Genomic DNA, 88,945 nt, shown 5'->3' with positions numbered 1-88,945 from the left:
ACACCGCAGCCGGCGGGGCCCCGCGACTGGGCTGCTGCCCAGGCGTCTGAGTCATCGCCGTCATACGCGCGTCCCCCTCTCTATGATGTACATCACGGTAAACGCTTTCCAGGACTATAACTGTGGGTCAGATCACAGGTCAAGACGATACTTCGATTTATGTCGCATCGTGAGTCAAATGTGATCTTGAGATTGGTGGGGCGGCTGCGCCGGGGGCTCTTTAGGTGTGAAGGCCGGTGCCGCTGCAGCCGGCCGGGAGCCGAGCGGGGCTTCCCCGCCGGCGGAACCAGCACCGCGCAGATACGGCGCCACAGCGCCTTGGAAGCTGGCAGCGGTCTGCTGCACGGTCAAGGCGGGTTCGGCATCCCAGATGCTTTGGTTGAACAGCTCCACCTCCACATCGCCGGTGTAGCCGGTGTTCTCCACCGCGCGGGTCATGGCGGCGAAGTCGATGACTCCCTCGCCCGGCTGATGGCGGCTCAGCAGCACGTCTGTCTCCAGAGGGGTGCGCCAGTCGCAAACTTGGTAGCTGGCGATCCTTCCCGCCGCTCCGGCACGCCGGATCTGGGCCAGTACCTGGGGGTCCCACCAGATATGAAAAGAGTCCACGACGACGCCCACATACGGACTCTCTGCCTCCTCGGCCAGGTCCAGAGCCTGCTCCAGGGTGGAGATCACTGCCCGGTCAGAGGCATACATCGGATGCAGCGGCTCAATGGCTACAGTGACGCCGGCTGCTGCGGCATCGGGCACCAGTTCACAGAGGCCCTGGAAGAACCGCTCCCGGGCCGCGTGCACCGTGGAGCCGGGTTGGATGCCCCCGGCCACCAGCACCAGCACCGGGGCTGAGCCGGCCGCACCGGCCTCGGCCAGGGCCGCGGTCTCTGCGATCGCCCTGCGGTTCTCGGCCAGGGAGGCGGCGAAGGCGGCGTCATCGGCCTCCGTAAGGAACCCGCCCCGGCACAGGCTGGAGAAGCGCAGTCCCGAACTGCTCAGCAGCTGAGCGGCCCGCTGCAGGCCCACCTCGGCCACCGGCTCGCGCCACAGCCCAATGGACTGATAGCCCGCCGCTGCGGTGAGACTCAGTGCTTCCTCCAGCCCGGCGTACTTGATGGTGGCCTGGTTCAGCGATAGGCGCGGGTGCGGCGTGGTACTTGGGGTCTCTGTCAGTGCCATGAGGTGCCTCCGATGCCGTGCAGTGCCAGCAGCTGGTGCCAGCGGGTCTGAGCGGTCTCCGGGGCCTCCAGCCCCCCGCAGTCATTGGCCAGCTCCACGATCCGGCTCAGATGGGGCAGGCTGCGGGCGGCATGCAGTCCGGCGACCATCGCTGGACTGGCCTGATGGCCGTTGAGCCAGGAGAGGAAGGCCACCCCGGTCTTGTAGTAGAACGTGGGGCTCGCGAAGACCTGGCGGGAGAGTGCCTGGGTGGGCATTAGGATCTGCCGGTAGAGCTCGGGGCTGTTCTGGTCCAAGGCCTGGATCGCTGCCGAGGCGCTGGGGGCCAGTACGCTGAAGGCTCCCAGCAGGGCATCGGAGTACTGGCCGTCTGAGTCGGCCTCGATCAGGTCCACATAGTTGAAGTCGTCACCGGTGAACATGGTGGCGGACTCCGGCAGCCGGGCCCGGACGGTTTTCTCAGCCTCAGCATCGAGCAGGCTCATCTTCACCCCCGCCACCTTCTCCGGAGCGGCCTCGATGATGCTGATCAGAGTGTCGGCGGCCTGGCGCCAGTCAGTGGAGCCGAAGTAGCCGCGCAGCTGGGGGTCAAAGGCCTCGCCCAACCAGTGGATGATCACCGGGGTATCCGCGTGGCTGAGCACCTCAGCGTAAACGTTCTTGTAGTCCTGGGCGTCTTTGGCGGCTTTGGCCAGATGACGGGAGGCCATCACCACTGGCACAGTCTGGTGCTCCTGGGCGAAGGCCAGCTGGTCCAGATAGGCGGTGGTGACCTCGGCAAGGCTCAGCTCTGACTCCGTGCGGGCATCGGTGTTGACCCCCACAGCTACTGAGGCGTTCTCCTCGCGGGCCACCTCGGCCGAGCGGGCGATCAGCTCCCGGGTGGCTGCGGCATCCAGGCCCATATTCCGCTGAGCGGTGTCCATGGCATCGGCCACGCCCAACCCCCAGGAATAGATCTGGCGGCGGTAGTTCAGGGTGGCCTCCCAGTCCAGTTCCGCCGGCTCCCCGGGCACTGTCTCGCTCAGCGGATCGGGGACTACGTGGGCCGCGGCGTACAGGGTGCGGGAGGCCAGGGGAGCGGAGGGCCGTTGGAAGGCCGGGGCGCTCAGCAGCGGGGCGGCGGTGAGCCGCCGGTCCTGGCCGATCAGGGTCAGGTTCAGACCGGTCTCCCGGCGTTCTGTCAGGGGGTTCTGAGGTGAGCCTGTGGACTGTGTGGTGCCCGGCTGCGGTGCCTGGGGCGGCGTCGTGAGCTGTTCCGGCTGGTTCACTGGGGACCCCCGATCAGGTTCTGGGCGTGCTCGGTGAGGCTCACCTTGCGGCCCTGTTCATGGGAGGCCAGCGCGGCCTCGGCCAGCAGCATGCCGGCGGCCCCGGAGCGGAAGTCGTAGCGGTGCTCACCGGCGCCGAGCACAGAGCGCAGGAACTCGATCCACTGCAGCTTGAAGCCGTTCTCTGCCGGCTCGTTCTGCGGCACCGCCGACCAGGTGGCGGAATAGTCCCGGGGATCGGGGATGTCCGGGTTCCACACCGGCTTAGGGGTGGCGTTGCGCTCTTGGATCTTGGCCGAGAACAGGCCCACCACGGCCGAGCCGCGGGTACCGTCCACGTGGAACTCCACCAGCTCGTCCCGGTTGACCCGGGTGGCCCAGGATGAGTTCAGCTGCACGATGGGGCCGTCTGCCAGCTCGAAGATGCCGTAGGCGGCGTCGTCGGCGGTGGCGGTGTAGGGGCTGCCGGACTCATCCACCCGCTGTGGAATATGTGTGCGGGTGGTGGCGTAGACAGTGCTGATGGAGCCGAAGAGGTTCTCGATGACGTAGTTCCAGTGCGGGTACATATCGACCACAATCCCGCCGCCGTCCTCGGCGCGGTAGTTCCAGGAGGGGCGTTGGGCGGGCTGCCAGTCGCCCTCGAAGACCCAGTAGCCGAACTCGCCGCGGACCGAGAGGATCTCGCCGAAGAACCCGGAGTCAATGAGCCGCCTGAGCTTCAGCAGGCCCGGCAGGTAGAGCTTGTCGTGGACCACCCCGTTGTGGATCCCGGCTGCCTCGGCCTCCTCAGCCAGGGCCAGGGCCTCGGCGTAGGACTCGGCGGTGGGCTTCTCGGTGTAGATGTGCTTGCCGGCGGCGATCGCCTTGCGGATGGCCGGCACGCGCAGCTGGGTGATCAGCGCATCGAAGTAGATGGGGAAGCCCTCCGCGGCCAGGGCTTGGTCCAGGTCGGTGGTCCAGCGCTTGATGCTGTGGGCTTCGGCGACCTCTTTGAGCTTCTCCGCATTGCGGCCCACCAGGTAGAGCTCAATGGGCTGCTTGGTGCCATTGGGCAGCGGCACGCCCCCTGAGTCGCGGATTGCCAACAGTGAGCGGACCAGGTGCTGGCGGTAGCCCATGCGCCCTGTGGCGCCGTTGACGATGATGCCCAGTGGCTGGGAGGTGTGGAGCTCGGTCATGTCCCCGTCCGTTCTGCGCGTGGTTCTGCGCCTGTGGTGCGTGTGCTTCCCGCGGTGCGGTGACCGCGGTCAGGGGCGGCGTCGTACTGATACCGACCCTGCGGTGATCTGGGTCACAGCATAGGCGGAAAACGTTTACCAGCGCAAGTGGGGCACCTGGGTGTGGGAGGCGGAGGGTGCAGGGCGCGCGGCGGGCGTCTCCCCCTGCGGCGGTACGGTGAGGGCATGAACACTCCCAGGCTGAACCTGCACCGACCGCGGCACCTGAGGCCGATCAGCCGCCAGGAGTTCCTCAGGGAAGCCCGGGCCGAGGGTGCGCACCTGAGCTCACTGGATCTGAGTGACCTCGAGCTGCGTGATGCGACCCTGGTGGAGTGCCTGGCAGAAGGTCTGACGGTTGCCGGGGCCGACCTCACGAGGCTGAGTCTCATCGACACTCACCTCGAGCGGCTCAGCGCCCCGCAGCTGCACAGCCCGCGGGCCACATGGCGCGACACCTTCCTGGGCGGTTCGCGGATCGGGGCGGCTGAGCTCTACGATGCCGAGTGGTCAGGGGTGCACATTACCGGCAGCAAGTTCGACCTGGTGAACCTCCGCGGCGCACGCCTGATGGATGTGCTACTGGAGTCCTGTCAGATCGGAGAACTGGATCTCAGCAGTGCCCGGGCTCGGCGCCTGCAGTTCCGCGACTGCAGCATCGGCACCCTGGTGCTCACCGGCGCGGAACTGGCGGATGTGGATCTGCGCAGCGCTGAGTTCCGCAGGGTGACCAGCCTGGCCAATCTGCGCGGCGCCACGGTGTCCCAGGCGCAGTTGCTTCAGCTGGCTCCGCACCTGGCAGCTGAGGCAGGGATCCAGGTGGGCGACTGATCCCTGCACCACCGGCAAGTGCTTCAAATTTGAAGGAATTACGACGACGCCGCCACGGTTGGTACCTCAGAAGGGTGCCTCAGGTGCCCGGGTAGACCCGTTACGGCCAGCGCAGGAGAGATCATGACCATCAGCACAGAGCGGCACAGAGAGCACTTTGAGTTCGGCATCCATACCTTTGGCGATGTCACCAAGACCCCCGACGGGCAGCGCGAGCTGTCCCAGCCCGAGGTGCTGCGCAATGTGCTGGCAGAGGCCACTCTGGCGGATCAGGTAGGCATTGATGTGGTCGGGATCGGCGAGCACCACCGGCCCGACTACGCGATCTCGGCCCCCGACGTGGTGCTGGCAGCGGTGGGCGCGGCTACCGAGCGGATCAAACTCATCTCGGCCGTCACCGTGCTCAGCTCAGATGATCCGGTGCGGGTCTACCAGCGGTTCGCCACTATCGACGGGCTCACCGGCGGCCGGGCAGAGGTCAGCCTGGGCCGGGGCAGCTTTATTGAGTCCTACCCGCTGTTCGGCTACGACCTCTCCGACTACGAGCAGCTCTTTGAGGAGAAGGTGGAGCTGTTTGCCGCCCTGCGCAGCGAGGGCAGCATCACCTGGGAAGGCCAGACCAGAGCTCCGTTGAAGGCTCAGGAGATCTTCCCCAAGACTGACCATGAGCACGGGCTCCCCACGTGGATAGCGGTAGGCGGCACTCCCAATTCAGTCGTCCGCGCTGCCCGGCACGGAGTGGGGCTGGAGCTGGCGATCATAGGTGGTGCCCCCGGCCGGTTCGCACCCTTCGTGGAGCTCTACAAGCGCGCCCTGGCAGAGTTCGGCCAGCCCGAGGAACTGCGGGTGGCCAGTCACTCGCATGGGTTTGTGGCTGAGACTGACCAGCGGGCTCAGGAAATCTTCTACCCCTCCTGGGCGGAGTCTATGGCCAAGCTCGGCAAAGAGCGCGGCTGGGGCAACGGTTTTCCATCCTTCGATCAGTTTCAGCAGGAGATCACTCACGGCGCGCTGTTCGTCGGCTCTCCGGAGACTGTAGCGGAGAAGATCGTCAAAACTCAGAAGCAGCTGGGGATTACCCGATTCGGCCTGAAGTACGGTAACGGCTCGCTGGCCCACGAGCACATGATGGAGGCCATCGAGTTGTACGGGACCAAGGTCAAGCCCCTGGTGCTGGACCGGCTTCAGGGTTGACACTCGCCAGAGGTGTTCTGTAACTGTTCAGGTAGAGGTCAGGGTTAGTTGAGCAGTTACCCATACTCTGCCGGGGTGAGGCAGGAACAGAACACCCCAGCTGAGCGATCGGATACCGAGAGAGAGCACGGAACACCGAACCAGGGACAGAGCGAGGTCATCGAGGACCGTGGCGAGGCCGAAGAGCCCGCAGGGGCGCAGCGTGCCCCGCGGGCCCCGCATTCAGGGGAGGATGAGTCCGGTGCTGCCAAGGATGCCGAGGAGTTCACCATCGCGGTGTACTCAGACCCTGGGCGCACCTCGATGCATATGCGCCGGCTGCTCTCCGAGCAGGATAAGGACTGGAGCCGGGGAGCCACCATCATCCATAAGCAGACCCTGATTCCGCTGCGTCAGGATGCCACGCTTGACCTGGATGAGGTGCAGCGCTGGGCCCGCGAGGACGGCGCTGATATCTCGGTGGTGATCACCGAGGTGCCGCGCACTGCGGGCCGGAAGGCCAAGTCTGTGGAGCTGCACTTCGCGGACCGGCTGGCTGTGATCTCACTGCCGGGCTTGGGCCCTGTGGGGGTGCGCGCGAGTCTGCGGGGCCAGCTGCGCCGCAGTGTGGAGGCGCTGGCGTACCACTCGGCGGCAGAGGCCCATGAGCGGAGCGGTCTGACCACCCAAGTGGAGGAGCAGCAGGGCCACGAGACCTACTTCATTTCTCCGCCGCGGTTCGTCCCCGGGCGGTTTTGGATGACGCTGGGCATGGTGGCGGCCAATGAGCCGTTCTGGTCCTTGACTAAGCTCTCTGGGGTCTTTGCCGCAGCCGCGGCCACCGGGGCCTTCGGCATCTTCTTCTCCACTATCTGGGAGATGGCCAACTTTCTGCCCGGTTGGCGCCTGCTGGTGGTCTCACTGGTTGCCATCGCCAGTGTGGTGCTCTGGCTGACCCTGGCCAACAGGCTGTGGGACCGGCCGAATACAGTCGGCGGGCGCAAGGAGGCTCTGATGTACAACGCCTCCACAGTGGTGACCCTGCTGGTGAGCGTGACCTCGCTGTACCTGCTCCTCTTTGGCGGCATTTTGGGCGTGGGGCTGCTGCTGATCGAACCGGCGTTCATGGCCCAGAACATTGGGGAGGACCAGGCGACCTTCGCCAATTATGTGGATGTGGCCTGGCTCTCTGCCTCGATGGGGGTAGTGGCCGGCGCCATCGGTGCTAACTTCGATGATGACGCCGACCTGAAGAACATCACCCAGGGATCCCGGGAGCTGCAGCGCTACCCGCGGGACGAACACCAGCGGTGAGCCCCGGCGGCAACGCCGGCTCAGGAGCCAGCCGCTGCCGGGATCAGCCGCTGATCAGGTTGAGGAATCCGATGCCGAGCAGGGCGAAGCCGGTGCCCCAGACAATCACGGAGACCAGCATCCAGATCAGCACCAGGTTCCGGTTGGCGCCGAAGCTGACCATCAGCGGAGCGGTGATCTGGCTGGGCAGAGCGAAGGGCCCCAGCAGAGATACTCCGGGTACCCCGAATTTGTCGAAGAGTCGCTTGGCCTTCTCCCGGCGCTTGCGCTTGCCCTCGCTCATCTCCTGGGGCTCCCTGCCCTTGACCACCGCGCTGCGGATGCCGTGAGCGGTGTAGACCACGATGGTCAGGGATAGCATATTGCCCACCACTGCGGCGATGATCGCAGCCCACAGCGGCATGCCGATCAGCACGCCCAGGAAGCCGCCCCCGTAGGACTCGAAGAACGGAATGGCGGAGACGGCGATTACGCCCAGCCACTGCAGAGTCTCCGGCAGTGATTCGGTCCAGCCGCGCAGCTGACCCCAGAAGGAGTCCTCCGGGAAGACGATCTGTGTGGGGTCGGTCTCGGCGCCGCCGGCCAGGGCTAGGGTCTGTGCGGTCTCAGTGAGTGCAGTCAGTGTCTGGATCATGGTGATAAGTCTTCCGGATTACCGGACCAAGAACGTCACCCCTGAGGATTATCTTGGCCGGTCAGCCCTGCGGGTGAGCAGCCAGTGGGCGGAGTACTTGCACTTAGCGACTCGTGTTTTACGGTTCGGTGCAGCCGGGCAAGGGGCGAACGGGGTGTAGGCGCCGCCGGGACCAGCTCAGGGCTTCTGGCCGGAGTGGTAGACCTCGCCGGGCTGGCCGGGCTGACCGAGAATCTCGCTGACCGTGACCAGGTGGTAGCCCTCGGCCAGCAGGTCGCGGAGGATCAGCGGCACGGCCTCGGCGGTGGAGGCCTCCAGATCGTGCAGCAGCACAATGTCTCCCGGTGAGACGTTCTCCAGCACTCGTTGATGAGTCTCGGCTGCGGATTTGTGCTGCCAGTCGCGGGAATCGGTGCCCCATTTGATCATCGGCAGCCCTGAGGCCGCCCTGACCCGGGAGTCCAGCGCCCCGTAGGGCGGCCGGGCCATCCTCGGGCGGATCCCGGCGGCCTGCTCAATCGCCTCCGCAGTGCGGTCCAGCTCTGAGCGCAGCTGTGCATCGCTGAGATCGGTGAAGTCGGTGTGGCTCCAGCCGTGGTTGCCCACCTCATGCCCAGCCGCTGCGACCTCGGCAGCGATCTCGGGATAGGTCGCGGCCATCTGGCCGGTCATGAAGAAGCTGGCCCTGGCGTCCACCTCGGACAGTGCGGTGAGCACCTGCCGGGTGTTCGGCACCGGACCATCGTCAAAGGTCAGCGCCACACACGGCACCTGGGTGCAGTCCACAGGCCCGGCGGGATTGCGCACCAAGCGGGGAGTGCGGGGTGGGTCGCTGATCTCTGGCACCGCGGACTCCTCGGCGTCGTCGTAATCTTTTTGCTGGCGCAGCTGCGCAGTCTGTTCCGCCCAAGGATAGGCCGCAATGCTGCTGCGCAGGTACTGGGTGCGGTCATTGACCGCTTCCTGCCAGATGTGGGTGCTGGCGGTATGGACCAGCTTGGCGGTCCCCGGAATAGGAGCCGCAGCCGCGCCCAGAAGCAGCAGCATGGCAGCAAGGGCAGTGCAGGCTGCGCGGAGAAGCAGGGGAAGAGGCCGCACAGTCACACCCTATGATCCTCAGTCGCTGAACTGCGGCAGCGACCTGCTGCAGCACGGAGGCGTCAGGAGAAGATGGCCCTGAGAGGGCCGGGGCGGGCACCGCAGGGGCAGGTTCACAGGCCGAATGTGCGCGCCGATTCGGTGAGGATGTGCTCCCAGTCCTGTTCTGAAGGGTGGTGGCCCATCAGGTCCCGGTGAATATGCCGTGCATTCGGGGCGGATTCGGCAAGGCGCAGTCCCTGTTCTGGCGGGGTCATCACATCCTGCCCGCCGGTCACCACAACCATCGGATGCACCAGACGAGAGGAGTGGGTCAGCGGGGACGATTCCCGCCACTGGGCGGGCTGCAGCGTGGCGTCCAGGTATCGCCGAACGCCCCCGAAGGCGGTATCGCGGTAGAACGAGGTGAGCTCGCTGGGAGCGCTGACCACGGTGATCCCTGCAAGCTCCCCCGGTTCCTGCTCCGCGGCAGCCAAGCTCGCCATGAGCCCGCCCATCGAAAACCCCACCAGAACCGGTGAGGAGGCCAGGGGCTGCCGTCTCATCCAGGCCAGGACCGCGCCGATATCCCGCGCTGCACTGAGGCCATAGTCGTCGGCACCGCTCGAGCCGCGCCAGCCGCGCATCGAGATGCTCACCGCATGCCAGGCTCTGGAGCGCACCCGCTGGGCCACCGGGGCCATAGTTGAGGCGTCCTCACCCCACCCGTGCAGCAGCAGAAACGCCGGGGCGCGGCTCTCACCCCACCAGGCGTAGCCGCCCAGCTCCACCTCGTCCAGGTCGAGCGTGATGCGCAGGGCCCCAGCGATATCGGGAAGGCGATTCACTCGTGTTGGAACCATTTCTCTGCAATGGCCAGTTCAGGGTCGATGCCGAGCTGTTTCGCGTAGACCAGGCACATTCCGAGGACGTCTCCGAGCTCATTGGTCACGACCTGCTGCTGCTCTTCTGTGCTCAGGCCACGATCTCTGTTTTGGCCGGTCAGGGTGAGATGCGCCTGGGCCAGCTCTCCGATCTCTTCGGTGAGTTTGAGAAGGGCCCAGTCGGCGGAACGGCTGATCCCGTACACCTCTGCGTACTGGACGGACAGATTCTCAATGCGGAGGGCGATGTCGTTGAGATGCATCTGGACGATGCTACACAGACTGCAGGTGAGGTGGAATAACGACGCCGCCCAGAAAGTTGAGTACGATGGACTCAAGTTTTCCTGTACGTGCAGTTGTGAATGGAAGGGGGCCGCGAAGGCCATGGACATCAAGCTCACCACCAAGTCGCAGGAGGCCGTCAGCGCGGCCGCCATGAACGCCAATACCGCCGGCAACCCGCAGATTGAGCCTGCCCATATCCTCAAAGCACTGATGGACACCCGGGAGTCAGTGGCAGTGGCCGCGCTCAAAGCCGCCGGCGCTGACCCTGACGCAGTCTCCGGGCGTGCTTCCGCCGCGATCAAGGAGCTGCCCAGCTCCTCCGGATCCTCCATGACCAACGCCCAGTTCTCCCGCAACGGGCTCTCCGTGATGAAGAACGCCCAGGCCGAATCCGAGCGGATGGGCGATGACTACGTCTCCACTGAGCACCTGCTGCTGGGTATCGCTGGAATCAACGACGCCGCGGCAGCGGCACTGAAGGACAACGGGGCCGATGTGAAGGCCCTGCGGGCCGCCGTGGACTCCGTGCGGCAGGGTCGCAAAGTCACCAACCCGGACCCTGAAGGCACCTTCGAAGCCCTGGCCAAGTTCGGCACCGATCTGACGGAGCTGGCCAAGGAGGGCAAGCTGGACCCGGTGATCGGCCGCGACGCCGAGATCCGCCGCGTGGTGCAGGTGCTCTCCCGCCGCACCAAGAACAACCCAGTGCTCATCGGTGAGCCCGGGGTCGGTAAGACCGCCGTGGTGGAGGGCCTGGCTCAGCGCATTGAGGCCGGCGATGTGCCCAACGCACTGAAGAACAAGCGGCTGATCTCCCTGGACCTCGGCGCTATGGTCGCTGGCTCTAAATACCGCGGGGAGTTCGAGGAACGGCTCAAGGCCGTGCTCGATGAAATCAAAGCCTCAGAGGGCGAGATCATCAGCTTCATCGACGAGGTGCACACCATGGTCGGTGCCGGCGGATCCTCCGACGGCTCTATGGACGCCGGGAATATGCTCAAGCCGATGCTGGCCCGCGGCGAGCTGCGGCTGATCGGTGCCACCACCCTGGATGAGTACCGGGAGAACATCGAGACCGACGCCGCTCTGGAGCGCCGCTTCCAGCAGGTTTATGTGGGCGAGCCCTCAGTGGAGGACACGGTGGCGATCCTGCGCGGGATCAAGGAGAAGTACCAGGCCCACCACGGAGTTGAGATCTCCGATGCCGCACTGGTGGCCGCCGCCGAGCTCTCCGACCGATACATCACCGGCCGGCAGCTGCCCGATAAAGCCATCGACCTGGTGGACGAGGCCGCCTCCCGGCTGAAGATGGAGATCGACTCCGACCCGGTGGAGATTGACGAACTGCGCCGCGCAGTTGACCGGCTTGAGGCTGAACGGACTTGGCTGGCTCAGGAGACCGACGCCGCCTCCAAGGAGCGCCTGACCGCTCTGGAGGAGGAGCTGGCCAATAAGCGGGAGGAGCTCGATGCGCTCAACGCCCGCTGGGAGCGGGAGCAGGGGGCCCACAACCGGGCCGCCGAGCTGCACCGCAGGCTGGACGAGCTGAAGTCCGCCGCCGAGCGTGCCGAGCGTGAGGGCGACTTCGCTGAGGTTGGCCGGCTGCGCTACGGTGAGATCCCCCAGGCTGAGCAGGCCTTAGCTGAGGCCGAGGCTCAGGAGGCCGGCGCTGAGCAGGAAGACCGGATGGTCTCGGACAAAGTGGACGCGGATGCCATCGCCGAGGTGATCTCCGCCTGGACCGGCATCCCCACCGGGCGGCTGATGCAGGGTGAGACCGAGAAGCTGCTGCAGATGGAGGAGCTCATCGGCTCCCGGCTGATCGGCCAAACCAAGGCTGTCACTGCTGTCTCCGACGCTGTGCGCCGCGCCCGTACCGGAGTCGCCGACCCTGACCGGCCCACCGGCAGCTTCCTGTTCCTGGGCCCCACCGGTGTGGGCAAGACCGAGCTGGCCAAGGCGCTCGCCGAGTTCCTCTTCGACGACGAGCGCTCGATGATCCGCATCGATATGTCCGAGTACGCCGAGAAGCACTCAGTGGCCCGGTTGGTCGGGGCGCCCCCCGGCTATGTGGGGCATGAGGAGGGCGGTCAGCTCACCGAGGCGGTGCGGCGTCGTCCCTACTCGGTGGTGCTGCTCGACGAGGTGGAGAAAGCCCATCCCGAGGTCTTCGACATCCTGCTCCAGGTCCTCGACGACGGCCGGCTCACAGACGGGCAGGGCCGCACTGTGGACTTCCGCAATGTGGTGCTGATCCTCACCTCAAACCTTGGCAGCCAGTTCCTGGTGGATCAGGACAAGGATGACCGGGCCAAGCGCGAGGCCGTGATGGGGGTGGTCAACGCCAGCTTCAAGCCCGAGTTCCTCAACCGGCTCGATGACATCGTGATGTTCGACCCGCTCTCCATGGAGCAGCTGACATCTATTGTGGACCTGCAGATCAACTCCCTGGCCGCTCGGCTCGCCGGGCGCCGGCTGACCCTGGAGGTCACCGAGGCCGCCAAGGAATGGCTGGCGTTCACCGGCTATGACCCTGCTTACGGGGCCAGGCCGCTGCGCCGGCTGGTGCAGCGTGAGATCGGCGATCAGCTGGCCAAAGCGCTGCTCGGCGGCGAAGTCTCCGACGGCGACACTGTGCTGGTAGACCGCGAGGAACTCTCCCTGGACGAGGACTCCGTGCACGGTCTGACTGTGCGCAGGCGTTGAGCGGGCTGGATGCCCCTCCGGCGCGAACCCTCCTCCTTCACTCGCAGTTAACCTTGCAGAGCTGCTGAAGCTTAGCTCTGCAAGGTTAACTCGCTCCTACAAGGAATCCTCCGGGTTCGCGCCTACGACCCAGCCCGCTTAATCCGCGTCCCCTGAGTCCTCGTTGGCTTCTTCGTCTACAGGAGCGTCGTCATCGTTGTCGTCGCCCTGCTCGTCGACGATCTCGACCTCTTCCTCATCATCGTCGGGATCATCGTCTGAGGTGTCCAGGAAGTCGCCGCGGAGGCTGCCGCCGTCGGCCCGGGTGAGGAAGCAGGAGACCAGCCGGTCGTCCTCGTTATTCCAGGTGTCCTCAGTGGGGTACCAAATCTCGCGCTGCAGCTCCGCACCCAGGGATTCGATGGCGGAACTGCTCAGGGCGATCTCCTCGCAGCGCAGATTGGCGTTGTGGGAGACCACATCGTCGCCGGGATAGGCACCCTCGGTGATCTCGTCGTCGAGTTCATCCTGCAGCAGCACCTGGACGTCGTAGCTGCGCTCGCAGTCCATCACATCAGCGGGGGTCTCCTCATCGGTGTACCCGGAGAGGCACCAGCCGGCCTCCCAGTCCTCCGGGGGGACACCGCGAGCATGGACGCCGTCGGCCGGATCCTCCACCCAGGTCCACTCAATGGGTTCGGGCTCTTCCTCGCGACCCAGGAACCACCAGAGAAGAGCTGCTGTGATGAGGACCACTAGAATTCCGATGATCAGGAACGGGATTGCGTTGAGTCTGAACCCAGTGTCGCCTGCCGCCTCGCGGCGAGCCCGCCGTGACAAGGGCTGTTGTGAACCTTGGCTGACCTGCGGTGACTCGCTCATTGCCGTGTGGCCCTCCCCGTTCGGTGCGACGCTTAGGTGGGCTTCATGTTAACCTAGAGAGCACCAACCACTTCATCCAAGAGTCAAGCCCGCGATGAATGTTCACCGCGAGGCTATTTCGAGACGACGTTAAGGGGGTCCCGCTCATGGGGCGTGGCCGTCAGAAGGCGAAAGCGACGAAGCAGGCGCGGGAGATCAAGTACTACACCCCGAACACCGATCTGTCCGCATTGGAGCGCGAGCTCGCCGCTGCCCGGGGAGAAAACCCCGCTTCCGACACTGCTGAGGACCAGGATCAGGACGACTGGTACGAAGACACAGATGAGGATTGACTGAACGGTGAGCGGCGGCGACCTGCGCGGCGCCGGGGGGACAAGTGCTGAGCAGGCGCATCGGGCTGCGCTGCGATCGATCGCGCGCACTGTAGAGGAGGCTGCGCCGCTGCAGGACCCTGCCGTGGCGCGTGCCGGAATCCTCCAGCTACTGAACTCCGGAGGGGTGCTGTGCGTGACCGGGGCCGGGATCTCCACAGACTCTGGCATACCTGACTACCGGGGCCCGGCCGGTTCACTCACCAGGCACCGGCCGATGACTTTCCAGGAGTTTAAGTACGACGCCGCGGCTCGGCGCCGGTACTGGGCGCGCTCCTTTGTGGGGTGGCGGCACCTGGGTGCAGCTGAGCCTAATCGGGGCCATGAGATCCTGGCCGACTGGCAGCATCGCGGCGTGCTCACCGGGTTGATCACCCAGAACGTCGACGGCCTACATTCCGAGGCAGCAGAGCAGCTTCAGCTGCGTGTCAGGAGCGAAGCGGCCACTTTAGGTGGTGAAGGCCAGAGGTTAGTGGCTGAGAGCGGCCACGTTGCGCCGTGTGCCGCCAGCGGGACTGGCACTGTCGAGCTGCACGGTACCCTCTCCCGAGTGGTGTGCCTGACCTGCGGGAACACTGAGCAGCGGCGCAGCCTGGATGCTCGGCTGGAGGAGGCGAACCCCGGCTATGCGGAGGCCGCCGCCGGAGCTGCCCAGAACGTCAATCCGGATGGCGATGTCACACTCGATGACTCCTGGGTGCAGCGCTTCACCCTGGTGGCCTGTCTGGTCTGCGGGGCCGATACGCTCAAACCGGATGTGGTCTACTTCGGTGAGAATGTGCCGGCAGAGCGCAAAGCCGCAGTGGAGGGCCTGGTGGCCGCAGCGTCCTCACTATTGGTGGTGGGCTCCTCCATGGCGGTGATGAGCGGATACTCCATCGCGCTGAAAATGGTCCAGGCCGGCAAGCCGGTGGCCGTGATCAACGGCGGACCCAGCCGCGCCGACGCCAAAGCAGCCTGGCGCTGGCGAACCAGGATTACCCCGGCACTGGAGGAGCTGGACAAACTTTACCGTACGTAAGGTACAGTTTGAGCTATGGCTGAAATGCGCAGACTGCGCCGGCGGCGCCCTGCACCGGTGTCCACCGACACCGCACCTATCCCGCGGGCTGATCACCGCAGCGTGGGCACTCTGCGCTCCACCACCGCCCCAGACACCTCGCTGACCCGCTGGCAGCGTTGGACGGTGCTGGCGCTGGTCTCCTCAGGCCTGCTGCTGATCTCACTGGACATGACCATCCTCTACACCGCCCTGCCGCGGCTGACCGCGGATCTGGGCGCCTCCACCTCCCAGCAGCTCTGGGTGCTCAACGCCTACCCGCTGGTGATGGCCGGACTGCTGCCCGGCTCCGGGGCCCTAGGTGACAGGTTCGGGCATAAGCGCATCTTCCAGGTGGGGCTGGTGGTCTTCGGCATCGCCTCACTGGCGGCGGCCTACTCACCCACCGCCGCTGCGCTGATCGCAGCCCGGGCCCTGCTGGCCGTAGGTGCTGCCCTGATGCTGCCGGCCACCCTGGCCCTGATTCGGATCAGCTTCGCGATAGTCAAAGAACGCAATCTCGCCATCGCCATCTGGGCAGCCACCTTCACCGTAGGCATGGCGCTGGGCCCCATCGTGGCAGGAGTGCTGCTGGAGTGGTTCTGGTGGGGTTCGGTGTTCCTGATCAATGTGCCGCTGGTACTGGCAGTGACCGCGCTGATGATCGCCTTTGGCCCGCGCAATGCCGCCGACCCCGCCCGGCGCTGGGACTTCCTCTCCTCCGCTCAGGCCCTGGTGGGCATGGGCGCGTTTGTGCTGGCCATCAAGACCTGGGCGGAGGCCCCGTTGAACCTGCCGCTGGCCGCCGGTTCCACGCTCATCGCCATTGCGACCCTGACCGTGTTTGCCCGCCGTCAGCTGCGCTTGGCACGCACTGCAGAGCCCTTGGTGGACTTCGCCATGTTCCGCAACAGTGGTTTCACCGGGGGAGTGATCGCTGCGGGACTCTCCACCTTCATCACCGCTGGGGTGCAGCTTGCGGTGGCTCAGCGTTTCCAGCTGCTGGAGGGCTTCAGCCCGCTGCAGGCCGGGTTGTTGGTCACCGCAGTTGCGGTGGGCTCAGCACCCTTCGCCGTGGTGGGTGGGGCCCTGCTGGACCGGCTCGGACTGCTGGTGCTCATCGGCGGCGGTATGGGCATCGCGGCACTGGGTTCCGGGGTGGCCCTGGGCGCGGCTCTCACCGGCTCGCTGCCGCTGCTGGTGGTGGGCCTGGTGATCGGCGGGGCCGGAATGGGCTGCTCGATCTCAGTGGCTTCCACCGCCATCATGGGCAATGTGCCCCCGCACCGGGCCGGTATGGCCGCCTCCACTGAGGAGGTGGCCTATGAGATGGGCAATCTGCTGGGCGTGGCCCTGCTGGGGGCGGTGCTCACCTTCGTCTACTCCTGGACCCTGCAGGTGCCTCCGGGAGCGGAGGCCTGGGCCGCAGCGTCCCCAGCCAACGCACTGGACAGTGGCCACCAGCTGCTGATGGAGCGGGCCGCTGAGGCCTTCCAGCGGGCCTACCTCAGTGTGTTGGGAGCCCTGGCTGCGGTGATGACTGTGGGGGCCGGCGTCGTCGTCTATGTGCTCCGGCGCTACACCCCAGGCACTGAGTCCCAGAAATACCCTGACAACCACTGATCAGTAAGGTAGAGCAGCAATGAGAGAGTCTAAGCGGGAAGCGGCCCTGGAGGCGGCCAAGCAGGTGGTCCAGCGTGAAGGGGTCACCGCGCTCTCCTATGAGTCGGTCGCCGCGGAGGCAGGCCTCACCAAGGGTGGGCTGCTCTATCATTTTCCGTCCCGGGAGGATCTGCTGCTGGCCCTGCATGAGCATGTGGCCGGGCAGTGGGAGCAGTGTATGCGCGATGAGGCGGACATCACCGAGGTGGACAACACCAACGACGACGCCGCACTGAGCAGTACTGCCAAAACCGCAGCCTATGTGCGTGCCTCCCAGAATCCGGACCGTGCCGAGCTGCTGCTGACACTGGAGGCCATCTCGGATGCAGCGGCCCGGGCGGTCTGGAACGGTGTGTATGACCGCTGGGCGGCCCCGGTCCCGCCGAGCGCAGATGATGACCAGGCGATGGCACGGTTCATCGCCCGGCTGGCCGCCGACGGGCTCTGGCTCTATGAGTCCATCTCAGAGCGCCCCATGTCCCAGGAGATCCGCGAGCGCCTGGTGGCTGAGATCATTGCGTTGGGCGATGCGCAGCGGCCTACCAGCGGCGGGCCATATACGCCTTAAACGCTGCTGCCAGCGGACGGTTCAGCGGCAGGTCCCACTCCCCGTGGGACTCTACGGCATCTGCACCCATAGTGGTCTTGAACCGAGTGAGCCCGGCCAGCGGGTGCTCAGGGTCCAGGGAGGGGCTGATCCCGCCCAGGTCATACCAGGTGCAGCCGGCCTGCAGGGCTTGGCGCAGCTGCTGCAGCTGTAGTCCGCGCGGGGCGTAGCGTTTGCGCTCCTGGGAGCTGGAGGCCCCGTAGGCGTACCAGGCGGCCTTGCCCTGCCGGATGTAGATGGCTGCCGCCAGCAGAGTGCCGTTCCAGTGCGCCAGGTGCAGAGTGCATTCAGTGTCGGGCTGCCCGTCAAGGGCGGCGAACATGCGCTGGAAGTACTCCTTGGGGCGCAGTAGAAAGTCATCGCGTTGAGCGGTCTCCTCGTAGAGCGCCTGCCAGGCGTCCAGCTGCTCAGCGCCGGCGGTGCTGAAGCTCAACTCTGAGCGGGTGGATTTGCGGGTTTGGCGCCGGGAGGTGGAGTCCATCCGGGCAAGTGCGGCCTCCACCCGGCGTTCCAGGTCCTCCTCGGGGTCGGCCTCCGGCTGCGCGGGCTCCAGAGGGATCCTGGCGGTGAACTGGGGTTGGCCGGCGTCGAAGTCCGCCTCGGTCTGCGGGGGCTGCCAGCCCAGCTGTTGCAGCTGGGCGTGGAGTGTGGCGGCCTGGTGATCCTCTTCGGCGGCAGTCAGCTCCGCCAGGCGGCTGTGCTTCCCCGCGGAGAGCGCTTTACGGACTGTTGCGGCCTCCCAGCGGCGGACCTCCCCGGGCAGGCCCATCCGCACGAGGAAGGCACCCTGGGTCTTCAGGTACCGGATCAGCGGGGGCAGCACGGTCTGTGCCGGGTGCGCGGCGAAGTCCACCACCGGGCCCTCGGCCATATAGGCCAGGCAGCGGCGGCCCAGATATGGGACCAAGGCAGGCACCGGCAGCCTGCGGTAGAGCACCAGGGCCGCGCCGATCAGCTCGTCTGCGGCGAACAGGCCCACCGACTCCCCGCGCCAATCGATCTTCACCGCCGGCCACTGCGGATTCTGCAGGAAGGAGCTGGCCGGACGGTCCCGGAGGAATGCGGCATGGGCCGCGGGGGTGATGCGGCGCACCGTGATCTGGGCAGTGGGCTGTTCGGTCACCGGTACAGAATAGTGCCCTCGGCTACCCTAGACCGGTAAGGAGTCCCGCCCAGGCGGCAGACTCTTCGCGAATCACCCCTGAACCCCCGTTGAGAGGACACTCCTATGACCACGCCCGATAACGGATCTGGGCAGGGGTCCGCAGCCGCTGCGGCCCCCGGAGAAACCCACAGCCCACGTTTTGCCAGCATCGGCAGTCAGTACTATGCGATCCTCGTCTCGCTGCTGACAGCCTTCTACCTCATCTCCAATATCGCCGCCACCAAACAGATGTCTTTCAATCTGTGCTTCACCGACTGGGTGGTGGACGGCGGGGTCTTCCTGTTCCCACTGACCTACCTGCTGGGTGGGATCATCACCGAGATCTACGGCTTCCGGGCCGCCTTCCGGGCGGTGCTCATCGGCTTCGCCGCGATGGTGGTCGGAGCGGTGGTCTTCGGCCTGGTCACCGCCTCCCCACCGGTGGGTGATGCCCACAACCAGGAGGCCTTCGAGGTGCTCTTCGGCTGGGACGGGGTCTACGTGCGCATCCTGATCGCCTCGCTGATGGCCTTTGTGGCCGGACAGCTGATGAACGCCTATATCATCAGCTGGATCAAAACCCGGTTCGGCGAATCAAACCTCTGGGCACGGCTGATGTCCTCCACCGTGTTCGGCCAGATTGTGGACACCTTCATCTTCGGTCTCATCGCCTTCACCACCTTCCCACTGTTCCTCAACGTGCTGCCGGGTGTGGACCTCTTCCCGCTGATGGGCTGGGGGGAGTTCTGGAACTACTTCATCTTCGGCGTGATCTATAAGTGCCTGATCGAATGGGTGCTGCTGCCGATCACCTACGCCGTGGTGGGGATGCTCAAGCGGCGCGAACCCAGCTACCGGCGAGCCGCCTGAGCATGAGTTCTCGGCTGTGGGCGCCCGGTGGCCCGAACACTGTGATCGAAGGCGACAACCTCCCAGTGCTGGAGCAGCTGCCGGAGGCGGCCTTCCAGATGATCTACCTCGATCCGCCGTTCAACACCGGGCGCACCCAGCGCCGGCAGACCATCACCACAGTGCGCTCCCAGGAGGGCGACCGGGTGGGCTTCAAGGGCCGCAGCTACCAGACCCTCAAAGGCACTCTGAGCGCCTATGACGATTCCTTCGCCGACTACTGGGAGTTCCTGGCCCCACGGCTGGAGCAGGCCTGGCGGCTGCTGGCTGAGACCGGCACGCTGTATCTGCACCTGGACTACCGGGAGGTGCACTACGCCAAAGTTCTGCTGGACGCCCTCTTCGGCCGGGAGTGCTTCCTCAACGAGATCATCTGGGCCTATGACTACGGGGCGCGCAGCACCCGGAAATGGCCCACTAAGCACGACACCATCCTGGTCTACGTGAAGGACCCCAAGCGCTACTGGTTCAACAGCCAGGAGGTGGACCGGGAGCCCTATATGGCCCCTGGCCTGGTCACCCCGGAGAAGGCCGCCCGGGGCAAGCTGCCCACAGATGTCTGGTGGCACACCATCGTCTCACCCAATGGCAGGGAGAAGACCGGCTATCCCACCCAGAAGCCGCTGGGCATCATCCGCCGCATGCTGGCAGCCTCCTCCCGGCCCGGGGACTGGGTGCTGGACTTCTTCTCCGGATCCGGCACTCTGGGTGTGGCCGCCGCGGAGCTGGGGCGCCGTTACCTGCTCATCGACCAGAACCCGGAGGCCATCGCGGTGATGCGCCGCCGCTTGGGGGCAGGGCAGAACGAGGCCACACCCCAGTTCCTCCAGGCGTAGTCAGGAGGAATCAGCCGGCGCTGCCCAGGTAGAGGAGCATGGCACCTTCGACCTGTGACCCCTTCTTGGGAGTCCAGCGTGGGCCAGAAACCGCTCCGGCTGGCGCCTATGCGTAGCGGCCGGTGAGCAGCACTCCGCCGCCGTCTACACCCTTGGCGCCCTGCACAAAGTCCTGGCCAGCATCAGCCACATCCTCTGGCGAGTACTCGCTGATAGTGCCCATCACCCAGGAATGCTGGCCGGCGGTATTGAGACGTTCGACGACGCCCTCGGCAGCCTCCGCTGCCACCACCGCGATCATGCCCACCCCCAGGTTCAAGGTGCGCTCCAGGTCAGCCTGTGGAACCCGGCCCAGATCAGCCATCACGGTGAAGACCTCAGGCCAGGCCCAGGTGGAACGGTCCACGGTGGCCAGCAGCCCGCTGGGCAGCACCCGGGCCAGATTGGCGGCCATACCGCCGCCGGTGACATGGCTGAACCCACGGATGGGTGCATCAGGGGAGACCTCAGTCACCGCCGGATCCCCGTTGAAGTGCGTCACCAGATCCAGGCAGGGCGCGGTGTAGAGCTTAGTGGGCTCCAGCAGCTCCTCACCCAGGGTGCGTCCGAACTCCGGAACCTCGCGGCTGAAGGCCCAGCCGGCCTCCCGGACAATGCGCCGCACCAGCGAATAGCCGTTGGAGTGGATGCCCGAGGAGGCCATCCCGATCACCACATCACCAGAGCGGACCCGTTCCGGTCCCAGCACCGCAGAGGCATCCACCACTCCGGTGGCTGCCCCGGCGACGTCGTACTCGTGTTCACCGAGCAGTCCGGGGTGCTCAGCGGTCTCCCCGCCAACCAGGGCTGTGCCTGCCTCGGCAGTAGCCTTGGCGATCCCGGAGACGATCGCAGCGATCCGGGTCGGCTCCACCTTGCCGCAGGCAATGTAGTCGGTCATGAACAGCGGTTTGGCACCGGCGACCACAATGTCATCGACCACCATGCCCACCAGGTCGTAGCCGATGGTGTCGTGGATATCCATCGCCTGAGCGATTGCTACCTTGGTGCCCACCCCGTCGGTGGAGGTGGCCAGCAGCGGCCGCGGCAGCCGCTTGAGCTCAGAGGCGTCGTAGAGCCCGGCGAAGCCCCCGAAGCCGCCCACCACCTGTGGGGTGTGGGTGGCCTCGATATGAGCCTTCATCAGCTCTACGGCACGGTCGCCGGCCTCCACATCCACTCCCGCGGAGGCATAGGTGATAGGTGAGCTGCCGCTCATCGGGGTGCTCCCGTCGTCGTGGCCTGCGCTGCCCCTGCCGCCTCGGCACCGGTGCTAGACGTCAGGGGCCCAGTCGTGGTTTCCAATACGCCGCTGCTGGCACTGCCGGTGACCGTCTCCTCGCGCAGTGGCGGTTCGGACTCATCGAGCTCGAACTCGGAATCGGGGCCCGGCTCGCAGCCGGTCTGCATACGGCGGTGCGGCATCCCGGGCAGCAGCGGCTGCTCCAGCAGCATCTTGCCGCGGCGCTCATCCGGCGGCAGCTCGATGGGGTACTTCCCGGAGAAGCAGGCGGTGCAGAGCGTAGAGCGGGGCTGGCCGGTGGCGGCGATCATACCCTCCTCGCTGATGTAGGCCAGCGAGTCGGCGCCCACCGCAGCGGTGATCTCCTCGATGGTGGCACCGTTGGCGATCAGTTCGGCGCGGGTGGCGAAGTCGATTCCGTAGAAGCAGGGCCATTTGATGGGCGGGGAGCTGATCTTCACATGCACCTCGGCTGCCCCGGCCTCCTTGAGCATCCGCACGATGGCGCGCTGGGTGTTGCCGCGCACGATCGAATCATCCACCACCACCACCTTCTTGCCGCGCACCACATGCTCCTGCACATTGAGCTTGAGCCGGATGCCCAGTTGGCGCAGAGTCTGACTGGGCTGGATGAAGGTGCGGCCCACGTAGGCGTTCTTGATGAACCCTTGGGCGAAGGGCAGCCCGGAGGCCTCTGCATACCCCACCGCGGCAGGAGTGCCGGACTCGGGCACCGGGATGACGATATCGGCGTCGTGAGCGGCTTCGGAAGCCAGCCGGCGGCCCATCTCCACCCGGGATTCGTAGACACTGCGGCCGTTGATGTTGGCGTCCGGACGGGCCAGGTACACGTACTCGAAGGCGCAGCGGGCCGGAGCCGCCTCGGCGAACCGGTGGGAGCGGACCCCCTCGGCGTCGATTGCGATGAATTCGCCAGGCTCCACCTCGCGGATGATGCTGGCGCCCACAGTGGCCAGGGCGGACTGCTCAGAGGCCACCACCCAGCCGTTGGCCAGCCGGCCCAGTACCAGAGGGCGGACCCCCTGCGGATCGCGGGCGGCGTAGAGCGTGTGCTCATCCATGAACACCAGGCAGAAAGCGCCCTTGAGGGTGGGCAGCAGGGCCAGCGCCTGCTCCTCCAGGGACTCTCCGGACTGGTCCTTCAGCAGTGCGGTGACCAGCGCGGTGTCTGTGGTGTTGCCTTGAGCGAGCTCGCCGAACTTGGCTGCACCGTGCCGTGCCACTACCTGATCGTAGAGGTCTGCGGAGTTGGTCAGATTACCGTTGTGGCCCAGGGCCACAGTCCCGTGCGGGGTGGCCCCGAGCGTCGGCTGAGCATTGGACCACTGATTGCCGCCGGTGGTGGAGTACCGGCAGTGACCGATGGAGATATGCCCGCGCAGGGCGTTCAGGGTGGCCTCGTCAAAGACCTGGGAGACCAGGCCAACATCCTTGTAGACGTGGATGTTGTTGCCGTCAGAGGTGGCGATCCCGGCAGATTCCTGTCCCCGGTGCTGCAGGGCGAAGAGTCCGTAGAAGCTGAGCTTGGCGACTTCCTCGCCGGGGGCCCAGACTCCGAACACCCCGCATTCGTCCTGCGGCAGGGGGTCTTCGTCCAGCAGGTTGTGGTTCAGGCGGCCGTCTGCCCGTGCCATACGCTCAGTGCTCCTCTGCCGGTTCGATGTAGCCCGATGTGGCGCGCTTCCGCAGGATCTTCTCGGTGGCCAGCCACGCACCGGCGGCCAGGGCCAGGGCAGGCAGACAGAGCACCAGGGTCATATAGCCCAGCGAGGCTGGGCGGGAGTAGTTGGGGTCTGCCGGGGTGGTGTAGACCACTAGCACAGCGGCGGTGAAGGCCAGTGCCACGGCACCCACCATGAACGGCATCAGTTTGGGGACTGTGCGAACGCTCACCTTACGGCGGTGCGTACTGGGAGACATAGAGTAAGTCTATTCATCCTCATCCAGCCAGTCGAATGTGCACGAGACGGCCTTCTTCCAGCGGCGCATCCGCCGGTCACGCTCGTCCTGGTCCAGTTGGGGGGACCACCGGCTCTCCTCGATCCAGTTGGCAGTAAGTTCTTCCATCGAGCTCCAGAAACCGACGGCCAACCCCGCGGCGTAGGCGGCACCCAGTGCCGTGGTCTCTGTAACGGAGGGCCGGACAACGTCGACACCGAGGATATCTGCCTGGAACTGCATCAGGGTCTCGTTGACGACCATGCCGCCGTCGACCTTCAGCTCGGTGAGCTCAGTGGCGGAATCTGTATTCATCGCTTCGACCACTTCAGCTGACTGATACGCCACCGACTCCAGGGCAGCCCGGCAGATGTGATTTTGATCGGCGAAGCGGGTGAGACCTGCGATTACTCCGCGGGCATCTGGCCTCCAGTGCGGGGCGAAGAGGCCTGAGAAGGCCGGCACAATATAGACGCCACCGTTGTCCGGTACGCGTTTGGCCTTGGTCTCTACCTCTGGGGCGGAGGAGATGACCTGCAGGGAGTCCCGAAGCCACTGCACCAATGAACCGGTCACCGCGATGGACCCCTCCAAGGCGTAGGCGGGCTTCTGCTCGCCGAGTTGGTACGCCACCGTAGTGAGCAGGCCGTTGTCAGAGAAAAGGATGTCCTCACCGGTGTTCATCAGCATGAAATTCCCGGTGCCGTAGGTGTTCTTGCCCTGTCCCGGGGCGAAGCAGGCTTGGCCGAAGGTAGCCGCCTGCTGGTCGCCCAGAATGCCGGTGATGGGGGTGTCGATGAGCAACGAGTCGGAACGCCCCTTCCCATAGACCTCCGAAGAGGAGCGAATCTCCGGGAGCATTGAGGCAGGGACACCCATTTCCTCGACGATCTCCTGGTCCCACTGCAGGGTCTCGATGTCCATCAACAGCGTCCGGGAGGCGTTGGTGACATCGGTGACATGCACGCCATCGGTGAGATTCCAGATGAGCCAGGAGTCAGTGGTGCCGAACAGCAGGTCGCCGGCCTCTGCCCGCTCCCGAGCGCCATCCACATTGTCCAGGATCCAGCGGATCTTCGGACCCGCGAAGTAGGTGGCCAGAGGCAGTCCGGTGCGGCGCAGGTACCGCTGCATGCCGCCTTCAGCGGCCAGACTGTTGCAGATGTCTTGGGTGCGAGTGTCCTGCCAGACGATGGCCCGGTGCACTGGCTTGCCTGTGTGCCGGTCCCAGACCACCGTGGTCTCGCGCTGGTTGGTGATCCCGACCGCGGCCAGGGAGTGCCGGTTGACGTCGGCATCGGCCAACGCCAGCCCGATAACCTCTCGGGTGTTGCGCAGGATCTCTAGGGGATCGTGCTCCACCCAGCCCGCCTGGGGGAAGATCTGCTGATGCTCCCGCTGACCCGAGGCAACGATCTTGCCGGCATGGTCGAAGACCACTGCTCGGGTTGAGGTGGTGCCTTGGTCGATCGCGAGGACATACTTCTTCTCAGTCTGCCCAGAGGAGCTGTGTGCAGTGGAGATGGAAGTCATCGTCAGACCCTCTCTGCTCGGGCGGTGGTCAGGTCCAAGTAGTCGGGTGCCGCCTCCCGCATGATGCGGGCTGCCTCAGCATCCGAAGTTGACAGCTCGGCGCGCAAATACGCTTCCACATACTCGATATAGACGCGCTTCTCCCCTTCCCGCCGGGCCCCATCCCAGCCCAGCTCCGCTGACACGAGATCGGCAACCTCGTCCAGAGCCGCCAGCCCGCGGTCGGATACCTCGTGGAACAGGCGAGTCCGCCGCTCCAAAAGATCCTGCAAATGCAGGGCGCCCTCATAGCGGGCCGCATAGACGAACTCAGCGCGCAGGTACCCCCCGGCTCCAGTGACTTCCTGAAGCAGGGAGGGGTCCTCCTCGGACAACTCAAGCAGTTCGCCCAGCAGCGCCCCATAACGGTGCAGCAGACGGTCGACGGCCTCCTCTGAGAGCCCGAGCTCTGCGGTAAGTTCGTGTGCCCGGCGCTGCCATTGATCGAAGCCCTGGGCGCCCAGCAGGGGAAGGTATGCGGTGAGTGAGCGGCGCGGGCCGAACCGCTCGGAGGTGACGAAGTCCACGGCATCCTCGGCCATGGACCGGTAGGTGGTGAGCTTGCCGCCGGCTACTGCGCTCAGCCCAGGCGCTATCCGCATGACGGTGTGCTCCCGGGAGATTTTCGCCGAGGATTTCTCATCCGTGGCGACCGGCTGAAGCAGAGGACGCAGCCCTGCCCAGGTGCCGATCACGTCCTCCCGGGTGAGGCGGCTGTGCAGCACCGCATTGGCCTGCGCGAGCACGTAGTCGATATCACCTGCGGTGGGGGCGGGTGAGTCCACCGGCTCATGCCAGGCGGTGTCGGTGGTCCCGATGGCCCAATAGCGGCCCATCGGGATAATAAACAGCACGGATTTTTCTGTCGGACTGATCAGTCCTACGCGCTCTTGGGCCTGGATCCGCTCGGCTGGCACGGTGATGTGGATGCCCTTGGAAGCCAGCACCTTTAGGCCGGCAGGGCTTCTCCCCGGACCCGAGCTGTGGGCGCGGTCCTGCTGCTCCCCGGTCCAAGCACCCGCGGCCAGCATGGTCTCGGCAGCGTGGACGGTGAACTCACGGCCCGTCTCGCGGTCCTTGACAGTCACACCGGCCACCTCCCGCTCGGTGGCGGTTGGACTCTGCTGTGCCTGCCGTATATAGCCGGTCACCTCAGTCTGGGTGGCCACCGAGACCCCCAAGCTGTGTGCGGAGCGGGCTAGGGTGAGTACCAAGCGGGCGTCGTCCACCTGGGCGTCGAAGTACTCCAGCCCGCCGAGGAACTTATCCCCGTCCAGGCCTGGAAACCGCTCGGACAGTCCTTTGCGAGACATATGGCGGTGCAGAGGGGGACGGGTATCCCTACCCCGGGAAGCTCGCAGGGAGAGCCCGTCGTACAGGCTCACACCCGAGCCGATGAATGCCCGGTCCACCAGCGGGCGTGTGAAGGGGAAGACAAAGGGCAGGGGGCGCACCAGGTGGGGGGCAGTACGTGTCATCAGCAGGTTGCGCTCGCGCAGGGCTTCGGCCACCAGCTTGAAGTCCAGCATCTGTAGGTAGCGTAGACCCCCATGGATGAGCTTCGAGGACCGGGAAGAGGTGCCTTGGGCGAGGTCGCGAGCCTCGACCAGCCCCACCCGCAGGCCCCGGGTGGCGGCGTCGAGGGCAGCAGCAGTCCCTACCACCCCGCCGCCGATGACCAGCAGGTCGAGAGGCTTCTGGGCAGTGGTGGACTCCAGCATTTCTAGGGCGCGGGCCCTGGCGGTACGGTCGAGTGGGCGTGGTTGCATAGGACCTCAATTGTCAGGGCCGAAAGTAATACGTTACATATCCCACACCTAAGGTTCGATATTCTCAACGAAGGCGCACGAATGTGCAATAGGGCCTAGGATGGAGGGTCATGAGGGGCTCGTTCCGGGAAAAGGCTGAGTTCACTGCTGCACAGATGTACTACGTGCAGCACCGCACCATGGAGCAGATTGCCCAGCAGATGGGTATCTCGCGTTCGACAGTTTCGCGGCTGCTGCGGGAGGCGCGGGAGCAGGGCATCGTGCGGATCTCGGTACACCCGCCGACGGACCGGGTCAGCGCACTCGAACACAGGATCTCCCAGCTCTACGGGGTGACCGCCCATGTGGCTCAGACCGGGACGCGAGCCTCTGCCGCCGAGCGGACAGAGGCTGTCGCAGTGCTTGCCGCCGCGGTGATCGATGATCTGGTGACGCCTAACACCATTGTCGGCTTGGCCTGGGGTGCCACTGTGACCTCAGTGGTTCGAAGACTGCCTGTTCGGGAGGTGCCAGGAGTGCAGGTGGTGCAGCTGAATGGTGCGGTCAATTCCCAGCCCGAGTTCATGGACTCGCCCTCCGGTATTGACCTCGGTATGGGAGTGGTCGAGCGCTTTGCCGACGCCTATGCGGCCCGCGCTCACCTCTTTGCCGTCCCGGCTTTCTTCGACTATGAGCAGACAAAGCAGGCGCTGTGGCGCGAGCGGTCGACCCGGCGAATCCTCAACCTGCAGCGCCGGGCCTCCCTGGCGGTGTTCGGCGTTGGGACGTTCGCCGGCGGCGCACCCTCCCAGGTGTATTCCGAGGGGTACCTGAGCCGTGAAGACCTTGACCAGCTCAACGCCGAGCGGGTGGTGGGTGATGTGTGCACAGTTTTTCTGCGGGCCGAAGGATCCTGGCGCGATATTGAGCTGAACAGCCGGTGCTCGGGGATGGAGCCTGATGCGTTGGGTCGGATCCCGAGGCGAGTCTGCGTTGCTAATGCCCCACATAAGGTCGGTGCGCTGCGCGGGGTGCTTGCGGCGGGACTGGTGTCGGACCTGGTGCTGGACCAGGCCACGGCGAACGCTCTGACCCACGGTGCCTAACGGCAGATTAGGCAGTTCTGCCGCTGCGTGCCGCTGTTGCACGTCCGTTCATTGGTTTCGTGGACTTGGGTGGCCTGGATCGGCATGAATAGGCTCTGACAGTGGTATTCTGCACGATCGTTCATGCATGTGGCCCGTATCACGTGGGCTAGATACTCTGTCAGCACGAATCACTTTTCACATCGCACAGAGAGGCTACACATGAAGAGCAGAACAAGAACGAGGTGGCTGTGGCTGGCCGTCTCGGTGGTCCTGATGCTGGTCAGCGCCGTGGGCGCTTCCTTTGTCCAGACCTCGGGTGGGGAGGTTGAGGTCAAGGACCTCCGGTGGGAAACCTCGCAGGGAGGAGCGATGAGCGGTCTGCTCTTTGTTCCTGAGGGAGTATCAGGGGAGAACCCTGCACCTGCTGTGGTAGTCAGCCACGGTATGAACAACAACCGAGAGATGCAGGAGGCCAACTACGTTGAGCTCTCCCGCCGCGGATATGTAGTGCTGTCCATGGACATGTACTCCCACGGCTGGTCTGATCCGGTTTCGGATATTGGCACGTTGACCACTGGCATGTACCAGGCGGTGAACAAGGTAGCCGGCCTCGATTACGTGGACGATGAACGAATCGGAATCACTGGCCATTCTATGGGCGGAATATCCAGCAACGTGGCGGTGCAACTCGATGAAGCGATGGGCACCGGTCTTATCTCCGCAGTGCTGATCAACTCCACCGAAGCCGTCTATGCGGACGAAGAGACCGGAGAGTTGGCCAATATCTATGGCGCCCGCGACGTTGGGATCCTGGCTCCACAATACGACGAGTTCTTCTTCGACGATGTTGACGAGCAGGGCAGCGCGACGGCCGCACGTGACTTCATCGATTACGGCAACGCCCAATCTTTCCTGCACTTCGGCGCCGAACCGGAGGATGAGCCCCGCGAGCCAGGCGTCTTCTACTACCAGGAGGTCGACGGGGAGGAAGCGCTGCGGGTGATTTACAACCCCTCGGTCACCCACCCAGGGGCCCATCACTCCCCGCAGGCTGCCGAGGACACGGTGAACTTCTTCGAAGAAGCGTTGGGCGCACCCAATCCGATCCCCGCAGGGCAGCAGGTATGGCAGATCAAAGCTGTCTTCACTACTCTCGGGCTGATCGGCTTCGGGATGTTCATTGTGGCAGTGACCTCGGTGTTGCTGCGCAGCAGCTTCTTCTCCAGCCTGCGCGTGGCTGACCCAGTGCGCATCCGCTCCGCCGATAGGACCGGGAAGATCTGGTTCTGGTCCACCTTGGTGGCTGGGGCTCTTTTCGCCGGGCTGAGTTACCTGCCCATACTGACGAGCGTTACCGTTGCTGGAGGCGGTTGGGCGCAGATCCAGACCTACGGCATCGGCATGTGGGCTGCGGCTAACGGGCTGTTTGTCCTACTGATGCTGGCTGCCTTCTACTTCTTCTACATCAGGCCGCGCAGCATCAGCCTTGCCGAACGCGGGGTGACGCTCTCCTGGGCCAAAGCTGGAAAGACGGCGGCGCTTGCGGTGGTGGTGACTGCGTTGTCCTTCCTCACGGTGTTTATTGCCGACTACTTCTTCAGCACCGATTTCCGGCTGTGGACGCTTGCGGTGAAGACCTTCCCTGCGGATGTGATTACCACAGCTCTGTTCCCGGCGCTGCCGCTACTGCTCATCTTCTTCATCGTTTCCTCGGTGGCGGCGAACTCGATCAACTTCGTGCGGATCGGCCGTTCGGAGAAGGAGCGGGAGTGGCTGAACACCATGGTGCTGGCGCTGTTCAACATGATCCCTGTTGTGGGGCTGCTCCTGGTGCAGTACATCGGGTTCTACAGCACCGGGTTCCTGCCCTTCGCCGAGGCGAATATACAGACGGTCTGGCTCTATCCCTTCGTGGTGATCCTGCCGGTCAGCACCGTGATCTCCCGCAAGATCTACCGGGAGACGAACAACCCGTACCTGCCGGGGTTGATCAACGGGCTGATCGTCACGTTAATTGCCTCCTCGAACACCGTGACCTGGGCGGCCTAGCCGCCTGGGGCGTCAGGCTGTTGCGGCCTCCTCTTCTCAGATATCCAGGGGGAGGAGGCCGCTAAGGTCGGCTCGGGTGCCGGAGGCTGTGATCCGGCCGGCCTGCTGGGCCTGTTGCCAGGTGAGCTTGCCGGTGCCCAGCTCCAACCAGGTGTTCGGGTCCAGCTCCACTACATTCGGCGGAGTGCCCCGGGTGTGAGTCGGGCCTGCGATGCACTGGGTGACCCCATAGGGCGGGACCCTCACCTCCACGGCGTTTCCGGGGGCGCGCTCGGCTAACTCCTCCAGCAGGTACCGCACGGCTGTGGCGAGTCTGCGGCGATCAGGTGTGCTGGCGGCGTCGTACTGGTCTGCCCAGGCGCTGAGGGCCTGCTGCCCAATCTGGTGCGTGATGCGTCGCTTTGCCATGTCTCTTTCTGATTGTCAGGGGGTTTCCGGAAGATCGGCAGTTCATGAGGTGCCGATCTTCCGATAAGTGCCTGATTTCTGAGGTGCGGAGCCCGCCGCCGAGGTTTTACAGCGTTTGGGTGACTTGCTCAGAGAGCCGCAGCTCTCCGGCGGGCAGATCCTCTGCGCCACCGGTGATCGGTTTGACCAGAATGGTGAGCACCCGCTGCAGATCGTCCAGATCGATGGCTCCGGCCCCGGCCAGCAGGCTCAGCGCCACCAGGTGGTTGGCCCGTGCCGAGCCGTCCAAGGTCTTCACTGCGGCGGTGGTGCCGTCCGGGGCCGCCACCACCAGCACGCCCTCCGCGCCGGACTTGGCCAGCAGGCCCAGCTGCTCCATGACCACGGTGTCGGACTCGCCCTCCCCGCGGACTGCCCAGGGGTAGTCCAGCATGGCCTGCGCCACGGTGAAGGCATGCACCTCAGCATCCCGGCGGGACAATGACCAGGCCAGTTTCCCCATTCCGCGGGCCAGGCCGGTCAGGCTCATCGCGGCAGCCGGAGCCCCGCAGCCGTCTATCCCCACTGCGGTGGGCTGTTCGCCGCAGTACTCGGCATAGACCTCGTTGATGGTCCGCTGGAGAGGATGCTCAGGCTCAGTGTAGGTGGCCAGCCGCCAGCCCTGAGTGCGGGCGGCGGCCAGGAAGGCTGCATGCTTGCCGGAGCAGTTGAAGGCCAGTTTAGTCTTGGGCCTTCCGGCCTCCAGGTGGGCCTGCAGATCCTTGGTGCGCGCCGGATAGGCCTCAGGGCACTTCAGGTCGCTTTCCTCCAGCCGCTCCTTGGCCAGCGTTGCCGCCGCCAGGTCCTGGTGCCGCGGCGAGCCCACATGGGATCCGCAGGCCAGCGCCACCGCCTCCGGGCTGATCAGTGCCCCGGAGCGCAGCGAGGCCACTGCCTGGAGGGGCTTCAGTGCCGAGCGGGGAAAAGTGACTGCCTCCGGTAGGCCCAGGGAGCGGATCACGGTGCCCTCCGGTCCCACCAGCACCGCTGAACCCACATGCCGGGACTCCGCGATCCCAGCCCGGGTCACCACTGCCAGTTCCGCGGACTCTGATGCTGCTGCTGTCTGCACACTGCTCATACCTCCAGCCTATGCCGATCGGGGCCTAACCTCCGGCTGCCTGCACGTTCGGGGACAACTCAGAGGTTGCCATGTGAAGCACATCACAATAGGATCGATGCTCAGGCATGCGGAAAACGTTTGCCAGCGGTTTGCCTCCGGAGTTATTCGCACCGACCGCTCCACTCCACGCGATGAAGGCTATCTATGTCTACGCAACGATCACATGGGAAGAACGCCAGGAGAGAGAAGCCCGGAGGAGGTGTTCGCCGACGCTTCCGCCCTGCCCAGGCAATGGCGGTAGCAGGACTGCTGGTAGGAGCCTCCCTGGTGGGTTCTGCAGATCTCCCGGCACATGCGGCTCCAACAGCGGAGCTGCCGCCCACCGGCCAGACCTATGACCATTATCCGGCGATGCAGGAGGTCTACCAGGACTACTTCCACGTAGGCATCTTCGGGCGCGGCAACGATATGGACGCCTTGATCTACAACTACGGCTCCTACACGCCGGGCAACGAGATGAAGCCTGAGAGCACTCAGCCGGAGAAGGGGCAGTTCACGTTCGACCCCGCAGAGGCCGCCATGGCCGAGCATGCCGCGCACAACCCAGACCTGCTCTTCTTCGGCCACGCACTGGCCTGGCACTCCCAGACCCCGTCCTGGATGTGGGACGCCCCGCCCGCCCGCTATGACCAGCCGGGGGAGTATGACCCGGAGGTGGCCCAGGAGAACCTACGTCAGCACATCCAGGGAGTGTTGGGACATTTCGGCGACCGCCTGGAAGCCATCGATGTGGTCAACGAAGCCGTGGAGCACGCCGATCCCTCTGACTGGCGAGCCTCGCTGTCAACGGGGCAAGGCTGGTATCCGGCCCTGGGCTCCGACTGGGTGGAGATGGCATTCCTGGAGGCGGCCGAAGTGGTCGATGAGAACGGGTGGGACGTCAAGCTGACCTACAACGACTTCGGCCTGAACAACCCGGATAAGGCTCGAGTGGTGTACGAGATGGTCAAGGAGATCAACGAGCGCAACGAAGGTGTTCGGCCTGACGGCAAGCAGTTGATCGAAGTGATCGGCATGCAGGGCCACTACGGGTTGAACACAGACATCAGTGATGTCGAGGGCAATATCCAGCTCTTCGCCACCCTTCCCGGCGTGGAGATCCACATCACCGAGATGGATGTGGGAGTGCCTCCAGGGGAGCTGACCGAGGAGAAGGAGAACAATCAGGGGATGCAGTATGCCGAGCTGTTCAGGGTCTTCCGCGACTACGCGGCCGGACCCGCCAACACCACCGGCAACCCCCGGGTCATCACCACGGTCAAGCTCGCCGGAGTCCGCGATGTGACCGAGGGCTGGAAGGCCGGCGAATACGCCATGCCCTATGACTATGAGGGCCGGGCGAAGAAGGCGCTGCTGGGCATCCTGTACCCGGAGGAGTTCCTCGCCACCCATGACTGGATGGAGCCGGAGCACCAGGATGATGACCAAGAGCCAGTCCCGGGGGTGCACGTCTACCACGCTGAGCGGGGCGACGGTTATACCGGGGCCAACATCATCCTCGGAAACGACGCCTCGCAATGGCCCTGGTCAACTGCCGGTGAGGACGGTGAGGTGGCCTTTGAGCCCGAGCCGGGGGCTACTTACCGGCTGACCGTCAACTACACCCCCTCAGGCACTACCTCGCTGAGGGTGCGCTGGGTCCGTGACGAATCCAACGGCGGCTACACCTCAGCGGACGGCGCAGTGGTCAATGACTACCAGTACGGGGCAGATGAGGTCGCCACACACATTCCCGCCTACTTCAACAGTGGGATGGTGAATATGGGCACCTATGACCTGGTCACAGAGGTGACCCTGGACGGCGACCAGCCCGCCGACGGGCTGATCGGCAATATCGCCATCCGCGGAGGTGGGGGTGGCAGCGCCTACACCATCAATTCCCTCCGTGTGGAGAAACTGGAGGAGGACGGTGGGAGCGAGCTGCTGGTGAGCTGGCCACAGGCCACAGACCCGGCGGATCCGGAAGACCCGAGCGAGTCCCCGGACCCCACCGAGGAGCCGACTGAGCCCACTCCCACGGCTACGCCGACGGAGCCGACCGCATCGCCGGAGCCCAGCGAGGAGCCTGACCCCACCGCATCCCCGGACCCCAGCGAGGAGCCCAGCGGCCCGGCCGAGTCCCCGGACCCCACTGAGTCCCCTGAGCCCACCGAGACCGCTGATCCGGAGAGCGTCTGGCCGCCGTCCGCCGAAGAGCTCACCGACCAGAACCGCGGAGCAGTGGAGATCCTCACTGACCCGGCTGTTGCTGGGCAGGAGATCCAGGTCTCAGCTGGCTCTGAGGCTTCCGGGCAGACCCTGCGCTCCTGGCTGTTCTCCGAACCGGAGGACCTGGGCGAGTCTGCCGCTGATGCTGAGGGATCCATCACGGTCACGCTGCCCGAGGACAGCGAGGGTGAACACCGCCTGGCGGTCTACACCACCGCCGGAGAGCTCATCGGCTGGACGGAGCTCACCATTGTCCCAGCAGGGGATGAGGGCGCAGGCTTGGCAAGAACCGGCGCCACAGTGGGAGGCCTCCTGCTGGCTGCACTGGCGCTGCTGGGCCTGGGCGGATCAGCCCTGCTGATCGCCCGCCGCCGGGCAGCCCAGCGCTGAGGCAGCCTCCCGGCGGCCCGGCAGCCGATAGTCTGGAGCCTATGAAGATTATGGTTGTCGGGCCGGGAGGCCGGGAGCACGCGATCATCCGAGCGCTTATGCGCGATCCCTCTGTGAACGCGGTGCATGCCGCACCGGGCAATGCCGGCATCGCCCGTGATGTGGAGTGCCTGCCGGTGGAGGCCAGCGACCCCCAGGCCGTGACCGCCCTGGCCGCAGACGGCGGCTATGACCTGGTGGTGATCGGCCCTGAGGCTCCACTGGCCGCAGGTGTGGCTGATGCCCTCCGTGCCGCCGGCATCCCGGTCTTCGGCCCCTCACAGGCTGCCGCCCAGCTCGAGGCCTCCAAGGCCTTCGCCAAGGAGGTCATGTCCGCCGCCGGGGTGCCCACCGCAGAGGCGGTGCATCTCACCACCCCCGCGGAGGCCGTCGAGGCGCTGAGCCGCTTCGGTCCCCCCTATGTGGTCAAGGACGATGGCCTGGCCGCGGGCAAGGGCGTAGTGGTCACCGAGGACCGTGAAGCGGCGCTGGCCCATGCGGTGGGCTGCCTCTCTGGCGGCTCCACTGTGGTCATCGAGGAGTTCCTGGACGGACCCGAAGTCTCCCTGTTTGTGCTCAGCGACGGTGAGAACCTGGTGCCGCTGAGCCCCGCTCAGGACTTCAAACGGATCTACAACGACGACGCCGGCCCCAACACCGGAGGCATGGGCGCCTATACGCCCCTCGACTGGTTGGAAGGCTATGCCGAGACTGGCCCGGACGGAGTGAGCCGGGACTTCACCGAGATCGTGGTGGAGACGGTGGCCCGGCCCACTGTGGCCGAGATGGCCCGCCGCGGCACCCCGTTCATCGGCGTGCTCTACTGCGGGCTGGCGGTGACCTCACGCGGAGTCCGGGTGGTGGAGTTCAACGTTCGGTTCGGCGATCCCGAGACCCAGGCTGTCTTGGAGCGGCTCGCCACGCCGCTGGGAGGCCTGCTGCGGGATGCCGCCACCGGTCAGCTGGGGCCTTCCCGTCGGCTGGGATGGTCCCAGGGCTACGCAGTTGACGTGGTGCTGGCCGCTGAGAACTACCCCGGCTCCCCACGCACAGGGGATGTGATTACCGGTATCCCGGAGGCTGAGCGGCTCGAGGGTGTCACAGTGCTGCACGCCGGCACCGCTGAGCGGGAGGGGGCACTGATGACAGCGGGGGGCCGGGTGTTGGCAGTCGTGGGGACCGGCAGCACCCTGCAGCAGGCAGTGGACCGAGCCTATGCGGGGGTGGCCAAGATCGACTGGGCCGGGGTACAGCACCGCACCGATATCGCCGCCAAAGCTCTCCGTGGGGAGATTTCCGTATGAGTGCCGCCCGGTACCCGGGGTGGCAGCACCTCTCCTCAGGGAAAGTCCGCGAGATCTACACCCCCGCTGCGGGCTCAGCATGGGAGGGCCAGCAGGTGCTGCTGATGGTCGCCACCGACCGGATCAGCGCCTATGATCATGTGCTGTCCCCGGGGATCCCGGACAAGGGCATCATCCTCACCCAGCTGAGCCTCTGGTGGTTCGAGCAGCTGGCCGCTGAGGGAATCGGCAACCATGTGGTCACCGCCGAGGTGGGAGAGCGCGGCGTGCCGGAGGCTGCCGCCGGGCGCGGGATGATCGTGCAGGGCTTGGAGATGGTCGGCGCCGAGGCCATTGTGCGCGGCTTCCTCACCGGCTCCGCCATGGCGGAGTACCGGGAGTCCGGCACCGTCAATGGGATTCCGCTGCCGGCCGGCCTAGCGGACGGCAGCCAGCTGCCGGAACCGATCTTCACTCCCTCCACCAAGGCCGAGCAGGGCGGGCATGATGAGAACATCAGCTTCACCGCCCTGGAGTCCGCCATCGGCGCCGAGCTGGCGGCGAGGCTGCGCCAGGCTGCTCTGCAGATCTACCGCTTTGCTGCCGGCCGCACAGCCCAGGCCGGAATCATTCTGGCTGACACCAAGTTCGAGTTCGGGTTGGACCCCACCGGCGAGCTGATTCTGGCGGATGAGGTGCTCACTCCTGACTCCTCCAGGTTTTGGCCCGCTGAGGAGTGGCAGCCCGGCAGGGCACAGCCCAGCTTCGACAAACAGTTCGTTCGCAACTGGCTGACCTCACCTGAGTCAGGTTGGAACCAGAACGACGACGCCGCCCCACCCGCTTTGCCCCAGCGCATCGTGGCTGCCACCCGAGAGCGGTACCTGGACGCCTACCAGCGGCTCACCGGAACTGGTCTGAGCCTCTGACCTCAGAGCTCCTCAACTGGGCAGAGCTCCTCAACTGGGCGGAGCTCTTCAACTGGGCAGAGAGTCTGGCGACGTCTGCCCGGAGTTCTTTGAGTTCTTCATAGAGCAGCTGGTGATCATCCTGTGGTGGTACTTCGGCTTCCTCGGGTGAGGGGGCGTCGTCGGGCGCTGAGCCTTTCTGGACGCTGGGCATATCGTGCAGGGTGTTCATCGCATCCACGATGACCGCGATGATCAGGTTCAGCGCGGTGAAGGCAGCCAGGATGATGAACGGGATGAAGAATGCCCAGGCCCAGGAGTGCTCGTCCATGGCGGGGCGGACTATGGTCTCCCAGCTGGAGAGCGTGGCGATCTGGAATAGGCTGAACAGGCTGGCGCCGAAGCTGCCGAAGAACTCCGGCAGCGTCTCACGGAAGAAAGTGGTGGCCATCACCGCGGCCACGTAGAAGATCAGCGCCAGCAGCGCACCGGTGGAGAGGATGCCCGGGATCGCGTGAAGCAGTGCGGAAACCACTTTGCGCAGCTGCGGCAGTGAGGAGATCAGGCGCAGCACACGCAGCACCCGCAGGGTGCGCAGCACCTCGAGGCCGGCACCGGCGGGGACCAGGGCGATGCCGACCACCACGAAGTCGAACACGTTCCAGGGATCCCGGAAGAACCGCCAGCCGAAGGCGGTGAGCTTTAGGCCGATCTCCACCACGAACACCGCCAGGCAGGCGGTGTCTATGCTGATCAGCGCGGGCCCGGCAGCCTCCATCAGGGCGGGGGAGGTCTCCATGCCCAGCACCACCGCGTTGAGCAGGATCACAGTGATCACGATCCGCTGAACGGGTGCTGACTCCACCAATTCGCCCAAACGGCGGCGCCAAGAGGCATGCTGAGGAGAGTTCACGCGCGCAGAGACAGAAGACATCAGCTAGATCGTATCCTGAGGCTCCGGGGAGCCGCGCGGAGCATTTCGACGTAGGCCGCGCAAAAGGAACAGCGGCCGCAGTCGAAGATGCGCAAGGGGAGCGGCTCTCCTAGGCTTGCATAGTGGCGGACCAAGCGGAGTGGAGCTTGGCGAAGTAGCCGCCTTGGGCGATGAGCTCAGCGGGCGAGCCGTCCTCCACCACCTGGCCCTCATCGATGACCAGCACCCGGTCGGCGATGGCCACTGTGGAGAGCCGGTGGGCAATGATCAGCGCGGTCCGGTTGCCCAGCAGCCGCTCCAGTCCCTGCTGAACCAGCTGCTCGCTGGGGAGGTCCAAGGAGGAGGTCGCCTCGTCCAGAATCAGCACCGCCGGGTCGGCCAGGAACGCTCGGGCGAAGGAGACCAGCTGACGCTGCCCGGCCGAGATCCGTCCGCCGCGCTTATTCACATCTGTGTCATAGCCCTCGGGCAGGCTCATGATGAACTCATGGGCACCGACTGCCTTGGCGGCGTCGTAGATCTCTTCGTCAGTCGCCTCCGGGCGGGACAGGGCAATGTTCTCCCGGATGGACCCGGAGAACAGGAAGGCCTCCTGGGTCACCATGGCAACGTGCCGGTGGTGATCCTGCTCGGAGAGCTTGCGCAGCTCCACCCCGTCTAGGGTCAGCGAGCCGGCGGTGACGTCGTAGAACCGCGCCAGCAGCTTGACCAGAGTGGATTTGCCGGCGCCGGTGCGGCCCACCACGGCCACAGTCTGGCCAGCGGGGATGTGCAGATCCAGCTTCTGCATCACCACCGGACCGTCCTCGCTGTACTTGAACTCGGCGTCACGGAATTCGATCTCACCGCGGCAGTCCTCCAGGCGCTGGGGGGACTTCACCTGGCGCACCTTGGGGGTCTCCTCCAGCAGGCCGGAGACCTTCTCCAGGGCGGCAGTAGCTGATTGCAGCGAGTTGTAGAACATCGCGATCATGTCCAGGGGCTGGAAGACCCGCTTGGTGGAGAGCACGATACCGGCCAGCAGTCCCGCGCCCAGATCACCCTCCAGGACTCGGAATCCGCCCCAGAGCAGCACCGCAGCCACTGAGAGGTTGCCCACCAGCATCAGGCTCGGCTGCAGGATGCCGAAGAGTCCGATGGACTTCACCATGTCATCGCGGTAGATCTTGGCCAGCTTGCGGTACTGCCGGGAGCGGGCGTGCTCTCGGCGGAAGGCCTGTACGGCCCGGATGCCGGTCATCGACTCCACAAAGTGCACAATCATTCTGGCCGAACTGATCCGGGTGCGCCGGTAGGCAATCTCGGCGTTCTTCTGGTACCAGCGGCCCAGGAAGATGATCGGGATCACGGCGGCCAGCAGCACCAGCCCGGAGCGGAAGTCACTGATCCAGATGTACACGGTGGTGAACATCATGAACATGATGCCTTGGACCAGCTGGTTGACACCGCCGTCGAGCAGCTCGCGCAGGGCCTCCAGGTCCGAGGTCTGCCGGGAGATCACCTTCCCGGAGGTGTAGTCCTCATGGAAGTCCAGGCTCAGCGCCTGGGTCTTGCGGAAGACTTCATCGCGGAGCTTGTAGAGCATCGCCTGGGATGCCTCGGCGGTCATCCGGGTGTACCAGTACAGCAGCACCCCGGCGGTGACGGCGCACAGCAGGTAGAGCATTGCGGGGATCCACAGGCCGGTGATATCCCCATCGATCAGCCGCGGCAGGCCCCAGTCGATGGCCAGGCCGCCGGCGATGAACGGGGTGGCGGCCTGGGCGGCCTGGGAGACCACCACGGCAGAGGCTGTCAGCAGCAGCTTGCCGCGGACACCTTCACTGGCCCGCCAGAGCAGGGAGAGCGAGCGCCGGCGGATGAACTTGCGTTCCTCCTTGTTGAAGGTGAGCTCTTCCTCAGCGGCGGTGCCGCGCAGATGGGCGAACTCGTCCTGCTCCCGCGGCGGAGTGATCTTGGAGAGGTCCAGTGCTGCAGTGTCGGTGAAATGCCTGTCATCCACGTTCGCGGTGCGGCCGTTGCGCTCGGTCATGAGCGGACCTCCTCAGGTTCTTCCGCCGCGATGGCGTCCTGTTCGGTCCCCGGCTCGCTCCCTGCTGCGGCTACCGTATCCATAAGCTCCTGGCCACCGGGTGCCGGGGGTTTCATGATCTTGGCGTAGGTCTCACTGCGGGTCAGCAGCTCGGTGTGGGTGCCCACATCGGCGATCCGCCCCTCATGCAGCAGCGCCACCCGGTCGGCCATGGCCACCGTGGAGGGGCGGTGGGCCACGATCAGCGTAGTGGTGCCCTGCAGCACACGGCGCAGCCGGTCGGTGACTCGCTCCTCCGTGCGCACATCGAGGGCGGAGAGCGGGTCGTCCAGCAGCAGCACCGAGGGCTTGGCCGCGATTGCCCGGGAGAGCGCCAACCGCTGGCGCTGCCCACCGGAGAGGCTCAGCCCCTCCTCGCCGATTCGGGTGTCCAAGCCCTCCGGCAGGTTGGCGGCGAACTCGGCGTCTGCGGTGTGCAGGGCCTCGGCCAGCACCTGCTCCAGCTGGTCCGGGCGGGGTGACTTCTCGCGGTACGGATGGGCAGGATCGTCCTCATCGCGGTGGTGTCCGGTGCCCAAGAGCACATTGGACTTCACTGTGGTGGAGAACAGGGTGGGGTCCTCGAAGGCCACTGCAACCCGGGAGCGCAGATCCGGCAGCGAATACTCACGGACGTCGACGCCGTCGATACGCACACTGCCCCCGGTCACGTCATAGAGCCGGGGCACCAGGTTCAGCAGGGTGGAGGTGCCGCCTCCGGTGGCTGAGACCAGAGCCATGGTCTCTCCGGGTTCGATGCGCAGAGTAGCGCCGCGGATCAGGTCCTCTGCGGCATCCGGGTAGCGGAAGTGCACATTGTCGAGCTCCACCAGGCCGCGCTCTTGCGTGGTGCGCGGCTCCGTGGGGGAGGCGATCTCCGGTTCAATGTCCATCACATCGATATGCCGGTCGATGCTGGTCTTAGCCATGAAGACCATACCGATGAGCATGCCGATGCCTTCGATGGGCTGCTTGAGCACCACGGCCATGGAGAAGAACCCGGCCAGGGCTCCGGCGGTCATATCGCCCTGAGCGGCCAGGTAGAGGCCGGTGAAGATACAGGCAGCCAGCACCGATTCCGGCAGCAGCACCATGAGCATCTGGAACTTGGCCAGCGTGCGCATCTTGGAGACTTCGAGGTCACGCAAAGTGGCGGCCTCCTCCTTGAAGGAGGAGCGTGCCCAGTCGCCGCGGCCGAAGGCCTTGAGCACCCGGATCCCGTGCACCGACTCCTCCACCTTGGTGGCCACCTCGCCGGCCTGGTCCTGAGCGGAACGGGAGTAGTGGATGAACTTGCGGCGGAATGCGGGCCCCAGCACGATCACCGGCACTGCGGCGCAGAGGAAAAGGCCGGCCAGCAGGGGGGACCAGGTGAACATCACAGCGATGCCCACTGTGACCGTGATGCAGGAGGTCAACAGCATCAGGGAGCCGAAGGCGAAGAACCTGCGCAGCATATTGAGGTCAGCGATCGCCCGGGACTGCAGCTGACCGGCTTCCCAAGCACCGTGGAATGAGGCCGTCTGGTGCACCAGCCGGTCGAAGAGTGACACGCGCATGTTCATCTCGGCATCAGAGGCCGGCGGGATCACAAAGAACCGGCGCAGGAAGACGAAGACGGCCTCCAGCACACCCAGGCACAGCACCACGGCGAAAGCGGTCCAGACCACGGCACCTACGGCGTCGATGGCCTCAATGTCATCGACCAGTCTGCCCAGCACCACGGGGATGGAGAGGGCGATCACCCCGGCGCCGATGGCGGCGAACACCCCGAGCAGCCAGCGCAGCTTCAGCCCCTGCAGGTAGGGGACTAGGCGGCCGAAGGCCTGTGCCAGGGTGCGCCGCTCTCCAGACTCCACGCGCTGCTGGGCGGCCCGCTGCTGGGCTCCGATAGGAGATTCGGGTTGACTCTGGGAGCCCGCACCGGGCTTCTGCTCAGATTGTTGCATGATGCAACTACTTTACTCTGGGTAGGGGATGATGGACAAACTCTTCACTCAGATGTCGGGCTGATTGTCACCAAGCTCGCCTCGGGAGGGCAGAACAGCCGCACCGGAGCCTTGGCCGAGGTGCCGATCCCAGCGGAGACATGCACCCCGGTGCTGCCGCCATCTGCTCGGCGGCGGGTATGCAGGCCCTTGGCGTATTTGGCTGGCAGATCGCAGTTGGTGACCAGGGCCCGTCCGCCCGAACCGTCGAAGGCTGGTAGGCAGACCTGCCCGCCGTGGGTGTGTCCGGCGAAGACAGCATCCGCCCCGGAATCGGCGAAGGTCTCCAGTACCCGCACCACCGGGGCATGGGCCACCCCGATCTTGAGATCGGCAGGCGGTTCCGGCTGGGCATCTGTGCTGGGCCAGCCCGAGAACTCATCGAGGTCCAGATGCGGGTCATCCACCCCGGAGAACTCCACCTTCAACCCATTGAGCCGGGTGGCGCTGTGCGCATTGCTCAGATTCGCCCAGCCGGCAGCCTCGAACCCGCCGAACAGCTCCTCAGTGGGCAGCGATTCGGCGCTGGGGTGCAGTGTGGAGGGCCCCTTGAGGTACATCAGCGGGTTCTTGAACCGGGGGGCGTAGTAGTCATTGGAGCCGGGCACAAAGCAGCCGGGGAACCTCAGCAGCGGACCCAGCGCCTCAAGCACCTCGGGAACGGCCCGGGCGTCGGAGAGATTATCCCCGGTGTTGATCACCAGATCCGGCTGCAGCTCCGCTAACTGCTGCAGCCAGCGGAGTTTGCGGTGTTGGCCGCGTACATAGTGGATATCTGAGATGTGCAGGACCCTCAGCTCAGCTGGCAGATGCGGAACTGTGATCCGGACCTGCCGGAGAGTGAACCGGTTGAGCTCCACCCGGTTCGAGTACACCAGGGTTCCCAGTCCCAGGGCGCCGACGACGCCGCCGGCCCGGGTCAAGGCACGAACAGCGTCTCCTGCGCCCTTGGGTCGGACTGGGCCGGCATCAGTCATCGTCCTCGTCGCTGTCGTCCTCGTCACTGTCGCCGTTGTCGTCGTCATTCTCGTCATTCGAGTTGCTCCCGCCGCCGCTGCCGAGCTCGGAGGGGTTGTAGCGACCCGACCAGCTAGAACGGCGCTCATCGAAGGGCGAGTTGGGCGAGGTGGCGAAGTCGCCAGTGTCCCGGGTCGGGGCCGCCTGACGCATGTAGTCGTACCAGAAGGGGAACGCGACATCGCCGGCGTAGCTTTCCGGGATGTTGCCGTGACACGGGACGCCCTCGATTGCGCCTTCAGGCCACATGCAGCCGTCATCGTAGATACGAGTGATGTAGGCGCTGGTGGAGATGCCCTCGGTGTACCCCACGAAAGACATCACCGAGACGCTTTGGTGGGTACCGGTCTTCCCGGCCATCGGGAATGGGGCGCTGCCATCGCGCTGCTGGACGTATTGGTTCTGCTCGGCGATATTGATCAGGGTGTCATTGACCTGGGCCACCACATCCGGGTCCACAACCTCTTCGCAGTCGGGCTCGGGCACCTCATAGGAGTTGCCGTGAGCATCTGTGACCTCCAGCAGGGCGCGGGGGGTGCAGATAGTGCCGTCATTGGCGAAAGCGGCGTATGCCCGGTTCACCACCATCGGGGTGATTGAGGCGGTGCCCAGAGTAACCGAAGGCGTGTCGGGGTGGAGGGGGCCCAGGGGGCGGTCTTCAGTCTGGCCTTCGATGCCCAGGCGGTCGGTGAGGTCAGTGAAGGCGCAGAGGTCCATGGCATGGGCGGTGGCGATGGTGGCTGTGTTGATGGAGTAGTACAGGCCCCAGTCCACGCTCATCTCACGCTCGGTATCGTCCATGACGTTCCAGACGTCCCAGGACTCGCCCTCCGGTCCCAGCAGGGTGAAGGAGCCCCCAGGCATGCAGGAGGCCTCCCATTCCTCGCCGTAGGGGTATTCGGTGGTGTCTGCGGCTACCCGGTCGTCCATGGAGTTGCCCTCCTCCACCCAGGCCGCAGCGACAAAGGGTTTGAGGATCGAGCCGCCCTGGAAGCCCTCCCCGCCGTTGTGGGAGGTGCCGGCATTGAGGTTCAGGGAGATATCGTCCCAGTCGCCGGCGTCATCAGGGTTGTAGTTGGTGGACTGGGCCATCGTCAGGATGTCACCGGTCTCCGGGTCCAGGGAGTTCAGCACAGCGGCGGCGCGGGTGCCGGAGGGACGGTGCTGCTCTACCGTGTTCTCGGCATGCTCCTGCAGCTCCGGATCCAGAGTGGTGGTGATGCGCAGCCCACCGCGGTGCAGCAGCTCAGCGCGTTCCTCAGGGGTATCACCGAAGGCCTCATTCTGCATGATTTCCTGAGTGGCGTAATCGCAGAAGTAGTGGGCGAACTCCGCAGCGACGCAGCCCCGCTCGTTGTTCATCTCATCCTCGGGCAGCAGGGTCTCTGCGAGGTCGGTGTCCCTGGCCTCCTGGTACTCCTCCTCACTGATGAAACCGTGGCGGTGCATATTGCCCAGCACCTGGTTGCGGCGGTTTTCGGCAGCCGCCACATTGCGGTCTGGGCGGTAGTGGTTCGGGGCCTGTACGATCCCCGCCAGAGTGGCAGCCTGCTGGACATCCAGCTCCGAGGCCGGGACGCCGAAGTAGTACTGGGCAGCAGCCTCCACCCCGTAGTTCACCCCGCCGAGCATCACAATGTTGAGATAGCCCTCAAGGATCTCCTCCTTGGTCATCTCCTGCTCCAGCTGCACGGCAAGCTTCATCTCGCGCAGCTTGTCCGCATAGGTCTTCTCCTGAATACCGGCAGCCAGGATATTGTCCGCCTCCCCTCGGACCACCATGGCGTTGTTCAGGATGTTGTTCACGTACTGCATCGTCAGGGTGGAGGCACCCTGAGTGTTCGAGGACATGATGTTGTTCACCGCAGCGCGGGCCACACCCTGGGCATCCACGCCGCCGTGCTGGAAGAACCGCTCATCTTCGATGGCCACGATGGCATCCTGCATCTCCTGGGAGATGTCCTCCAGGGGAACCGGGACCCGGTTCTCTACGTAGAAGGTGGCAATCCAGGTCTCACCGTCCCGAGCGTACATATGGGAAGGGGTGGACAGCGGCTCCTCCTGGAGCTCCACCGGGACCTCGTGGAGGATGTTGTGACCGGCCGAGGCGGCGGCACCGCCGGTGGCGGCCATCGGGAACAGCAGGCCCGCGGCAAGCAGGCCGCAGAGGGCGCTGATGCCCAAGAAGGACATGATCTTGCCCACGGTGGTAGCCGTGTCAAAAAGGGAGGATTTCGCAGTTGCCATCCGCACTATGATATCGGGCTCGGTCAAACCTCGGGCGGCCAGCTCTCAAGGCGCAGTTTAGGTGAGCCTGCCGCCTCAGCGATGCTCTGCTGCGCTACGCTCAAAGGATGAGCACATCTCCCCGCAAGGCAGGGTTCCTGCCGGTGATCCTCGGTACCCATATACACGGCTACAACGCAGCCCGCAGCTTCCACGAAACCTATGGTGTGAAGTCAGTGATGCTGGGCAAGCACAAGACCATCTTTGTATGGGGCAGCAGCATCATCGATCTGGAACTGCACGAAGACATCAACGATGACGAAGCCTTCCTGCGGCTGCTCTCGGCAAAGGCCGAGCAGCTCACAGCTGAGCACGGGGTACCCCTGGTGCTGGTGCCCAGCAACGATATGTACGTGGAACTGGTGGCACGGCACGCTGAGACGCTCAAGGATCACTATGTGTTCAATAACCCCGATGAGGCGCTGCGCTCCCAGATCATGGACAAGCGGGCCTTCTATGAGCTTGCGGCACAGCATGGCATCGATATCCCCTCCACCCAGATCCATCAGATCGGCGAGCCCTTTGAGCTCGAGATCGACCGGTTCCCAGTGATCGTCAAACCCGCCAATCCCAATCAGTGGTGGCTGAACCAGGACAAGATCGCAGGCCAGGAGAAGGTCTACCGGTTGGAGACGCTCCAGGAGGTCAAAGACCTGGTGGCCGTTGTGGAGGACTCCCCGTACCGGGATGCACTGATTATCCAGGAGTTCGTTCCAGGGGATGACACCAAGATTTGGGACGCCGTGCTGTACCTGAACAGCGAGGCCAAGTGTGAGCTTGTCACTCTCGGCCAGGTGGCGCTGCAGGAGCACCAGGCCAATGCGGTGGGGTCCTACACCGCCATCATCTCCAGATATGACGAGGAGCTGATGCTGAAGTTCAAGAACTTCTTGGAAGCCATCGGCTATACCGGAGTCGCCAATGTGGATATGAAGTGGGACGAGCGCGACGGCGTCTACAAGGTCATGGAGATCAACTGCCGGCCCGGCCGCTCAAGCTACTACACCGCCCTGCTGGGCCACCCACTCATGAAATACCTGGTGGATGATGTGGTGCACGGGATCCGCAAGGGCCTGACGCTTGCCCGCGGCGACATCCTCTTCCGCGTGGTGCCTAAGTACATCCTCAACAGATACGTCACTGACCCCGAGGTCAAGGCCGAGGTGGACCGGCTGCTGGCCGAGGGCAAAGACACCAACCCGCTCATCTACCGCAGGGACCGCTCTGTCAAGCGTGCGGCCTACATGCTCGGCCGGCATATCCGGCAGGGCAAGCGCTACGCCGAAGGAACCTGGGTCAGCTGAGCCGCTGCGCAGCTTGCCCCCGCGGTGCGTTAGCCTTGGGGTATGGCTGAACTGACACAGTGGGAATACGCCACTATTCCGCTCATCATCCACAACACCAAGGGCATCCTCGACCAGTGGGGCGAGGACGGCTGGGAGCTGGTCACAGTGCTCCCCGGGCCTGACGGCAACGCCCCGGTGGCCTATCTGAAACGTCCCAAGCAGTAGGGGCGGGCAGGACCATGTCTAGAGTCGAGGACCGCCTGGCCGCCCTGGGGCTCACGGTGCCCACCGTGGTGCCCCCGGTGGCCGCCTACCAGCCCGCGGTCGTGGTGGACAATGTCGTCTACGTCTCCGGTCAGCTGCCCCTGATCAACGGGGAACTGCCGGTGAAGGGCAAGGTCGGCGCGGAGGTGACCGCCGAGCAGGCCTATGAGCTGGCCAAGCAGTGCGGGCTCAACTTGTTGGCAGCTCTGAAGTCCGTGGTGGACCTGGACAGCATCACCCGGATCGCCAAGGTCGGCGGATTCGTAGCCAGCGCCCCGGACTTCACCGGACAGCCCCAGGTCATCAACGGCGCCTCCGAGCTGCTCGGGGAGGCATTCGGTGATACCGGAACCCACGCCCGCAGCGCAGTGGGCGTACCGGTGCTGCCCCTGGACACCCCGGTCGAAGTGGACCTCATTGCCCATGTCCGCTGAACATGGCTTCACCCCGGTGCTCATCGGCACCGATCTGAACGCCTACCATATGGCCACCGCCTTCCATGAGGGTTACGGGATCAAGCCGCATGTGATCGGCAAGATGGCCCTGGGCTACGTCAGCTACTCCAACATCATCGATTCGATCACCCTGGTGGAGGATCTGGACACCGCCGAGGCCTTCCTGCCCGCCCTGCTGGAGTTCGCACACAACCACGACGCCGCCCCCCTCCTGCTGGTGGGCACCAACGACCAGTACGTGCGGCTGATCATCGAACACGCTGACCAGCTGCGAGAGCACTACCGGTTCAACTATCCCAGCGCGGAGCTGCTGGAGCAGCTCCAGCTCAAGGAGCTGTTCTACCCCTTCGCAGAGCAGCACGGGCTGACCATCCCGGAGACTCATATCCACCAGGCCGGTGAACCGCTGGAGACTGATAAGATCAGCCGCTACCCGGTGATCGTCAAGCCCAGCGACCCGGTCCAGTACAACCGGAACAAGTTTCAGGGCCAGGAGAAGATCTACCGGGTGGGTTCGGCAGAGGAGCTGCGCGGCGTCGTCGCCCGTATTGAAGGCTCCGGGTACCGCAGCTCCCTGATCATCCAGGACTTCATCCCCGGTGGTGACACCTACGTCTACGAATCGGATCTCTATCTGCACACGGACGGTCGGGCCGAGTTCGTGAATCTGGCCCAGGTGGTGCTGCAGGAGCATGAGCCCACAGCGATTGGGAACTTCGCTGCTGTGCGCTCCCAGTTCAATCGGGAGGTCATGACCCAGCTGAAGGAGTTCCTGGAGGGGATCGGCTATACGGGGCTGGCCAATGTGGACCTGAAGTATGACGAACGCGACGGGGAGTTCAAGATCCTGGAGGTCAACACCCGTCAGGGTCGCTCCAGCTCCCATGCCACCGCGCAGGGGCACAACCTGGCCGGCTACCTGGTGGAGGATGTGATCCGCGGCAACCCCTCAAGGGAGTGCGTCTACGTGGATTCTGAGATCCTCTACACAGTGGTGCCCCGGTCCATTCTCAAAGCCTATGTGGATGACCCCGCAGTGCTCGCAGAGGTGGACCGGCTCTACCGGGAGAAGAAGCTGCACACCCCGATGATCGCCCGCGCTGACCGGTTCCACCCCAAGCGACGGGCCTGGGTGGCAGTCCGGGGGATCCGGTACAAGCAGAAGTACGCCAACGCCACCTGGGCCAAAGCGTGAGCACTTAGCAGTGCCCGTAGGGGCGGGTGCTAGCGGGAGCGCTGTTTGATGCGCTGGATATCCAGGATGACCACGGCGCGTGCTTCAAGCCGCAGCCAGCCGCGCTGAACAAACTCCGCCAGAGCCTTGTTGACCGTTTCGCGGGAGGCGCCCACCAGCTGGGCCAGCTCCTCCTGGGTGAGCTCGTGGGCCACCAGGATGCCGTCCGGTGCGGGCCGGCCGAAGCGGTCGGCCAGGTCCAGCAGGGCCTTGGCCACACGGCCAGGCACATCGGAGAACACCAGGTCGGCCAGGGACTCATTGGTGCGGGTCAGGCGCTTGGCCAGGGCCTGCAGCAGCTGCACTGAGATCTCCGGGTTGGAGTTGATGATCTCCTTGAGGCTGTCATGCTTCAGCCCGGCCAGCCGGGTCTCGGAGACTGCGGTGGCCGTGGCGGTGCGCGGGGCCGGGTTGAACAGTGCCATCTCGCCGAAGATCTCACCCGGGCCGAGCACGGCCAGCAGGTTCTCGCGGCCGTCTTGGGTGGAGCGGCCCAGCTTGATCTTGCCGGAGACGATGAAGTAGAGCTGATCGCCCTGGTCTCCCTCGTGGAAGACTGAGGCGCCGCGGGAGAGCTCCACCTCGGTGAGCTCATTGGTCAGTGCCGCGAAGACTTCGTCGTCGAGCGTGGCGAACAGAGGAGCGCGGCGCAGCACTTCAAGATCCATAACCGTTCCATTCCTGGGGTGTGAAGTTGATCATTATGGCATAGAAGTTACCAGGTTGTAGCGCTGTCAGGCTAACGTATGGTCTCGTGACTTTACTGGATGTGGTCCTGGTGCTGGTGGTGATTGGCTTTGTAGCGGCCGGATTCGCCCGCGGCGTCTGGGCCACAGTGGGCGGAGCTGCCGGATTCCTGGTGGGAGCAACGGCAGCGTTCTTCGCGATTCCCACTGTCGCCTCCTGGGTGCCGGACCCGCTGTGGCGGGTGGTGGCGGTGATCGGCGCAGCCATCGTGCTGGTGGTGGCAGGGCACGCCCTAGGCTCCGCTGCCGGTGCTGAGGTGCAGCGGCTGTTCCGCTCACCGGCGCTGAAGACGGTCTCGGCACTGATCGGGGCTGCCGTCAATCTGGTGGTGGCTTTCATTGTGATCGCAGCCCTGAGCTTCTCCGTGCAGGCCATGGGCTTCCCGCAGGTCAACCAGCACATGAAGCAGTCGGCAGTGCTGCAGGGCATCGACACTCTGATGCCCGAGCGGGTCGAGGCGATGTTCGCCGATGTCCGCTCCACAGTGCTGGCCTCCGATATCCCCGAGCTCGCCCAGCTTCTGGTTCCGGAAGAGCCGGAGGCCCCACAGGCCAGTGAGCTGACGGAGGCTGCGGCCACGGTACAGCAGTCGGTGGCCCGCATCACCGGCGTGGCTCAGCAGTGCGGCCAGTCCCAGGCCGGCTCGGGCGTGGCGGTGGGCCCCCACCGTGTGGCGACCAACGCGCATGTGGTGGCCGGAGTTGCCGAGCCCTCGGTGGAGCTGCCGGACGGGCAGATCGGCACTGCCCGGGTGGTCTACTTCAACACCTCAAGCGACCTGGCGCTGCTGGCCGTGGATGACATCCAGGCCGTGGCAGCCCCGGTGGGAGGTCCGATGGAACCGGGGGAGGCTGGTTTTGTGATGGGCTACCCCTCAGGCGGACCCTTCTCAGTGGGTTCCGCGGTGGTCCAGGCCCGCGATGTCTCCCAGGTCAACAACATCTACGGCAGCTCCCCCTCAGAGCTGGAGATCTACCAGCTCAACGCCGATGTGCGGCAGGGCAACTCTGGCGGCCCGCTGGTGGATCAGCAAGGACGGGTCTCCGGCATCGTGTTCGCCCGCGCCATGGAGGGCAACTCGGTGGGCTTCGCTGTGACGGCCGAGGCGGCCGGGCAGGTGCTCACCGCCCCCGAGTCCTTCACCGAGACCGTCTCTACCGGCCAGTGCGTGCAGCGCTGAGCCCTTGTCCTCGGCCGAGCGCCCGCGGGGCGACTCTCCACCGTGGCTCACGGGGGACTACGCGTGATGCTCCAGCCACTCTGCGAAGGTTTGGGAGCCCAGCTGAGCCTGCGCATCGGGCAGCTGCAGCCCCGCGGCCATCCCGCGCATCATGGCGGTGGGCAGGCGCACGGGCACAATGAGCCGCCGAAGCCCGGCACGTTGCGCATAGCGGCGGATCATCTCCGCGAGGTCCTCTTCGCGCGGTCCGGCCAGATCAGCGGCCTGGCCTTGGGCTGCTCCCTCAGCGATCTCTACTACTCGTTGGCCAACCTCCTGCCCGGAGACAGGCTGCACCCGCGCTCTGGGAGCCAACCCCAGCGGGCCGAAGGACGAGCGCATCAGCGTCTGGGCGGCAAACTCATGGAACTGTGCTGCACGGAGCACAGTGGTGGGAACTGGGGCGTCGTCGTAGATTTTCTCCATCGCCAGCTGACCGGCGTAGAACCCGTGCGGATTACGGTCAACTCCGATGATGGAAAGGCGCACCACATGTTCGACTCCTGCCTGCCGGGCCGCAGCGAGGACATTCTGGGAGGCGGCGGTGAAGAACTTCACTGAGGTGGGACCGGAGAGGGTGGGGATGCTGCTGGTATCAACCACCACGTCGGCCCCGGTGAACGCCTCCTGCAGTCCCTGACCGGTGAGAACGTCAGCACCGGTACTGCGTGAGATCGGATTGACGTGATGGCCGCGCGCCTGCCCCGCCCTGGTGACAGCTCTTCCGGCAGTTCCTGTGCCGCCGACAACTGTGATTCTCATTTGGCTCCCTCTCAGTTCAACGGTTTCACCTGCGGCTGTTGATGAGCTCGGCCAGGTGCTCCACGGCGAACCGGTAGCCGGTGATGCCGGCACCGGCGATCACCGCACTGGCCAGCGCAGAGACATAGGAGTGCTTCCGGAACGGCTCCCGGGCGTGCACATTGGACAGGTGCACCTCCACTATCGGCAGCCCCACCGCAGCCAGCGCATCGGCGATCGCCACTGAGGTGTGGGTGTAGGCCGCGGGATTGATCACGATGCCATCGGCATTACCGCGGGCAGCTTGGATCGCATCGACCAGCTCACCCTCGTGATTCGACTGCACAGTCTGTACTTCCAACCCGCGCTCAGAGGCGGTCTTTCGGCACAGCTCGTTGACGTCCTCAAGGGTGTCCGAACCGTAAATCTCCGGCTCGCGGGTCCCCAGCAGGTTGAGATTCGGCCCATGCACGATCAGCAGTCGCCCAGTCATAGGAACAGACTACTTGGAAGGCGGCGGGGCGGAGGGGCACCCGCCGCCTTTCCACCGCTTCAGCTTCCGTGCTTGGCGCGCATATCCTCGGCGATCTGCTCCATGATGGAGGGATCGGCCAGGGTGGAGGCGTCGCCCACCTCATCGCCGTTGGCCACATTCTTCAGCAGCCTGCGCATGATCTTGCCGGAGCGGGTCTTGGGCAGCTCCGGCACCACCAGCACATTGCGCGGCTTGGCGATCGGCCCGATCTCCTTGCCCACATGCCCACGCAGCTCCTGCTCGAGGGCCTCCTTGTCCGAGGTGGCCTCGGCGGCTGCGCCGGTGAGGATCACAAAGGCGACCACAGCCTCGCCGGTGGTGGCGTCCTTGGCACCGACCACCGCGGCCTCGGCCACGGCCTCATGGGCCACCAGTGCTGATTCGATCTCCGTGGTGGAGAGCCGGTGCCCGGAGACGTTCATGACATCGTCCACCCGGCCCATCAGCCAGATATCCCCGTCAGCGTCGTAACGGGCGCCGTCGCCGGCGAAGTACAGATCGCCGAACCGTGACCAGTAGGTCTCCTTGTACCGCTCCGGGTTCTTGTAGATCCCACGCAGCATGGCGGGCCAGGGCTCTTTGATCACCAGCAGACCGGCCTCGCTCTTGCCCAGCGGCTTGCCCTCCTCATTCACCACGGCGACCTCCACACCGGGCACCGGGGTTTGGGCCGAACCCGGCTTGGTGTGCGTGACCCCGGGCAGCGGAGCGATCATATGAGCGCCGGTCTCGGTCTGCCACCAGGTGTCCACGACCGGGGCCGGCTGCTCCTTGGGCGGGTTGCCGGGACCGTTATTGGCGCCGATCACCTCACGGAACCACAACCAGGCCTCCGGGTTGATCGCCTCACCCACAGTGCCCAGCACACGCAGCGAGGAGAGGTCGTACTGGTCAGGGATCTCCCGGCCCCACTTCATGCAGGTGCGGATCAGGGTCGGCGCAGTGTAGAACTGGGTGACCTTGTACTTCTGCACGATCTCCCAGAGCCGGCCCTTATGCGGGGTGTCCGGGGTGCCTTCGTAGATCACCTGGGTGGCGCCATTGGCCATCGGTCCGTAGACGATGTAGCTGTGCCCGGTGACCCAGCCGACATCGGCGGAGCACCAATAGACATCCTGCTCGGGCTTGAGGTCAAAGCTGTCCCGGTGGGTGACCGCGGTCTGGGTCAGGTAGCCGCCGGTGGTGTGCAGGATGCCCTTGGGCTTACCGGTGGTGCCGGAGGTGTAAAGGATGAACAGCGGGTGCTCGGAGTCATGCGGCACATAGCTGTGCTCGGCGGACTGGCCTGGTACCAGGTCATGCCACCAGATGTCGCGGCCTTCCTCGAAGTCCACGGCCTCCCCGTTGCGCTGGACCACCACCACATGCTCCACGGTGTGCCCGGGCCGGGCCAGGGCGGTGTCCACATTGGGCTTCAGCGCGGAAGGCTTGCCGCGGCGGTAGGAGCCGTCTGCGGTGACCACCAGCTTGGCCTCGGCGTCATCGACCCGGGAGCGCAGCGCATCCGAGCTGAACCCGCCGAAGACCACCGAGTGGATCGCGCCGATCCGGGCGCAGGCCAGCATGGTGACCACAGTCTCCGGGATCATCGGCATGTAGATGGCCACCCGGTCGCCCTTGGCCACACCCAGGGACTCGAAGGCGTTGGCGGCCCTGGCCACCTCCGCTTTCAGTTCTGCATAGGTGATCTCACGGGTGTCGCCGGGCTCACCCTCGAAGTACAGTGCTACTCGCTCACCGTTGCCGGCCTCCACATGACGGTCCACGCAGTTATAGGCCGCATTGAGCTCCCCGCCCACGAACCATTTGGCGAAGGGAGCCTCGGACCAGTCGAGCACCTCGCCGAAGTCTTTGTCCCAGCTCAGGGTGCTGCGGGCCTGGTCCGCCCAGTACCCGAGACGGTCGGCCCGGGCGGCGTCGTACCTCTCTGCGGTGGCAACAGCACCAGCAGCGAAGTCCGCACTCGGTGGGAAGGTCTGGACGCTCTCGTCGGGTGTGGTGGTCATGAAATGTACCTCCTTGGGCTTCACAGCTGTGTCTGTCCTCACAATAGCGCGACCCCGCCTGCTCAGGCGAGATGAGGGTCACAGAGTGGTGAGGATCACGGATGAGCGGTCGGTATCGCGCTGTGAGCGGTCTTAGCAAGAAGGGTACGACGCCGCCCACCGGCCTGTGGATTGCCCATAGGATGGTGGTGATGGCCACACCAGCGCAGGATAAGACGCTCATCGGCAAAAAACGCCGAGTCCGGAGGATCAACCGCATTCTGGGGGAGACCTACCCCTATGCGGTGGCCGAGCTGGACTTCGAGACCCCTTTCGAACTGCTGGTGGCTACCGTGCTCTCGGCGCAGACCACCGATGTACGGGTCAACGCAATCACCCCCCGGCTGTTCGCCCGCTATCCGGATGCCGAGGCGATGGCCGCCGCTGATGAGGCTGAGCTTGCCGAGATCATCCGGCCCACCGGCTTCTACCAGGCCAAGACCCGTTCGCTGCTGGGACTGGCCGGCGCACTGGTGGAGGAGCATGACGGTCAGGTCCCTGAGGATCTGGACCAGTTGGTCAAGCTGCCCGGGGTGGGGCGGAAAACTGCGTTCGTAGTGCTGGGCAGTGCCTTCGGCAGGCCGGGACTGACCGTGGACACCCATTTCGGCCGGCTGGCCCGTCGGTTCGGTATGACGCAGCAGACCGATCCCGTGAAGGTGGAGCGGGAGGTGGCGGAGCTGTTTGAGCCCAAGGACTGGACCGACCTGTCGCAGCGGCTGATCTACCACGGCAGGCGAGTCTGCCACTCCCGGCGCCCGGCCTGCGGGGCCTGCCCGGTGGCACATCTGTGCCCCAGCTACGGAACTGGGGAGACGGACGCTGAGGCCGCGGCCAAACTGTTGAAGTACGAGCTGGCCCCCGGCCGGGAGGAGCTGCACCAGAAGTTCCTGGCCGGCTACACCCGCCGGCAGCTGCAGGCGGAAGGATATCCGCTCAGTGCCTGAGAATCATTCCCGACCAAGGCAGGACGCCGCCCCCGAGACCCCGCTGCCCACCACGCAGCAGGAGCTGGCTGAGGCGCTCGGCGGGCTCGTGCAGCTCGGCGCCGACTACGCCGCCCAGCACCCTGAGGACGCTGCCGCAGGCGTCTGGTGGTGGGGAGTCCCCGCCCATGAGGTGCACCAGCACGTCACGGCCCCCGCAGCCTCCCGTGAGGCGGCGGTGCTCGCCCTGTTCTGGCCGAGCCCCGAGGGCCCGCGCGTACTGTTGACCGAGCGCAGCCCCCAGCTGGCCAAGCACCCCGGCCAGATCAGCTTTCCCGGAGGCGGCGCTGAGGAGGGCGACTCCGGCCCGGTGGCCACAGCGCTGCGCGAGGCTCAGGAGGAGACGGGGCTGGACCCCAGCCGGGTCAAGGTCATCGGCACCCTGCCGGTGGCACCGATCCGGATCAGCGGCTTTGTGGTCACTCCGGTAGTGGCCGTTGCTGAGGATCCCGGAGTGCTCGCCCCGCAGACCGGGGAGGTCTCCCGGGTGTTGAAGATCCCCGTGGCCCACCTGGTGGAGCCCGAACACCGGCACACCGCCGTGGTGGTCCACCGCGGCCCGCGGCTGCCCTCCCCTGCGTACCTGTTTGGTGGCGAGGACGCCGCGTTTGTCTGGGGGTTCACCGGCACGCTGCTGGACCGGATGATTCACCGGCTGGGCTGGGAGCGTGACTGGGACCGGACCAGGGAGATCGATCCCCGCCAGTTCCGGCGCTGACCCAGTTCCGGCGCTGACTGCGGTGCGGCGCTGATCGAGTTCCCACCTGGCTCAGGTGCGGGGTGGACTCAGTCCTGGCGCTGACTGCGCAGTCGACGGACCCGGCTACGCGGGCCTGGCTGCAGTTTTCCCCAGGGCGGGGTCAGCGGTCCTCGGCGCGCCGGTATCTCCACGGTGTCCTGCAGTGCCGCTGCTGAACCGGAGAGCTGCTCAGCACTCTGAGTCATATGAGACTCAGCCAACGCCCTGCTCCAAGACCTGCGGGCGCGGTCCCGGCCGCAGAGGACCCGGTCCTGCTGTTGGTCACCGAGGACCAACAGCTGTGCGATGACATCGCCCTGATCGCTGCGGTGGTGGGACTGCGGCTGGAGACAGCCACACGCTGGAGTCGTATCACTGACAAGGCGGCAGAATCGGCCGTAGCAGTGCTCTGCTGCCCGGAGAGCACCCCGCGCACTGCCGTGATGGCCCAGCAGTGCCTGCTGGTGGGCCACGACGCCGAGGCGGTCTGGTCAGCCGCCGCCCAGACCCCCGGCCTGACACCGGTGCCGCTGCCAGCCGCCGAAAAGTGGCTTACCGAGCACCTTTCGGCCCAGGTGCTGGATCGCTCCCAGGGGCTGGTCATCGCAGTGGCCGGAGCCGCCGGAGGTGTCGGCGCCACCACTTTCGCCTACCTCTGCGCGGCTGAGCTGGCCGCCCGGGAGCGCAGTTGCATCCTGATCGACGCCGCTGGCGGACCGGGCAGTGGGATCGCCGATCTGCTGCGCTCGGCCGGCGGCAGCCAAAAGCTCAGCGGCGGTGAGCTCGACTGGAAGCAGTTGGCCAGCACCGAGGGGGAGCTCTCCGCCGCACATCTCAGAGATGCGGTCCCGGTGCTGGAGGGCATCGGCGTACTCACCGGCCCGGCACTGTCCCGAATCCCCGCCGCCCGGCTCAGAGCTGCGGTGCTGGCAGCCAGGCGAGCCTACGACGTCGTCGTTATTGATACCGGCCAGCAGACAGACACGCTCAGCGGGCTGGGTGAGAACGTCGATGAGCTGCTGCTGGTCACCCGGGCCTCCCGGCGCGGCGTGGACGCGGCTGAACAGCTGATCCGCGCCGCACCGCAGTCGCGGCCTCAGCTGGTGCTCAACGGGCACGCCGCCCCGGGCTGGAGCGCCGCTGAGGCGGAAGAGACGCTGGGCGCACCCGTGGTGGCCGACCTGCCGGTACAGAAGTGGCTGGCCCGCACTGATGACATTGCCGAGGCCTATGAGCTGCTGCGCAGCAGGCGAGGCAGCGCGCTCATCGCCCGGGTGCTCAGCGCGCTGGGGGCAGACGATGCGTGAGCAGCAGCTGGAGGCCATCCGGGAGCGGCTGACCGCCTCTGCCGAGCCGGTCAGCGCTGCACGCATCGCGGAGGCCGTGCGCGCCGAAGGCCTTGCGTTGGGCACAGGCACCACGGCGCAGCTGGTCAAGGCGCTGCGCGACGAGCTGGTGGGGCTGGGCCCGTTGCAGCAGTTCGTGGACAGCCCTGGGGTGACTGATGTGGTGCTAGACGGACAGGGGCGGATCTGGACCGACGGGGAGCACGGGCTCACCGACACCGGGCAGCAGATCGGCAGTGAGGAGCAGGCCCGGGCCTTGGCCCGCAGGTTGGTCTCGGTGGCCGGCGGCAGACTGGACGAGGGGCACCCCTGCGCTGATGGCAGGATCGGCAACTGCCGCATCCACGCCGTGATCCCGCCGATCGCGGTGGAGGGTACGTTGATTTCCGTGCGGGTGGCGCGCGGCTCCACCGCCACTCTGGAGCAGCTTGCCCGGCACTGGACTGGGGCTCAGCAATGGCTCTCAGCCCTGCGCGGGCTGGTGGACCAGCGCCGCAACTGCCTGGTCTCCGGGGCCACCGGCTCCGGGAAAACCTCGCTGCTGGCTGCGATGCTCAGCGAGGTCCCGGCCACTGAGCGGATGGTGATCGTCGAGGACACCACCGAGCTGGCCCCCACGCATCCGCATGTGCTGCATCTGCAGAGCCGCGGCGGCAACGTGGAGGGCGCCGGCCGGGTGGACATGGGCCAGCTGGTGCGCGAGACCCTGCGCATGCGCCCGGACAGGCTGATTGTGGGCGAATGCCGCGGAGCGGAACTGCGCGACTTCCTCACCGCCATGAACACTGGCCACGCGGGGGCTGGCGGCACGGTGCACGCTAACTCGCCCCAGGCGGTGCCCGCGCGGCTGGTGGCGATGGGCGCACTGGCCGGCCTGACCCCTGAGGCTGTGGCCGTGCAGGCTGCGGCCGCGCTTGATGCGGTGATTCATGTGGAGCGCCGCGGCGGGCGGCGGATGCCGGTGGCGCTCTCCGCCCTGACCTACGACGACGCCCGGCTGGTCATGCGCCCGGTACTCACCACAGTGGCGGAGCGGGTGGAGAAGGGCCCGGCCTGGCAGGAGCTGCTGGGATGAGACTGGTCCTGATGCTGATCACCATCTGCTGCGCGGTGGCGGCAGTCCTTCTGGTGCTCCCCGCGCAGACACGCCGGCCCGGACAACACCGGGGTGCGGCCGCCCTCCTGGCGCTGGGCAGGGCGTTGCGGTCCCGCGCCGGGCAGCAGCCCGGGCAGCTGCGCAAAGAGACTGCCGAGCTGCTGCGCCAGTTCTCCGCACTGCTGGCCTCCGGGCGCGGTGAGGCCCAGGCCTGGGCGGATCTGCGGGAAACCTGGCGGGGCAGGGACCCGGAGCATCCGCTCACCGCGGTGTGCCGCCATACCGCCGCCGCCGAAACCTCCGGCGCCGGCACCGCCGAAGGGCTGCGCCGGGCGCTTTCTGCCAGCGAACTCAACGCCCACCGCGGCCCCGAGCTGCGCCGGCTGCTGCAGCGCCTGCTGGCGGTCACCGCACTGTCCGAGCAGACCGGAGCACCGCTCTCGGGGCTGGTGGAGCAGCTGGCCGACTCCGTGGACAGCTCTGCGGAACTGGCTGCCGCGGTGCAGACCGCCACGGCCGGGCCACGGCTCACCCAGCTGCTGCTGACTCTGCTGCCGGTGGGCGGCCTGGGCCTGGGGCAGCTGATGGGCGCCCAGCCGGTTGGAGCACTGTTCGGAGGCGGACTGGGGCTGGCCTGCCTGGTCGGAGGAACGCTGTGCCTGCTGGCCGGCCGGGTCTGGAGCAGCAGGATGATCAGAACGGTGATGCGCCATGTCTAACCTGTGGGTGACCTCCGCCGGTCTTGCCGCGGCGGCCGCAGCTCTGCTGCTGGTGCCCCGCCTTCCGGCAGAGAGGGTGGCAGAGAGCCGGCCCTGGGACAGGGCGCTGCGAGGGTGGCTTCGTCGTCGTTCCAAGGACCCCGGCTCCGCGGTGGACGCCGCTGCACTGCTGGACCTCACCGCAGCACTGCTGAGGGCCGGGGTGGGCATCGAGGCTGGACTCGCCCGGCTGGCACATGCAGTGCCTGGCGCCCAGCCGCTTGCCGGAGTGCACCGGGCGCTCGCGGCCGGAGCGAGCTGGGAACAGGCCGTGGATGCCGTGGCGGAGGATCCTGAGCTGCGCAGCTTCTGTGACCATCTGAGCTTCGCCTATGCCACCGGAGCCCCGAGCGCCCGGATGCTGCAGGCGGCTGCCGCTCGGGCCCGCGCCGAGCGCCGGCATGAAGCCGAGGCTGCGGCTGAGCGGCTGGGTGTGAAGATGATGCTGCCGCTAGGTGCCTGCTTCCTGCCCGCCTTCATCCTGCTGGGCGTAGTGCCGGTAGTGGTTAGCATGCTCCCCGATGCCCTGGGGATCTAGCGGGTCAGATGCGCAGTGTCGCTGAGCACGTAGGCATTCCCGCCCCATGAGCCGGGCGGATCCCCAGAGGGGGACCGGGTGTAGGTCTACTCGCCCTGCAGCGCCTCGGGCGGGCCGGCGCGGGAGGTGCTCACCGCGTTCAGATGCACCGCAGGGATCAGATGTGAGATGACGACGACGCCGGAGTCGCGGCTGACCGTGACAGTCACCTCGGTGGGATACTCCCCGCCCACGGTGCACTCCTGAAGCTGGGCACCGTTGCGCGCGGCCACCTGCTCGGCCACGGTGCAGGGGTCGCCGATGGTCAGCCCCCGGGCGGTGTCAGCCGCAGCCAGCGCGGCCAGATCAGCGGCGCGGGCTGCTTGGGACTTGGCGGTGGCTGCTGCGCCGAGCACTGTCACTACGCCCAGCAGCACCAGCAGCACTGCGATGATCCCCAGCGCCGCCACGGTGCCGGAGCCGCGCTGCTCCTGCAGCATCTTCCGGCTCACGGGGCACCGCCTGGCTGCTCCAGGTGCTCGGTCCGGGCATGGGCTTCGGCAGACAGCTCTGCATTGAGCTCGATCAGACCGAGCACCTGAACGGGCCGGCTCACCACCACTGTGGTGTAGGCGCCCTCAGCTGAGACAGAGATGGAGATATCGTCACCAGCGGCGTCCCGGGCCGTCTGCTCAGCGGATGCCACGGACTCCCCTCGGGCGGCCTCTCGGGCCGCGGCCCGGGCCGCATCCTCCAGAGCCACCCGGGAGGCGCCGGTCATCGCCAGTGAGATCACCAGCAGCAGCACCAGCACCACCCCGGGCAGCGCCAGGGCGAACTCGGCAGTGACGGACCCCCGCTCCGCAGTGGAAGAAGGTGATCTGGTTAAGCGGTACCGGGTTCGGTTCATGGACCGCACCTGTGTTTAGGCACTCAGTGCCCGCTGCACGATCGCCTCCAGCCAGCCGCGGACGGTGTCCGAGGTGAGGATGGCGGTGAGCAGGCCGGCAAAAGCTACCGCTCCGAGCATGACAATTCCATACTCAGCGGTGGCCAGGCCGTCCTCCTCAGTGTGCAGGGCTGCCAGGGACCGGTCCTTGGGTGGATCGCTCACAGTTCTCTCCTTTCCGGTGGACCTGCCGCCACCGGGTGGTGGGCGGCTGCTTCCACGGTGGCCCGTCCGGTGATCTCCCGGGATGCCGGGTCGCAGTCCTGTGCAGGCCACGGCGCGGCCTGCAGTGCTGTCCCGACCTGGGGAAAACTCTGTGGAGTTCGTTGCAGAATGCAACAGTTACTGCCGGCAACTATGCTGGAGGGGTGCTCGAATCAACTCGCCCCGAACTGCTCGGTGACTTCGGAATGGTCGCCTCCACCCACTGGCTCGCCTCACAGACCGGCATGAGCATCCTGGAGCGCGGAGGCAATGCCGCCGATGCCGCGGTGGCCTCCGGATTCGTGCTCCAGGTGGTCGAACCCCACCTCAACGGTCCCGGCGGCGAGGTGCCCATTCTGGTCTGGTCCGAGACCGAGCAGAAGGTCGAGGTGATCAATGGTCAGGGCACCGCACCACAGGCCGCCACCGTGGCCCGGCTCAAGGACATGGGCCTAGACATCATGCCCGGCACGGGCCTGCTCTCAGCAGTGGTCCCGGGGGCCTTCGGCGCCTGGCTGACCCTGCTGGCCCGCCACGGCACTATGACCCTGCGCGAGGTGCTCAGCCCCGCTGTTGACTTTGCCCTGCACGGCCACCCGATGCTGTCCCGGGTCTCGAGCACCATCGCCACGGTCAAGGATCTCTTCGCCGATCACTGGCCCACCTCCGCCGCCACCTGGCTGCCCGGCGGCGAGGTGCCCGCCCCCAACAGCAGGTTCCGCAACAGCGTGCTGGCTCGCACCTACACCCGCCTGGTGGAGGAGGCCGAGGCCGCAGGCAGTGATCGCGAGGCCCAGATTGAGGCGGCCCAGCGGGCCTGGTACCAGGGGTTCGTGGCGGAGGCGATCGGCGAGTTCTGCGCTTCCCACCCTGTGCAGGACACCTCCGGCCAGGCCAATCCCGGGCTGCTCACCGCTGAGGACATGGCCGGCTGGCACCCCGAGGTGGAGGAGCCAGTCACCCTGGACTACAAGAACTTCACTGTGGCCAAGACCGGACCCTGGGGGCAGGGCCCGGTGATGCTGCAGCAGCTGGCCCTGCTGGAGGGCTTCGACCTGGACAGCCTGGGACCGGGCTCGGCTGATTGGGTGCACCTGATCGCGGAGACCTCCAAGCTGGCTTTCGCCGACCGTGAGGCCTGGTACGGGGACCCGCGGTTCACTGAGGTGCCGCTGGATGATCTGCTCAGTGCGGAGTACACCGCCGCCCGGCGGGCGTTGATAGACCACGACGCCGCCTCCACGGCTCTGCTGCCCGGCTCACCCGGTGGCCGCACTCCAGTGCTGCCGAAGTACCCGCAGGCCAGCCTGACCGCCGCAGCGGCCGGGGTGGGCGAGCCCACAGTGGCCAACAACGGGGAGACCCGGGGCGATACCTGCCACGTGGATGTGGTGGACTCCGGCGGACTGATGATCTCCGCCACCCCCTCCGGCGGCTGGCTGCAGGCCTCCCCGACCATCCCGGAGCTGGGCTTCTGCCTCAGTTCCCGGGCCCAGATGTTCTGGCTCCAAGAGGGGCTGCCGAACTCGTTGCGCCCAGGTGCCCGCCCGCGCACCACCCTGACCCCGAGCTTCGCGCTGCGTGACGGCAAGCCCTGGCTGGCCTTCGGCACCCCCGGCGGGGACTCGCAGGACCAGTGGAATCTGCAGCTGTTCCTCAACCTGGTGCACGGGGGGATGAACCTTCAGGAGGCGATTGATGCTCCTGCGTTCCACTCCACACATGTGCCCAGCTCCTTCTACCCCCGGGAATCCTTCCCGGCGCAGCTGATGATCGAGAACCGGTTCGCCCCGGAGGTGCTTCAGGAACTGGCCCGCCGCGGTCACGACCTCAAAGTCGGCGGCGGCTGGACCGAGGGCCGGCTCTCGGCTGTGGCTCGCGACGGCGAATGGCTCAAAGCCGCCGCCAACCCCCGCGGCGCCCAGGGCTACGCCGTCGGCCGCTGACTAACGGCCGACGGCGTAGCCCAAGACTGAGTGCATGCTTCCTAGCGTGTGGCGCTCCGCCTATTCGGGCCTGTCACTCGCTGGCAAGGTTGGTGTTGAGCGCGGCGCTTTCCGGGGCGGTCTTTGTGTCTATCTATAGGCGTGCCACTTGAGCCCTTAGGGCTGAGCACCTGGGGTTCGCCTGTCGCACACTGTCTTTTTGCGTTCCATCAAAACGATTCTGGATGAGAACGCTCAGTAACCTGCCTGTAACAGCAATGACAAGGCCGAGAAATGTTGTCCATCTAGTGTTTCGATACATAGTAGAAACTACGACGGGAGGGCAATAGTGTTCCAGGATGCACAGGCTGCGACACTCGGCAAGCAGCTAAAAGAAGACGGAGTCCGCTTCGCGATTGCCGGATACACCGATCTGCATGGGAACCTCAAGGGCAAGATGGTTCCTATCGACCACTTCGTGCAGATGGCGAATGGTTCTGAGCTCTTCACCGGTGCTGCGCTGGACGGACTGCCCCAGGACGTCTCCGATGAAGAACTCTCCGCCCGACCCGATCTGGACCGTGGAGTGGTGCTTCCCTGGCGGGAGGAAGTGGCGCTCTTCCTCTCGAACCTCTATGTGGCGGGAGAGGAGTTCGAAGCCTCCACGCGCAATATTCTCGCTCGTCAAACCACGGCGGCCGCTGAGCTGGGATACACCTTCAATCTCGGCGTCGAAACCGAGTTCTTTGTCCTCAAAGAGGGAGAAACCGGAACTGACAACCTCAGCGACCGGGATACCCTCGACAAGCCCTGCTACGCCATTCCCACCCTCATGGACAACTTCGGGTGGCTCCAGGAACTCGTCGACCACATGAACACCCTGGGCTGGGACGTCTACTCATTCGACCACGAGGACGCCCAGGGTCAGTTTGAAATCGACTTCGCCTACGCCGACGGGATGACCATGGCCGACCGCGTGGTCATCTTCCGCGCCATGGCTAGCGAGGTAGCCCGCAAGCACGGCGCATACGCGACCTTCATGCCCAAGCCGTTCGCCGACCGCACGGGCTCCGGGGCGCACTTCAACATGTCCCTGGCAGATGCCGAATCCGGTCAGAACATCTTCGAGACCGATCATGACCCGCGGAACGCCGGTCTGAGCGACCTGGGCTACCACTTCGCTGCGGGGATCCTGCGCCATGCCCCCGCGATCTGCGCGGTCATCGCTCCCACGGTGAACAGCTACAAGCGCCTGGTGCGCCAGGGAAGCATGTCGGGCTCCACCTGGGCACCCATCTTCGCCAGCTGCGGCAACAACAACCGCACCAATATGCTACGCATTCCGCTGGGCGGGGGCAGGGTGGAATGCCGCGCCGTAGACTCGGCCGCCAACCCCCACCTGGCCGCCGCGCTGCTGCTGGCCGCGGGCCTGGAGGGTATTCGGGAGAAAACCGAACTGGAGCACTTCCACACCGACAACCTCTACGAAGTGGACCCCGCCGACTACGGCAGGCGCGGCCTGAGCCTGCTGCCACGCACGCTGGGGGACGCCATCGACGCCTTCGAGGCGGATCCCTTCACTCGGGAGATCTGCGGCGAGGCCTTTTGGAAATCCTTCATTGACTACAAGCGCGGTGAATGGGAGTCCTACCAGACCGCTGTCACCGACTGGGAACGCGACCGCTACCTCACATTCTACTGAGGCCCCTCCCGCCAGACCCCTGATAAGCGCCACGGAAGGATCCCATGAGCCTCGACCAGGCCAGCACCGCCCTTCCCGCACTGGAGAGCTTCCAGCCGGGGGACTTCCGCCTGGTCAGCGGTCGGCCGCTGCCCGGGGCGCAGCTGAGCTACCGGCGCTACGGGCAACTGAATCCGGCGGGTGATAACTGCGTGGTGCTCTTCAGCTACTACACTGGCACCGACCGGAGCTATGCCCCCTGGTTCGGGCCCGGTCAGGCCCTCGACCCCTCCCGGCACTGCATCCTGGCGGTGAACCACTTCGGCGGAGGAGTCTCGAGTTCCCCGTCGAATACCGCCGCCGAGTTCCCGCCGGTGCAGATCGCGGACACGGTGCGCGCGGTCAGGCAGCTACTGGAGCACCTGGGGGTTCAGCGCCTGAGACTGGCCGCCGGGTGGTCGCTGGGAGGGATGCAGTCCCTGGAATTCGCCATCCGGTACCCCCGGGAGGTGGAGGCGGTATTCGCCTGCTGCAGCGCAGCGCGCTGCGCGGAGACCAACCAGGTCTTCCTCGACGGGCTCGCCGCGGCCCTGCACGCCGACCCCCGGTTCGCCAACGGGCCGCACGGCGAGCCCCCGGAAGTCGGGCTGGACGCCTTCGGCCGCGTCTACGCCGGATGGGCGTACTCCGAGGAGTTCTATGCCACCGGTATCTACCGCGAACTGGGTTACCGGGATCCCGCCGAAGTCGTCGCCTCCTGGGGGCGGGATCACCTTGAGCACAACGCCCATGACCTTATGACCAGCCTGCGGATGTGGCGCACTGCCGATCTCGGCGCCCAGCGCGGGGGCTTGCGGCCAGCCCTGAGTAGCATCACCGCCCGCACCGTGCTGATGCCCTCGACCACCGATACCTACTTCACGCTGCGGGAGAGCCGGGCCGAAGCCCGCTATCTCGTGGCAGGCGAACTGCGCGAACTGCGGTCCCCCCTGGGCCATGTCGCAGGCCGCCCCGGCATCCGCCCTCAGGAGCAGAGCCAGGTCGAATCCTGCCTGCAGAGCTTGCTGGCCACCACCAACCCCACCTGATCGCTACACCCGAAGGAGACCACATCGTGTCACTGAATATCGTCGTCGCCGGGCTTCCCAAGGCCGTGCAGGGCGCTGCCGACCCCGATGAGGGCATCTGGCTCACCGAGCAGCAGAAACAGCGCATCACCGCGGTGGCCGAGGACGTCTGGCTGGAGCACCTCCCCGTCTCCGCGCTGCACGCCGGGGAAGGCCCGCAACGGCCCCCGCACGCCATCATGGTGGAAACCAGCGGCTCGAAGAAGGGCATCGAAGGTGAGCAGGGCATCCTCAAGATGCCCGGGCTGGAGCGTCTCCTCAACCCCGACCTCAAGCTGCTGCAGTCCATGAGCGCCGGTGCTGAGCACCTGGTGGGCATCATGCCCGAGGGAGTGGTGCTGGCCAACGCCGGAGGAGTGGCGGCCAACGCCATCGCCGAGACCGTCATCACCGGCATCCTCGCCGAGGCCAAGATGCTGCGCCAGCGCTGGGCGCACCACGACGCCAAGGAATGGCAGGAACTGCCCGCCCGCGAGCTCGACGGCTCGGTGATGTCCGTGCTCGGCACCGGCAATATCGGCACTGTCACCGCGCGAATGGCCCGGGCGATGGGCATCCGCACCATCGGCATCAATCGCCGCGGCAACAAGGTGGAGGGCTTCGACGAGATCCGCACCACCGCGGAACTGCACGCCGCGCTGACGATCTCAGACTACCTGGTCATCGCCGCGCCGCTGACCTCTGAGACCAATGGACTGATCGACGCCGAGGCGCTGGCCGCCATGAAGCCCGGCGGATGGGTGGCCAATGTCTCCCGCGGCGCCGTCCACGACTCCGCCGCTCTGGTGGACGCCCTGCACAGCGGACACCTCAACGGGGCGCTCATCGACTGCCACGTCACCGAACCCCTGCCCGCGGACGACCCGCTCTGGGAGGCGCCCGGCGCCCTGGTCTTCCCGCACGACTCCCACGCCTCCCAGCTGCTGGGAGACCGGCAGGTCGATGTGTTTGTGGACAACCTCTCCCGCCTGGTGGCCGGCCGGGAGTTCCGCAACGTCGTCGATCTCACCCGCGGCTACTGAGTGCCCGTGCACCAGGATCCCAGACTACGGACCAAGGAGAAACAGATATGAAGGTCGGATTCATCGGACTCGGCGTCATGGGAAAGCCCATGGCCGGGCACCTAATCGACGCCGGACTCGAGGTGAGCGTCTACAACCGCACCCCCGCCAAGGCCCAGGACCTCCTCACCCGGGGCGCTACCGGTGCGGCCAGCATCGCCGAGGTCGGCAAGGCCTCCGAGGTGGTGATCACGATGCTGCCGGACTCCCCCGACGTGGAGGCAGTGCTCTTCGCCGAGGAAGGACTAGTCTCCTCCCTGCCCCCTGGCGCCCTGGTCATTGACTGCAGCACCATCTCCCCGGAGTCGGCCGCCCGGATCGGGGCTCAGCTGGCTGAGGCAGGCATGCAGTTCGTGGACGCCCCCGTCAGCGGCGGGGAGGTGGGCGCAGTCGCCGGGAAGCTGGCCATCATGATGGGCGGGGAGTCCGAGGCGGTCACCCGGGCCCAGCAGGTGCTCAGCGTCTTCGCCTCCGCCATGGCGCATGTGGGACCAGCCGGTTCCGGGCAGCTGGTCAAGGCCGCCAACCAGATGCTCGTGGCGGGGAACATCGCGCTGGTGGGGGAGGCGATCTCCCTGCTGCAGCGCACCGAGGTGGATATCCCCTCCGCACTGGAAGTCCTCAACGGCGGCCTGGCCGCCAGCCGGGTGCTGGAGGTCAAGGGCCCTGCCATGCTCGAGCGCAACTTCACCCCCGGATTCCGGTTGGATCTGCATTATAAGGACCTCAGGATCGCCCTGGCCGCAGCAGAGCAGGCCGGCCTGGCGGTCCCGCTGACGGGCCTCACCACACAGCTGGTCCAGGCCCTCCGGGCAGCCGGCGACGGCGGAGAAGACCACGGGGCTCTCATCAAGGCCATTGAACGACTTTCCGGAGTCGTCCTCCCGGAAGCAGGGGGGACGGCCTGATGCGTACAGCACTGATCTGCGGAGGCGGCGTGGCCGGGCTCTCCTCCGCCCTGCACCTGAGGAAGCACGGCTGGGAGGTCCGGCTCTTCGAGAAGGACTCCGAACTGCGTACTGCCGGCGTGGGGCTCAATATCTGGCCCAACGGGGTCAGGGTCCTCAAGGGACTGGGCCTGGGGGAGGAGTTCCTCTCCTTCGCCGCGGCGATGAAGCGCTGGTGGGCCCTGGACAGCGATGGCACCCTGACCTCGGATGTCGACGTCAGCGGATGGGACCAACTGCTGGGTGCCCCCATCACCGGAGCCCGCCGCCGTCGTCTCAACGCCATGCTCGCCGAGGCGCTCGGATATGACACCATCCAGTTCAACACCACCGCGGTGTCCTATGAGCAGGACACCGACTCGGTGACCGTGCACTTCGACGACGGCACTTCCGCCACCGGTGATCTGCTGTTGGGCGCCGACGGCGTGGGGTCCAAGATTCGCAACCACATGCTGGGCGGGCCCCCGGAATTCACCGATGAGGGCATCACACGCTGGCGCGGAGTATTCGCCACAGCAGAAGCCGGGGTCCCCGCCGATGTCCAGGCCGATGTCTACGGGGCTGAAGGGCACTTCGGCTGGATCCCCATCGACGCCACCCACGCCTACTGGTACGGAAGCCTCGGGAGTCTCTCGACCTTCGAGGAGTTCCGCGGCGTCTACAACACCTGGACCGGAACCCCGGTACCGAAGATCATCGAGGTCAGCGAACCCGAGAGCATCATCGGCCGGGAACTGACCCATTACAAGAACCACCTGCCGCGCTGGGCCGATGGGCGCGTAACCCTGCTCGGAGACTCCGCACACCCCATGTACCCCGGCATGGCCCAGGGCGCGAACCAGGCGCTCATCGACGGCCAGGTGCTCGCCGGGAAACTGGACGAGCACATGGAGGTCCCCCGGGCGCTGCAGGCCTTCGAAGCAGAGCGGATGCATGAGGCCAACACCATGGTGGAGTACTCCCGGCTGCACTTCAGCTGGGAGAAGACCCGGGCGGAGTACCGTACCGCCGGAAGCAACCTGCAGATCGACCGGTACATGGAGTTCGAAGTATGACAGCCGTCGTCGCCCCCGCCCCGCCGAAGTGCCGCAGCGGCACAGCCTCCCTACCCGGACGACGCTTCGTGCTGCCCACAGCGTTCATCGCTTTCCTCATCAGCCTGCAGGAACTGCTCACACGTACCGAGGTACTGCCCTCGAACTACTTCCCCCCGGCCAGTGAGATCTTCACTGCATTCATCGGGGAACTGGGCGGCTCCGCCCTGCCCGATGCGCTCTTCGGGACGCTGAGCACCTGGCTGCAGGCGCTGGTGATCTCCGTGGTGCTGGGCACGGTGATAGGGGTGCTGCTGGGCCTGGTGGTCCCGCTGGAGGCCTTCCTACGCCCGGTCATCGAATTCCTACGCCCGGTGCCCTCGGTGGCGCTGATCCCGCTGGTGGTGTTGACCATCGGCACTGGCTCGGATTCCGCGCTCTTCCTGGCGGTCTTCGCCGCCTTCTGGCAGGTGCTCATCCCCGCCATCGTGGGCGTGCGATCAGCACACCCGGTGGCGCTGGAGACTGCCCGCTCCTACAACTTCACCCTGTGGCAGCGCATCCGGTACATCCAACTAGCCAGCATGATGCCCTATCTGGTCACCTCCATCCGGCTGGCTACCTCCACCACGCTCATCCTCATCGTCACCGCGGAGATCATCATCCAGATGCCGGGGCTGGGCTATGAGATCACCATGTCTCGCAGCGCGGGCAACCCCGCGCGGATGTACGCCTATATCGCGCTCAGCGGGATCGCTGGGATCGTGCTCAATGGCCTGGTCCGGTGGGCGGAATCCCGGGTGGCCAGCACCCACGGAAAGGGAGGGAAGCAGTGAGCTCCGCCAGTATTACCCGCACCACCGTATCGAGCCTCAACGCCGCAGCGCACACCGGAAGGGGCCGGCTGGTCCTGGGTCTGCTGGGCGCGGTGACCGCCCTTCTAGCCTGGTTCCTCCTCTCCCGCGGGTCCGACAACCCCTACTTCCCGCCCCTGGAAGCCATCGTGGAACGAGCCTGGGAGTACTGGACCACGCCGGAGGGCGTGGACAACATCCTGGCCAGTCTGCGCACCCTCAGCGGAGGCCTCTTCTTCGCCATCGTCCTGGGGGTGGCCATCGGACTGGTCATCGGCCAGCTGGCCGTCGTGGAGCAGACGGTCACACCCAGCCTGGAGTTCGCCCGGGCCATCCCCGCCACCGCACTGATCCCCTTCGCACTGATGCTCTTCGGGGTCAGTGATGAGATGAAGATCTTCCTCATTGCACTGGGCTGCATCTGGCCTATCCTGCTCAGCACCGCGGACGGGGCCCGGGGCATCGACACGACCATGCGGGACTCCGCCCGGGCCTTCCAGGTGGAGGGGATACAGTTCCAGCGGTACGTCATGCTGCCCGCGGTGCTGCCGCGCATTCTGGTGGGAATCCGGATCGCCATTCCGCTGAGCCTGATCCTGATGGTGACCAGCGAAATGGTGGGAGTCCAGCAGGGGCTCGGATTCGTGATCACCCAGGCCCAGGCCACCTTCCAGATCCTCACGATGTGGTCCGGAATCTTGATCCTGGGGATTCTCGGCTTCCTGCTGACCTTCGCCTACTCACTCATCGAACGGCGATTGTTGCGCTGGGCGGACCCGCGGCGTGACCGTGAATCATGACGCCACTGAAACTCAGCAATGAAACGTTCCTGTAACACATCAGATAATGCAGTGAAACTTTAGGAGCCTACTGTTTCAATACAGTCTTTAAAGGAGCTTGAAGGTTTGCTTTGAATAGCCGTCCTAGCCGGTCGAAAAGTATGTCCCATACTGCGTACTGTTTCATCAATCAAGAGAGATAAAATGCTCATCGTTTCTGATATGGAGAAGACCTACCCCACCAAGTCCGGAGGGTTCACCGCGGTCAGCGGCATGTCCTTCCATATCGAGGAAGGGGAACTGTTCACCATCGTTGGTCCCTCCGGTGCTGGGAAGACCACCTTGCTCCGCTGCATCTCCGGACTCGACGACGTCACCGCGGGGAGCGTGACATTCAATGGCCAGCAGGTCAGCGGCCCGCCCCGGGAGTTCGCCGTCGTCTTCCAGGACTATGCGCGCTCCCTGATGCCGTGGATCACTGTGGCCAAGAACGTAGAACTGCCCTTGATGAAAAAGGGGATCTCCGCCGCCGAGCGCGCCCAGCGGGTCGCCAGCGCCCTGGAGGAGGTGGGACTGGCCGATGCCATGGAGAAGAAGCCCTTCCAGCTCTCCGGAGGCATGCAGCAGCGCGTGGCGATCGCCCGGGCGATCGCCTACCGGCCCCAGGTGCTCATCATGGATGAGCCCTTCGCCTCGGTGGACGCCCAGACCCGGGCCGACCTCGAGGACCTCCTGCTGCGCATCCGCGAAGAGACCGGCACCACCGTGCTGTTCGTGACCCACGACGTGGATGAATCCGTGTACCTGAGCAACCGGGTGGCCATCGTGTCCCGTTCCCCCAGCCGGATCGACGAGATCGTGGACATCCCGCTGCCCTATCCGCGGGATCAGATCCGCACCAAGTCCCTCCCGGAGTTCGCCACCCTGAGGACTCATGTCTTCGGGCGCATCCGGGAGATGGTCAGCACCGCCACCCCCATGGCGGCCTGAGCCCTTACCCCCACCCCTGAGGAAAAGGAAAGAAGAACATGATCACTCGCCTACCGCACCGCATGAAAATCATCACCGTGGCCTCAGCCGCTGCCCTGGCTCTCGCCGCTTGCGACGATGACAACGGGGAGAGCCCCGGGGAGGAGAACGGGGGCGACGACCTGGTGGAGATCAGCGTCGGCACCCTCAACGGCATCCTCTCCGCGCCGCTGTTCCTGGGCGTATCTGAGGGCATCTTCGAGGAGCACGGCCTGGGCGTTGACATCAGCTTCGCCGATGGCGGTGCCGCGGTCATCCCCGCGGTGCTCTCCGATGAGTACCAGTTCGGCTACTCCAACACGGTGAGCCAGCTGGCGGCGATCGACGAGGCCCTGCCCCTGCAACTGGTCCACCCCGCCTGGGCGCCCCACGGCGAATTCGAGGAGGACGATCACGGGCTGCTGGTCCTACCCGACAGCGGATTCGATGAGCCTGCAGACCTGGAGGGGGCGAATATCGCGGTCAACACCCTGCAGAACATCGGGGAGGTCCATGTCCGCCGCGCCTTCGACAACCTCGACCTGGACCACTCCGAGCTCAGCTGGACCCAGCTGCCCTTCCCGGATATGGGAGAAGCGCTCGAGCGCGGCGATGTCGATGCCATCTGGGTCTCGGAACCCTTCCTGGCCCCCGGCCTGGCAGCGGGATACGAGTGGCTGATCGCCCCGGGCGCCCAGTCCTTCCCCGAGCAGGTCGGCGGCTACTGGTCCACCTCTGTGTCCTATGCCGAGGCCAACCCCGAGGTGGTCGAGGCATTCCAGGACGCTATGACGGAGATCAACACCTTCGCGGAGGAGAACCCCGATCTGGTCCGTGAGGTGGCCGTGGAGGAGATGGGCTTCGATGCCGAGTACATTGACGACGTGAACCTGCCGATGTTCCCCAATGACAACGAGGTGGAGACCCTTCAGGACTACGCCGAAGCGTCCGTGGAGTACGGGATCCTCAGCGGAGAGCCTGAGGACTACGAGTCGCTGTTCGCGGGCAACGACTGAGCATGCGCCCGCCACGAGCGCTCCGGGTGAGGGGAGCCATGTCACGCACCTGCCGCTTGACTCCCCGGTCTCGCACAATGGGTAGCATCAACTGCATGGCCAGATCAGTCGCCCCGGGAGGACGCCCTCGTCAGAGCGGTATCGTCACCGATGACCCTCGGGAAGGCATCGTCACCGCCGCAGCGGAGCTCTTCGCTGAGAAAGGCTTCAAGGCCACGCGGATGACCGAGATCGCTCAGGCCTCGGGTCTGCGGCAGTCCTCCATCTACTACTGGTTCCGGTCCAAGGATGAGGTCCTGCGGGCCATCATGGATCAGAACCGGGTATCGCTGACGGCCGCCCGGGCCCTGGCCGGGCGCAGCGAACCCGCTCCGGTCCGGCTCTACATCGTGCTCTACCAAGACGTGATCCAGATGTGCTCGGCGCCGCTGAACTTCTACGACCTGGAGGAGTCAGCCACCCAGCAGCCCGATGTCTTCAGTGATTTCCACAGCGACTACGCGGAACTCGCCGGGAAGCTCCGGAGCATCGTGGACGACGGGCTTGAGGATGGCAGTTTCCGGACCGCGGATGCCGCAGAGATGGTCCAGGCGGCCCTGAACCTCAATGAAGGTAGCCAGTACCGGTTCCACTCCGGGATCAGCACCATGAATGATATGCACCGCTACGCCGATACCTCGGCGGAGGTCTCGCTGCGGGCCTTCCTGGCTGACCCCGACCAGACGGAGAGCATCCAGCAGGCCGCCCGGGCCGGGATCGCCGGATTCCGCGCCGTGCTGAGCCCCCAGATGCAGCCGGCCGCCGCCGAGGCGTAACCGTCCCCCGGGAATTTCCTGCGGCGTCGTCCCCGGAAAACGGCACCAGCGGCGCCGTCTCTCTCCTCCACTGCCCGCTGAGGACCGGGGCTGATGCCCCTCCCGCCTTATCTGATACCGCGTGCTCCTGCGCGCTCTCGATGAATGGAGGTAACTGACCATGGCTGCAGCAGATGTAGCATGGCTGATGATCTGCACGGCGCTGGTCGTCATCATGTTCCCCGGGCTGGCGTTCTTCTACGGCGGGATGTCCGGCGCCTAGAACGTCCTCAATATGATCCTCATGGTGATGAGCACACTCTTCTCCGTGGGGGTGATGTACCTGCTCATCGGCCACGGCGCGGTGCTAGGTGAATCCCTGGGCGGGGTGATCGGTAATCCGGCAGATTATCTCGGGATGCTCGGCTTCTACGAGGACACCGGGGACCAGGTCTCGGAGATCACTGACTTCGCCTTCTTCGCCCTGGTGGCCTGCATCACCGTGGCGATCGTGGCCTCGGGGGTCTTGGGCAGGATGAAATTCCGGGCAGCTGGACCCTGCTGGTGGGAGAGCTCATCGCTGTCTCCGTCACCTGCATCTACGCTTTCATCATCACCTGGGTGCTGGCCAAGGTGATGGATCTCATCATGGGGATCCGGGTCACGGATGAGGTGGAAGAGGACCTCGATTTTAGCATCCACGGCGAAACCGCCTACGACTACCGCTGAGGGAGCAGATATGAAACTCGTGACAGCGATCATCCAGCGGCGCAAGCTCGAAGCCGTGACTGAATCGCTCACTGCCGCAGGGGTGGGTGGGCTCACCGCCACCGATGTGCTCGGCTACGGCTCCCAGAAAAGTCGCAAGGAGGTCTTCCGCGACAGGGAGCACGCGGTGGACTTCCTCCCCAAGACCAAGATCGAGGTGATCGTTCCCACCGAGGTCGTGGAGCAGGTCATTGACACGATCGTCGATGCCGCCCGCACCGGGGAGATCGGGGACGGCAAGGTATGGTCCACCGATCTGGTCGGCGTGGTCCGGGTGCGCACGGGGGAGCACGGCAGTGACGCGATCTGAGCCGGCGGTGAGCCGGGAGCGGTGCCCATGACCCAGCCCGTGAAGTGCCCGCTGCGGATCCTCGTCTCGTACAGCATGGATGACGCCAATGTCTCGCAGCGCTACGCCGAAACCCTGCATGCGCTGGCCCAGCGCATGGGCCAGGCCCTCACCCGGGGAGGCCCGGACGTCCAGATCTGGTTCGTGGATGCAGCATCCCCCGGGGCCCAGCCGTCGGAGTTGCTACAGCGCGCTGACGGGCTGGTGATCCTCGGCGGGGCAGATATCGAACCCCGATTCTACACCTCGGACCCTGGAACCCGCGAACAGGTGGATGCTGAGGGGATCAACTCCGCTGTGGACGGCTTCGAAATGAAGCTTGCCCGCACGGCGGTGGAGAGACGCGTGCCGCTACTGGGGATCTGCCGGGGAATGCAGGTGGTCAACGTGGCCCTGGGCGGATCGCTGATCCCCGATATCGGGGCCGGAACGGTGCATAATCAGCGCCCGGGCAGCGATGAGATGACCACTCACCAGGTCGAGCTCACCCCGGGCACTGCGCTCGCCCGGATTTACGGATCCGCCAGGATCGAGGTCCGGTCAGCGCACCATCAGGCCATCGGCAGGCTTCCGGAGTTGCTGACGCCGGCGGCCTTTGCCGAGGATGGACTGCTGGAGGGCTACGAAGCCCGCGGAGAAGGATGGCTCGTGGGCGTGCAATGGCACCCGGAGGACCAGGAAGCCAGGGTTGACCACCTCAACGCCCTCGCACGGGCGTTCCTCGACGCAGCAAGAAGGTACCGCCGCAATTCCTAATGGCGGTTGAGAGGCTTAGGTAGGCAGCATGCCGCGGAGCAGGTTGAGCGCCCCCTGCTTGTGCAGCGGGGAGTTCCGGTTTCCGCATTTGGGAGACTGCACACAGCTGGGGCAGCCCTCCGCGCAGGAGCAGGCTGCAATGGTGTCCGCAGTGGCGCTGAGCCAGCGCTCCGCCATCCGGTAGCCGCGTTCGGCGAAGCCCGCCCCGCCCGGATGCCCGTCGTAGACAAAGATGCTGGGCAGCTCGGTGTCCCGGTGCAGTGCAGTGGAGACCCCGCCGATGTCCCAGCGGTCAGAGCTTGTCAGCAGCGGCAGCAGCCCGATCATCGCATGCTCGGCGGCATGCAGCGCCCCGGGAATATGCTCCACCACCACACCTGCCTGCTGCAGAACGGTCTCAGCGCCGGTGACCCACATCCCCTGGGTGCGCAGGGTGGAGGGTGGTAGTTCAAGCGGCTCATCTGAGAGCACCTCCGAGGTGCCCACCGCTTTGCGCTGGAAACCCACCACCGCGGACGTCACCTCCACCATGCCGAAGCACAGCCGGAAATCCCCCCACACCTGCTGCTCCAGCTCCTGAAGCACGGCAATCGAGGTGGTCTCCCGGGCCTGGGTGTAGAACGGCGGATTCGCCGGGCTCACCAGCACCGTGTTCTGCTCCAGGTCAAGCTCTTCCACAATGAAGGTCCTGCCCTGATGGACATACACCGCCTGCGGATGGGCCTGGGGCTGTACCTGAGCAGCCCCCATATCTCCCACCACTGTGCCGTCCTCTGCGTTGACGATGGTGTAGGGACCACCCCCATCAGAGCGCATCCGCACCCAGCTGGCTGCGGAGACATCATCGTGGCCGAAGAACCAGCCCCGGGGGCGGCGTCGTAGATGCCCCTGGGCGGTGAGTGAGTCCACCAGCTCACCCAGCCCGGCGAACAGCCCGGAGGCTGCGAGATCATCCGGCACCAGCGGCAGCTCCTGGGCGGCGGCCAGCAGATGCGCAGCGGCCACATGCGGGTTGTGCGGATCGGTCACCGCATCCTCCACCGGAGTGGCGAAGATCGCCTCCGGATGCTCCAACAGATAGGCGTCCAGCGGGTCGTCCCCGGCGATGAAGAACGCGGCACTGCGCTGCTCAGTGTCGGCAGAGCGGCCCGCCCGGCCCAGCTGCTGGAAGAAGCCGGCGCGGGTGCCCGGCCAGCCGGCGATCACCACCGCGTCCAGCCCCGAGATGTCGATCCCCAGCTCCAGGGCGGGAGTGGAGGCTGCACCCAGCAGCTCCCCGGTGCGCAGCGCCTCCTCCAGGGCCCGGCGCTCCTCCTTGAGGTACCCGGACCGGTAGGTGGCCACCCGGTCCTTCAGCGCCGGATCGGTCTCCAGGAGATTATCGCGGGCGATGGCGGTGATGGTCTCTGCTCCGCGCCGGGACTTGATGAACGCCAGGCTGCGGTGCCCGGCCACCACTAAGCTGCTGAGAATATCGGCGGCCTCAGCGGTCAGGCTGCGTTTCAGCGGAGCATCATTGTCCCCGGTGAAGCTGGACTCCGCCGGCTCCCATAGGTAGACGTCCACCGGACCGTGCGGGGAACCGTCCTCGGTCACTGCCAGCACCTGGGAACTGGGCTCACCGATCAGCCGGGAGAACGACGACGCCGGGTCACCACTGGTAGCCGAAGCTCCGGCGAACACCGGATCGGCACCATAGGAGCGTGCCACCCGGCGCAGCCTGCGCAGCAGCAGTGCGGTGTGTGAGCCGAAGATCCCTCGGGCGGTATGGGCCTCATCCACGATCACATAGCGCAGCCGGGAGAAGAACCGGGCCCAACCGCGGTGGTTTGGCAGGATGCCGGCATTGAGCATATCCGGATTGCTCAGCACCACATTGGCGTGCTGACGCACCCAGCGGCGCTCCTCCGAATCGGTGTCCCCATCGTAGGCGGCCGGCCGGATACCGCCGGATGGGCCGGCGTGGCCCACGGTTTCAGCCAGCTCAGCCAGCGCATCCAGCTGGTCGGCTGCCAACGCCTTGGTGGGGGAGAGGTAGAGGATGGTCGCGCCACCGGAGGGATGGGCAGGCACGCCCTGCGGCGGCCTCGTCCCCAGAATTGCGGCCAGCCCCGGCAACTGGGTGGCCAGGGACTTGCCGGAGGCGGTGCCCGTGGCCAGAATCGTGTGCCGGCCGGAATGCAGGGCTTGGGCAGCCTGCACCTGATGAGCATAGGGTCGCGGTACGCCCAGCTGCCGGTAGGCCGCCCGAAGCTCCGCAGGCGTCCACTCCGGCCAGTCAGCAGTCTGCGCAGGCCGGGCGGGCAGGGTCCGGATGTGCTTGACCGGGGAGCCCTCGCCCACCCGGACCGGCAGTTTGGCCGCGCGGAGCAGCCCCAGAGCCTCCGGAGCGGGGCGGCTGTCGGTTTCCTGGTGCTCAGTCACCCCACCAGGCTATGCCCGGCTGCCCAGTGCGGCGATGTTCTCGGGCAGCCGCTCATGCGAGCCGTACATAAAATGATTGGCCATATTCTCGGAGAACCGGCTGGCCTCGGTGGTCAGCCCCACCGCCTCGGCGGTCTCCCGGATGTGCATGGGCGAGGCACCGCAGCAGACGCCCAGATAGTTCACGCCCAGCGCATAGGCCTCCTTGGCGAAAGCACCGATCTCATACCGGTTGGTGTACAGCGGGTCCAGGGCAGTGGGAAAGGTCCGCCCGTGGGGTGAGGGTACTGAGGCGCGCACATCCGAGAGGTTGAAGAAGGTGGGCTCCTGCGCAGTAGTCCGGTAGGGGACGGGCAGTGCCCCCACATGGCAGCTGACCTTCTCCCGGATCTGCTTCAGCCAGGGCAGCATGGTCTCCGGACCGCGGAAGCAGTTCAGCCCCACCACATCAGCTCCGGCCTGCTCAAGCTGCTGTGCAGTCTCCACCACTCCTACGCCATCGGCCATCTCCTCGAATGCCATCGGTGCCAGGGTCAGTACCACCGGCAGGCCCGAGGATTTGGCTACCTCTAGGGCGGCGAGCGCCTCACCAGCGTAGTAGAAGGTCTCCCCGATGATCAGATCAGCGCCCTCCTCCACAGCCCAACCGACCATTTCCTGGAACATCCCGCGCACCTCGGCCTGCTTGGCCGGGTCCGCGGGATCCCAGATATTGGTGTTGGAGATATTGCCGGCCATAAAGTCGTTGGGACTGGCATCGGCCACCGCGCGGGCGATCTGCAGCGCGGCACGGTTCAGCGGTTCCAGCAGATCCTCTTTGCCGATCACTCGCATCTTCTCGCGGTGCCCGTTGTAGGTGAAGGCCTCCACAATGTCAGAGCCGGCCCGCTGGAAGTCCACGTGCAGGGTCTTCAGCGCCTCAGGGTGCTCGAGGGCCACCTCGGGGACGAACTCCCCGGCGGTCAGGTAGCCGCGGCGTTCAAGTTCAAAGAGGAACCCTTCGGCGCAGATCACAGGACCGGCGTCGAGACGGTCGTTCAGAGAGAGTCGCGCGGGCATATGCACCGCTCCTTTCAGTCGTTGACATGAAGCTGCCACGCGAAGGAGCGGCCGAGGCGAGGCCTCGCATATCCGGCCGGAAGAATTAACTGTCCGTGGCAGTGTCCATGACTATAGCGCAACACATCCACGCCGAACAAGATTATGTTCAACTATGCCGTGGGTACGGTGCGAGTCCGCGCCGATTCAGGGCAGCACCGTTGAGGCTATTGGCTGATCTCCTCATCGATCTGGGAGTGCGAGGGACGGCGGCGGTCCTCAGCCCCGGGGGCGCCGAAAACATGCACATCACCCAGGTGGGTCCAGCCGAGGTACTCATAGAGCTCCTGGCCGTCTGCGTTGGCAACCAACAGCCCCCAGGAGACGTCGTGCTCATGGGCGATAGCCAGCAGGGCGCGGGTCACGAAGGTGCCAAGACCCTGGCGCCGGTAGTCTGGGGAGGTGTAGATGCGGTCCAGGATCACATAGTCATCCACCACCGCCATCCGGCCCCGGGCGGCAACGTTCTCGCCCTGGTGCACGGTGAAGAGCACCCAGCCGTCGAAGTCCTCGCGGCTGGTGGTGTAGGTCTCCGGAGTGATCGGGTCCTCCACATCCTGGGTGCCCATATCCACCACCATGAGCTTCTCCTCATCGGAGATCATCTCCAGCCCGTCGACCTCCTTGGCGCCCATGATGTCCGAATCAGGTTCGGCAATCACGGTCAGCAGCCGGGTGGGACTCTTATCCACTGCAGCGGCCAGTTTGCGCAGCTCAGTCTCCTCGGGGTCAAAGACCACGTATTCCCACTCATCGGAGTCCGGGCCCAGCCGCGCAGAGTGCACGCCGCCTTCGTCGCGCACTTCGTAGCCGTGGGTCCGTGCCCAACCGGTCACCCAAATCTGGACAAGAGAGTCGCTCAGCTCGGTAGTCATTCTGTGCTCCGTTTCCTTCTCGGCCCGCGGTATCCTTCCAGATCACCGCCAGGTCGGGTCATATGCAATGCCTGCTCGCCGTCACCGAGGCAGGGCGGCTCATGAAGTTATGGGTTCACTATCCAACATATAGGCAAGATCACTTTCATCGGTAGGGGGCTTAGGTAACAATTGTCTGGACGGGCGGGGCCGGCGCCGTCGTAATACCCTTAAACGTTGTGACTGAGTCCCGCATTGTTCTGTACTACAAGTTCGCCCCGGTCAAAGACCCGGAGGCGGTGAAACTCTGGCAGCGGGCGCTGTGCCGGGAACTGGGCCTCAAAGGCCGGATCATCATATCCGAGCACGGCATCAACGGCACTGTGGGTGGTCCGATGCGGGCGGTGAAACGCTATGTCAAGGAGACCCGCAGCTACCGCCCGTTCCGCGGCACCGAGTTCAAGTGGTCCGCCGGCGGCGCGGAGGACTTCCCCAGGCTCAGCGTGAAGGTCCGGCCCGAGCTGGTGGCCTTCGGGGTGCCCGAGCAGGTCAAGGTCAATGAAGACGGCGTGATCGGCGGCGGGGAGCACCTCAAGCCTGAGCAGGTCAACCAGCTGGTGGAGACCAAGAAGGCCGAGGGCGTGGAGGTGACCTTCTTCGACGGGCGCAACGCCCTGGAAGCCCAGATCGGGCGGTTCAAGAATGCTGTGGTCCCGGATACCGAGACCACTCGGGACTTCATCGCTGAGCTGGACTCCGGCAAATACGACCACCTCAAGGACAAGCCGGTGGTCACCTACTGCACTGGCGGTATCCGCTGTGAGGTGCTCTCGGCCCTGATGAAGGACCGTGGCTGGCAGGAGGTGTACCAGCTGGATGGAGGGATCGTCCGCTACGGGGAGACCTACGGTGACTCCGGCTACTGGGAGGGCGAGCTGTATGTGTTCGACGGGCGGATGAACACCCGGTTCAGCGAGGAGGCCAAGACGCTGGGCGAATGCGTGAGCTGCACAGCGGCCACCTCAACCTTCCACAACTGCCTGGACCGCGGCTGCTCCACCCTCCAGCTCTACTGCGATGACTGCGCGCATATCCCGGCCACCCAGCGCTGCGCTACATGCGCAGCCCGCCTAGTCGCCAACCCGGAGGATCCCAACTCCGGGAACCTGGGCAAAGTACGACGACGCCCCACCCCACCTCTGTCTGAGCTGCCAGCGGGCAGTAGGTGACACTGAGACGGGCTGGGGCCCGTGTTGTCGTTCACTACTGCCCAGGATTGGTGGAACTGGCGGGTGTACTGGGCAGTGGGTGATGCTGGGAGGGGTTGGGGCCCGTGTTGTCGTTCACTATTGCCCAGGATTGGTGGAACTGGCGGGTGTACTGGGCAGTAGGTGACGACATGCTTGTTCGTGCAGCGAGTTGTCGTAGCGGGCTGCCCACCTCAGCGGCGCGGAGTGGAGGCGCGCAGAATCACTGAGGTGGGAACCTCCACAGTGCGCGGCTCCGTGCCTTCGGAGAGTGCCAGGTCCATGGCGCGCCTGCCGATCTCTCCCAGCGGGGCGTCCACAGTGGTCAGCGCGGGGGTGACATCCTCGGTGAGCGCAATGTTGTCGAAGCCGGCCAGCCCGATCTGGGCACCCGGCTGCACCCCGGCCTCACGCATGGCGGTGGCCGCGCCGAATGCCATCAGATCACTGGCCGCGAAGACCGTGTCCAGCTCCACGCCCCGCTCCAGGAGCTGGCGCATAGCTGCGTAGCCGCCGTCGCGGGTGAAGGCTGCCTCCGCCACAGCCTCCTCCTTCAGGGTGATAGAGCGCTCAGCCAATCCCTGGGTAAAACCGGCCAGCCGGTCCGCGTTGGTACGCAGCCGGCGGTAGCCCACTGCGACCCCGAAGCGCTGGCCGCCCTGGTCGACCAGAGCGTGGGCCAGGGCCTTGGCGCCCTCAAAGTTCTGGATCTCCACCAGGTCGAAGGGGGAGGGGCCCTGGGAGACCAGGACCACCCGCCCACCGGCCTGTTGGTAGGCGGCGAGCTGCTCCTCGATGGCCGCAGCCTGAGGGTCCTGGTCCCAGCGGGATCCGACCACCACGATCGCCCGCGGCCGTTGTGAGCGGAAAGTGCGGATCATATCCCGCTCGTCAGCCGAGCGGCGTTCGGAGGTGGCCATAGTGACCATCAGCCCGGCCTGCCGCGCCGCGGCCATGATGCCGGAGCTGATTGCGCTGAAGTAGGGATCGGCAATATCGCTGACCAGCACCGCCACTGTGGGTGAGGCCCCCTTCACCACAGTCTGCGCCGAGAGATTCGGCAGATAGCCGAGCTCCTCTGCGGTTTGGGTGACCCGGACCCGGATCTCCTCGCTGACCTTGCGGGTGCTGCCGTTGATCGCCCGGGAGGCGGTGGCGATGGAGACTCCGGCAGCCTCGGCGACCTGGGCTAAGGTGACCTGGTGCTGAGGCGGCATAGCGTGCTCCTTGGTGTTCCCGGGGTGGCTGCTGCCCGGGGCGGGGTATCGAGGTCGGGTGGGCGGCGTCGTCCCTGATTCGGTAGTGCGGAGCTCAGGGCAGCTTGCTGTGTTCGTCATCGTATCCGGAAGAATGGCGACATGAGGGCGATTACGTGGTGCTGTTGCGCTGGGCAAACGTTTTCCAATAGGCTGTGAACAGCATCACAATCTGTCAAGGAGTCATGGATCATGTCCAAGGTCAAAGTCGGCCTCATCGGTGCCGGCGGCATCGCCACTATCGCCCATCTGCCCACCCTGCGTGCCCACCAGGATCGGGTCGAGGTGGCAGCCATTGCCGATCTCGATGCCGACCGGGTCGCTCAGGTAGCCCAGGAGTGGGACATTCCCGGGCGCTACACAGATGTGGACGCCCTGCTGGAGGCGGAGAAACCCGATCTGCTGATCGTCTGCACCCCTCCCTCGGCGCATAAGGAGGCGGTGCTCAAAGGCCTGCGGGCCGGGGCCTGGGTCTGGTGCGAGAAGCCCCCCATGCTCACCCTTTCTGACTATGACGAGGTGGAGGCCCAGGAGCGTGAAGGCGGCCCCTACGCCAGCTACGTGTTTCAGCACCGGTTCGGCTCCGGGGCAGCCACCCTGAAGCAGCAGGTGGCGCAGGGCACCCTGGGGCGGCCGATGGTCGCTCTGTGCAACACCCTCTGGTACCGCCCGCACGCCTACTATGACGTGCCCTGGCGCGGACTCTGGGCCACTGAGGGGGGTGGCCCGGCGATGGGTCACGGCATCCACCAGATGGACCTGCTCTTCGAGGTGCTCGGCGACTGGACCGAGGTCACCGCAGTGGCAGACACCCTGGACCGCGATATCGAGACCGAGGATGTCAGCTTCGCCATCGTGAAGTTGGAGTCCGGAGCCATCGCCTCCATCGTGAACTCGGTGCTCTCGCCCCGGGAGACCTCCTACCTGCGCTTCGACTTCCAGGACGCCACAGTGGAGGTGGAGCACCTCTACGGCTATGACAACTCCTCCTGGCGGTGGACCCCGGCACCGCATAAGGCGGAGGACACCGAGACCGTGCAGTCCTGGGCCCCGCAGGAGAACATCCCCTCCTCACACCGGCAGCAGCTGGCAGAGCTGCTCGACGCCATGGCCGAAGGCACCCGCCCGCGCGCCTCAGGTCACGACGGGCGCCGCACCTTGGAGTTCATCGCCGCTCTCTACCAGTCGGCTGAGACCGGCCAGCGGGTCCGTCGCGAGGACTTGGTCAAGGACGGCATCTACTACACCGGCATGCATGATGCGAACTACATCTACCAGAAGCCGCAGGAGGGCTGATGAACCAGTTTGAGGTTGAAAATTACGACGACGCCCGACTGGGCCGGGTGAGCACTGGTACCGGGACCAGCACCGCTGCTGAGTCTTCCCAGGCGGTGGGGCAGCACCAGCGAGGGGGCGCGGTCTCGGTGCGGGCCGGGGACGTTGAGATCGCCCGCTACGAGACCGACCCCGACTCACCCCAGGACGAGGCGCCCAAGCCCTACCTGTTTCCGCTGCGGTTCACCGGCGGAGCTGAGGCCTCGGTGCGCCGGCCCTGGGACCACCGCTGGCACACCGGGCTGCAGTTCACCTGGTCCCATGTGGATGACCAGAATTTTTGGGGCGGGGCCTCCTTCGACAAGGAGACCAAATGGTATGTGATGAAGGACAACCTGGGCACTATGCGGCATACCGGGTTCCGCACCGCACCAGCCGGTGGGGACGAGGTGGTCCTCGATGAGGACCTGCAGTGGATCACCGCCGCAGGGGAGCATTGGATAGATGAGCACCGGGTCCAGCGCCTCCACTCACTGGACCTGAACCGCTTTGCTGAGGGCCGCGGTATCTGGGCGGTGGACCTCGTCACGGAGATCACCAACGTGCGCGGCTCCACCATAGATTTGGGCAGCCCCACCACCGCTGGCCGGGAGAAAGCCGGCTACACCGGCTGGTTCTGGCGCGGGCCGCGGTCCTGGACCGGCTGCAAGGTCGTCTCCTCCACCGGGATGGAGGAGGATTCGACCATCATGGGCACTGAGGCCGAATGGGTGGCCTTCAGCTCTGAGCACGATGACTTCAACGGCGGCGGCACGGTGCTGGTCTACTCGGGCAGCTCAACCTCTGAGGACACTGCGGTGCCCCCGGTCAAATGGTTCACCCGCACCGGGATCTTCGCGGTGGCCAGCCCCTCACCGGCCTTCGACCAGGAGATCCACCTGCCCGCCGACGGTACTCTGAAACTCAACCACCGCTTTGTGTTCATCGACCAACTGCTCGAGGGCGATGAGCTGACCGCCATTGCTCAGGAGTACGCGCTCTGATGTCTAGCCCTGCAGAGACCCCCGGCAGCCAGGTTCCCTCCGGAGCAGGCCCCGTGGTGGACCGCGCCCTGCCGCACTTCCCCGGCGGCACCAGCCTCTCCCACCTCTGCGTCTACGACTGGGACACCCCGGACGGGCTGCATGGCGGCTCCCCGCATCTGCACACCCTGTCCACCGAGGCCTATGTGATCACTGCCGGCCGCGGCGAGGTGCACACCATCAGTGCGGCGGGGCCCGCCCAGGATGCACTGGAGCCTGGCTCCCTGCTGTGGTTCACCCCTGGGACCGTGCACCGGCTGGTCAACCACGGCGGGTTGGAGATGGCCGTGGTGATGTCCAATGCCGGGCTGCCCGAGGCCGGTGACGCGGTGCTGACCTTCCCCGAAGAGATTGTGGCCGACCCTGAGAAGTACGCGGCAGCGGTGGCTTTGCCAACGGACGCCGACAAAGCGGAGGCCGCCCGTACCCGTCGCGACCTGGCACTGGAAGGCTATGAGCAGCTGCTGGCTGCTATCGAAACCGAAGGGGTGGAGGCGGCGATGGGCCGGTTCTACCAGTATGCGGTGAACCTAGTGCGGCCCAAGACCCAGCGCTGGCAGCAGATCTTCGAGGCCAATGTGGCCGCTGAGACCCAGCGCACCGCCGAGCAGCTGGCCGCGCTGGCAGCCGGGGACGGCTCCCACCTGGGCCAGGCGACCGTGCTGCGCGGCACACCCCAAGCCGGCAGCGACAGCTCCCCACGCCTCTACGGAATGTGCGGCCGTCTGGCCACCTGGCGCGCCTGAGGGCGGCAACGTTATAGCAGCCCGGAGTCTTGTAGGCCCTCCAGGGCATTCAGGCCCAGGAACAGGCCGAGCAGGAACAGGATCAGCGCAATCGTGCCATTGGCATGCCGACTGAGGAAACCCTCCAGTTTGGCCAAAGGGCGTTCCAACAGGGGGCGGGCTGCGATCCTGCCCAGCAGCAGCACCAGTGCCGGGGTGATCATCACCGCGCAGTAGAACAGGATCATCAGTGCCGAACCCGGCGGCTCAGGAGCCGTGCCTGCTACTAGCCCGATTCCGGCAAGATAGGGAATCAGCGTGGCGATCTCCAGGCCCACCGCGGCAAGGGCCAGTGCCAACAGGGGGCCGAGACCCCCGGAGGAGCCCTCACCCACTGCCCGGGCGCGGAATCGGCTCACGCGGCCGTCGGTGTCGCGCTGCGCCTCGCGCTGACGCTTCTTCTCCTTGCCCGCCTCGGTCCAGGGGTCCAGTCGCATGCTGTACCAGATCAGCCCCGCAGCCAGCACCGCCTGAGCGAGGAGGAACGCCTCAGACTCGCTGGCAGCGTTGAACCAGGCGAGCAGCTGATCTCCCACTAGCACCAGGGAGGCCAGGAGCACCAGGCCGATCACGGTATAGGCCCCGGCCACCACGCCCAGGTAGACCAGCACCCGTCCGGCGCGCAGCCGGCCCGGAGCCATCAACAGCCACACTGGGATCAGCAGGGTGCCGAAGCTGGTGGAGTCGATCAGTGCCAGCACGGTAAGGATCCCCAGCAGGGCCCAGGGGCCTTCTCCGCCTGCGCCGAGCCACTCCCCGGGCAATGCGTTGAGCCCCGTCTGGAGCAGGGCAGTGGTAATCAGTCCATTCATAACCACGATCATCCGGCCCGGATCTCCTGCGCACATCGGCCAAAGGATGGAACCGCTTTCTGCAGCCAGCAACCCTTCTCCCACTTTCGGCGGAGGCCGCAGGGTGCAGGACTATGGTCGAATAACGGTGTGCCCCGAAACTACCGTGCCCACCTGCAGACCGCCGCCTACCTGGCGCTGGGCGTAGTAGCAGTGCTGGCCGGCTGGGCTGGACCCACCGGCCTGCCCTGGTGGGAGCACCTGCCCGTGGCACCCCAGACTTGGTGGCACCTGGTCACACTTGCAGCCATGGGCACGGTGATGCTGCTCAAAGTCCAGCGCCCCACCCTGGCCCTGCTGCTGGGCGCGGCCTGCGTGGCTGCCGATCTCAGCTTCGGCTTCAACGCTGGGATCCTGATCTGCCTGACCGATCTCATCTACAGTCACGGCGTGCGGGCACCCGCCCGCCGGGCCAAGGCGGCTGAACGGGTGTTGGGAGTCGTCGTCATTTTGGTGACCGCAGCGGCGGTCCTCTTCAACACGCTGCTCACAGGGATCAGTATGCTGCTGCTGGCCACCGCGGTGCTGATGGTTCCGCTCTGGTGGGCCGCCGAGGTGCGCCGCGGTTATCCGGCTTTTGTAGAGGACCAAATCAGGCAGCGGCTGGAAGAGGAGCGGCACCGGGAGCTGCTGGCTGAGCAGCAGCGCAGACGAAGCGCCGCGATAGACAGTGAGCGGCGCCGAATGGCCCGGGAACTTCACGATGTAGTTTCTTCTCAGGTGGCTTCCATCGCCCTGACCTCCGGGGCGGTGCTGAACGCGGATCCAGACCATGAGCGCGACCGCAGGGCGCTGCAGACCATCCGGGGGACCAGTGTGGAGACCATGGATCAATTGCGTCAGATGGTCCAGATGCTGCGCAGTCAGGGACAGGAGGAGGACGACGCCGCAGCGGAGCTGCTCACCGCAGTCACCTGGGAGCAGGTGCTCGCCCAGGCGCATCGCCAGGGCCTGGAGCTCGAGGTACGCGGCGCCCCGCCGAGCCAGCTGGGTCCGGCTGTACAATCCGTGCTGCTGCGTATCCTGCAGGAGTCGCTGACCAATGCGGCTCGGCACGGCGCCGGGACTGCCGAGGTCTGGCTGCGGACCGGGCGGCGGAAGTTGGTGTTGACCGTGGAGTCCGCGCTGGACGAGGAGGAACGCGAAGCGGTGGTGGAGGGGACCGGGACCGGGCTGATCGCCATGGAAGAACGTGCCCAGAGCATCGGCGGCAGCGTCTCCGTTGGGGAGCACCGGGGCAGGTGGCGAGTGCAGGCGCAGCTGCCGCTGGGCCGGGACTGGACAATTCACAAGGAGGAAGGGTGAGCCCTCAGGGAGCCCGCGGGAAGGACTCAGCAATCACCGTGCTGCTAGCCGATGACCATTCCAGTGTGCGGGCCGGCCTGCGGCTGCTCCTGGAGACTGCAGAAGGGATCGAGGTGGTCGGCGAAGCGGCTGACGGTGAGGCGGCCCTGGGTCAGGTCCGGGCGCTGGGGCCGGATGTGGTGTTGATGGATGCCCGAATGCCTGGCACCGACGGGATCGCAGCTACCCGCCGTCTCGTGGAAGAGACCGATACTGAGGTGCTGATGCTCACTACCTTCGACCTCGATGAAGTGGTCTTCGGTGCCCTGCAGGCCGGAGCGGCTGGGTTCCTGCTGAAGTCGGCCGAGCCCAGGGACCTCGTTGAGGCGATCCGGCGAGTGGCAGCCGGGGACGGCGTCGTCGCCCCTGAGGTAACCCGCAGAGTGCTGGACACTTTTGTCAGCGGCGCCTCAGATCAGGCGGCGAAGGAACCGGCCGGTGACAACGCGCAGCTGGACGGACTCACGCCGCGGGAGCGGGAGGTGCTGGCTGCCCTGGGCAGGGGACTTGGCAATGCCCAGATTGCCGCGGAGCTGTTCATCACCGAGGCTACAGTGAAGTCCCATGTCTCCAGTCTGCTGGCCAAACTGCAGCTGAGCTCACGTATGCAGGCGGCAGTCCTCGCCCGCGAATCGGGTGTGGGTGAAAGTCATTGACGACGGCCGAGAAATGTGCTGCATCTGATGCAGCTAGGCCAGCGAGAACACATTTGCTCTGATTTGCTGCGTAGCGTAAACCTGAGAACTTCCCTAAGTCACCCTCTGTTTACCCTTATTTTACCTGAACAGTTCCCTAGTGAGTTTGGGCTGACCAACCTCGCCGCTTCACTAGCTTCCCGAGGGCACCGAACCTCGTGGAACACCTGCTGAGCTGGGGGTTTCTGTGGTCTTAAGCGAAGTTACTAGCCAGTGAAATAGGCGCGCTGCTGCAGGTGTCCTCTAGGGGAACTTCTTTTTTTTTCCCTAGCAAGACCTTGATGGGGGCTTGTTAATGTGTTTGCATGAAGTGGGCCCGCGGTCTCGCCGGCCCTCTTTTGGGTGTCAATTGGAACAGGGGAAACCATTGTCTCTCTCACCGTCCTTAGAAAGATCCGCGCCTCCACCGGGGAGGCTCAAACGCTGGATGGCATATACTTCCAGCGCAGTATTGGCCGCAGGCTTGGCCGTGGCGGGCTCTGCCCCTGCGCAAGCCGCGCCAGATGATGTGTCGGAGGCGCTCGGTAAGTTCCTAGGCGGCTCTGCAGTCAATATTGATCTTGATGACATTGCCGAGGTCAACGGTGCGTTGGCAGAGAATCCCAGCGGTGAACACCCGTTGGTCACAAACCCTTTGGGTGCTGAGGTTCTGAACGTCGTCGGTCTCGACTTGGGTGATGGTCTGCAGCTGTTCGGGCCCAATGGTGTCATTCAGCTCGGAGCGGTGAACCAGTACGCCGAGGCCGCCGATGACGGCAGAGCAGAGGCTGCTTCTGGTGCGGTGGCCGATCAGGGCGGAATCGCTGTCGGCGCTTCCGATGAGTTTCCCTCTGATGCGACGCTGGATCTGAGTGCGCTGCTCTCTGAGGTAGGCGGTGCGGGCACCAGTTACCTCGTTGAGGACCTCAGCCTCCAGTTGGGTGCTGTTTCCTCCAGTATTGAACAGGTTGACGGTGCGGATCCGGTACCTGCCTATCAGATTGCCGGTGCCACTCTGAATATCGTCAGTCCTGCTGTGGGTGGTGTCTACGACTCCCTGGAAGGGACGGTTGACGAACTCCAGGTGGCCCTCGAGGGGCTTTCGTCAGAGTTGGAAAGTCTTTTGGGAGCTGAGCTGGGGGTTGCTGGTGTCGGTCTGAGTACCGATGTCACCTTTACCCCGCCAGATCTTTCAGCACTGTTGCCGGAGAACTTGATCGGTGAGTCCAGTGGTGTCACCGTCAACCTCGCTACCGGTGCGGTCACGGTTGACCTGGAGACTTTGCTGGCCGCTAACCCTGACCTTCCGAATCTCAACGCGATGCCGGCGAATTCGGAGCTGCTGAGCGGTCCCGTCGTTGCCGCAATTGCCGACGGAATCACTCAGGCAGTCACCGATGTTGTCACAGAGATCGTCACGAACCTCGAGACATCGATCTCTGAAACGCAGCTCGGTGTTAGCGTTGGGCTTTCGGTTCCGCTCCTCGCGAGCGTCGATCTCAGTGTGGACGCGACCATAGGTGAGCTGCTGGCAGGCAATGCAGACGATCTGGTGACCATCAATACAAGTGGTGTCGTCGGTGAACTGCTGAATCTCCTCGGACTGGGGAGTGTCACGGAACTGGCGAATGATCTTGTGGGCCTGCTGACTGGTGCCCTCGGTGACTCACTCGATGTGCTGGGTGACTTGGAAGGCGTCGTAGACGACATCACTGGTCCCCTGGCCACCGAGGTAGTTGGACCGCTCCTGGAAGTTGTGAACCAGGTTGTTGCCGTTACCGTCAATGCCCAGCCTGGAGTTGGTGATCTGGGCGAGGGTTCCAGCACAGTGCGTGCTGTAGAGATCAATCTGCTTCCCAACTCTCCGCTGGCTACTGTTCAGTTGGCTTCTTCAACTGTGCGTGGCACTGATGTGGTCTACGAGACCTCAATCTCTGCGAATCCTGATGTTGTTGAGCAGGGTGCTGAGACAGTGGTGACCGGTGAGGGCTTCGCGCCCGGCGAGAACGTCACCGTCAGTATCCCCGGCGAAGATGGTGTAGAAACTACCGCAAATGATGATGGCACCATCTCCGTGACTCTGCCGGTTCCTGACGACTACGGTATTGGTCCGGTGGATGTCACCGCAGTCGGTGATGTATCCGAGACGCCTGCGAGCACCACCATCACCGTGATTGAGCCCGATGCGGGTGATGAAGACGGTGACGAGGATGGCACTGAGGACGGTGTTGAGGATGGCACCGACGATGGTGACGTTGATGGCACTGAAGATGGCACCGAGGACGGTGTCGAGGACGGTACTGACGACGGTGACGTAGATGGCACTGAGGACGGTGTTGAGGATGGCACTGACGACGGTGACGTAGATGGCACTGAAGATGGTGTTGAGGATGGCACCGACGATGGTGACGTAGACGGCACTGAGGACGGTGTTGAGGATGGC

At 65.6% G+C, this 88,945-nt stretch carries 83 protein-coding genes; 49 read left to right on the top strand and 34 right to left on the bottom strand.

Annotated elements, in window-relative coordinates:
- Positions 1-174: 174 nt before the first annotated feature.
- The 3 genes from GNZ21_RS06825 to GNZ21_RS06815 form a co-directional block, all read right to left on the bottom strand.
- Positions 175-1,176, bottom strand: coding sequence for a sugar phosphate isomerase/epimerase family protein (locus GNZ21_RS06825; RefSeq protein WP_157322656.1), 1,002 nt, complete (start codon positions 1,174-1,176; stop codon positions 175-177).
- A complete protein-coding gene (locus GNZ21_RS06820) occupies positions 1,167-2,363 on the bottom strand; it encodes a DUF993 family protein (protein WP_373868410.1) in 1,197 nt (398 codons plus the stop codon). Before GNZ21_RS06820 ends, GNZ21_RS06825 begins: the two co-directional genes overlap by 10 nt.
- Before the next feature lie 80 nt (positions 2,364-2,443).
- Positions 2,444-3,628: a Gfo/Idh/MocA family protein gene (locus tag GNZ21_RS06815; RefSeq protein WP_157322654.1), complete on the bottom strand. Its 1,185-nt coding sequence runs from the start codon at positions 3,626-3,628 to the stop codon at positions 2,444-2,446.
- 225 nt (positions 3,629-3,853) lie between these two features.
- Between GNZ21_RS06815 and GNZ21_RS06810 the strand changes: the two genes are divergently transcribed.
- From GNZ21_RS06810 to GNZ21_RS06800, 3 genes are all read left to right on the top strand, one after another.
- Positions 3,854-4,498: a pentapeptide repeat-containing protein gene (locus GNZ21_RS06810; RefSeq protein ID WP_157322652.1), complete on the top strand. Its 645-nt coding sequence runs from the start codon at positions 3,854-3,856 to the stop codon at positions 4,496-4,498.
- 123 nt (positions 4,499-4,621) lie between these two features.
- Positions 4,622-5,692, top strand: a complete 1,071-nt coding sequence (locus tag GNZ21_RS06805) for an LLM class flavin-dependent oxidoreductase (protein ID WP_157322650.1) — start codon at positions 4,622-4,624, stop codon at positions 5,690-5,692.
- Positions 5,693-5,767: 75 nt separating this feature from the next.
- Positions 5,768-6,985, top strand: a complete 1,218-nt coding sequence (locus tag GNZ21_RS06800; protein WP_157322648.1) for a hypothetical protein — start codon at positions 5,768-5,770, stop codon at positions 6,983-6,985.
- A gap of 43 nt (positions 6,986-7,028) precedes the next feature.
- Here GNZ21_RS06800 and GNZ21_RS06795 read toward each other — a convergent pair whose 3' ends face one another.
- The 4 genes from GNZ21_RS06795 to GNZ21_RS06780 all read right to left on the bottom strand — a co-directional run bounded on the left by GNZ21_RS06795 (position 7,029) and on the right by GNZ21_RS06780 (position 9,843).
- Positions 7,029-7,619: a small multi-drug export protein gene (locus GNZ21_RS06795; RefSeq protein WP_229659458.1), complete on the bottom strand. Its 591-nt coding sequence runs from the start codon at positions 7,617-7,619 to the stop codon at positions 7,029-7,031.
- 177 nt (positions 7,620-7,796) lie between these two features.
- Positions 7,797-8,723, bottom strand: a complete 927-nt coding sequence (locus tag GNZ21_RS06790) for a polysaccharide deacetylase family protein (protein ID WP_157322646.1) — start codon at positions 8,721-8,723, stop codon at positions 7,797-7,799.
- A 107-nt stretch (positions 8,724-8,830) separates the two neighbouring features.
- Positions 8,831-9,544, bottom strand: coding sequence for an alpha/beta hydrolase family protein (locus GNZ21_RS06785; RefSeq protein WP_157322644.1), 714 nt, complete (start codon positions 9,542-9,544; stop codon positions 8,831-8,833).
- Entirely contained in the window at positions 9,541-9,843 is a 303-nt protein-coding gene (locus GNZ21_RS06780; RefSeq protein ID WP_157322642.1) for a nucleoside triphosphate pyrophosphohydrolase family protein, read from the bottom strand. The genes GNZ21_RS06785 and GNZ21_RS06780 overlap by 4 nt, the downstream gene beginning before the upstream one ends.
- A gap of 121 nt (positions 9,844-9,964) precedes the next feature.
- On the opposite strand from GNZ21_RS06780, the gene clpB reads away from it, so the two are divergent.
- Entirely contained in the window at positions 9,965-12,571 is a 2,607-nt protein-coding gene (gene clpB / locus GNZ21_RS06775) for an ATP-dependent chaperone ClpB (RefSeq protein WP_157322640.1), read from the top strand.
- A 138-nt stretch (positions 12,572-12,709) separates the two neighbouring features.
- Here clpB and GNZ21_RS06770 read toward each other — a convergent pair whose 3' ends face one another.
- The gene (locus tag GNZ21_RS06770; protein ID WP_157322638.1) at positions 12,710-13,432 is read right to left on the bottom strand and encodes a hypothetical protein; all 723 of its coding nucleotides are present in this window, start codon (positions 13,430-13,432) and stop codon (positions 12,710-12,712) included.
- A gap of 146 nt (positions 13,433-13,578) precedes the next feature.
- Between GNZ21_RS06770 and GNZ21_RS06765 the strand changes: the two genes are divergently transcribed.
- From GNZ21_RS06765 to GNZ21_RS06750, 4 genes are read left to right on the top strand one after another with little or no spacing between them, the layout of a single operon-like run.
- Positions 13,579-13,764 carry a DUF3073 domain-containing protein gene (locus tag GNZ21_RS06765; RefSeq protein ID WP_157322636.1) on the top strand — a complete coding sequence of 62 codons (186 nt, stop codon included), beginning with the start codon at positions 13,579-13,581 and terminating at the stop codon, positions 13,762-13,764.
- Between the two features lie 7 nt (positions 13,765-13,771).
- The gene (locus GNZ21_RS06760; protein WP_229659457.1) at positions 13,772-14,824 is read left to right on the top strand and encodes a Sir2 family NAD-dependent protein deacetylase; all 1,053 of its coding nucleotides are present in this window, start codon (positions 13,772-13,774) and stop codon (positions 14,822-14,824) included.
- Between the two features lie 15 nt (positions 14,825-14,839).
- Positions 14,840-16,465, top strand: coding sequence for an MFS transporter (locus tag GNZ21_RS06755; RefSeq protein WP_229659456.1), 1,626 nt, complete (start codon positions 14,840-14,842; stop codon positions 16,463-16,465).
- A gap of 19 nt (positions 16,466-16,484) precedes the next feature.
- Positions 16,485-17,072: a TetR/AcrR family transcriptional regulator gene (locus tag GNZ21_RS06750; protein WP_157322634.1), complete on the top strand. Its 588-nt coding sequence runs from the start codon at positions 16,485-16,487 to the stop codon at positions 17,070-17,072.
- Here the strand turns inward: GNZ21_RS06750 and GNZ21_RS06745 are convergent.
- The gene (locus GNZ21_RS06745) at positions 17,044-18,234 is read right to left on the bottom strand and encodes a lipid II:glycine glycyltransferase FemX (RefSeq protein ID WP_229659455.1); all 1,191 of its coding nucleotides are present in this window, start codon (positions 18,232-18,234) and stop codon (positions 17,044-17,046) included. The genes GNZ21_RS06750 and GNZ21_RS06745 overlap by 29 nt on opposite strands.
- Before the next feature lie 105 nt (positions 18,235-18,339).
- Here GNZ21_RS06745 and GNZ21_RS06740 point away from each other — a divergent pair, with 105 nt between their 5' ends.
- Complete coding sequence (locus tag GNZ21_RS06740; RefSeq protein ID WP_157322632.1) at positions 18,340-19,125, top strand: queuosine precursor transporter; 786 nt, start codon at positions 18,340-18,342, stop codon at positions 19,123-19,125.
- A gap of 2 nt (positions 19,126-19,127) precedes the next feature.
- On the top strand, positions 19,128-20,000 hold the full coding sequence (locus tag GNZ21_RS06735) for a DNA-methyltransferase (RefSeq protein ID WP_157322630.1): 873 nt from the start codon (positions 19,128-19,130) through the stop codon (positions 19,998-20,000).
- A 106-nt stretch (positions 20,001-20,106) separates the two neighbouring features.
- On the opposite strand, the gene purM is transcribed toward GNZ21_RS06735, so the two are convergent.
- The 5 genes from purM to GNZ21_RS06710 are packed head-to-tail and all read right to left on the bottom strand — an operon-like array spanning position 20,107 to position 26,582.
- A complete protein-coding gene (purM, locus tag GNZ21_RS06730) occupies positions 20,107-21,258 on the bottom strand; it encodes a phosphoribosylformylglycinamidine cyclo-ligase (RefSeq protein ID WP_157322628.1) in 1,152 nt (383 codons plus the stop codon).
- A complete protein-coding gene (gene purF / locus GNZ21_RS06725) occupies positions 21,255-22,937 on the bottom strand; it encodes an amidophosphoribosyltransferase (RefSeq protein WP_157322626.1) in 1,683 nt (560 codons plus the stop codon). Before purF ends, purM begins: the two co-directional genes overlap by 4 nt.
- Positions 22,938-22,941: 4 nt before the next feature.
- The gene (locus GNZ21_RS06720) at positions 22,942-23,223 is read right to left on the bottom strand and encodes a hypothetical protein (RefSeq protein WP_157322624.1); all 282 of its coding nucleotides are present in this window, start codon (positions 23,221-23,223) and stop codon (positions 22,942-22,944) included.
- A 9-nt stretch (positions 23,224-23,232) separates the two neighbouring features.
- Complete coding sequence (gene glpK, locus GNZ21_RS06715; RefSeq protein ID WP_157322622.1) at positions 23,233-24,774, bottom strand: glycerol kinase GlpK; 1,542 nt, start codon at positions 24,772-24,774, stop codon at positions 23,233-23,235.
- A gap of 2 nt (positions 24,775-24,776) precedes the next feature.
- Entirely contained in the window at positions 24,777-26,582 is a 1,806-nt protein-coding gene (locus GNZ21_RS06710; RefSeq protein ID WP_157322620.1) for a glycerol-3-phosphate dehydrogenase/oxidase, read from the bottom strand.
- Between the two features lie 110 nt (positions 26,583-26,692).
- On the opposite strand from GNZ21_RS06710, the gene GNZ21_RS06705 reads away from it, so the two are divergent.
- Together GNZ21_RS06705 and GNZ21_RS06700 are read left to right on the top strand one after the other, a co-directional pair.
- Entirely contained in the window at positions 26,693-27,667 is a 975-nt protein-coding gene (locus GNZ21_RS06705) for a sugar-binding transcriptional regulator (protein WP_157322618.1), read from the top strand.
- A gap of 201 nt (positions 27,668-27,868) precedes the next feature.
- Positions 27,869-29,698: an alpha/beta hydrolase gene (locus GNZ21_RS06700; protein WP_157322617.1), complete on the top strand. Its 1,830-nt coding sequence runs from the start codon at positions 27,869-27,871 to the stop codon at positions 29,696-29,698.
- 36 nt (positions 29,699-29,734) lie between these two features.
- Here the strand turns inward: GNZ21_RS06700 and GNZ21_RS06695 are convergent, their stop codons facing one another.
- Complete coding sequence (locus tag GNZ21_RS06695; RefSeq protein WP_157322615.1) at positions 29,735-30,106, bottom strand: sterol carrier family protein; 372 nt, start codon at positions 30,104-30,106, stop codon at positions 29,735-29,737.
- A 106-nt stretch (positions 30,107-30,212) separates the two neighbouring features.
- On the bottom strand, positions 30,213-31,226 hold the full coding sequence (locus GNZ21_RS06690) for an asparaginase (protein ID WP_157322613.1): 1,014 nt from the start codon (positions 31,224-31,226) through the stop codon (positions 30,213-30,215).
- 309 nt (positions 31,227-31,535) lie between these two features.
- On the opposite strand from GNZ21_RS06690, the gene GNZ21_RS06685 reads away from it, so the two are divergent.
- Genes GNZ21_RS06685 through GNZ21_RS06675 form a run of 3 tightly spaced genes read left to right on the top strand, consistent with a single transcriptional unit; the run spans position 31,536 to position 36,117 of the window.
- Positions 31,536-33,866 carry an endo-1,4-beta-xylanase gene (locus GNZ21_RS06685; protein WP_188503576.1) on the top strand — a complete coding sequence of 777 codons (2,331 nt, stop codon included), beginning with the start codon at positions 31,536-31,538 and terminating at the stop codon, positions 33,864-33,866.
- Between the two features lie 41 nt (positions 33,867-33,907).
- Positions 33,908-35,209, top strand: coding sequence for a phosphoribosylamine--glycine ligase (gene purD, locus GNZ21_RS06680; protein WP_157322609.1), 1,302 nt, complete (start codon positions 33,908-33,910; stop codon positions 35,207-35,209).
- Positions 35,206-36,117 (top strand): phosphoribosylaminoimidazolesuccinocarboxamide synthase, encoded by a 912-nt coding sequence (locus GNZ21_RS06675; RefSeq protein WP_157322607.1) that lies wholly within the window; start codon positions 35,206-35,208, stop codon positions 36,115-36,117. Before purD ends, GNZ21_RS06675 begins: the two co-directional genes overlap by 4 nt.
- Here GNZ21_RS06675 and GNZ21_RS06670 read toward each other — a convergent pair.
- From GNZ21_RS06670 to GNZ21_RS06650, 5 genes are all read right to left on the bottom strand, one after another.
- On the bottom strand, positions 36,092-36,961 hold the full coding sequence (locus GNZ21_RS06670) for an ion transporter (protein ID WP_198345980.1): 870 nt from the start codon (positions 36,959-36,961) through the stop codon (positions 36,092-36,094). The two genes, GNZ21_RS06675 and GNZ21_RS06670, sit on opposite strands and share 26 nt — an antisense overlap.
- Before the next feature lie 178 nt (positions 36,962-37,139).
- The gene (locus GNZ21_RS06665; protein ID WP_157322603.1) at positions 37,140-39,062 is read right to left on the bottom strand and encodes an ABC transporter ATP-binding protein; all 1,923 of its coding nucleotides are present in this window, start codon (positions 39,060-39,062) and stop codon (positions 37,140-37,142) included.
- Positions 39,059-41,050, bottom strand: a complete 1,992-nt coding sequence (locus GNZ21_RS06660; RefSeq protein ID WP_157322600.1) for an ABC transporter ATP-binding protein — start codon at positions 41,048-41,050, stop codon at positions 39,059-39,061. Before GNZ21_RS06660 ends, GNZ21_RS06665 begins: the two co-directional genes overlap by 4 nt.
- A 44-nt stretch (positions 41,051-41,094) precedes the next feature.
- Complete coding sequence (locus tag GNZ21_RS06655) at positions 41,095-42,066, bottom strand: metallophosphoesterase (protein ID WP_157322598.1); 972 nt, start codon at positions 42,064-42,066, stop codon at positions 41,095-41,097.
- Complete coding sequence (locus GNZ21_RS06650) at positions 42,059-44,353, bottom strand: transglycosylase domain-containing protein (RefSeq protein ID WP_157322596.1); 2,295 nt, start codon at positions 44,351-44,353, stop codon at positions 42,059-42,061. The genes GNZ21_RS06655 and GNZ21_RS06650 overlap by 8 nt, the downstream gene beginning before the upstream one ends.
- A gap of 107 nt (positions 44,354-44,460) precedes the next feature.
- On the opposite strand from GNZ21_RS06650, the gene GNZ21_RS06645 reads away from it, so the two are divergent.
- The 4 genes from GNZ21_RS06645 to GNZ21_RS06635 are packed head-to-tail and all read left to right on the top strand — an operon-like array spanning position 44,461 to position 47,592.
- Positions 44,461-45,696, top strand: a complete 1,236-nt coding sequence (locus GNZ21_RS06645) for a carboxylate--amine ligase (RefSeq protein WP_157322594.1) — start codon at positions 44,461-44,463, stop codon at positions 45,694-45,696.
- Between the two features lie 42 nt (positions 45,697-45,738).
- Positions 45,739-45,903, top strand: a complete 165-nt coding sequence (locus GNZ21_RS15675; RefSeq protein WP_168888476.1) for a hypothetical protein — start codon at positions 45,739-45,741, stop codon at positions 45,901-45,903.
- A gap of 14 nt (positions 45,904-45,917) precedes the next feature.
- Positions 45,918-46,376, top strand: coding sequence for a RidA family protein (locus tag GNZ21_RS06640; RefSeq protein WP_157322592.1), 459 nt, complete (start codon positions 45,918-45,920; stop codon positions 46,374-46,376).
- On the top strand, positions 46,366-47,592 hold the full coding sequence (locus tag GNZ21_RS06635; protein ID WP_157322590.1) for a carboxylate--amine ligase: 1,227 nt from the start codon (positions 46,366-46,368) through the stop codon (positions 47,590-47,592). The genes GNZ21_RS06640 and GNZ21_RS06635 overlap by 11 nt, the downstream gene beginning before the upstream one ends.
- A gap of 29 nt (positions 47,593-47,621) precedes the next feature.
- On the opposite strand, the gene GNZ21_RS06630 is transcribed toward GNZ21_RS06635, so the two are convergent.
- On the bottom strand, positions 47,622-48,299 hold the full coding sequence (locus GNZ21_RS06630) for a Crp/Fnr family transcriptional regulator (RefSeq protein ID WP_157322588.1): 678 nt from the start codon (positions 48,297-48,299) through the stop codon (positions 47,622-47,624).
- Positions 48,300-48,385: 86 nt separating this feature from the next.
- Between GNZ21_RS06630 and GNZ21_RS06625 the strand changes: the two genes are divergently transcribed.
- Positions 48,386-49,558 carry a MarP family serine protease gene (locus GNZ21_RS06625; RefSeq protein WP_157322586.1) on the top strand — a complete coding sequence of 391 codons (1,173 nt, stop codon included), beginning with the start codon at positions 48,386-48,388 and terminating at the stop codon, positions 49,556-49,558.
- A 57-nt stretch (positions 49,559-49,615) separates the two neighbouring features.
- Here the strand turns inward: GNZ21_RS06625 and GNZ21_RS06620 are convergent, their stop codons facing one another.
- The 3 genes from GNZ21_RS06620 to acs are packed head-to-tail and all read right to left on the bottom strand — an operon-like array spanning position 49,616 to position 52,879.
- On the bottom strand, positions 49,616-50,359 hold the full coding sequence (locus GNZ21_RS06620) for an SDR family oxidoreductase (protein ID WP_157322583.1): 744 nt from the start codon (positions 50,357-50,359) through the stop codon (positions 49,616-49,618).
- 25 nt (positions 50,360-50,384) lie between these two features.
- Positions 50,385-50,831, bottom strand: coding sequence for a type II 3-dehydroquinate dehydratase (gene aroQ / locus GNZ21_RS06615; protein WP_157322581.1), 447 nt, complete (start codon positions 50,829-50,831; stop codon positions 50,385-50,387).
- Positions 50,832-50,890: 59 nt separating this feature from the next.
- Positions 50,891-52,879 carry an acetate--CoA ligase gene (gene acs, locus GNZ21_RS06610; protein ID WP_157322579.1) on the bottom strand — a complete coding sequence of 663 codons (1,989 nt, stop codon included), beginning with the start codon at positions 52,877-52,879 and terminating at the stop codon, positions 50,891-50,893.
- Between the two features lie 191 nt (positions 52,880-53,070).
- Here acs and nth point away from each other — a divergent pair, with 191 nt between their 5' ends.
- Complete coding sequence (nth, locus tag GNZ21_RS06605) at positions 53,071-53,865, top strand: endonuclease III (RefSeq protein ID WP_157322576.1); 795 nt, start codon at positions 53,071-53,073, stop codon at positions 53,863-53,865.
- Positions 53,858-54,622, top strand: a complete 765-nt coding sequence (locus GNZ21_RS15900) for an NUDIX hydrolase (protein ID WP_157322574.1) — start codon at positions 53,858-53,860, stop codon at positions 54,620-54,622. The genes nth and GNZ21_RS15900 overlap by 8 nt, the downstream gene beginning before the upstream one ends.
- Positions 54,623-54,690: 68 nt before the next feature.
- On the opposite strand, the gene GNZ21_RS06595 is transcribed toward GNZ21_RS15900, so the two are convergent.
- Positions 54,691-54,849, bottom strand: coding sequence for a hypothetical protein (locus tag GNZ21_RS06595; RefSeq protein ID WP_157322572.1), 159 nt, complete (start codon positions 54,847-54,849; stop codon positions 54,691-54,693).
- On the opposite strand from GNZ21_RS06595, the gene GNZ21_RS06590 reads away from it, so the two are divergent.
- Genes GNZ21_RS06590 through GNZ21_RS06575 form a run of 4 tightly spaced genes read left to right on the top strand, consistent with a single transcriptional unit; the run spans position 54,850 to position 58,381 of the window.
- Complete coding sequence (locus tag GNZ21_RS06590) at positions 54,850-55,950, top strand: CpaE-like family protein (protein WP_157322570.1); 1,101 nt, start codon at positions 54,850-54,852, stop codon at positions 55,948-55,950.
- The gene (locus tag GNZ21_RS06585) at positions 55,943-57,064 is read left to right on the top strand and encodes a TadA family conjugal transfer-associated ATPase (protein WP_157322568.1); all 1,122 of its coding nucleotides are present in this window, start codon (positions 55,943-55,945) and stop codon (positions 57,062-57,064) included. The genes GNZ21_RS06590 and GNZ21_RS06585 overlap by 8 nt, the downstream gene beginning before the upstream one ends.
- A complete protein-coding gene (locus GNZ21_RS06580; RefSeq protein ID WP_157322566.1) occupies positions 57,061-57,804 on the top strand; it encodes a hypothetical protein in 744 nt (247 codons plus the stop codon). Before GNZ21_RS06585 ends, GNZ21_RS06580 begins: the two co-directional genes overlap by 4 nt.
- On the top strand, positions 57,797-58,381 hold the full coding sequence (locus GNZ21_RS06575; protein WP_157322564.1) for a type II secretion system F family protein: 585 nt from the start codon (positions 57,797-57,799) through the stop codon (positions 58,379-58,381). Before GNZ21_RS06580 ends, GNZ21_RS06575 begins: the two co-directional genes overlap by 8 nt.
- A gap of 86 nt (positions 58,382-58,467) precedes the next feature.
- Here GNZ21_RS06575 and GNZ21_RS06570 read toward each other — a convergent pair whose 3' ends face one another.
- The 3 genes from GNZ21_RS06570 to GNZ21_RS15895 are packed head-to-tail and all read right to left on the bottom strand — an operon-like array spanning position 58,468 to position 59,474.
- A complete protein-coding gene (locus GNZ21_RS06570; RefSeq protein WP_229659454.1) occupies positions 58,468-58,872 on the bottom strand; it encodes an Rv3654c family TadE-like protein in 405 nt (134 codons plus the stop codon).
- Complete coding sequence (locus GNZ21_RS06565) at positions 58,869-59,270, bottom strand: TadE family type IV pilus minor pilin (RefSeq protein WP_157322562.1); 402 nt, start codon at positions 59,268-59,270, stop codon at positions 58,869-58,871. Before GNZ21_RS06565 ends, GNZ21_RS06570 begins: the two co-directional genes overlap by 4 nt.
- Before the next feature lie 15 nt (positions 59,271-59,285).
- Positions 59,286-59,474, bottom strand: coding sequence for a DUF4244 domain-containing protein (locus GNZ21_RS15895; protein WP_229659453.1), 189 nt, complete (start codon positions 59,472-59,474; stop codon positions 59,286-59,288).
- 203 nt (positions 59,475-59,677) lie between these two features.
- Here GNZ21_RS15895 and GNZ21_RS06555 point away from each other — a divergent pair, with 203 nt between their 5' ends.
- From GNZ21_RS06555 to GNZ21_RS06485, 16 genes are all read left to right on the top strand, one after another.
- A complete protein-coding gene (locus GNZ21_RS06555; protein ID WP_373868407.1) occupies positions 59,678-61,459 on the top strand; it encodes a gamma-glutamyltransferase family protein in 1,782 nt (593 codons plus the stop codon).
- Between the two features lie 328 nt (positions 61,460-61,787).
- Positions 61,788-63,140, top strand: a complete 1,353-nt coding sequence (glnT, locus tag GNZ21_RS06550; RefSeq protein ID WP_188503575.1) for a type III glutamate--ammonia ligase — start codon at positions 61,788-61,790, stop codon at positions 63,138-63,140.
- Between the two features lie 44 nt (positions 63,141-63,184).
- Entirely contained in the window at positions 63,185-64,207 is a 1,023-nt protein-coding gene (locus GNZ21_RS06545; protein ID WP_157322560.1) for an alpha/beta fold hydrolase, read from the top strand.
- Between the two features lie 26 nt (positions 64,208-64,233).
- A complete protein-coding gene (locus GNZ21_RS06540) occupies positions 64,234-65,268 on the top strand; it encodes a D-2-hydroxyacid dehydrogenase (RefSeq protein ID WP_188503574.1) in 1,035 nt (344 codons plus the stop codon).
- Positions 65,269-65,315: 47 nt separating this feature from the next.
- The gene (locus tag GNZ21_RS06535; RefSeq protein WP_157322558.1) at positions 65,316-66,215 is read left to right on the top strand and encodes an NAD(P)-dependent oxidoreductase; all 900 of its coding nucleotides are present in this window, start codon (positions 65,316-65,318) and stop codon (positions 66,213-66,215) included.
- A complete protein-coding gene (locus GNZ21_RS06530) occupies positions 66,215-67,309 on the top strand; it encodes an FAD-dependent oxidoreductase (protein ID WP_157322556.1) in 1,095 nt (364 codons plus the stop codon). Before GNZ21_RS06535 ends, GNZ21_RS06530 begins: the two co-directional genes overlap by 1 nt.
- On the top strand, positions 67,306-68,124 hold the full coding sequence (locus GNZ21_RS06525; protein WP_157322554.1) for an ABC transporter permease: 819 nt from the start codon (positions 67,306-67,308) through the stop codon (positions 68,122-68,124). The genes GNZ21_RS06530 and GNZ21_RS06525 overlap by 4 nt, the downstream gene beginning before the upstream one ends.
- Positions 68,121-68,942 (top strand): ABC transporter permease, encoded by an 822-nt coding sequence (locus GNZ21_RS15890; RefSeq protein WP_198345979.1) that lies wholly within the window; start codon positions 68,121-68,123, stop codon positions 68,940-68,942. Before GNZ21_RS06525 ends, GNZ21_RS15890 begins: the two co-directional genes overlap by 4 nt.
- Before the next feature lie 183 nt (positions 68,943-69,125).
- On the top strand, positions 69,126-69,911 hold the full coding sequence (locus GNZ21_RS06515; protein ID WP_157322552.1) for an ABC transporter ATP-binding protein: 786 nt from the start codon (positions 69,126-69,128) through the stop codon (positions 69,909-69,911).
- A 38-nt stretch (positions 69,912-69,949) separates the two neighbouring features.
- Positions 69,950-70,945, top strand: a complete 996-nt coding sequence (locus GNZ21_RS06510; protein ID WP_157322550.1) for an ABC transporter substrate-binding protein — start codon at positions 69,950-69,952, stop codon at positions 70,943-70,945.
- Positions 70,946-71,040: 95 nt separating this feature from the next.
- The gene (locus GNZ21_RS06505) at positions 71,041-71,760 is read left to right on the top strand and encodes a TetR/AcrR family transcriptional regulator (RefSeq protein WP_157322547.1); all 720 of its coding nucleotides are present in this window, start codon (positions 71,041-71,043) and stop codon (positions 71,758-71,760) included.
- A gap of 160 nt (positions 71,761-71,920) precedes the next feature.
- Complete coding sequence (locus GNZ21_RS16070; protein WP_188503573.1) at positions 71,921-72,022, top strand: ammonium transporter; 102 nt, start codon at positions 71,921-71,923, stop codon at positions 72,020-72,022.
- A 12-nt stretch (positions 72,023-72,034) separates the two neighbouring features.
- Entirely contained in the window at positions 72,035-72,376 is a 342-nt protein-coding gene (locus GNZ21_RS06500) for a hypothetical protein (RefSeq protein ID WP_157322545.1), read from the top strand.
- Positions 72,304-72,468, top strand: a complete 165-nt coding sequence (locus tag GNZ21_RS06495) for a hypothetical protein (protein ID WP_157322543.1) — start codon at positions 72,304-72,306, stop codon at positions 72,466-72,468. The genes GNZ21_RS06500 and GNZ21_RS06495 overlap by 73 nt, the downstream gene beginning before the upstream one ends.
- 10 nt (positions 72,469-72,478) lie before the next feature.
- The gene (locus GNZ21_RS06490; RefSeq protein WP_157322541.1) at positions 72,479-72,817 is read left to right on the top strand and encodes a P-II family nitrogen regulator; all 339 of its coding nucleotides are present in this window, start codon (positions 72,479-72,481) and stop codon (positions 72,815-72,817) included.
- A 27-nt stretch (positions 72,818-72,844) separates the two neighbouring features.
- Positions 72,845-73,612 carry a gamma-glutamyl-gamma-aminobutyrate hydrolase family protein gene (locus tag GNZ21_RS06485; protein ID WP_157322539.1) on the top strand — a complete coding sequence of 256 codons (768 nt, stop codon included), beginning with the start codon at positions 72,845-72,847 and terminating at the stop codon, positions 73,610-73,612.
- A 15-nt stretch (positions 73,613-73,627) separates the two neighbouring features.
- Here GNZ21_RS06485 and GNZ21_RS06480 read toward each other — a convergent pair whose 3' ends face one another.
- From GNZ21_RS06480 to GNZ21_RS06470, 3 genes are all read right to left on the bottom strand, one after another.
- The gene (locus GNZ21_RS06480; protein ID WP_373868406.1) at positions 73,628-76,036 is read right to left on the bottom strand and encodes a DEAD/DEAH box helicase; all 2,409 of its coding nucleotides are present in this window, start codon (positions 76,034-76,036) and stop codon (positions 73,628-73,630) included.
- 9 nt (positions 76,037-76,045) lie between these two features.
- Complete coding sequence (locus GNZ21_RS06475; RefSeq protein ID WP_157322537.1) at positions 76,046-77,095, bottom strand: homocysteine S-methyltransferase family protein; 1,050 nt, start codon at positions 77,093-77,095, stop codon at positions 76,046-76,048.
- A 206-nt stretch (positions 77,096-77,301) separates the two neighbouring features.
- Positions 77,302-78,009, bottom strand: a complete 708-nt coding sequence (locus GNZ21_RS06470) for a GNAT family N-acetyltransferase (RefSeq protein ID WP_157322535.1) — start codon at positions 78,007-78,009, stop codon at positions 77,302-77,304.
- Between the two features lie 218 nt (positions 78,010-78,227).
- Here GNZ21_RS06470 and trhO point away from each other — a divergent pair, with 218 nt between their 5' ends.
- Positions 78,228-79,217 carry an oxygen-dependent tRNA uridine(34) hydroxylase TrhO gene (gene trhO, locus GNZ21_RS06465; protein WP_188503571.1) on the top strand — a complete coding sequence of 330 codons (990 nt, stop codon included), beginning with the start codon at positions 78,228-78,230 and terminating at the stop codon, positions 79,215-79,217.
- A 212-nt stretch (positions 79,218-79,429) separates the two neighbouring features.
- Here trhO and GNZ21_RS06460 read toward each other — a convergent pair whose 3' ends face one another.
- Positions 79,430-80,452, bottom strand: a complete 1,023-nt coding sequence (locus GNZ21_RS06460; protein WP_157322533.1) for a LacI family DNA-binding transcriptional regulator — start codon at positions 80,450-80,452, stop codon at positions 79,430-79,432.
- Between the two features lie 231 nt (positions 80,453-80,683).
- Here GNZ21_RS06460 and GNZ21_RS06455 point away from each other — a divergent pair, with 231 nt between their 5' ends.
- Genes GNZ21_RS06455 through GNZ21_RS06445 form a run of 3 tightly spaced genes read left to right on the top strand, consistent with a single transcriptional unit; the run spans position 80,684 to position 83,594 of the window.
- Entirely contained in the window at positions 80,684-81,787 is a 1,104-nt protein-coding gene (locus tag GNZ21_RS06455) for a Gfo/Idh/MocA family protein (RefSeq protein WP_157322531.1), read from the top strand.
- Positions 81,787-82,809, top strand: coding sequence for a DUF6807 domain-containing protein (locus GNZ21_RS06450; RefSeq protein WP_157322529.1), 1,023 nt, complete (start codon positions 81,787-81,789; stop codon positions 82,807-82,809). Before GNZ21_RS06455 ends, GNZ21_RS06450 begins: the two co-directional genes overlap by 1 nt.
- A complete protein-coding gene (locus tag GNZ21_RS06445; RefSeq protein ID WP_157322527.1) occupies positions 82,809-83,594 on the top strand; it encodes a cupin domain-containing protein in 786 nt (261 codons plus the stop codon). The genes GNZ21_RS06450 and GNZ21_RS06445 overlap by 1 nt, the downstream gene beginning before the upstream one ends.
- 11 nt (positions 83,595-83,605) lie before the next feature.
- Here GNZ21_RS06445 and GNZ21_RS06440 read toward each other — a convergent pair whose 3' ends face one another.
- Positions 83,606-84,445, bottom strand: a complete 840-nt coding sequence (locus GNZ21_RS06440) for a GAP family protein (RefSeq protein WP_157322525.1) — start codon at positions 84,443-84,445, stop codon at positions 83,606-83,608.
- Positions 84,446-84,574: 129 nt separating this feature from the next.
- Between GNZ21_RS06440 and GNZ21_RS16175 the strand changes: the two genes are divergently transcribed.
- From GNZ21_RS16175 to GNZ21_RS06425, 3 genes are all read left to right on the top strand, one after another.
- On the top strand, positions 84,575-85,789 hold the full coding sequence (locus GNZ21_RS16175; protein ID WP_157322523.1) for a sensor histidine kinase: 1,215 nt from the start codon (positions 84,575-84,577) through the stop codon (positions 85,787-85,789).
- Positions 85,786-86,484, top strand: a complete 699-nt coding sequence (locus GNZ21_RS06430) for a response regulator (RefSeq protein WP_229659451.1) — start codon at positions 85,786-85,788, stop codon at positions 86,482-86,484. Before GNZ21_RS16175 ends, GNZ21_RS06430 begins: the two co-directional genes overlap by 4 nt.
- Before the next feature lie 466 nt (positions 86,485-86,950).
- Positions 86,951-88,945: choice-of-anchor G family protein (locus GNZ21_RS06425; protein WP_198345978.1), on the top strand; the 1,995-nt coding region annotated here is incomplete at its 3' end.

Origin of the sequence: Nesterenkonia alkaliphila (genome assembly GCF_009758175.1) — a bacterium.
Taxonomy (GTDB): Bacteria; Actinomycetota; Actinomycetes; order Actinomycetales; family Micrococcaceae; genus Nesterenkonia; species Nesterenkonia alkaliphila.
Note: the sequence above shows the minus strand (reverse complement) of the source record. Positions and strands in the feature narration are given on the sequence as shown.

What these genes read in the sequence shown, in the direction of transcription:
- GNZ21_RS06505 (WP_157322547.1), top strand. Translation starts at nt 71,041, where the DNA reads ATGGCCAGATCAGTCGCCCCGGGAGGACGCCCTCGTCAGAGCGGTATC.
- GNZ21_RS06445 (WP_157322527.1), top strand. Translation starts at nt 82,809, where the DNA reads ATGTCTAGCCCTGCAGAGACCCCCGGCAGCCAGGTTCCCTCCGGAGCA.
- glpK (WP_157322622.1), bottom strand. Translation starts at nt 24,774, where the DNA reads ATGACTTCCATCTCCACTGCACACAGCTCCTCTGGGCAGACTGAGAAG.
- GNZ21_RS06720 (WP_157322624.1), bottom strand. Translation starts at nt 23,223, where the DNA reads ATGTCTCCCAGTACGCACCGCCGTAAGGTGAGCGTTCGCACAGTCCCC.
- GNZ21_RS06575 (WP_157322564.1), top strand. Translation starts at nt 57,797, where the DNA reads ATGTCTAACCTGTGGGTGACCTCCGCCGGTCTTGCCGCGGCGGCCGCA.
- GNZ21_RS06595 (WP_157322572.1), bottom strand. Translation starts at nt 54,849, where the DNA reads ATGACTCAGAGTGCTGAGCAGCTCTCCGGTTCAGCAGCGGCACTGCAG.
- GNZ21_RS06530 (WP_157322556.1), top strand. Translation starts at nt 66,215, where the DNA reads ATGCGTACAGCACTGATCTGCGGAGGCGGCGTGGCCGGGCTCTCCTCC.
- GNZ21_RS06665 (WP_157322603.1), bottom strand. Translation starts at nt 39,062, where the DNA reads ATGACCGAGCGCAACGGCCGCACCGCGAACGTGGATGACAGGCATTTC.
- GNZ21_RS06675 (WP_157322607.1), top strand. Translation starts at nt 35,206, where the DNA reads ATGAGTGCCGCCCGGTACCCGGGGTGGCAGCACCTCTCCTCAGGGAAA.
- GNZ21_RS06825 (WP_157322656.1), bottom strand. Translation starts at nt 1,176, where the DNA reads ATGGCACTGACAGAGACCCCAAGTACCACGCCGCACCCGCGCCTATCG.
- GNZ21_RS06700 (WP_157322617.1), top strand. Translation starts at nt 27,869, where the DNA reads ATGAAGAGCAGAACAAGAACGAGGTGGCTGTGGCTGGCCGTCTCGGTG.
- GNZ21_RS06780 (WP_157322642.1), bottom strand. Translation starts at nt 9,843, where the DNA reads ATGCATCTCAACGACATCGCCCTCCGCATTGAGAATCTGTCCGTCCAG.
- GNZ21_RS16070 (WP_188503573.1), top strand. Translation starts at nt 71,921, where the DNA reads ATGGCTGCAGCAGATGTAGCATGGCTGATGATCTGCACGGCGCTGGTC.
- GNZ21_RS06490 (WP_157322541.1), top strand. Translation starts at nt 72,479, where the DNA reads ATGAAACTCGTGACAGCGATCATCCAGCGGCGCAAGCTCGAAGCCGTG.
- GNZ21_RS06470 (WP_157322535.1), bottom strand. Translation starts at nt 78,009, where the DNA reads ATGACTACCGAGCTGAGCGACTCTCTTGTCCAGATTTGGGTGACCGGT.
- GNZ21_RS06510 (WP_157322550.1), top strand. Translation starts at nt 69,950, where the DNA reads ATGATCACTCGCCTACCGCACCGCATGAAAATCATCACCGTGGCCTCA.
- purF (WP_157322626.1), bottom strand. Translation starts at nt 22,937, where the DNA reads ATGGCACGGGCAGACGGCCGCCTGAACCACAACCTGCTGGACGAAGAC.
- GNZ21_RS06695 (WP_157322615.1), bottom strand. Translation starts at nt 30,106, where the DNA reads ATGGCAAAGCGACGCATCACGCACCAGATTGGGCAGCAGGCCCTCAGC.
- GNZ21_RS06750 (WP_157322634.1), top strand. Translation starts at nt 16,485, where the DNA reads ATGAGAGAGTCTAAGCGGGAAGCGGCCCTGGAGGCGGCCAAGCAGGTG.
- GNZ21_RS06535 (WP_157322558.1), top strand. Translation starts at nt 65,316, where the DNA reads ATGAAGGTCGGATTCATCGGACTCGGCGTCATGGGAAAGCCCATGGCC.
- purD (WP_157322609.1), top strand. Translation starts at nt 33,908, where the DNA reads ATGAAGATTATGGTTGTCGGGCCGGGAGGCCGGGAGCACGCGATCATC.
- GNZ21_RS06485 (WP_157322539.1), top strand. Translation starts at nt 72,845, where the DNA reads ATGACCCAGCCCGTGAAGTGCCCGCTGCGGATCCTCGTCTCGTACAGC.
- GNZ21_RS06440 (WP_157322525.1), bottom strand. Translation starts at nt 84,445, where the DNA reads ATGAATGGACTGATTACCACTGCCCTGCTCCAGACGGGGCTCAACGCA.
- GNZ21_RS06740 (WP_157322632.1), top strand. Translation starts at nt 18,340, where the DNA reads ATGACCACGCCCGATAACGGATCTGGGCAGGGGTCCGCAGCCGCTGCG.
- GNZ21_RS06475 (WP_157322537.1), bottom strand. Translation starts at nt 77,095, where the DNA reads ATGCCCGCGCGACTCTCTCTGAACGACCGTCTCGACGCCGGTCCTGTG.
- GNZ21_RS06565 (WP_157322562.1), bottom strand. Translation starts at nt 59,270, where the DNA reads ATGAACCGAACCCGGTACCGCTTAACCAGATCACCTTCTTCCACTGCG.
- GNZ21_RS06815 (WP_157322654.1), bottom strand. Translation starts at nt 3,628, where the DNA reads ATGACCGAGCTCCACACCTCCCAGCCACTGGGCATCATCGTCAACGGC.
- GNZ21_RS06460 (WP_157322533.1), bottom strand. Translation starts at nt 80,452, where the DNA reads ATGCCGCCTCAGCACCAGGTCACCTTAGCCCAGGTCGCCGAGGCTGCC.
- GNZ21_RS06450 (WP_157322529.1), top strand. Translation starts at nt 81,787, where the DNA reads ATGAACCAGTTTGAGGTTGAAAATTACGACGACGCCCGACTGGGCCGG.
- GNZ21_RS15675 (WP_168888476.1), top strand. Translation starts at nt 45,739, where the DNA reads ATGGCTGAACTGACACAGTGGGAATACGCCACTATTCCGCTCATCATC.
- GNZ21_RS06640 (WP_157322592.1), top strand. Translation starts at nt 45,918, where the DNA reads ATGTCTAGAGTCGAGGACCGCCTGGCCGCCCTGGGGCTCACGGTGCCC.
- acs (WP_157322579.1), bottom strand. Translation starts at nt 52,879, where the DNA reads ATGACCACCACACCCGACGAGAGCGTCCAGACCTTCCCACCGAGTGCG.
- GNZ21_RS06810 (WP_157322652.1), top strand. Translation starts at nt 3,854, where the DNA reads ATGAACACTCCCAGGCTGAACCTGCACCGACCGCGGCACCTGAGGCCG.
- GNZ21_RS06455 (WP_157322531.1), top strand. Translation starts at nt 80,684, where the DNA reads ATGTCCAAGGTCAAAGTCGGCCTCATCGGTGCCGGCGGCATCGCCACT.
- GNZ21_RS06580 (WP_157322566.1), top strand. Translation starts at nt 57,061, where the DNA reads ATGAGACTGGTCCTGATGCTGATCACCATCTGCTGCGCGGTGGCGGCA.
- GNZ21_RS06755 (WP_229659456.1), top strand. Translation starts at nt 14,840, where the DNA reads ATGGCTGAAATGCGCAGACTGCGCCGGCGGCGCCCTGCACCGGTGTCC.
- GNZ21_RS06500 (WP_157322545.1), top strand. Translation starts at nt 72,035, where the DNA reads ATGATCCTCATGGTGATGAGCACACTCTTCTCCGTGGGGGTGATGTAC.
- aroQ (WP_157322581.1), bottom strand. Translation starts at nt 50,831, where the DNA reads ATGACTGGGCGACTGCTGATCGTGCATGGGCCGAATCTCAACCTGCTG.
- GNZ21_RS06590 (WP_157322570.1), top strand. Translation starts at nt 54,850, where the DNA reads ATGAGACTCAGCCAACGCCCTGCTCCAAGACCTGCGGGCGCGGTCCCG.
- GNZ21_RS06650 (WP_157322596.1), bottom strand. Translation starts at nt 44,353, where the DNA reads ATGGCAACTGCGAAATCCTCCCTTTTTGACACGGCTACCACCGTGGGC.
- GNZ21_RS06525 (WP_157322554.1), top strand. Translation starts at nt 67,306, where the DNA reads ATGACAGCCGTCGTCGCCCCCGCCCCGCCGAAGTGCCGCAGCGGCACA.
- GNZ21_RS06515 (WP_157322552.1), top strand. Translation starts at nt 69,126, where the DNA reads ATGCTCATCGTTTCTGATATGGAGAAGACCTACCCCACCAAGTCCGGA.
- purM (WP_157322628.1), bottom strand. Translation starts at nt 21,258, where the DNA reads ATGAGCGGCAGCTCACCTATCACCTATGCCTCCGCGGGAGTGGATGTG.
- GNZ21_RS06805 (WP_157322650.1), top strand. Translation starts at nt 4,622, where the DNA reads ATGACCATCAGCACAGAGCGGCACAGAGAGCACTTTGAGTTCGGCATC.
- GNZ21_RS06635 (WP_157322590.1), top strand. Translation starts at nt 46,366, where the DNA reads ATGTCCGCTGAACATGGCTTCACCCCGGTGCTCATCGGCACCGATCTG.
- GNZ21_RS06585 (WP_157322568.1), top strand. Translation starts at nt 55,943, where the DNA reads ATGCGTGAGCAGCAGCTGGAGGCCATCCGGGAGCGGCTGACCGCCTCT.
- GNZ21_RS06735 (WP_157322630.1), top strand. Translation starts at nt 19,128, where the DNA reads ATGAGTTCTCGGCTGTGGGCGCCCGGTGGCCCGAACACTGTGATCGAA.
- GNZ21_RS06630 (WP_157322588.1), bottom strand. Translation starts at nt 48,299, where the DNA reads ATGGATCTTGAAGTGCTGCGCCGCGCTCCTCTGTTCGCCACGCTCGAC.
- GNZ21_RS06545 (WP_157322560.1), top strand. Translation starts at nt 63,185, where the DNA reads ATGAGCCTCGACCAGGCCAGCACCGCCCTTCCCGCACTGGAGAGCTTC.
- GNZ21_RS06765 (WP_157322636.1), top strand. Translation starts at nt 13,579, where the DNA reads ATGGGGCGTGGCCGTCAGAAGGCGAAAGCGACGAAGCAGGCGCGGGAG.
- GNZ21_RS06710 (WP_157322620.1), bottom strand. Translation starts at nt 26,582, where the DNA reads ATGCAACCACGCCCACTCGACCGTACCGCCAGGGCCCGCGCCCTAGAA.
- GNZ21_RS06655 (WP_157322598.1), bottom strand. Translation starts at nt 42,066, where the DNA reads ATGACTGATGCCGGCCCAGTCCGACCCAAGGGCGCAGGAGACGCTGTT.
- GNZ21_RS06705 (WP_157322618.1), top strand. Translation starts at nt 26,693, where the DNA reads ATGAGGGGCTCGTTCCGGGAAAAGGCTGAGTTCACTGCTGCACAGATG.
- GNZ21_RS06620 (WP_157322583.1), bottom strand. Translation starts at nt 50,359, where the DNA reads ATGAGAATCACAGTTGTCGGCGGCACAGGAACTGCCGGAAGAGCTGTC.
- GNZ21_RS06795 (WP_229659458.1), bottom strand. Translation starts at nt 7,619, where the DNA reads ATGATCCAGACACTGACTGCACTCACTGAGACCGCACAGACCCTAGCC.
- GNZ21_RS06660 (WP_157322600.1), bottom strand. Translation starts at nt 41,050, where the DNA reads ATGCAACAATCTGAGCAGAAGCCCGGTGCGGGCTCCCAGAGTCAACCC.
- clpB (WP_157322640.1), top strand. Translation starts at nt 9,965, where the DNA reads ATGGACATCAAGCTCACCACCAAGTCGCAGGAGGCCGTCAGCGCGGCC.
- GNZ21_RS06770 (WP_157322638.1), bottom strand. Translation starts at nt 13,432, where the DNA reads ATGAGCGAGTCACCGCAGGTCAGCCAAGGTTCACAACAGCCCTTGTCA.
- GNZ21_RS06645 (WP_157322594.1), top strand. Translation starts at nt 44,461, where the DNA reads ATGAGCACATCTCCCCGCAAGGCAGGGTTCCTGCCGGTGATCCTCGGT.
- GNZ21_RS06690 (WP_157322613.1), bottom strand. Translation starts at nt 31,226, where the DNA reads ATGAGCAGTGTGCAGACAGCAGCAGCATCAGAGTCCGCGGAACTGGCA.
- nth (WP_157322576.1), top strand. Translation starts at nt 53,071, where the DNA reads ATGGCCACACCAGCGCAGGATAAGACGCTCATCGGCAAAAAACGCCGA.